Source organism: Micromonospora sp. L5, from assembly GCF_000177655.2.
GTDB lineage: Bacteria > Actinomycetota > Actinomycetes > Mycobacteriales > Micromonosporaceae > Micromonospora > Micromonospora aurantiaca.
Genome location: NC_014815.1, coordinates 2,437,898 through 2,551,768, shown reverse-complemented (window position 1 = coordinate 2,551,768; position 113,871 = coordinate 2,437,898). Strand labels below are relative to the sequence as shown.

At 73.6% G+C, this 113,871-nt stretch carries 109 protein-coding genes (2 of these 109 only partly in view); 30 read left to right on the top strand and 79 right to left on the bottom strand.

Annotated elements, in window-relative coordinates:
* The 13 genes from metK to pyrR all read right to left on the bottom strand — a co-directional run.
* Nucleotides 1–470, bottom strand: the 5' portion of a protein-coding gene (metK, locus tag ML5_RS12240; protein ID WP_030271053.1) for a methionine adenosyltransferase. 736 nt of this gene lie to the left of the window's left edge; only the first 470 of its 1,206 coding nucleotides appear in the window; its start codon is at nt 468–470; its stop codon lies beyond the left edge, outside the window.
* An 82-nt stretch (nt 471–552) separates the two neighbouring features.
* A complete protein-coding gene (coaBC, locus tag ML5_RS12235; protein ID WP_013285518.1) occupies nt 553–1,761 on the bottom strand; it encodes a bifunctional phosphopantothenoylcysteine decarboxylase/phosphopantothenate--cysteine ligase CoaBC in 1,209 nt (402 codons plus the stop codon).
* Between the two features lie 14 nt (nt 1,762–1,775).
* Nucleotides 1,776–2,042, bottom strand: coding sequence for a DNA-directed RNA polymerase subunit omega (gene rpoZ, locus ML5_RS12230; RefSeq protein ID WP_013285517.1), 267 nt, complete (start codon nt 2,040–2,042; stop codon nt 1,776–1,778).
* A 3-nt stretch (nt 2,043–2,045) separates the two neighbouring features.
* Nucleotides 2,046–2,597 (bottom strand): guanylate kinase, encoded by a 552-nt coding sequence (locus tag ML5_RS12225; protein ID WP_013474902.1) that lies wholly within the window; start codon nt 2,595–2,597, stop codon nt 2,046–2,048.
* A 25-nt stretch (nt 2,598–2,622) separates the two neighbouring features.
* On the bottom strand, nt 2,623–2,940 hold the full coding sequence (gene mihF / locus ML5_RS12220; RefSeq protein ID WP_013285515.1) for an integration host factor, actinobacterial type: 318 nt from the start codon (nt 2,938–2,940) through the stop codon (nt 2,623–2,625).
* 175 nt (nt 2,941–3,115) lie between these two features.
* Complete coding sequence (gene pyrF / locus ML5_RS12215; protein WP_013474901.1) at nt 3,116–3,955, bottom strand: orotidine-5'-phosphate decarboxylase; 840 nt, start codon at nt 3,953–3,955, stop codon at nt 3,116–3,118.
* Between the two features lie 85 nt (nt 3,956–4,040).
* Nucleotides 4,041–5,315 (bottom strand): adenosylmethionine--8-amino-7-oxononanoate transaminase, encoded by a 1,275-nt coding sequence (locus ML5_RS12210; RefSeq protein ID WP_013474900.1) that lies wholly within the window; start codon nt 5,313–5,315, stop codon nt 4,041–4,043.
* Between the two features lie 102 nt (nt 5,316–5,417).
* A complete protein-coding gene (locus tag ML5_RS12205) occupies nt 5,418–6,425 on the bottom strand; it encodes a quinone-dependent dihydroorotate dehydrogenase (protein WP_013285512.1) in 1,008 nt (335 codons plus the stop codon).
* 130 nt (nt 6,426–6,555) lie between these two features.
* A complete protein-coding gene (carB, locus tag ML5_RS12200) occupies nt 6,556–9,903 on the bottom strand; it encodes a carbamoyl-phosphate synthase large subunit (protein WP_013474898.1) in 3,348 nt (1,115 codons plus the stop codon).
* The gene (carA, locus tag ML5_RS12195; protein ID WP_201766738.1) at nt 9,896–11,068 is read right to left on the bottom strand and encodes a glutamine-hydrolyzing carbamoyl-phosphate synthase small subunit; all 1,173 of its coding nucleotides are present in this window, start codon (nt 11,066–11,068) and stop codon (nt 9,896–9,898) included. Before carA ends, carB begins: the two co-directional genes overlap by 8 nt.
* 61 nt (nt 11,069–11,129) lie before the next feature.
* Nucleotides 11,130–12,407 carry a dihydroorotase gene (locus tag ML5_RS12190; RefSeq protein WP_013474896.1) on the bottom strand — a complete coding sequence of 426 codons (1,278 nt, stop codon included), beginning with the start codon at nt 12,405–12,407 and terminating at the stop codon, nt 11,130–11,132.
* Complete coding sequence (locus tag ML5_RS12185; RefSeq protein WP_013285507.1) at nt 12,404–13,330, bottom strand: aspartate carbamoyltransferase catalytic subunit; 927 nt, start codon at nt 13,328–13,330, stop codon at nt 12,404–12,406. Before ML5_RS12185 ends, ML5_RS12190 begins: the two co-directional genes overlap by 4 nt.
* Before the next feature lie 58 nt (nt 13,331–13,388).
* A complete protein-coding gene (gene pyrR, locus ML5_RS12180; RefSeq protein ID WP_013285506.1) occupies nt 13,389–13,970 on the bottom strand; it encodes a bifunctional pyr operon transcriptional regulator/uracil phosphoribosyltransferase PyrR in 582 nt (193 codons plus the stop codon).
* A gap of 286 nt (nt 13,971–14,256) precedes the next feature.
* Here pyrR and ML5_RS12175 point away from each other — a divergent pair, with 286 nt between their 5' ends.
* Entirely contained in the window at nt 14,257–14,745 is a 489-nt protein-coding gene (locus ML5_RS12175) for a transcriptional regulator (RefSeq protein ID WP_013285505.1), read from the top strand.
* Between the two features lie 62 nt (nt 14,746–14,807).
* On the opposite strand, the gene nusB is transcribed toward ML5_RS12175, so the two are convergent.
* From nusB to aroB, 4 genes are all read right to left on the bottom strand, one after another.
* Nucleotides 14,808–15,218, bottom strand: a complete 411-nt coding sequence (nusB, locus tag ML5_RS12170) for a transcription antitermination factor NusB (RefSeq protein WP_174361785.1) — start codon at nt 15,216–15,218, stop codon at nt 14,808–14,810.
* 23 nt (nt 15,219–15,241) lie between these two features.
* Nucleotides 15,242–15,799 (bottom strand): elongation factor P, encoded by a 558-nt coding sequence (gene efp / locus ML5_RS12165; protein ID WP_013285503.1) that lies wholly within the window; start codon nt 15,797–15,799, stop codon nt 15,242–15,244.
* Between the two features lie 86 nt (nt 15,800–15,885).
* Nucleotides 15,886–16,326, bottom strand: coding sequence for a type II 3-dehydroquinate dehydratase (gene aroQ, locus ML5_RS12160; RefSeq protein WP_013285502.1), 441 nt, complete (start codon nt 16,324–16,326; stop codon nt 15,886–15,888).
* The gene (gene aroB / locus ML5_RS12155; RefSeq protein ID WP_013474895.1) at nt 16,323–17,399 is read right to left on the bottom strand and encodes a 3-dehydroquinate synthase; all 1,077 of its coding nucleotides are present in this window, start codon (nt 17,397–17,399) and stop codon (nt 16,323–16,325) included. Before aroB ends, aroQ begins: the two co-directional genes overlap by 4 nt.
* A gap of 92 nt (nt 17,400–17,491) precedes the next feature.
* Here aroB and ML5_RS12150 point away from each other — a divergent pair, with 92 nt between their 5' ends.
* Nucleotides 17,492–18,034: a DUF2243 domain-containing protein gene (locus ML5_RS12150; RefSeq protein ID WP_013474894.1), complete on the top strand. Its 543-nt coding sequence runs from the start codon at nt 17,492–17,494 to the stop codon at nt 18,032–18,034.
* Entirely contained in the window at nt 18,031–18,831 is an 801-nt protein-coding gene (locus ML5_RS12145; RefSeq protein ID WP_013474893.1) for a cytochrome c oxidase assembly protein, read from the top strand. The genes ML5_RS12150 and ML5_RS12145 overlap by 4 nt, the downstream gene beginning before the upstream one ends.
* A gap of 217 nt (nt 18,832–19,048) precedes the next feature.
* Here ML5_RS12145 and ML5_RS12140 read toward each other — a convergent pair whose 3' ends face one another.
* From ML5_RS12140 to ML5_RS12090, 11 genes are all read right to left on the bottom strand, one after another.
* A complete protein-coding gene (locus tag ML5_RS12140; protein ID WP_013474892.1) occupies nt 19,049–19,558 on the bottom strand; it encodes a shikimate kinase in 510 nt (169 codons plus the stop codon).
* Entirely contained in the window at nt 19,555–20,733 is a 1,179-nt protein-coding gene (aroC, locus tag ML5_RS12135; RefSeq protein ID WP_013285497.1) for a chorismate synthase, read from the bottom strand. Before aroC ends, ML5_RS12140 begins: the two co-directional genes overlap by 4 nt.
* A 158-nt stretch (nt 20,734–20,891) precedes the next feature.
* The gene (locus ML5_RS12130; protein WP_013474891.1) at nt 20,892–21,704 is read right to left on the bottom strand and encodes a shikimate dehydrogenase; all 813 of its coding nucleotides are present in this window, start codon (nt 21,702–21,704) and stop codon (nt 20,892–20,894) included.
* Nucleotides 21,704–22,903: an endolytic transglycosylase MltG gene (gene mltG / locus ML5_RS12125; RefSeq protein ID WP_013285495.1), complete on the bottom strand. Its 1,200-nt coding sequence runs from the start codon at nt 22,901–22,903 to the stop codon at nt 21,704–21,706. Before mltG ends, ML5_RS12130 begins: the two co-directional genes overlap by 1 nt.
* The gene (ruvX, locus tag ML5_RS12120; RefSeq protein ID WP_013474890.1) at nt 22,900–23,361 is read right to left on the bottom strand and encodes a Holliday junction resolvase RuvX; all 462 of its coding nucleotides are present in this window, start codon (nt 23,359–23,361) and stop codon (nt 22,900–22,902) included. The genes mltG and ruvX overlap by 4 nt, the downstream gene beginning before the upstream one ends.
* 127 nt (nt 23,362–23,488) lie before the next feature.
* The gene (alaS, locus tag ML5_RS12115; RefSeq protein WP_013474888.1) at nt 23,489–26,170 is read right to left on the bottom strand and encodes an alanine--tRNA ligase; all 2,682 of its coding nucleotides are present in this window, start codon (nt 26,168–26,170) and stop codon (nt 23,489–23,491) included.
* Complete coding sequence (locus ML5_RS12110) at nt 26,167–26,472, bottom strand: hypothetical protein (RefSeq protein WP_013285491.1); 306 nt, start codon at nt 26,470–26,472, stop codon at nt 26,167–26,169. Before ML5_RS12110 ends, alaS begins: the two co-directional genes overlap by 4 nt.
* A 32-nt stretch (nt 26,473–26,504) precedes the next feature.
* Nucleotides 26,505–26,966, bottom strand: coding sequence for a DUF948 domain-containing protein (locus ML5_RS12105; RefSeq protein ID WP_013285490.1), 462 nt, complete (start codon nt 26,964–26,966; stop codon nt 26,505–26,507).
* Nucleotides 26,967–27,112: 146 nt separating this feature from the next.
* Nucleotides 27,113–27,730 carry a hypothetical protein gene (locus tag ML5_RS33245; protein WP_013285489.1) on the bottom strand — a complete coding sequence of 206 codons (618 nt, stop codon included), beginning with the start codon at nt 27,728–27,730 and terminating at the stop codon, nt 27,113–27,115.
* 2,957 nt (nt 27,731–30,687) lie between these two features.
* Nucleotides 30,688–32,178, bottom strand: a complete 1,491-nt coding sequence (locus ML5_RS12095) for a replication-associated recombination protein A (RefSeq protein WP_013474885.1) — start codon at nt 32,176–32,178, stop codon at nt 30,688–30,690.
* A 74-nt stretch (nt 32,179–32,252) separates the two neighbouring features.
* A complete protein-coding gene (locus tag ML5_RS12090) occupies nt 32,253–32,465 on the bottom strand; it encodes a hypothetical protein (protein ID WP_013285485.1) in 213 nt (70 codons plus the stop codon).
* Nucleotides 32,466–32,597: 132 nt separating this feature from the next.
* On the opposite strand from ML5_RS12090, the gene ML5_RS12085 reads away from it, so the two are divergent.
* Nucleotides 32,598–33,338: a GNAT family N-acetyltransferase gene (locus tag ML5_RS12085; RefSeq protein ID WP_013474884.1), complete on the top strand. Its 741-nt coding sequence runs from the start codon at nt 32,598–32,600 to the stop codon at nt 33,336–33,338.
* A gap of 87 nt (nt 33,339–33,425) precedes the next feature.
* On the opposite strand, the gene ML5_RS12080 is transcribed toward ML5_RS12085, so the two are convergent.
* The 4 genes from ML5_RS12080 to aspS all read right to left on the bottom strand — a co-directional run bounded on the left by ML5_RS12080 (nt 33,426) and on the right by aspS (nt 38,136).
* On the bottom strand, nt 33,426–34,775 hold the full coding sequence (locus tag ML5_RS12080) for an MFS transporter (protein WP_013474883.1): 1,350 nt from the start codon (nt 34,773–34,775) through the stop codon (nt 33,426–33,428).
* The gene (locus tag ML5_RS12075) at nt 34,772–35,395 is read right to left on the bottom strand and encodes a helix-turn-helix transcriptional regulator (protein WP_013474882.1); all 624 of its coding nucleotides are present in this window, start codon (nt 35,393–35,395) and stop codon (nt 34,772–34,774) included. Before ML5_RS12075 ends, ML5_RS12080 begins: the two co-directional genes overlap by 4 nt.
* A gap of 61 nt (nt 35,396–35,456) precedes the next feature.
* On the bottom strand, nt 35,457–36,266 hold the full coding sequence (locus tag ML5_RS12070; RefSeq protein ID WP_013474881.1) for a sugar nucleotide-binding protein: 810 nt from the start codon (nt 36,264–36,266) through the stop codon (nt 35,457–35,459).
* A 64-nt stretch (nt 36,267–36,330) separates the two neighbouring features.
* Nucleotides 36,331–38,136, bottom strand: a complete 1,806-nt coding sequence (gene aspS / locus ML5_RS12065; protein WP_013474880.1) for an aspartate--tRNA ligase — start codon at nt 38,134–38,136, stop codon at nt 36,331–36,333.
* Nucleotides 38,137–38,287: 151 nt separating this feature from the next.
* On the opposite strand from aspS, the gene ML5_RS12060 reads away from it, so the two are divergent.
* Nucleotides 38,288–38,986, top strand: coding sequence for a DUF998 domain-containing protein (locus tag ML5_RS12060; protein ID WP_083816938.1), 699 nt, complete (start codon nt 38,288–38,290; stop codon nt 38,984–38,986).
* 59 nt (nt 38,987–39,045) lie between these two features.
* Here the strand turns inward: ML5_RS12060 and ML5_RS12055 are convergent, their stop codons facing one another.
* Nucleotides 39,046–40,095 carry a S1 family peptidase gene (locus tag ML5_RS12055; protein WP_013285478.1) on the bottom strand — a complete coding sequence of 350 codons (1,050 nt, stop codon included), beginning with the start codon at nt 40,093–40,095 and terminating at the stop codon, nt 39,046–39,048.
* Nucleotides 40,096–40,297: 202 nt separating this feature from the next.
* Nucleotides 40,298–40,774, bottom strand: coding sequence for a helix-turn-helix domain-containing protein (locus ML5_RS12050; protein ID WP_013285477.1), 477 nt, complete (start codon nt 40,772–40,774; stop codon nt 40,298–40,300).
* Between the two features lie 56 nt (nt 40,775–40,830).
* Between ML5_RS12050 and ML5_RS12045 the strand changes: the two genes are divergently transcribed.
* The gene (locus ML5_RS12045) at nt 40,831–41,331 is read left to right on the top strand and encodes a PaaI family thioesterase (RefSeq protein WP_013285476.1); all 501 of its coding nucleotides are present in this window, start codon (nt 40,831–40,833) and stop codon (nt 41,329–41,331) included.
* A gap of 113 nt (nt 41,332–41,444) precedes the next feature.
* Here the strand turns inward: ML5_RS12045 and ML5_RS12040 are convergent, their stop codons facing one another.
* Genes ML5_RS12040 through ML5_RS12030 form a run of 3 tightly spaced genes read right to left on the bottom strand, consistent with a single transcriptional unit; the run spans nt 41,445 to nt 44,552 of the window.
* Nucleotides 41,445–42,386 (bottom strand): acyl-ACP desaturase, encoded by a 942-nt coding sequence (locus ML5_RS12040; protein ID WP_013474878.1) that lies wholly within the window; start codon nt 42,384–42,386, stop codon nt 41,445–41,447.
* 51 nt (nt 42,387–42,437) lie between these two features.
* Nucleotides 42,438–43,778: a histidine--tRNA ligase gene (gene hisS / locus ML5_RS12035; protein ID WP_013474877.1), complete on the bottom strand. Its 1,341-nt coding sequence runs from the start codon at nt 43,776–43,778 to the stop codon at nt 42,438–42,440.
* Nucleotides 43,779–43,832: 54 nt separating this feature from the next.
* The gene (locus ML5_RS12030; protein ID WP_030271023.1) at nt 43,833–44,552 is read right to left on the bottom strand and encodes an MBL fold metallo-hydrolase; all 720 of its coding nucleotides are present in this window, start codon (nt 44,550–44,552) and stop codon (nt 43,833–43,835) included.
* 236 nt (nt 44,553–44,788) lie between these two features.
* Between ML5_RS12030 and ML5_RS12025 the strand changes: the two genes are divergently transcribed.
* Nucleotides 44,789–45,658 carry a peptidylprolyl isomerase gene (locus ML5_RS12025; protein WP_013474876.1) on the top strand — a complete coding sequence of 290 codons (870 nt, stop codon included), beginning with the start codon at nt 44,789–44,791 and terminating at the stop codon, nt 45,656–45,658.
* Between the two features lie 94 nt (nt 45,659–45,752).
* Nucleotides 45,753–46,595, top strand: coding sequence for a peptidylprolyl isomerase (locus ML5_RS12020; RefSeq protein ID WP_013474875.1), 843 nt, complete (start codon nt 45,753–45,755; stop codon nt 46,593–46,595).
* A 71-nt stretch (nt 46,596–46,666) separates the two neighbouring features.
* Here ML5_RS12020 and ML5_RS12015 read toward each other — a convergent pair whose 3' ends face one another.
* The 8 genes from ML5_RS12015 to ruvC all read right to left on the bottom strand — a co-directional run bounded on the left by ML5_RS12015 (nt 46,667) and on the right by ruvC (nt 56,016).
* Nucleotides 46,667–49,138, bottom strand: coding sequence for a bifunctional (p)ppGpp synthetase/guanosine-3',5'-bis(diphosphate) 3'-pyrophosphohydrolase (locus ML5_RS12015; RefSeq protein ID WP_013474874.1), 2,472 nt, complete (start codon nt 49,136–49,138; stop codon nt 46,667–46,669).
* 226 nt (nt 49,139–49,364) lie between these two features.
* Nucleotides 49,365–49,931 carry an adenine phosphoribosyltransferase gene (locus ML5_RS12010; protein ID WP_030271021.1) on the bottom strand — a complete coding sequence of 189 codons (567 nt, stop codon included), beginning with the start codon at nt 49,929–49,931 and terminating at the stop codon, nt 49,365–49,367.
* Between the two features lie 97 nt (nt 49,932–50,028).
* The gene (gene secF / locus ML5_RS12005) at nt 50,029–51,216 is read right to left on the bottom strand and encodes a protein translocase subunit SecF (RefSeq protein ID WP_013285468.1); all 1,188 of its coding nucleotides are present in this window, start codon (nt 51,214–51,216) and stop codon (nt 50,029–50,031) included.
* A 1-nt stretch (nt 51,217) separates the two neighbouring features.
* Nucleotides 51,218–53,119 (bottom strand): protein translocase subunit SecD, encoded by a 1,902-nt coding sequence (secD, locus tag ML5_RS12000; RefSeq protein ID WP_187690260.1) that lies wholly within the window; start codon nt 53,117–53,119, stop codon nt 51,218–51,220.
* Nucleotides 53,120–53,343: 224 nt separating this feature from the next.
* Nucleotides 53,344–53,688, bottom strand: coding sequence for a preprotein translocase subunit YajC (gene yajC, locus ML5_RS11995; protein ID WP_036345294.1), 345 nt, complete (start codon nt 53,686–53,688; stop codon nt 53,344–53,346).
* Between the two features lie 140 nt (nt 53,689–53,828).
* The gene (gene ruvB / locus ML5_RS11990) at nt 53,829–54,893 is read right to left on the bottom strand and encodes a Holliday junction branch migration DNA helicase RuvB (protein ID WP_013285465.1); all 1,065 of its coding nucleotides are present in this window, start codon (nt 54,891–54,893) and stop codon (nt 53,829–53,831) included.
* Nucleotides 54,890–55,492, bottom strand: coding sequence for a Holliday junction branch migration protein RuvA (ruvA, locus tag ML5_RS11985; protein ID WP_013285464.1), 603 nt, complete (start codon nt 55,490–55,492; stop codon nt 54,890–54,892). Before ruvA ends, ruvB begins: the two co-directional genes overlap by 4 nt.
* The gene (gene ruvC, locus ML5_RS11980) at nt 55,489–56,016 is read right to left on the bottom strand and encodes a crossover junction endodeoxyribonuclease RuvC (protein ID WP_013474872.1); all 528 of its coding nucleotides are present in this window, start codon (nt 56,014–56,016) and stop codon (nt 55,489–55,491) included. Before ruvC ends, ruvA begins: the two co-directional genes overlap by 4 nt.
* Nucleotides 56,017–56,200: 184 nt before the next feature.
* Here ruvC and ML5_RS11975 point away from each other — a divergent pair, with 184 nt between their 5' ends.
* Both ML5_RS11975 and ML5_RS11970 read left to right on the top strand, forming a co-directional pair.
* Nucleotides 56,201–56,983: a 3-hydroxybutyrate dehydrogenase gene (locus ML5_RS11975; RefSeq protein WP_013474871.1), complete on the top strand. Its 783-nt coding sequence runs from the start codon at nt 56,201–56,203 to the stop codon at nt 56,981–56,983.
* Between the two features lie 14 nt (nt 56,984–56,997).
* Nucleotides 56,998–58,917 carry a helix-turn-helix domain-containing protein gene (locus ML5_RS11970; RefSeq protein ID WP_013285461.1) on the top strand — a complete coding sequence of 640 codons (1,920 nt, stop codon included), beginning with the start codon at nt 56,998–57,000 and terminating at the stop codon, nt 58,915–58,917.
* A gap of 37 nt (nt 58,918–58,954) precedes the next feature.
* On the opposite strand, the gene ML5_RS11965 is transcribed toward ML5_RS11970, so the two are convergent.
* The 3 genes from ML5_RS11965 to ML5_RS11955 form a co-directional block, all read right to left on the bottom strand.
* Complete coding sequence (locus tag ML5_RS11965; RefSeq protein WP_013474870.1) at nt 58,955–59,563, bottom strand: TetR/AcrR family transcriptional regulator; 609 nt, start codon at nt 59,561–59,563, stop codon at nt 58,955–58,957.
* An 11-nt stretch (nt 59,564–59,574) separates the two neighbouring features.
* Nucleotides 59,575–61,140: an MFS transporter gene (locus ML5_RS11960; protein WP_013474869.1), complete on the bottom strand. Its 1,566-nt coding sequence runs from the start codon at nt 61,138–61,140 to the stop codon at nt 59,575–59,577.
* A gap of 119 nt (nt 61,141–61,259) precedes the next feature.
* Nucleotides 61,260–62,321 carry an FAD-dependent monooxygenase gene (locus tag ML5_RS11955; RefSeq protein WP_013474868.1) on the bottom strand — a complete coding sequence of 354 codons (1,062 nt, stop codon included), beginning with the start codon at nt 62,319–62,321 and terminating at the stop codon, nt 61,260–61,262.
* Between the two features lie 54 nt (nt 62,322–62,375).
* On the opposite strand from ML5_RS11955, the gene ML5_RS11950 reads away from it, so the two are divergent.
* Nucleotides 62,376–62,933: a TetR/AcrR family transcriptional regulator gene (locus tag ML5_RS11950; protein WP_013474867.1), complete on the top strand. Its 558-nt coding sequence runs from the start codon at nt 62,376–62,378 to the stop codon at nt 62,931–62,933.
* A 58-nt stretch (nt 62,934–62,991) separates the two neighbouring features.
* Here the strand turns inward: ML5_RS11950 and ML5_RS11945 are convergent, their stop codons facing one another.
* The 4 genes from ML5_RS11945 to ML5_RS11930 all read right to left on the bottom strand — a co-directional run bounded on the left by ML5_RS11945 (nt 62,992) and on the right by ML5_RS11930 (nt 66,938).
* Entirely contained in the window at nt 62,992–63,633 is a 642-nt protein-coding gene (locus tag ML5_RS11945; RefSeq protein WP_225319660.1) for a transcriptional regulator, read from the bottom strand.
* 90 nt (nt 63,634–63,723) lie between these two features.
* Nucleotides 63,724–64,800 (bottom strand): zinc-binding dehydrogenase, encoded by a 1,077-nt coding sequence (locus ML5_RS11940; RefSeq protein ID WP_225319659.1) that lies wholly within the window; start codon nt 64,798–64,800, stop codon nt 63,724–63,726.
* On the bottom strand, nt 64,797–66,239 hold the full coding sequence (locus ML5_RS11935; protein WP_013474866.1) for an aldehyde dehydrogenase family protein: 1,443 nt from the start codon (nt 66,237–66,239) through the stop codon (nt 64,797–64,799). The genes ML5_RS11940 and ML5_RS11935 overlap by 4 nt, the downstream gene beginning before the upstream one ends.
* A 45-nt stretch (nt 66,240–66,284) precedes the next feature.
* A complete protein-coding gene (locus tag ML5_RS11930) occupies nt 66,285–66,938 on the bottom strand; it encodes a TetR/AcrR family transcriptional regulator (protein ID WP_013285453.1) in 654 nt (217 codons plus the stop codon).
* An 87-nt stretch (nt 66,939–67,025) separates the two neighbouring features.
* On the opposite strand from ML5_RS11930, the gene ML5_RS11925 reads away from it, so the two are divergent.
* Complete coding sequence (locus tag ML5_RS11925; protein WP_013474865.1) at nt 67,026–68,198, top strand: acyl-CoA dehydrogenase family protein; 1,173 nt, start codon at nt 67,026–67,028, stop codon at nt 68,196–68,198.
* A 4-nt stretch (nt 68,199–68,202) separates the two neighbouring features.
* Here the strand turns inward: ML5_RS11925 and ML5_RS11920 are convergent, their stop codons facing one another.
* Both ML5_RS11920 and ML5_RS11915 read right to left on the bottom strand, forming a co-directional pair.
* A complete protein-coding gene (locus ML5_RS11920) occupies nt 68,203–69,240 on the bottom strand; it encodes an aminotransferase class V-fold PLP-dependent enzyme (RefSeq protein WP_041784502.1) in 1,038 nt (345 codons plus the stop codon).
* A 329-nt stretch (nt 69,241–69,569) separates the two neighbouring features.
* Nucleotides 69,570–70,454: a hypothetical protein gene (locus ML5_RS11915; RefSeq protein WP_013474863.1), complete on the bottom strand. Its 885-nt coding sequence runs from the start codon at nt 70,452–70,454 to the stop codon at nt 69,570–69,572.
* A gap of 913 nt (nt 70,455–71,367) precedes the next feature.
* On the opposite strand from ML5_RS11915, the gene ML5_RS33240 reads away from it, so the two are divergent.
* Complete coding sequence (locus tag ML5_RS33240) at nt 71,368–72,309, top strand: N-acetylmuramoyl-L-alanine amidase (RefSeq protein WP_369752250.1); 942 nt, start codon at nt 71,368–71,370, stop codon at nt 72,307–72,309.
* Between the two features lie 30 nt (nt 72,310–72,339).
* Here the strand turns inward: ML5_RS33240 and dnaE are convergent, their stop codons facing one another.
* On the bottom strand, nt 72,340–75,873 hold the full coding sequence (gene dnaE / locus ML5_RS11905; protein ID WP_013285448.1) for a DNA polymerase III subunit alpha: 3,534 nt from the start codon (nt 75,871–75,873) through the stop codon (nt 72,340–72,342).
* A 184-nt stretch (nt 75,874–76,057) separates the two neighbouring features.
* Here dnaE and ML5_RS11900 point away from each other — a divergent pair, with 184 nt between their 5' ends.
* The 4 genes from ML5_RS11900 to ML5_RS11885 all read left to right on the top strand — a co-directional run bounded on the left by ML5_RS11900 (nt 76,058) and on the right by ML5_RS11885 (nt 78,587).
* On the top strand, nt 76,058–76,399 hold the full coding sequence (locus ML5_RS11900) for a PadR family transcriptional regulator (protein ID WP_013474861.1): 342 nt from the start codon (nt 76,058–76,060) through the stop codon (nt 76,397–76,399).
* The gene (locus ML5_RS11895) at nt 76,396–77,340 is read left to right on the top strand and encodes a permease prefix domain 1-containing protein (protein WP_013474860.1); all 945 of its coding nucleotides are present in this window, start codon (nt 76,396–76,398) and stop codon (nt 77,338–77,340) included. Before ML5_RS11900 ends, ML5_RS11895 begins: the two co-directional genes overlap by 4 nt.
* A gap of 145 nt (nt 77,341–77,485) precedes the next feature.
* Nucleotides 77,486–78,025: an RNA polymerase sigma factor gene (locus tag ML5_RS11890; protein ID WP_013474859.1), complete on the top strand. Its 540-nt coding sequence runs from the start codon at nt 77,486–77,488 to the stop codon at nt 78,023–78,025.
* The gene (locus ML5_RS11885) at nt 78,018–78,587 is read left to right on the top strand and encodes a hypothetical protein (RefSeq protein WP_013285444.1); all 570 of its coding nucleotides are present in this window, start codon (nt 78,018–78,020) and stop codon (nt 78,585–78,587) included. Before ML5_RS11890 ends, ML5_RS11885 begins: the two co-directional genes overlap by 8 nt.
* Nucleotides 78,588–78,596: 9 nt before the next feature.
* Here ML5_RS11885 and ML5_RS11880 read toward each other — a convergent pair whose 3' ends face one another.
* Nucleotides 78,597–79,961, bottom strand: coding sequence for a serine/threonine-protein kinase (locus ML5_RS11880; RefSeq protein WP_013474858.1), 1,365 nt, complete (start codon nt 79,959–79,961; stop codon nt 78,597–78,599).
* 118 nt (nt 79,962–80,079) lie between these two features.
* On the opposite strand from ML5_RS11880, the gene ML5_RS11875 reads away from it, so the two are divergent.
* Nucleotides 80,080–80,679, top strand: a complete 600-nt coding sequence (locus ML5_RS11875) for a hypothetical protein (protein ID WP_013474857.1) — start codon at nt 80,080–80,082, stop codon at nt 80,677–80,679.
* Between the two features lie 52 nt (nt 80,680–80,731).
* Here ML5_RS11875 and ML5_RS11870 read toward each other — a convergent pair whose 3' ends face one another.
* Nucleotides 80,732–81,292: a GNAT family N-acetyltransferase gene (locus tag ML5_RS11870; protein ID WP_013474856.1), complete on the bottom strand. Its 561-nt coding sequence runs from the start codon at nt 81,290–81,292 to the stop codon at nt 80,732–80,734.
* Nucleotides 81,293–81,379: 87 nt separating this feature from the next.
* Between ML5_RS11870 and ML5_RS11865 the strand changes: the two genes are divergently transcribed.
* From ML5_RS11865 to ML5_RS11850, 4 genes are all read left to right on the top strand, one after another.
* Entirely contained in the window at nt 81,380–82,666 is a 1,287-nt protein-coding gene (locus ML5_RS11865; protein ID WP_013285440.1) for a sensor histidine kinase, read from the top strand.
* Nucleotides 82,663–83,340, top strand: coding sequence for a response regulator (locus ML5_RS11860; RefSeq protein WP_013474855.1), 678 nt, complete (start codon nt 82,663–82,665; stop codon nt 83,338–83,340). Before ML5_RS11865 ends, ML5_RS11860 begins: the two co-directional genes overlap by 4 nt.
* An 81-nt stretch (nt 83,341–83,421) precedes the next feature.
* On the top strand, nt 83,422–84,315 hold the full coding sequence (locus ML5_RS11855; protein WP_013474854.1) for an ABC transporter ATP-binding protein: 894 nt from the start codon (nt 83,422–83,424) through the stop codon (nt 84,313–84,315).
* A complete protein-coding gene (locus ML5_RS11850) occupies nt 84,312–85,373 on the top strand; it encodes an ABC transporter permease (protein WP_013285437.1) in 1,062 nt (353 codons plus the stop codon). Before ML5_RS11855 ends, ML5_RS11850 begins: the two co-directional genes overlap by 4 nt.
* A gap of 68 nt (nt 85,374–85,441) precedes the next feature.
* Here the strand turns inward: ML5_RS11850 and ML5_RS11845 are convergent, their stop codons facing one another.
* From ML5_RS11845 to pgsA, 7 genes are all read right to left on the bottom strand, one after another.
* Nucleotides 85,442–86,191, bottom strand: coding sequence for a YebC/PmpR family DNA-binding transcriptional regulator (locus ML5_RS11845; RefSeq protein WP_013285436.1), 750 nt, complete (start codon nt 86,189–86,191; stop codon nt 85,442–85,444).
* A 230-nt stretch (nt 86,192–86,421) separates the two neighbouring features.
* Nucleotides 86,422–87,027, bottom strand: coding sequence for a pyridoxal 5'-phosphate synthase glutaminase subunit PdxT (pdxT, locus tag ML5_RS11840; RefSeq protein ID WP_013285435.1), 606 nt, complete (start codon nt 87,025–87,027; stop codon nt 86,422–86,424).
* A gap of 73 nt (nt 87,028–87,100) precedes the next feature.
* The gene (pdxS, locus tag ML5_RS11835; protein ID WP_013285434.1) at nt 87,101–88,012 is read right to left on the bottom strand and encodes a pyridoxal 5'-phosphate synthase lyase subunit PdxS; all 912 of its coding nucleotides are present in this window, start codon (nt 88,010–88,012) and stop codon (nt 87,101–87,103) included.
* A gap of 126 nt (nt 88,013–88,138) precedes the next feature.
* Nucleotides 88,139–88,642 carry a hypothetical protein gene (locus tag ML5_RS11830; RefSeq protein ID WP_013285433.1) on the bottom strand — a complete coding sequence of 168 codons (504 nt, stop codon included), beginning with the start codon at nt 88,640–88,642 and terminating at the stop codon, nt 88,139–88,141.
* A gap of 83 nt (nt 88,643–88,725) precedes the next feature.
* The gene (locus ML5_RS11825; RefSeq protein ID WP_013285432.1) at nt 88,726–89,886 is read right to left on the bottom strand and encodes a glycosyltransferase family 4 protein; all 1,161 of its coding nucleotides are present in this window, start codon (nt 89,884–89,886) and stop codon (nt 88,726–88,728) included.
* Between the two features lie 9 nt (nt 89,887–89,895).
* The gene (locus ML5_RS11820) at nt 89,896–90,828 is read right to left on the bottom strand and encodes a phosphatidylinositol mannoside acyltransferase (protein WP_013474853.1); all 933 of its coding nucleotides are present in this window, start codon (nt 90,826–90,828) and stop codon (nt 89,896–89,898) included.
* Nucleotides 90,825–91,445 carry a phosphatidylinositol phosphate synthase gene (gene pgsA, locus ML5_RS11815; protein ID WP_013285430.1) on the bottom strand — a complete coding sequence of 207 codons (621 nt, stop codon included), beginning with the start codon at nt 91,443–91,445 and terminating at the stop codon, nt 90,825–90,827. Before pgsA ends, ML5_RS11820 begins: the two co-directional genes overlap by 4 nt.
* A 252-nt stretch (nt 91,446–91,697) precedes the next feature.
* Between pgsA and ML5_RS11810 the strand changes: the two genes are divergently transcribed.
* Entirely contained in the window at nt 91,698–93,854 is a 2,157-nt protein-coding gene (locus ML5_RS11810; RefSeq protein WP_013474852.1) for an elongation factor G-like protein EF-G2, read from the top strand.
* A gap of 161 nt (nt 93,855–94,015) precedes the next feature.
* Here ML5_RS11810 and ML5_RS11805 read toward each other — a convergent pair whose 3' ends face one another.
* The 4 genes from ML5_RS11805 to thrS all read right to left on the bottom strand — a co-directional run bounded on the left by ML5_RS11805 (nt 94,016) and on the right by thrS (nt 98,585).
* Entirely contained in the window at nt 94,016–95,017 is a 1,002-nt protein-coding gene (locus tag ML5_RS11805) for an aldo/keto reductase (RefSeq protein WP_049794875.1), read from the bottom strand.
* Between the two features lie 260 nt (nt 95,018–95,277).
* On the bottom strand, nt 95,278–95,901 hold the full coding sequence (locus ML5_RS11800; protein ID WP_013474851.1) for a hypothetical protein: 624 nt from the start codon (nt 95,899–95,901) through the stop codon (nt 95,278–95,280).
* A gap of 33 nt (nt 95,902–95,934) precedes the next feature.
* Nucleotides 95,935–96,495, bottom strand: coding sequence for an HIT domain-containing protein (locus tag ML5_RS11795; RefSeq protein WP_013285426.1), 561 nt, complete (start codon nt 96,493–96,495; stop codon nt 95,935–95,937).
* A 74-nt stretch (nt 96,496–96,569) separates the two neighbouring features.
* Nucleotides 96,570–98,585, bottom strand: coding sequence for a threonine--tRNA ligase (thrS, locus tag ML5_RS11790; protein ID WP_013474850.1), 2,016 nt, complete (start codon nt 98,583–98,585; stop codon nt 96,570–96,572).
* A gap of 203 nt (nt 98,586–98,788) precedes the next feature.
* Here thrS and ML5_RS33170 point away from each other — a divergent pair, with 203 nt between their 5' ends.
* Nucleotides 98,789–99,736, top strand: coding sequence for a DUF1775 domain-containing protein (locus tag ML5_RS33170; RefSeq protein WP_013474849.1), 948 nt, complete (start codon nt 98,789–98,791; stop codon nt 99,734–99,736).
* Nucleotides 99,737–99,846: 110 nt separating this feature from the next.
* Here the strand turns inward: ML5_RS33170 and ML5_RS11780 are convergent, their stop codons facing one another.
* Entirely contained in the window at nt 99,847–100,776 is a 930-nt protein-coding gene (locus tag ML5_RS11780) for an ADP-ribosylglycohydrolase family protein (RefSeq protein WP_013474848.1), read from the bottom strand.
* Nucleotides 100,777–100,849: 73 nt separating this feature from the next.
* Between ML5_RS11780 and ML5_RS11775 the strand changes: the two genes are divergently transcribed.
* A complete protein-coding gene (locus ML5_RS11775; protein ID WP_013285422.1) occupies nt 100,850–101,539 on the top strand; it encodes a response regulator transcription factor in 690 nt (229 codons plus the stop codon).
* 29 nt (nt 101,540–101,568) lie between these two features.
* Entirely contained in the window at nt 101,569–102,960 is a 1,392-nt protein-coding gene (locus tag ML5_RS11770; RefSeq protein WP_176739827.1) for a HAMP domain-containing sensor histidine kinase, read from the top strand.
* Nucleotides 102,961–103,420: 460 nt separating this feature from the next.
* Here ML5_RS11770 and ML5_RS11765 read toward each other — a convergent pair whose 3' ends face one another.
* On the bottom strand, nt 103,421–104,446 hold the full coding sequence (locus tag ML5_RS11765) for an adenosine deaminase (protein WP_013474847.1): 1,026 nt from the start codon (nt 104,444–104,446) through the stop codon (nt 103,421–103,423).
* Entirely contained in the window at nt 104,443–105,234 is a 792-nt protein-coding gene (locus tag ML5_RS11760; protein ID WP_013474846.1) for a trans-aconitate 2-methyltransferase, read from the bottom strand. Before ML5_RS11760 ends, ML5_RS11765 begins: the two co-directional genes overlap by 4 nt.
* Nucleotides 105,235–105,318: 84 nt before the next feature.
* Here ML5_RS11760 and ML5_RS11755 point away from each other — a divergent pair, with 84 nt between their 5' ends.
* On the top strand, nt 105,319–106,302 hold the full coding sequence (locus ML5_RS11755; protein WP_013474845.1) for an aldo/keto reductase: 984 nt from the start codon (nt 105,319–105,321) through the stop codon (nt 106,300–106,302).
* An 82-nt stretch (nt 106,303–106,384) separates the two neighbouring features.
* Nucleotides 106,385–106,576: a hypothetical protein gene (locus ML5_RS11750; protein WP_013474844.1), complete on the top strand. Its 192-nt coding sequence runs from the start codon at nt 106,385–106,387 to the stop codon at nt 106,574–106,576.
* A gap of 81 nt (nt 106,577–106,657) precedes the next feature.
* On the opposite strand, the gene ML5_RS11745 is transcribed toward ML5_RS11750, so the two are convergent.
* The 7 genes from ML5_RS11745 to ML5_RS11715 all read right to left on the bottom strand — a co-directional run bounded on the left by ML5_RS11745 (nt 106,658) and on the right by ML5_RS11715 (nt 110,950).
* Nucleotides 106,658–106,861: a cold-shock protein gene (locus tag ML5_RS11745; RefSeq protein WP_007075740.1), complete on the bottom strand. Its 204-nt coding sequence runs from the start codon at nt 106,859–106,861 to the stop codon at nt 106,658–106,660.
* 287 nt (nt 106,862–107,148) lie between these two features.
* The gene (locus ML5_RS11740) at nt 107,149–107,421 is read right to left on the bottom strand and encodes a DUF4235 domain-containing protein (RefSeq protein ID WP_013285416.1); all 273 of its coding nucleotides are present in this window, start codon (nt 107,419–107,421) and stop codon (nt 107,149–107,151) included.
* Nucleotides 107,418–107,759 (bottom strand): DUF3618 domain-containing protein, encoded by a 342-nt coding sequence (locus ML5_RS11735; protein ID WP_013285415.1) that lies wholly within the window; start codon nt 107,757–107,759, stop codon nt 107,418–107,420. The genes ML5_RS11740 and ML5_RS11735 overlap by 4 nt, the downstream gene beginning before the upstream one ends.
* The gene (locus ML5_RS11730) at nt 107,756–108,190 is read right to left on the bottom strand and encodes a phage holin family protein (RefSeq protein WP_013474843.1); all 435 of its coding nucleotides are present in this window, start codon (nt 108,188–108,190) and stop codon (nt 107,756–107,758) included. The genes ML5_RS11735 and ML5_RS11730 overlap by 4 nt, the downstream gene beginning before the upstream one ends.
* Before the next feature lie 241 nt (nt 108,191–108,431).
* A complete protein-coding gene (locus ML5_RS11725) occupies nt 108,432–109,628 on the bottom strand; it encodes a mechanosensitive ion channel family protein (RefSeq protein ID WP_013474842.1) in 1,197 nt (398 codons plus the stop codon).
* Between the two features lie 75 nt (nt 109,629–109,703).
* Nucleotides 109,704–110,525, bottom strand: a complete 822-nt coding sequence (locus ML5_RS11720; protein ID WP_013474841.1) for a DUF1206 domain-containing protein — start codon at nt 110,523–110,525, stop codon at nt 109,704–109,706.
* A 65-nt stretch (nt 110,526–110,590) separates the two neighbouring features.
* The gene (locus ML5_RS11715) at nt 110,591–110,950 is read right to left on the bottom strand and encodes a hypothetical protein (RefSeq protein ID WP_013474840.1); all 360 of its coding nucleotides are present in this window, start codon (nt 110,948–110,950) and stop codon (nt 110,591–110,593) included.
* A 99-nt stretch (nt 110,951–111,049) separates the two neighbouring features.
* Here ML5_RS11715 and ML5_RS11710 point away from each other — a divergent pair, with 99 nt between their 5' ends.
* Together ML5_RS11710 and ML5_RS11705 are read left to right on the top strand one after the other, a co-directional pair.
* Entirely contained in the window at nt 111,050–112,276 is a 1,227-nt protein-coding gene (locus ML5_RS11710; protein WP_013474839.1) for a cysteine desulfurase-like protein, read from the top strand.
* The gene (locus ML5_RS11705) at nt 112,273–112,560 is read left to right on the top strand and encodes a GNAT family N-acetyltransferase (protein ID WP_013285410.1); all 288 of its coding nucleotides are present in this window, start codon (nt 112,273–112,275) and stop codon (nt 112,558–112,560) included. Before ML5_RS11710 ends, ML5_RS11705 begins: the two co-directional genes overlap by 4 nt.
* A gap of 45 nt (nt 112,561–112,605) precedes the next feature.
* Here ML5_RS11705 and ML5_RS11700 read toward each other — a convergent pair whose 3' ends face one another.
* On the bottom strand, nt 112,606–113,871 hold the 3' portion of the coding sequence (locus ML5_RS11700) for a glycoside hydrolase family 3 protein (RefSeq protein WP_013474838.1). The gene runs 234 nt beyond the window's last position; the window shows 1,266 of its 1,500 coding nt (coding positions 235–1,500); its start codon lies off the right edge, out of view; the stop codon is at nt 112,606–112,608.

Here is a 113,871-nt window from a genome sequence, read left to right as displayed (position 1 = left end):
TGCGCCAGCGCGATCGGCAGCGGCATCAGCTCGGGCGTCTCGGAGCAGGCGAAGCCGAACATCATGCCCTGGTCGCCGGCGCCCTGCGCGTCCAGCGCGCTCTCCGACCCACCGGTACGCAGCTCGAAGGCGTTGTCGACGCCCTGGGCGATGTCCGGCGACTGGGCGCCGATGGACACGCTGACGCCGCAGGAAGCGCCGTCGAAGCCCTTCTTCGACGAGTCGTAGCCGATGCCGAGGATGGTCTCGCGGACGATGGTGGGGATGTCGGCGTACGCCTTGGTGGTCACCTCGCCGGCCACGTGCACCTGACCGGTGGTGATCAACGTCTCCACCGCGACCCGGCTGTGCGGGTCCTGGGCGAGCAGCGCGTCGAGAATGCCGTCACTGATCTGGTCGGCGATCTTGTCCGGGTGGCCCTCCGTGACCGATTCGGACGTGAAGAGACGTGTCACGGCACTCCTAAGCATGTGAAGACTTTTAAAGGTCGCTCGGCGGCAGTTTAGTCATCATCGTTCCGCCGCGACGCGATGAACGCGGGTCGACCAACCGTCAGGAACGCGACGGCAGCCGCGGACAGACGAGGTCCCAGACGGCGTCGGCCAGGGCCTCCTTGGGCTGCTCGGGCAGCCGGTGCACGGCGCCGTCGGCGCCGATCACGGTGGCCGCGTTGGTGTCGGCGCCGAAGACCTTGTCCACGCCGACCTCGTTGACCACGATCATGTCGGCCCCCTTGCGGGCCAGCTTGGCCCGGCCGTTGGCCTCCGCGTCGTCGGTCTCCGCGGCGAAGATCACCAGCACCTGCCCGGGCCGGCGACGCCGCCCCAGCTCGACGGCGATGTCCGGGTTGGTGACCAGCTCGATGGTCGGCGCGACACCGTCGTCGGACTTCTTGATCTTCCCGGTGGCGTAGCTGGCCGGCCGGAAGTCGGCGGGCGCGGCGGCCATCACCACGGCGTCCGCGTCGGCGGCCGCCGCCAGCGTGGCGTCGCGCAGCTCCTCGGTGGTGCCCACCCGGACCAGGTCCGCCCCGGCCGGGTCGGGCAGCGCCACGTTGGCCGCGACGAGCGTGACCCGGGCGCCCCGGGCCACGGCGGCGCGGGCGAACGCGTACCCCTGCTTGCCGGACGACCGGTTGCCCAGGAACCGGACCGGGTCCAGCGGCTCGCGGGTGCCCCCGGCGGTGACCACCACGTGCCGGCCGGCCAGATCGGCCTCGGCCTCGACGCCGCGGGCCAGGGCCCGGCGGGCCACCGCGAAGATCTCCGCCGGGTCGGGCAGGCGGCCCTTGCCGGTGTCCCGCCCGGTGAGCCGGCCCACGGCCGGTTCGATCACGCGGACGCCCCGCGAGCGCAGCGTGGCCACGTTCGCGACGGTCGCCGGGTGCTCCCACATCTCGGTGTGCATGGCCGGGGCCAGCAGCACCGGGCAGCGGGCGGTCAGCAGCGTGTTGGTGAGCAGGTCGTCGGCGAGGCCGTGGGCGGCCTTGGCGAGCAGGTCGGCGGTGGCCGGGGCGACCACGACCAGGTCGGCGTGCTGCCCGAGCCGCACGTGCGGCACCTCGTGCACGTCGGACCAGACGTCGTCGGCGACCGGCCGGCCGGACAGGGCCGCCCAGGTCGGCGCCCCGACGAAGCGGAGCGCCGAGGCGGTCGGCACCACCCGGACCCGGTGACCCGACTCGGTGAAGAGCCGGAGCAGCTCACACGCCTTGTAGGCGGCGATGCCGCCGCCGACCCCGAGGACGATCTCGGCGGGCATCGGCGCGGGCGGGGTTACGGCTGGTCGGTCGGCTCGGCGGTGAGCAGGCCCGCGTTGATCTCGCGCATGGCGATGGAGAGCGGCTTCTCCTGCGGGGTGGTCTCCACCAGCGGGCCGACGTACTCCAGGAGGCCCTCACCGAGCTGGCTGTAGTAGGCGTTGACCTGACGGGCGCGCTTGGCGGCGAAGATGACCAGCGCGTACTTCGAGGTGGTCTTCTCGAGCAGCTCGTCGATCGGCGGGTTGGTGATGCCCTCGGGGTTGGTGGCGATGGATCCCACGAATTAAACCTCTGCGTCTCGTGCGCCGCCCGCGGGCGGTCGGGCCGGAGCCAGGAAGGACGAACCGAGCAATCCTACCAGCTCCGCCGCGGCGCGCTCGGTGTGGTCGTGTGCCACGGCATGGGCGAAGATGGCCGCGACGTCCGGGTCGGCCCGGTACGCCGGGGGCGCGAGCAGCACCAGCCGGGCGCCGGGCGCCGCCACCCGTACCGCCAGCGCGCCGGCCAGGTCCAGCGGCAGCAGCACCGGCCGTCCCTCCGCGAGCCGCGCCCGCACCTCGGCCCGGGGCACCCCCCGGCGGTACGGCCCGATCCGGCACCACTCCAGCAGCTCCCCGGCGGCGATCAGCCGGTCGAAGCCGGGCGCGTCGAGGAAGACGCGGTCGACGCCGTCACGCTCGTCCGGACGGGGTGGGCGGGTGGTGGCGACCACCGGCACGCAGACAGACGCAAGGCGCGCCCGGACCGCCTCGACGACACTGCTCCGGCCGGCCCCGGAGGGACCGGACAGGACAGTGAGCCGAGCCGCCGAGCGCGCCTCGTCATCCGTGCTCACCGCTTGTTTCTACACGGCGGGCCGTTCAGTTGGCGGCGAACTCTCCGAGCAGAGCCTTGCGCTGCTGCTCGCCGAGGCCGCGCAGGCGACGGCTGTCCGCGATCTTGAGCTTCTCCATGATCTGGGTGGCCCGGATCTTGCCGATGCCCGGCATCGCCTGGAGCACGGCCGAAACCTTCAGCTTGCCCACGACGTCGTCGGACTCGGCCCGCTCGAGGACGGTGGCGAGGGTGGTCTTGCCCTGCTTGAGCTGCTCCTTCAGCTCAGCGCGGGCCTTGCGGATCTCCGCGGCCTTCTCCAGCGCGGCAGCGCGCTGCTCGGGGGTCAGTGACGGGAGCGGCACCAGTTCTCCTCAGGTCCCTAGTACGGCGGGCTGAGCGCCCCACCGCATCTGTGAAACGTGGTGTCGCTGGCAACCAAAGGGGTCCGTGGTTCCCAGCGCGGGGAAAACTAGCGGTCAACGGAGATTTCGGCAACGTGGACGCGCGATGATCAACCCAAAGTGACCGAGCCGTCAGTCAGTCCGCCGTGCCCAGGGCGGCACGGCAGTCGGCCAGCACCCGCTCGATGGCGGCCCGCAGGCCGGCCGGGTCGGGGCCCGCGCCGAGCACCTCCCGGGAGTACGACGGCAGCACCCACGGCAGCGCGGCGCCGAACACGGTACGCAACCCGGCGGGTGTTCCGCCCTGCGCGCCCAGCCCCGGCGCGAGCAGCGGACCGTTGACCGAGTCCAGATCGTGACCCGTCTCACCGACTGTCGCGCCGACCACCAGACCGAAGCTGCCGAGTGGCTCCGCACCGCGGTTGAGCTGGGAAATCTCGTCGATCACGGTCTGCGCGACGGTGCGCCCGTCGGCGCCCACGGCGCGCTGCACGGAGGCACCCTCCGGGTTGGAGGTGAGTGCCAGGACGAAGACCCCGCCACCGTGCTCGGCGGCGGTGGAGAACATCGGGGCGAGCGAACCTACTCCCAGGTAGGGGCTCGCGGTGACCGCGTCGACATACAGAGGGCTGGATGGATCGAGGTACGCCGAGGCGTACGCGGCGACGGTAGAGCCGATGTCACCTCGCTTGACGTCGAGCAGAGTGAGCGCTCCCAAATCTCGCAACTGTCGGATAGTTGACTCAAGCACGCCGACGCCCCGGGCGCCGAAGCGCTCGAAGAACGCCGACTGCGGCTTGACCACGGCGACCCGGTCACCGATCGCCTCCACCACGGTGGCGCAGAACCGCTCCAGGCCCGCCACGTCGTCGGACAGGCCCCACGCGGTCAGCAACCCGGGGTGCGGGTCGATCCCCACGCAGAGCGGCCCTCGTTCCGCCACGGCCCGGTGCAGACGGGCGCCGAACGTCTCCATGCGTCTCTCCCTCTCCCGGCGGCTCCGGGCCGCCTGGCGTGTCCGGCGACGGGCCTCCCGTCGCGCCCTGTCGAACCGGCCGGGCTCAGCCGGCCTTGACCGCCGCGGCCACTCCGGCCGCGATCCGCGCCACGTCCGCGGCGTCGCAGACGTACGGCGGCATCGTGTAGACGAGATCCCGGAACGGGCGCAGCCACACCCCCTCGGCCACCGCGGCGGCGGTCGCCCGGGGCAGGTCCACCTCGTGGTCGAGCTGCACCACCCCGATCGCGCCGAGCACGCGTACGTCGGCCACACCGGGCGCGTCCCGCAACGGCGCCAGGCCGGCCCGCAGGCCCTCGGCGATGCCCGTCACCCGTCCCGCCCAGTCCCCGGCCCGCAGGAGGTCCAGGGAGGCGTTGGCGACGGCGCAGGCGAGCGGGTTGCCCATGAACGTCGGCCCGTGCGCCAGCACCCCGTCGGCGGAGATGGCCCGCGCCACCTCGGGCGTGCACAGCGCCGCGGCGAGCGTCAGGTACCCGCCGGTGAGCGCCTTGCCGACGCAGAGCACGTCCGGGGTGACGCCGGCGTGCTCGGCGGCGAACATCCGGCCGGTCCGGCCGAAGCCGGTGGCGATCTCGTCGAACACCAGCAGGATGCCGTGCCGCCGGGTCACCTCGCGCAGCACGCGCAGATAGTGCGGGTGGTGGAACCGCATCCCCCCGGCGCCCTGGACGACCGGCTCGACGATCACCGCGGCCAGCTCGTCGGCGTGCCGCTCCACCGCCTCCACCAGCGCCGCCTCGTACGCCGGGTCCGGCGCCGCGTCGAAGCCGGGCGGCGGCACCGGCGCGAACACCTGCCGGGGCAGCACGTCGCCCCAGAGATGGTGCATGCCACCCTCCGGGTCGCAGACGCTCATCGGGTGGAACGTGTCGCCGTGGTAGCCGCCCCGCCAGGTGCCCAGCCGGCGTCGCTGCGGGCGTCCCAGCGCCCGCTGGTACTGCAGGCACATCTTCACCGCCACCTCGACGCTCACCGAGCCGGAGTCGGCCAGGAAGACGTGTTCCAGGCCGTCCGGGGTCAGCTCGACGAGCGTGCGCGCCAGCCGTACGGCGGGCTCGTGGGTGAGCCCGCCGAACATGACGTGGCTCATCCGCCCGAGCTGGTCGGTCACCGCGGCGTCGAGCACCGGGTGCCGGTAGCCGTGGATCGCCGCCCACCACGACGACATCCCGTCGACCAGCTCCCGCCCGTCCGCGAGCCGCAGCCGCACCCCCGCGGCGCTGTCGACCACGTAGGGCGCGCCGGCGCCGGGCATCGGGGCGTACGGGTGCCACACGTGCCGCCGGTCGGCTTCCAGGATCTCCTCGGGCGTCACGTCTCCTCCTTCGACCCTCTCCCCCGCGATCTTGCAGTTGCCGCCCCGGCAGCGCCCGGAATGGGGCGGTGCGCCGGGGCCGGAACTGCAAGATCGCGCGGGTCAGGTTCGGGTTGTGATGGCTCGGGTGAGGGCGGGGCCCCGGTAGATGAAGCCGGTGTAGAGCTGGAGCAGGGAGGCGCCGGCGTCGAACATGCGTGTGGCGTCGTCGGGGTGCAGGATGCCGCCCACGCCGATCACCGGCAGCCGGCCGCCGGTCTCCCGGTGCACGAAGGCGACCATCTCCCGGGCCCGGGCGGTCAGCGGCCGGCCGGACAGCCCGCCGGCCTCGGCGGCGCGCTCCCGGTCGGCCGGGGCGAGCCCGTCTCGGGCGAGTGTGGTGTTGGTGGCGATGACCCCGGCCGCGCCCCGGTCGAGGCACACCTCCAGCAGCTCGGCCACGGCCGGCTCGGTCAGGTCCGGGGCGATCTTCACCAGCACCGGCTTCTCCCCCACCAGCGCGGCGAGCAACGCGTCCAGATGGGACCGGTCCTGAAGCGACCGCAGCCCGGGGGTGTTCGGTGAGGACACGTTCACCGCGAAGTAGTCGCCGTGATCCTTGAGCGCCCGGTACGAGGCGAGGTAGTCCTCGACCGCCTCGTCCAGCGGGGTCACCTTGGACTTGCCGAGCGAGATGCCCAGCGGCACGCCGAGCGGGCGCGGCAACGCGGCCAGCCGGTCCGCCAGCGCCTCGGCACCGGCGTTGTTGAAGCCCATCCGGTTGATCACGGCTTCGCTGTCGCGCAGCCGGAACAGCCGGGGCCGGGGGTTGCCCGGCTGGGCGTGCGCGGTCACGGTGCCGACCTCGACGAAGCCGAAGCCCAGCGCCGGCCAGGCCGGCAGCGCGAGTCCGTTCTTGTCCATCCCGGCCGCCAGCCCGACCGGGTTGGGGAAGCGCACCCCGAACACGGTGCGCGGCGCCGACCGGAAGTACGCCGCCCGCAGCGCGGCGAGGACCGCCGGCTGCCGGGACACCGCGGCCAGCCGCGCCAGCGTCCACTCGTGCGCCCCCTCCGCGTCCCCGCCCGCGAGCGAGAACAGCCGGGGCCGCACCACCTTCTCGAAGATCACGCCCCGGCCCCCCGCCCGGCTCCCCCGGCCCGCCCGGCCCGCCCGGTTTCCCGGTCGATCATGAGGTTGACGGCGATGTGGATCTCCAAATCCGCCGCCAACCTCATGATCGGCGCGTCGAGGCGCGGGGTCACTCGCCCGCCCGGAGGGCGGCGTGGAGATCCTGCAGCGGGCGGACCTTCAGGTCGCCCCGGATGCGGGCCTCGATGCCCATGACGGCGGCTGCGGCGCCGGGAACGGTGGTGACGCACGGGATGTCCACGCTCACCGCCGCGCTGCGGATCTCGTACCCGTCGGAACGGGCGCTCGCCCCGGAACCCTGTGGCGTGTTCACCACCAGCGCCACGTCCCCGCCGAGGATCAGCGAGACCGCGTCCGCGCCCTCACCCGACTCGTAGTGCTTGCGGATCTGCTCGCAGGCGATGCCGTGCCGGCGCAGCACCTCGGCCGTGCCGGTGGTGGCCACGATCTCGAAGCCCAGGTCGGCCAGGCGCTTGATCGGGAAGATCATGCCGCGCTTGTCCCGGTTGGCGACCGAGACGAAGATCTTCCCGGCGGTCGGCAGCGACCCGTACGCGGCGGCCTGCGACTTGGCGAACGCCTGGCCGAAGCCGGTGTCGATGCCCATCACCTCGCCGGTGGACTTCATCTCCGGGCCGAGCAGCACGTCGATGCCCTTGCCGGACGGGGTGCGGAACCGCTTGAACGGCAGCACCGCCTCCTTGACCGCGATCGGCGCGTCGGCCGGCATGGTGCCGCCGTCGCCGGTGGGCGGCAGCATCCCCTCGGCGCGCAGCTGCGCGACGGTGGCGCCGAGCGCGATCCGGGCCGCCGCCTTCGCCAGCGGCACCGCCGTGGCCTTCGAGACGAACGGTACGGTCCGGGAGGCGCGCGGATTGGCCTCCAGCACGTAGAGCATGTCGCCCTGCAGCGCGTACTGGACGTTGAGCAGGCCGCGCACCCCGACGCCGCGGGCGATCTGCTCGGTGTAGTGCCGCACCTGGGCCAGGTGCGAGCCGGCCAGGGTGATCGGCGGCAGCGCGCAGGACGAGTCGCCGGAGTGGATGCCGGCCTCCTCGATGTGCTCCATCACGCCGCCCAGGTAGACGTCGCCGTCGGCGTCCACGAGCGCGTCCACGTCGATCTCGATGGCGTCGTCCAGGAACCGGTCCACCAGCACCGGCCGGTCCGGCGAGATGGCGGTGGCCCGGCCGATGTAGTCGCGCAGCGTGGCGTCGTCGTACACGATCTCCATGCCGCGCCCGCCGAGCACGTACGAGGGGCGGACCAGCACCGGGTACCCGATCTCGTCGGCGATCGCCTTCGCCTCGTCGTACGAGGTGGCCATGCCGTGCGCGGGCGCGCGCAGCCCGGCCCGGGCCAGCACCGCGCCGAACGCGCCGCGCTCCTCAGCCAGGTGGATCGACTCCGGGGAGGTGCCGACGATCGGCACGCCGGCGTTCTTGAGCCGCTGCGCCAGGCCCAGCGGGGTCTGCCCGCCGAGCTGCACGATCACCCCGATGACGCCGGGGCCGCCCGCCTCCTTGCCGGAGGAGTCCTCGGCGTGCCAGACCTCCAGCACGTCCTCGAACGTCAGCGGCTCGAAGTAGAGCCGGTCGGCGGTGTCGTAGTCGGTGGAGACGGTCTCCGGGTTGCAGTTGACCATGACGGTCTCGTAGTCCACGTCCCGCAACGCCTGGACCGCGTGCACGCACGAGTAGTCGAACTCGATGCCCTGCCCGATCCGGTTCGGCCCGGAGCCCAGGATGAGCACCTTCGGCCGCGCCGAGGGCGCCACCTCGGTCTCCGAGTCGTATGTCGAGTAGTGATACGGCGTGGTCGCCTCGAACTCGGCCGCGCAGGTGTCCACCGTCTTGTAGACCGGCCGGACGCCGAGCCGGTGCCGCAGCGTCCGGACGCCGTCCTCGGCGGCCAGCTCGGGACGCAGCGCGGCGAGCTGCCGGTCGGACAGGCCGGCCCGCTTGGCCCGGCGCAGCAGGGCGGCGTCGAGCACCGGCGCGTCCACGATCTCGGCGCGCAGCTCGACCAGCGAGGCGATCTGGTCCAGGAACCACGGGTCCATGCCGCCGGACGCCTCGGACACCTCGGCGATCGACGCGCCGAGACGCAGCGCCCGCTCGACCGTGTAGAGCCGGCCGTCGTGCGGCGTCCGCAGCGCCGCGAGGGTGTTCTCCCGGGTCGCGTCCTGAGGGTCGGGGACGGTCCAGAAACCGGATGATTTGGTCTCCATCGAGCGCATCGCCTTGTTCAGCGCCTCGGTGAAGTTGCGGCCCAGGCTCATCGCCTCGCCCACCGACTTCATCGTGGTGGTCAGCTCCGGGTCGGCGCCGGGGAACTTCTCGAACGCGAACCGGGGGATCTTCACCACCACGTAGTCGAGCGTCGGCTCGAACGCGGCGGGCGTCTTCAGCGTGATGTCGTTGGGGATCTCGTCGAGCGTGTAGCCGATGGCGAGCTTCGCGGCGATCTTCGCGATCGGGAAGCCGGTGGCCTTCGACGCCAGCGCCGAGGAACGCGACACCCGCGGGTTCATCTCGATCACGACGATCCGGCCGTCGGCCGGGTTCACCGCGAACTGGATGTTGCAGCCGCCGGTGTCCACACCGACCTCGCGCAGCACCGCGATGCCGAGGTCACGCAGCCGCTGGTACTCCCGGTCGGTGAGCGTCATCGACGGCGCGACGGTGACACTGTCGCCGGTGTGCACACCCATCGGGTCGACGTTCTCGATCGAGCAGACCACCACCACGTTGTCGTGGCGGTCGCGCATCAGTTCGAGCTCGTACTCCTTCCAGCCGAGCACGCTCTCCTCGATGAGCACCTCGTGCACCGGGCTGGCCGCCAGGCCGGAACCGGCGATGCGCTCCAGATCCTCGCCGGTGTGCGCCATGCCGGAACCGAGGCCGCCCATGGTGAACGACGGCCGGATGACCACCGGCAGGCCCAGGTCGGCGACCGTCTCGCGGACCTCGTCCATCGAGTGGCAGACCCGCGAGCGCGGCACCAGCGCGGACGGATCGTCCAGGCCCAGCCGTACGCCGGCCTTCGCGACGATCTCCTTGAACAGCTGCCGGTCCTCGCCCCGGTTGATCGCCTCGATGTTCGCGCCGATCAGCTCGACGCCGTACTTCTCCAGCACGCCCGCCTCGTGCAGCGCGACAGCGGTGTTCAGCGCGGTCTGCCCGCCGAGCGTCGGCAGCAGCGCGTCGGGGCGCTCCTTGGCGATGACCAGCTCGACGAACTCCGGGGTGATCGGCTCGACGTACGTGGCGTCGGCGAACTCCGGGTCCGTCATGATCGTCGCCGGGTTGGAGTTGACCAGGCTGACCCGGATCCCCTCGCTGCGCAGCACGCGGCAGGCCTGGGTGCCGGAGTAGTCGAACTCGCAGGCCTGTCCGATCACGATCGGCCCGGAGCCGATCACCAGGATGTGCTTGAGGTCGGTCCGCTTAGGCATTCTTTCCGCCTTCACTGTGGTTCCGGTCGAAGCCACGGCCTTCGATCAACTCGGCGAAACGGTCGAAGAGATAGTCCGCGTCGTGCGGGCCGGCCGCCGCCTCCGGGTGGTACTGGACGGTGAAGGCGGGCACGTCCACGGCCCGCAGCCCCTCGACCACGTTGTCATTGAGGCAGACGTGTGACACCTGGACACCGCCGAACTCGGTCTGGATCACCTGATCCGGCACCACGGCGCCGTCCTCGGCGCCCGGCACCTGCACCGCGAAGCCGTGGTTGTGGCTGGTCACCTCGACCTTGCCGGTGGCCCGGTCGAGCACCGGCTGGTTGATGCCGCGGTGGCCGTACCCCAGCTTGTAGGTGCCGAAGCCGAGCGCCCGGCCGAGGATCTGGCTGCCGAAGCAGATGCCGAACAGCGGGATCCGCCGGGTCAGCACCTCCCGGGCCAGCGCCACCGGGCCGTCGGCGGTCGCCGGGTCGCCCGGGCCGGGCGAGAAGAAGACCGCGTCCGCGCCGGTGGCGAGCAGGTCCTCGATAGTCGACCCGGCGGGCAGGACGTGGGTGGTGACGCCGCGGGCGGCGAGCCGGCGCGGCACGTTGCGCTTGATGCCCAGGTCCACAGCCGCCACCGTGAACCGGTGCTCGCCCTGCGCCTCGACGACGTACGGCTTGGCGGTGGTCACCTCGTCGGACAGGTTCGCGCCGACCATCTGCGGCGAGCGGCGGACCCGCTCCAGCAGGGCGGCCGGGTCGTCCTCGACGCTGGAGATGCCGACCCGCATCGCGCCGCGCTCGCGCAGGTGCCGGGTCAGCGCCCGGGTGTCCACGCCGCTGATGCCGACGACGCCCTCGGCGGCGAGCCGGTCCTCCAGGCCGCCGCCGGCCCGCCAGTTGGAGCTGATCCGGGCCGGGTCGCGCACCACGTACCCGGCCACCCAGATCCGGTCGGACTCGTCGTCCTCGCTGTTGACGCCGGTGTTGCCGATGTGCGGCGCGGTCTGCACCACCACCTGCCGGTGGTACGAGGGGTCGGTGAGCGTCTCCTGGTAGCCGGTCATGCCGGTGTTGAAGACAGCCTCGCCGAAGGTCTCCCCGACGCTGCCGTACGCCTCGCCGTGGAACGTGCGCCCGTCCTCCAGGACGAGGATCGCCGATCTACGCTTCACCATTACCGGGCCCGCCTTTCGTTCGCGACTGCGGGACTCCGCTCCGCTGCGTTCCTCGCGCTCACTTGACAGCCTTTCCGTCCAGGACCGTCGGCTCGCCGCGCAGGAAGGTCGCCACGATGCGACCCGGCAGCGTCATGCGGGCGTACGGGGTGTTGCGACTGCGACTGGCCAGCTCCGCCGGTTCGACGACGCGCCGGGCGGCCGGGTCGACCAGGGTCAGGTTGGCCGGTACGCCGGGCGCCGGGTCGAGGCCGTGCCCGGCCAGCCCGGCGATCCGGGCCGGCGTGCGGGACATCCGCTCGGCGATCAGGTCCCAGCGGGGGCCGAACACGTCGAGCGCGATTGACAGCGCCGTCTCCAGGCCGAGCATGCCCGGCCGGGCGTACGCCCACTCGCACTCCTTGTCCTCCACGGCGTGCGGCGCGTGGTCGGTGGCGATGATGTCGATCACGCCCTCAGCCAGCGCCTCCCGCAGCGCGGCGATATCGGTGGCGGTGCGCAGCGGCGGGTTGACCTTGAAGACCGGGTCGTAGCTCTCCGCTTTCTCGTCGGTCAGCAGCAGGTGATGCGGCGTCACCTCGGCGGTGACCCGTACCCCGCGCGCCTTGGCCTGACGCAGCACCTCGACGCTGCCGGCGGTGGAGACGTGGCAGACGTGCAGCCGGCTGCCGACGTGCTCGGCCAGCAGCACGTCCCGGGCGATGATCGCCTCCTCGGCGACGGCCGGCCAGCCGGTCAGGCCGAGGCGGGTGGACACCTCGCCCTCGTGCATCTGCGCGCCCTCGGTCAGCCGGGGCTCCTCGGCGTGCTGGGCGATCACGCCGTCGAACGCCTTGACGTACTCCAGCGCCCGGCGCATCAGCCTCGGGTCGGACACGCAGTGCCCGTCGTCGGAGAAGATCCGCACCCCGGCGGCCGAGTCGGCCATCGCGCCCAGCTCGGCCAGGCGCTCGCCGGCCAGCCCGACGGTGACCGCGCCGATCGGCTGCACGTCGACCAGGCCGGCCTCCCGGCCGAGCCGCCAGACCTGCTCCACCACGCCCGCGGTGTCGGCCACCGGGGAGGTGTTCGCCATCGCGCACACCGCCGTGTAGCCGCCGAGTGCCGCCGCCCGGGAACCGGACTCGACCGTCTCGGCGTCCTCCCGGCCGGGCTCGCGCAGGTGGGTGTGCAGGTCGACCAGGCCGGGCAGCGCGACCAGGCCGGTCGCGTCGATGACTGTGGCGTCGTCCGCGGCGAGCCCGCGGCCCGTCCCGGCCACCACGCCGTCGCGGATGAGCAGGTCGGTCGGCTCGCCGCCGACGATGCTGACGCCTGTGATGAGGTACGCGGTCACCGGTTGTTCCCTCCGAGCAGCAGGTAGAGCACGGCCATCCGCACGGAGACCCCGTTGGCGACCTGTTCGACGATGGTGGAGCGGGGCGAGTCGGCCACCTCGGGCGTGATCTCCATGCCCCGGTTCATCGGGCCGGGGTGCATGACGATCGCGTGCTCGGGCAGCCGGCGCATGCGCGGCCCGTCGAGCCCGTAGCGTCGGGCGTACTCGCGGGCCGACGGGAAGTAGGAGTCACCCATCCGCTCGCGCTGCACCCGCAGCATCATCACCACGTCCACATCTGGGAGAACGGCGTCGAGGTCGTAACAGACGTCGGTGCCGGTGGCCAGGGCGGCGGCGATGTCGACCGGGATGAGGGTGGGCGGGCCGACCAGTGTCACCTTCGCGCCGAGGGTGGACAGCAGCAGCACGTTGGAGCGGGCCACCCGGGAGTGCAGCACGTCGCCGACGATCGCCACGTGCAGGCCGTCGAGGCGGCCCAGCCGGGACCGCATCGTGTACGCGTCGAGCAGCGCCTGGGTGGGGTGCTCGTGGGTGCCGTCACCGGCGTTGACCACCGATCCGTCCACCCACTCGGCGAGCCGGTGCGGCGCGCCGGAGGCGGGGTGCCGGACGACGACCGCGTCCGCGCCCATCGCCTGGAGCGTGAGCGCGGTGTCCTTCAGGCTCTCCCCCTTGGCCACGCTGGAGCCCTTGGCGGAGAAGTTGATCACGTCGGCGCTGAGCCGCTTGGCGGCCGCCTCGAACGAGATCCGGGTGCGGGTGGAGTCCTCGTAGAAGAGGTTGACCACGGTGCGCCCGCGCAGCGCGGGCAGCTTCTTGACCTCGCGGCCGGCCACCGTCGCCATCTCCGCGGCGGTGTCCAGGACCAGGGTGGCGGTGCCGGCGTCCAGATCGGCGCCGGAGAGCAGGTGCCGGATCATGCGTGTCGCCGCCTTTCGTTCGCGACTGCGGGGCTCCGCTTCGCTGCGCTCCTCGCGCTCACAGTGAGCCTCCGTACAGCCGTACCTCGTCACTGCCGTCGGTCTCGGCGAGGGTGACCTTGACGTTCTCGGCCAGCGCGGTGGGGATGTTCTTGCCGACGTAGTCGGCGCGGATCGGCAGCTGGCGGTGGCCGCGGTCGACAAGGACCGCGAGCTGCACGGACGCCGGCCGGCCGACGTCGCTGAGCGCGTCCAGCGCGGCCCGCACGGTGCGGCCGGAGAACAGCACGTCGTCGACGAGGATCACCCGCTTGCCGTCGATCCCGCCGGGCGGCAGGTCGGTCGGGCCGACCGCGCGGGTGGCGTGCCGGCGCAGGTCGTCGCGGTAGAGCGTGATGTCGAGCACGCCGACCGGGACTGTGACGTCCTCGAAGGTGCTGATCCGGGCCGCGAGGCGGTGGGCGAGCGGCACGCCCCGGGTGGGGATGCCGAGCAGCACGGTGTCGGCGGCGCCCTGGGTCTTCTCCAGGATCTGGTGGGCGATGCGGTCGACCACCCGCGACACGTCCGCTGCGGCGAGGATCACCTTCACCGAGGGTTGTCGCGGCGGCGACGAGTGGGCAGCCGGTGGGTAGGCCACGGCGGACCTCCTTCCCCGCCTCACGGGACGGGTCGTTAAAGGACGTCTGGTCTGCTCCGGCAGGCCCGCGCGGGGCCCGGACCGGGGCTTCACGCCACGTTACCAGCGGTCACCGGGCTGCCCGCCGCCGGTCCTGACCTGCTGGTCAGCCCGGAGAAATGGGGACAAGCCACACGTGGGTGCCGGACCCGGTGGACGGCAACACTTGACCACATGTCGCAATCCCCGTACCGTCACGCTCCGTAGCGATAGCTCGGGGAACCCGAACAGCACTGGGAGTGTCCGAATGCCCTCTGAATACGCCAAGTCGCTGGGCGCCCGCCTGCGCTCCATCCGCCAGCAGCAGGGCCTGTCCCTGCAGGGGGTGGAGGAGAAGTCGAACGGGCGGTGGAAGGCCGTGGTGGTCGGCTCGTACGAGCGCGGCGACCGCGCCGTCACCGTGTCCCGCCTGGCGGAGCTGGCCGACTTCTACCGCGTTCCCGTCTCGGAGCTGCTGCCCGACGGCAGCGGGGTGCGTCACGAGCCCACCAGCAAGATCGTCCTGGACCTGGAGCGGCTCTACGACGAGGCCTCCGAGGACCTCGCGTACGTGGCCCGCTACGCGCGCGCCATCCAGCAGCAGCGCGGCGACTACAACGGCCGGGTGCTCTCGATCCGCGCCGACGACCTGCGCGCCCTCGCGATCGTCTACGACGCCTCGCCGTCGGGCCTGATCGAGCGGCTGACCGAGCACGGCGTGCTGGTCGCCGACCCGCGGGCGTTCTTCGCGTCCTGACATCCCCCGTACGACGAAAGGGCCCGTGCCGGTCGGCACGGGCCCTTCGTCGTTGCGGCGCGTCAGCGCGTGGCGTACTCGGCGATCCGGCCGAGGATGCCGTTGAGGAAGCGGGGCGAGTCGTCGGTCGACATCTGCCGGGCCAGCTCCACGGCCTCGCTGATCGCCACCGCGTCGTCGATCTCGTCGACGTAGAGCAGCTCGTACACGGCGATCCGGGCCAGGTTGCGGTCGACCACCGGCATGCGCTCCAGCGTCCACCCCTCGGCGTAGCTGGCGATCGTCTCGTCGATCCGGTCGAGGTGCGCCGCCACGCCCTCGACCAGCCCGACCGCGTAGCCGAGGTGGTCGGGGCGCGGCTGCTCGATCCGTTCCAGGTAACCGGCGAGCACCTCGACCGGCGGGCGGTCCCGCAGGTCGGCCTCGAAGAGCACGTCCAGCGCCCGCTTGCGCGCCTTGCGGCGCGCCGGCATCTGCTGCTTGGGGCCCTCGGCCATCAGGCTCGGCCGAGGTAACGGCCGTCGCGGGTGTCGACCTTGATCTTCTCACCGGTGGTGATGAACAGCGGCACCTGCACGGTCGCGCCGGTCTCGACGGTGGCCGGCTTGTTGCCGCCGGTCGAGCGGTCGCCCTGCAGGCCCGGCTCGGTGTAGGTGACCTCGAGCACGACCGAGGTCGGCAGCTCGATGTACAGCGGCACGCTCTCGTGGGTGGCGACGGTCGCCTCGGCCTCGGGGAGGAGGTAGTTGGCGGCCTCGCCGACGGTGCCGCCGGGGACGGTGATCTGGTCGAACGTCTCCAGATCCATGAAGACGTAGTCCTCGCCGTCGGCGTACAGGTACTGCATGGTGCGCTTGTCCACGGTCGCGGTCTCGACCTTGGTGCCCGCGTTGAAGGTCTTGTCGACCACCTTGCCGGACAGCACGTTCTTCAGCGTGGTGCGCACGAAGGCACCACCCTTACCGGGCTTGACGTGCTGGAACTCGACGACGGCCCACAGCTCGCCGTCCAGGTTGAGTACCAGGCCGTTCTTCAGGTCGTTGGTGGTGGCCATTTCCTGCCTTGATCATCAATTGGCGGACAGACCGGCCAAGTCTACTCGCTCTGTCGAATCGGACTCGCGCCACGGAACGGTCCGGCTCAGGCTCCTGCGGCGAGCCGGGCGGCCAGGTGGTGCAGCGCCAGCCGGTAGCCGTCCACGCCCAGGCCGCAGATCACGCCGGTGGCCACCGCGGAGACCACCGAGTGGTGCCGGAACTCCTCCCGGGCGTGGATGTTGGAGATGTGCACCTCGACCAGGGGGCCGCGCAGCATGGCGCAGGCGTCCCGGACCGCGATCGAGTAGTGCGACCAGGCCGCGGGGTTCAGCACCACCGCCGCCGCCTCGTCGGCCGCCTCGTGCAGCCAGGCGAGCATCTCGTGCTCGGCGTCGGTCTGCCGGACCACCACGTCCAGGCCCAGCTCCCGGCCGTGCCGTTCACAGTCGGCCACGAGCTGGGCGTAGCTGGTCACCCCGTACACGTCGACCTGGCGGGTGCCGAGCCGGCCCAGGTTCGGCCCGTTGAGCACGTACACCCTCACGAGCTGATCTCCGCGTACGCGGCGGCGAGCAGGTCGTCCGGCAGCGCCTCCATGATCGCCGGGCGGGCGAGCCCGTCGAGCACCACGAACCGCAGCCGGCTGCCCCGGGCCTTCTTGTCCACCCGCATCGCGGCGAGCAGCTCCGGCCAGGCGTCGGCCCGGTAGCCGGTGGGCAGGTCGAGCGCGGCCAGCACCCGGCGGTGCCGCTCGGCGTCGGCCGCGTCGAGCCGGCCGGCGAGCCGGGCCAGCGTGGCGGCGTACACCAGGCCGACCGCCACCGCGTGACCGTGCCGCCAGCGGTAGCCCTCAACCTTCTCGATCGCGTGCGCCAGCGTGTGCCCGTAGTTGAGCACCTCGCGTACCCCGGATTCGCGCAGGTCCCCGGCGACCACGCCGGCCTTCACGCGGACCGCGCGTTCGACCAGTTCCCGCAGCACCGGCCCGGCCGGGTCCAGCGCGGCGGCCGGGTCGTCCTCGACCAGGTCGAGGATGACCGGGTCGGCGATCAAACCGCACTTGACCACCTCGGCCATCCCGGCGGCCAGGTCGGCCGGGGGCAGGCTGTCCAGAGTCGCCAGGTCGGCCAGCACGCCGGCCGGCGGGTGGAACGCGCCGACCAGGTTCTTGCCGGCGGCGGTGTTGATGCCGGTCTTGCCGCCCACTGCGGCGTCGACCATGCCGAGCAGCGACGTGGCGACCGGCACCCAGCGCACGCCGCGCAGCCAGGTGGCAGCGACGAACCCGGCCAGGTCGGTGACCGCGCCGCCGCCCACCCCGACCACCGCGTCGGTACGGGTGAACCCGGCGTCGCCGAGCCGGTCCCAGCAGGCCGCCGCCACGTCGACGTGCTTGCCCGCCTCCGCGTCCGGCACCTCGATCAGCAGCGGCGTCACGCCGCCCTCGCGGACACCGTCGGCGAGCCTGTCGGCGAGTGCCTTGAGCGGCGGCGCGTGCAGGAAGGCCACCCGCTCGGCGCCCGGCAGCAGCCGGGGCGGCGGGTTCAGCAGGTCACGTCCCACGAGCACGTCGTACGGCCGCTCGCCGCCGACCGGGATCCGGGTCACCTCGTCCATCGCGGGCAGCCTAGTCCAGCGCGCCGCCCCCGCGCGGCGACTGTCCACTCCCTGGGTGTTTGCCCGGCCGCACCGCGGGTAGGGCGGCCGGAATGAGCGAGACGAGGGCACACGCGACCCGGCCGGAGTCCGCGACGAGCATCCGGCTGCCCGCCACGATCCTCGGCGTCGGGCTGGGCGGCTTCGTCGACGGCATCGTCCTGCACCAGGTCCTCCAGTGGCACCACATGCTCAGCAGCACCGGCAGCGACCGGATCGGCGTGCGTGAGTACCCGGTGGACACCGTGCCCGGGTTGCAGATGAACACGCTCTGGGACGGCCTGTTCCACGTGGTCACCTGGGTGGCGGTGCTGACCGGTCTGGCCCTCCTCTACTCCCGGGTCACCCACTCGCGGGGCCGGCTGTGGCGCTCGCCGATGCTGTGGGGCTGGGCGCTGATCGGCTGGGGCCTGTTCAACCTGGTCGAGGGCATCGTCGACCACCACCTGCTCGGCATCCACCACGTCCGCGGCGGGCCGAACCAGCTCTGGTGGGACCTCGGGTTCCTCGCCCTCGGCGTGGTGCTGATCGCTGTGGGCTGGGCGATCCAGCGCCGGGCCCGCGCGGTGGACCTCTGCCTGCCGGAGCGCCGGTGACAGTGGCCCACGCCGGGCACGTCGACGGTGGCTTCCCGGTGACCGCGCTGATCCCGGTGGCGCTGTTCTGGGCGTACCTGGCCGCCGCGCTGCGGCTGCGCGACCCGGGCCGGCCGGGCTGGCCGCACGCCCGCACCGCGAGCTTCGGTCTGGGCGCGCTGCTGCTGGTGACCGGGCTGCTGTGGCCGGCCGGCGACTTCGTCGGGCACATGTGGCAGCACCTGCTGATCGGCATGCTCGCGCCGCTGGCGCTGGTGCTCGGCGCACCGGTCACGCTGCTGCTGCGCACGCTGGACCGGCGTACCGGCCGGGCCCTGGTCCACCTGCTGCGGCATCCGGTCGCGCGGGTGCTCGGCCACCCGGTGACCGGCCTGCTGCTCACCGCGGGCGGGCTCTGGCTGCTCTACCTCACCCCGCTGTACCGGGCCACCCTGGACAGCCCGGCCCTGCACACGCTGGTGAACCTGCACTTCCTGCTGAGCGGCTGCCTGTTCGCCTGGTCGATCGCCGGGCCGGACCCGGGACCGCACCGCCCGCGCGTACCGGTGCGGCTGGTGGTGATCGGCGTCGGGGTGGCCGCGCACGCCACCATCGCCCAGTTGCTCTACGCCGGGCTGTTCGTGGACGTGCCGGCCACCGCCGCCGAGCTGCGGGCCGGGGCCACGCTCATGTACTACCTGGGCGACCTGGCCGAGATCGCGCTGGCGCTCGCGCTGCTCGCCACCTGGCGGCCCGAACCGGCCCGGCGCCGCCGCGCCGGACGCCGGACGGCCAGGGCCGCTGCGGCCAACGCCTGACCGGCGCGCCTTCTCACCCGCCCATGGCGTTCCACCCAGCGGCGTCCTCCACGCCGACTGGAACGCCGCGGGTGCCACAACGCTCGGGAGACACCCACGGCGTTCCACTCATCCGCGGCATCCCCGCCGACTGGAACGCCACGGGTGTCACAACGCCCGCGAGACACCCACGGCGTTCCACCGAGGGAGCCGGACACGGCGGGGGGGCGGGGCGTTGTCAGGGTTTGAGCAGGGCGGCGATCTCCTCGGCCAGCTCCTGCGGGGTACGGCCGTCGGTGACCACAGTCGCGGTCGCCACCTCGGCGTAGAGCGGGCGGCGCTGGTCCATCAGGTGCTTGAGCGTGGCGCGCGGGTTCAGCGCGAGCAGCGGCCGCCCGGCGCCCAGACCGACCCGCTTGACCGCGTCGGGCAGCTCCACCGACAGGTGCACCACCGTGTGGCCGATCAGCGCGGCCCGGTTCTCCTCGGCCAGGACCGCGCCGCCGCCGACCGCGAGCACGCCCGCGTGCGACGCGAGCGCCGCCGCCACGGCGGCCCGTTCGAGGGTACGGAAGTGCTCCTCGCCCTCGTCCACGAAGATCTCCGGGATGGGCTTGCCGGCGAGGTTCTCGATGTCGGCGTCGGTGTCCCGGAAGTCGACGCCGAGCGCCTCGGCGAGCGCCGTGCCGACAGTGGTCTTGCCGGAGCCGGGCGCCCCGACCAGCACGCAGACCGGCCGGGTGCTCATTTGATCACCAGGCTGTCGAGGTAACCGTTGAGGTTGCGGCGCATCTCGGCAATCGAGTCGCCGCCGAACTTCTCCACCGCCGCCTCGGCCAGGACCAGCGCGACCATCGCCTCGGCCACCACCGCAGCGGCCGGGACCGCGCACACGTCGGAACGCTGGTTGATCGCGGTGGCCGGCTCACCCGTGGTCACGTCGATGGTGGCGAGCGCCCGGTTCAGCGACGAGATCGGCTTCATCGCCGCCTTCACCCGCAGCGGCTCACCCGTGGTGATGCCGCCCTCCAGGCCACCGGCCCGGTCGGTGATCCGCCGCACCCCGGTGGCGGTGGGCACGATCTCGTCGTGCGCCTCCGAACCGCGCGAGCGGGCCTGCTGCCAGCCGTCGCCGATTTCCACGCCCTTGATCGCCTGGATCGACATGAGCGCGGTCGCGAGGCGCGCGTCGAGCTTGCGGTCCCACTGCACGTGGCTGCCCAGGCCCGGCGGCACCCCGTACGCGAGCACCTCGACGACGCCGCCGAGCGTGTCGGCGGCCTTCTTCGCGGCGTCGACCTCGGCGACCATCCGGGCGCTTGCCTCGGCGTCGAGGCAGCGCAGCGGGTCGGCGTCGATGCGCGCGGCGTCCTCCGGCGTGGGGCGCAGCCCCGGCTTGACCGCCACCGGGCCCAGCTCGACCACGTGGGAGACGATCTCGACGCCGAGCGCCTGGCGTACGAGCGCCTTGGCGACGGTGCCCACCGCGACCCGGGCGGCGGTCTCCCGGGCGCTGGCGCGCTCCAAGATCGGCCGGGCGTCGGTGTGCCCGTACTTCTGCATGCCGGCCAGGTCGGCGTGACCCGGGCGGGGACGGGTCAGCGGCGCGTTGCGGGCCTGGCTCGCCAGTTCCTCCGGGTCGACCGGGTCGGCGGCCATCACTGTGCGCCACTTGGGCCACTCGGAGTTGCCGACCCGGATCGCCACCGGGCTGCCGAGCGTCACCCCGTGCCGGAGCCCGCCGATGATCTCGACCTCGTCCTGCTCGAACGACATCCGGGCACCCCGGCCGTAGCCGAGCCGGCGCCGGGCCAGCTCGCCGGAGATCTCCCCGGTGGTCACCTCGATGCCGGCGGGTACGCCCTCCAGCATCGCGACGAGGGCGGGTCCATGCGATTCACCTGCAGTCAGCCAGCGCAACACGACGGTCAGTCTGTCACGCCCGGTGGTCACCGGCGTACGCCGCCCGCCGCGTCCCGCCAACCGGACAGGCCACCTCCGTACGCTGGTCCGCCGCCCGACGGGTGAGGTGTTAACAGGGGACCCTTCCTCTACCGGAGGCGTTAAGAAGGGGCCCTTCCTTACACCGGCAGCGCGGCGCGCATCGCGGCGCGTGGGGCGGTGACGCCGGTGAAGTGCTCGAACTGGCCGAACGCCTGGGCCAGCAGCAGGTCCAGCCCGGAGACCACCCGGCACCCGGCGGCGAGCGCCGCCGCCGCGAGCGGCGTGGGCCACGGGTCGTAGACCACGTCGAAGAAGACCGACTCCGGCCGCCAGTCGAAGTTGTCAGCCAGGGGGTCGGCGACGCCCTTGGGCACTGTGGAGATCACCAGGTCGGCGCGGGCGTGGGAGGGTGCGCCGTCCCACTCGGCGCCAGCGAGCGGCACCCCGGCCGCCGCCGCGACCGGGCGCAGCTCGTCGACCGCCTCGGGCCGGCGTGCCACCACTGTCACCTCGGCCGCCCCGATCCGGGCCGCCGCCGCGATCGCGGCCCGGGCGGTGCCACCCGCGCCGAGCACGGTGACGACCGCCCCGGCCACGCAGCCGGCGCCGGTGAGCACCTCGACCATGCCGGTGACGTCGGTGTTGTCCGCGTACCAGGTGCCGTCTTGTCGGCGTACCAGCGTGTTGGCGGCGCCGACCGCGGCGGCGACCGGCGAGACCTCGTCGGCCAGGGCGAGTGCCGCTTCCTTGCCCGGCATGGTCACGGACAGGCCGGCCCACTCCGGGCCGAGGCCCGCGACCAGGCCGGGCAGCTCGTCGGCGCCGGCTTCGATCCGGGTGTACGACCAGCCGGTCAGTCCGGCCGCCGCGTACCCGGCGGCGTGGATCACCGGGGAGATCGAGTGGGCGATCGGCTTGCCGACCACCGCGGCGCGGCGAGGATCGGCCATCAGATGATCCCGGCCTCCCTGGCCTTCTGCTCGTTACGCTTCTGCTCGGCGTAGGTCTCGGCGAACGCGGACCGGCCGTCCCTGCTGATCGCCACGAAGTAGAGCCACTTGCCGTCCGGCGGGCTCAGCGCGCCTTCCAGCGCCTCCTTGCCGGGGTTGTTGATCGGCGAGGGGACCAGCCCGCGCAGCTTGCGGTTGTACGGGTTCTTCGGGTTGTCCAGCTCGGCGGCGGTCATGTCCTTGGACGCCTTGGTCTTCTGCCCGGTCAGCTCCAGGTAGTAGTTGACCGTGACGTCCATCTCCAGGCAGTTGCAGGGGAACTCGCCGTAGACCCGGTTGTAGGCCACCCGGGCGACCTTGCCCAGGTCGGCCTTGTTGCCGGCCTCGGCCTGCGCGAGCGAGGCGACGATCAGCGCCTCGTACGGGGTGATGCCGCCGCGATCTTTCTGCACCTTCTCCGCGTACTGCATGCCGGAGGTGACGGTGAGGAAGTTGTCCACCATCAGCTTGAGCACCGTCTCGGCGGTGGCCTTCGGTGGGATCTCGTAGGTGTCCGGGAACAGGAAGCCCTCGATCGACGGGTTGACCTTCTTGCCGTCGGAACGCTTGAACCACCAGTCCGGTACGCCGAGCGCCTCCGGATCCTTCGCCGCGGCCTCGAAGTCCTTGACCGGGATGTCGGTCTTCTCGGACAGCCGCTTGTAGACCGTCTTGGCGGTGAGGCCCTCGGGAATGGTGATCCCGTTGACGATCTTGTTCTTGAGGTCCAGCAGGGCCACGACCGCCGCGTCACCGCTCATCTGCTTGCGCATCTTGTACGTGCCGGGCTGGATGTTCTTGCTGCGCGAGTTCTCCTCGGCGGCCTCGATGAACGCCTTGGTGCTCTTCACCACGTCGGCCGCGACGAGCGCGTCGGCCATGTCGGCGATCAGCGCGCCCTGCTTGATCTCGACGGTCACCTCGCCGGTGCCGGAGCCGTCGTAGTCGGGTGTGACGAAGTAGTTCTGGACCCGGTCGAAGCCGTAGAACGCGCCGCCGCCGATGCCGCCCAGCAGGACCAGCGCGAGAGCGAGTGCGAGAAGGGTCTTGCCCCGGCCGCCGCCGGACTTGCCCTGGCGACGGCGCACCGCGCCGCGCCGGTGCCGGCCCTTCTCCCCCCTGTCCGGCTCGTCGAACCCCAGATCAAGATCGTCGATCATTGCGTCCGCCTCCGCTGTGCGTCCAGCCAGCTCTGCAGAATCTCCACCGCGGCGGCCTGGTCGACCACCGCTCGTTGGCGCTTTCCCCGGACGCCCCGTTCGGCCAGCCTACGACTCGCGACGACGGTAGACATCCTCTCGTCCGTCAGCGTCACCGGAATCGGCCTCATTACATCAGCCAATCGGCTGGCATATGCTGATACGTTCAGCGCCGCGGGGCCGTGCTTCCCGGCGAGATTGACCGGCAGCCCGACCACGATCCCCACCGCCTCGTGCTCAGCGGCGAGCCGGACCAGCTCGGCCATGTCGGCGGGCACCGCGTCCGGTTCCGCGGTCAGATCACGGGCCAGCGTCACCAGGGGCGTGGCGAGGATGCCGTGCGGATCACAGCGCGCCACCCCCACCCGGACCTGGCCGACGTCGACACCCAGCCGGACGCCACGGGACAGCTCACTCACGGGCGGACACCTCCCCGCCGGTACGGGCCAGGGCGGACCGGGTGGTCCGCCCTGGCGTACATCCGTGCACTCATGCCGTGCCGGCCGGGCATGCCCTCACGGCCCTCGCTCCGCTCGGTGCGTTCGCTCATGCCGTGCCGGCGACCGCCCGCTCGACGGTGACCAGCAGGTTCGGCGCCTCCGTCGCGGGCAGGCCGCCGCCCTGGGCCAGGTCGTCGCTACCGCCGCCCCGGCCGGAGAACGCCGCCTTGACCAGGTCCTTCGCGCTCAGGTTCCGCCCCCGGGCGGCCTGGTTGACGGCCACCACGAGCGACGCCTTGCCGTTGGCCCGGGCGGCCACCGCGACCACAGCCGGGCGGGCCGCGTCGATCCGGCCCCGGATCTCCTGGGCGAGGGTCCGCACGTCGTTCGCCGCCGCGCCCTCCGGCGCCTCGGTGCCGACGTACGCGACGCCGCGCACGTCCTTCGCCTGCGCCGCCAGGGCGCCGGCCCCGCCGAGCACGAGCTGGGCGCGCAGCTTCTCCAGCTCCTTCTCCGCGTCGCGCAGCTGGGTGACCGTCTGCTCCACCCGGTCGGCGACCTGCTCCCCCGGCACCCGGAACAGCTCGGCCAGCCGGGACACCAGCAGGTGCTCACGGGCCAGGAAGCCGAACGCGTCCATGCCGACGAGCGCCTCGATCCGGCGTACCCCGGAACCCACCGACGCCTCGGAGAGGATCTTCACCAGGCCGAGCTGGGCGGAGCGGGCCACGTGCGTGCCGCCGCACAGCTCGCGGGCGTAGTCACCGACCTCGACGACCCGGACCCGCTCGCCGTACTTCTCGCCGAACAGGGCCATCGCCCCGATCCGCCGGGCCTCCTCCTGGCTGGTGACGAACGCGTGCACCTCCAGGTCGGCCAGCAGCACCTCGTTGACCTGCTGCTCGACGTCGTGCAGCACGCTCGGCGCCACACCCGTCGGGGTGTTGAAGTCGAACCGCAGCCGGCCCGGCGCGTTCAGCGAACCCGCCTGGGTCGCCGACTCACCGAGGAAGTTGCGCATCGTCTGGTGCACCAGGTGCGTGGCGGTGTGCGAGCGGGAGATCGCCCGGCGGCGGGACACGTCGATCTCGGCGTACCCGGTCTCCCCGGAACGCACCTCGCCGCGCACCACCTTGGCCCGGTGCACGATCAGGCCGGGCACCGGCTGCTGCACGTCGAAGACCTCGACCTGGCCGCCGCCCACAGTGATGAGCCCCTGGTCGGGCTGCTGGCCACCACCCTCGGCGTAGAACGGGGTGGTGTCGAGCACCAGCTCGATCGTGTCACCCTCGACCGCCGCCGAGACCGCGGCGCCGCCGGACAGCAGCGCGCGTACCCGGGACTCCCGGCTCAGCTCGGTGTAGCCGGTGAACTCCACCGGACCGCCGCCGTCGAGCACCGACCGGTACGCCGACACGTCGGTGTGCCCGGTCTTGCGCGCCTGCGCGTCGGCCTTGGCCCGGCTGCGCTGGTCGGCCATCAGCCGGCGGAAGCCCTCCGCGTCGACCTGCAACCCCTGCTCGGCGGCGATCTCCAGGGTCAGGTCGATCGGGAAGCCGTACGTGTCGTGCAGCTGGAACGCCTTGTCACCGGAGAGCGCCGCCTTGCCGGCCGACTTGGTCTCGGCGATGGCGGTGTCCAGGATCGTGGTGCCGGCGCGCAGCGTGGCCAGGAACGCGTCCTCCTCGGCGTACGCGTACTGGGAGATCCGGCCGAAGTCCTCGGCCAGCTCCGGGTACGACGGCGCCATGCAGTCGCGGGCCACCGGCAGCAGCTCCGGCAGCGCCCGGTCCTGGTAGCCCAGCAGCCGCACCGCCCGGATCGCCCGGCGCATGATCCGCCGCAGCACGTAGCCCCGGCCCTCGTTCGACGGGGTCACCCCGTCGCCGATGAGCATCAGCGAGGTACGCACGTGGTCGGCGATCACCCGCAGCCGTACGTCGTCCGGGTGCGACTCGTTGGCCGCGTGACCGGAGTGCACGCCGTAGCGCTTGCCGGTCAGCTCGGCGGCCCTGTCGAGGATCGGCTTGACCTCGTCGATCTCGTAGAGGTTGTCCACGCCCTGCAGCAGCGAGGCCATCCGCTCCAGGCCCATGCCGGTGTCGATGTTCTTCGCCGGCAGGTCACCGAGGATCGGGAAGTCCTCCTTGCCGACGCCCGGACCGCGCTCGAACTGCATGAAGACGAGGTTCCAGAACTCCAGGTAGCGGTCCTCGTCGACCTCCGGGCCGCCCTCGCGGCCGTAGGCCGGGCCGCGGTCGTAGTACAGCTCGGAGCACGGGCCGCACGGGCCGGGGATGCCCATCGACCAGAAGTTGTCGGCCTTGCCGCGGCGCACGATCCGCTCGGCCGGCACGCCGGTGGCCCGCCAGATGTCGTACGCCTCGTCGTCGTCCAGGTAGACAGTGGCCCAGATCCGCTCCGGGTCCAGCCCGAAGCCGCCCGCCTCGACCGGCTTCGTGGCCAGGTCCCAGGCGAGCGGGATCGCCCCGGACTTGAAGTAGTCACCGAAGGAGAAGTTGCCGTTCATCTGGAAGAACGTGCCGTGCCGGCTGGTCTTGCCGACCTCGTCGATGTCCGGCGTCCGGATGCACTTCTGCACGCTCGTCGCCCGCGCGTACGGCGGGGTCTGCTGGCCCAGGAAGTAGGGCACGAACTGCACCATGCCCGCGTTGATGAACAGCAGGTTCGGGTCGCTGATGGCGGGCAGCGGAGCGGACGGAACCACGGTGTGCCCGTTCGCCTCGAAGTGGGCGAGGAACCGCCGCTTGATCTCCGCCGTCTTCATCGCTGGTGGTCCTCCGGGAAAATCTCTCGGTCACCGATACGCGGGTCCTCCCGCAGCTCGGCGAACTGGTCGTCGTACACCTCGCCGCGGGCGAAGGCCTCGTGGATCTCCTGCTCACGCTCGGCCATGCCGACCCGGACGTCGTCCACGAACGCCCGGAGCGACTCGACCAGACCACCGGCGGACTCGGACAGCCCGCTGGCGATGCCGGCCGGGGTGTACGCCTGCGCCGTCCGGGTGGCCTTGCGCACCACCAGGACGCCCACGGCCAGCCCGATGCCCAGCCAGAACAACCGCCTCATGTTCTCATCCTTCCCGCGTACGCCGGCCGGGGTCAGCGGTTGCCGCGCTTGGCGGCGCGACGCTGCTGCTTGATCGTGTCGCGCACCTCGCGCTCGGTCTCGGCGTGCCGGCGGGCGGAGGCGGCCCGGCGCACGCCGTACCCGAACGCGGCCACCTTGACCAGCGGGTTCGCGGCGGCGGCGGAGACCACGGTGGCCAGGTTCGCCACGTTCGCGGTGACGTTCTGCGCGTGGCTGGTCATGGTGTCCACCTTGGCGAGCTGGAGGTTCACCCCGTCCAGCGAGGTCTGCACCTGCTCCAGCGCCACGTTGACGTTCTTCACAGTGGTGTTCACGTCGCCCAGCAGCGGCGCGGTGCGCTCGTTCACGTCGGTGATCATGCGGGTCGTCGCGTCCACGGTGTGCCGCAGCCGCAGGATCGGCACCGCGAGCACGAGCACCAGCATCAGGAACGCGCCGGCCGCGATCAGCGCAGCGATCTCTCCACCACTCACGCGAAAGTCCTCCTCAAGCAGTGTCCCGGAACCCGACGCCCCGGAACGCGCGACCGTACCTACCCACTTCGCGCCACGCCGACCCGGTCACCGGGCACGGACGGGCGTGCCAGCCCCAGACCCTACCGTCCGTGATGAAAGTCGGCTCACGACGGTGAGGGGGTCGCCTCGCCCAGCGGGTCGTCGGTCAGGGTCGGGTACGGATCCTCACCGGTGAGTGACGGATCGGTGGTCGGCGTCGGTCCGGTGCGCTCGTCGTCGATCGCGTTGCGCACCTTCACCGACACCAACGAGCCGGTGCACTCCGCCGCTGCGGGCGCGGGCGGCGCGGTCGGCGCGGGCGCCCCGTCCACCGGCGGGGGCGTGCAGGTGCGGTCGCGCACCCACAGGTCGAGCGTGAGTTCGTCCCGGCGCCAGCAGGTGTAGCTGCCAGGGACCTTCTCGTCCGGGCAACGGTCGACCTTCCAGCGCCGCCACCCGTCCCCGGCCAGCGCCTCCTCGTAGACCGCGACGGTCTCCTTCCACCCCTGCTCCGACTCGACGGAGCGTTCACGCAGGCGGCAGTCCTGGAGGCACCAGCGGCTGCCGCTGACGTTGTCGACCGTGTTGCTCTGTGCCCAGGCGGGCACGGCGAGCGCGTCGAGGGTGTCGAAGACCGGGTCGCGGCTGAGCGTACGCATCCCGAAGTAGAGCGGCACCGCACCGAGCAGCACGAGGCTGACCAGGGCGAGGATGCCCAGCCGCAGCCGGCTGCGTTCGCGCATCTGCCGGCGCAGCTCCGACCGGGCGCCGCGCAGACCACCGGCCTCCGCGCCGCTGTCGTCCGGTCCGGGACCGCCGGGCCGCGGCGCGCCGCCCGCAGCGGGCCGTGGTCCCGCGGGCTCCCCCGGGGGTACGACCACAGCCGCCCGGGCCGCCGCCGGTGTCGCCGCGTTGCCCGGTCCGGTCCGGTCCGGCTCCGCTCCGGGTGGCGTCGCCCGTCCGGTGGTCCGCTCGTCCGGCGCGACCGGGCGGGCCACGCCGGCTGCCGCGCGGGCGGTCACCGGGGCACCGGGCGGCACCGGGCCGTCGCCTGCCGGCCCTCTGGCACCGGGGGCCACCGGCGGACGAGGCCCGGCACCGGGCCGGGTGTCGTCGGGGCGCGCCACCCCACGTCCGTCGCCACCGGGTCCAGCCGGACCGGCTCCGGGGCGGCCGGCACCGGCCGGAATCCCCCCCGTGCGATCGACGTCACCACGCGGACCGGGACCGGCCGGACCCGCGGGGGCACCACCGGGACGGCCACCGCCCGCCGGGATCCCACCCGTGCGCTCGACGTCGCCGCGCGGGCCGGGAGTGGGCGCGACACCGGGGCGGGCCGCGCCGCGGGCCGGGCCGGGCCTACCGGGCGACGGGTCGGACGGCTGAGGCCGGGCCGGGGGCACGACCGGGCCGGGCTGGTCGGGGCGGATCGCCGGTTCGGCGCGCGCCGGCACATCGGGGCCGGGCGGTCCGGGCCGCCGGGACGGCGTACCCGGCTCGGGACGCACCGGCGGGACGGCGACGCCGGCCCGGCCGGCGGGCGCTTCGGAACGGCCGGACGGCTGGTCGGCCGGAGGGCCGGCCGGGCGGCGGGTGACCGGCATGGCGGGGTCGGTGTGTGGCGTGCGACCCGCCTGCCGCAGCCAGTCGGCGGGCCGGTCGGGCCGTTGCGGCCGCGGCTCACCGGCGTCGTCACGGGCGGCCCGGCGACCGGGTGTCTCGGCGCCGACGCCGGTACCGCCCGGCTCGTCGGGCGCGGTCCGGCGGCCGTCGGGCGCGGCACCGCGGCCGGCGGGCGCGCCGCGGCGGCCGGCGGGCGGGGTCGGGCCGGTCGCCGGGCTGCCGGAGACGGGCGCGCCCGGCAGGTCCGGCGCGTTTCCGCTGCGCGGTACGACCGGGGAGCGGTCCGGGGCGGCCCGCCGGCCGGTGCCCGGAGCGGGCACGGCTGCGGATCCGCCGCCAGGGGCGGGCACGTGGTGGCCGCCGGTGGGCTCGTCGTGCCGGGCGCGTCGCCCGCCACCGGAGACCGGGGCGGCGTCCGGAACGGCTCGTCCGGCCGGCCCGCCGGGTACGACGCCTTCCGGCGCGGCGCGACGGCCTGCACCGGAGACCGGCCGGGTACCGGGCGGAACGTCGTCGGCACGGGCCCGGCGGCCTGCACCGGAGACCGGCCGGGTACCGGGCGGAACGTCGTCGGTACGGGCCCGGCGGCCCGCCCCCGAGACCGGCTGGGTGCCGGGTGCCACGTCATCGGGGCGCGCTCGGCGTCCCCCCGGAACGGGCTGGACGGCGTCGGCGTCCTCGGCGCGCGCCCGGCGGGCACCACCGGAGACCGGCTGGATGCCGGCGGTGTCGTCCGGCCGGGCCCGGCGGCCGCCGGACGGCGGCGGGATCGTCGGATCGGCCTGGTGCGGGGCCTCGGGCCCGGCTCCGTGCCGGCCGCGGGGCGTCGGCGGTACGCGGCTGTCGCCGTCGGCGGGCGGGCGGCCCGGGGCGGCGGGTGCCCGGCCGGGCGGCGGCGCAGCGGGCGGGACGCGGGTGCCGGCGACGGGCGGCTGCTGGCCGGTGGGTCCGTCCACGCGGCGGCGGTACGGCGCGTCGGCCGGACGGGGCGCCTCGGGCACGCCGGGCCACGGACCGTCGACGGGGCGGCGCGGGGCACCGGCTTCGCGGCCGCCCGGCCAGGGGCCGTCACCGGGCCGGCGCGGGGCACCGGTCTCGGGACCGCCGGGGCGCACCGGCGGCGCGGCCGGACCGGGCGTGTCGGGGCGGCGCATGACCGGCGGACGCGGACCGGGCCGGCCACCACCGGGCGGCGTCTCCGGGCCGGGACGGCCACCGCCGGAGGGCGCGTCCACGACCGGCGGGCGGACCCCCGGCGGCGTGTCGGCGGGCGGGCGCCCGGGGGCCGGGGGCATGTCCACGCCGGGCCGGCCGGACGGCGGGGCGGTGTCCACGCCGGGCCGGCCGGACGGCGGGGCGGTGTCCACGCCGGACCGTCCCGGCGGCGGAGGCGTGTCCATGCCCGGTCGACCGGGGGCCGGGGGCAGGTCGGTACCGGGTCGTCCGGTGACCGGTCCCCCGGGACGGCCGGCGGCCGGGGGCGCAGCCGGGCCCGGACGGCCGGTCACGGGCGGCAGCGTCGGGTCGGTTCGGCCGACCGGAGCGGGCCCGCCCGGATGGGGCCGGCCGGGCGTGTGCGGCGCGGCGGGCGGCGGCGGAACGGCCCGGCCGGGAGTCTGCGGTGCGGCAGCCGGGGGCGGAACGGCCCGGCCGGGAGTCTGGGGCGCGCCGGCCGGCGGAGTACCGGGCCGGCCGGCGGGCGAGGGTGGCGGAACCGGCTGACCGGTCGAGGGCGGCGGGGAGCCCGGTGCCGGGGGCCGCGGAGCCTGTCGGCCGCCGGGTGGCATGCCGGGGCCCGGCCCCGGTGCGGCGGCCGGGCGGGGTGGCCGGGGCGGCTCGCCGTCCGGCCAGGACGGATCGGCGTCGGGCCGCGGCGCGGGCACGCCCCCGTCCGGTCCGAGTTCGCCGCCCTGCTGCTTGGCGGTGCGCAGGTCGTCGATCCAGCCGAGTTCCTCGCCGACGACAGTCGGGTCCAGCTCGGGCTCGGCCCGGCCGCGTCCCCACCGGCGGCCCTTGCCGCGCGGGTCGCGCCGCTCGTCGGGGCCGTCCGCCGGCCGCTCCGGACCACGCGCCATCACTACTGACCCCCCTCGGCGGCGTCGCTGCCGCCCTCACTCGCCCCGCTGGACTGCTCGCCGCCCCCCACCCGGGCCCCGTTCGCGGCGGCCGGGGCGCCGGCCTCCGCCCGGGTCGCCGGAGCCGGCAGCCCGCGCACGATCCGGCGCAGCAGCGGCAGCCGGGTGGCCACCGCCCGCTCCGCGCCGTGCCCGCTGGGCTGGTAGTAGTCGGTTCCGACGAGGTCGTCCGGAGCGTACTGCTGGGTGACCACCCCCCGGTGGTCGTCGTGCGGGTAGCGGTAGCCGGCGCCGTGGCCGAGGCCCCGCGCGCCGGAGTAGTGGGCGTCGCGCAGCCCGCGCGGCACCGCGCCGCCACGACCCGCGCGTACGTCGGCGACGGCGGCGCCGATCGCTGTCGTGGCCGAGTTCGACTTCGGCGCGGTGGCCAGGTGGATGACCGCCTGGGCCAGGTTGAGCTGTGCCTCCGGCAGGCCCACGTACTCGACCGCGTGGGCGGCGGCGGTGGCAATGGTCAGCGCGGTGGGATCGGCCATGCCGACGTCCTCACTCGCGAAGATCACCAGCCGGCGGGCGATGAACCGGGCGTCCTCCCCGGCCACCACCATCCGGGCCAGCCAGTGCAGTGCCGCGTCCACGTCCGAGCCGCGCATGCTCTTGATGAACGCGCTCGTCACGTCGTAGTGGGCGTCGCCGTCGCGGTCGTATCGCACCGCCGCCACGTCGACCGCCTGTTCGGCCACTGCGAGGTCGATCCGGCCGGTGCCGAGCGCGGTCGCGGTGGCAGCCGCCGCCTCCAGCGCGGTGAGCGCCTTGCGCACGTCGCCCCCGGCGAGCCGGACCAGGTGGTCCTCCGCCTCCTCGGCCAGGACCAGCGAGCCGCCGAGCCCGCGTTCGTCGGCCACCGCGCGGCGCAGCAGGCCGCGTACGTCGTCGTCGTCGAGGGCCTGGAGGGTGAGCAGCACGCAGCGCGACAGCAGGGGCGAGATGACCGAGAAGTACGGGTTCTCGGTGGTCGCCGCGAGCAGCGTGACAGTGCGGTCCTCGACCGCGGCGAGAAGCGAATCCTGCTGGGTCTTGCTGAACCGGTGCACCTCGTCGATGAACAGCACCGTCGGCGGGCCGCCGGACCGGCGCTGCCGGCGGGCGGTCTCGATCACGGCGCGGACGTCCTTGACGCCCGCGGTGAGCGCGGACATCGCCACGAACCGCCGGTCGGTGGCCCGGGCCACGAGGTGCGCGATGGTGGTCTTGCCGCTGCCCGGCGGCCCCCAGAGGATCACCGACATCGGCGCCGCGCCCTCGACCAGCTGGCGCAGCGGCGCCCCCGGCGCGAGCAGGTGCTCCTGCCCGACCAGCTCGTCGATGCCGGCCGGCCGCATCCGCACCGGCAGGGGCGAGTCCGCCCGGGTGTCGGTGAAGCCGTCGGCGCCGCCCGCGCCCGCGGGTGCGCCGGCCGGCTCGCCGAGGGTGAAGAGGGCGTCCGATTCCATCACGAAGACAGTACCGGGCCGGGCCGACGACGCCGGAATCGCGCCGCCGCCCCGACCCGGGTGGTCTTTTCCGGTCAGCCGCGACCGGGCCGCCGGCCCCGGTACCACCGGCCGCCACCGCCGCCGCGCGGGCCGGAGCCGACCCCGGCCAGGTAGAGCGAGAGCAGCAGGAAGCCGATGAGCATGAGCGTCGTGGTGCTGAACAGATCGGGCGCGCCGAGGTCGGTGTTCATGAAGTCGAGCAGCAGCGCGAAGCCGAACACGATGGCCGCGAGAATGGCGAGCATGTCGTTCCTCCGGTGGGGGTTCCCAGCAGGTCGGCGACGGATGTACCCAATCGGTCTGTTCGTCAATCTCCACCGTGGAACAGGCGGTGCCTCGGCCTTCGGTACCAGCGGGGATGCTCGTACGCTGGCGGAATGATCACGGTCGACGAGTCGCTGACCGAACGGGAGGGGCTGCTCGCCGCGGCCGGCCACCACCCGTACGCCCGGCACGCGCTCCGGCGCGGCGTGGCCGTACGGGGATGGCGGCACGACGGCGCGGTCGGATGGCTGCTGCCACCGGGTGGCTGGTCGGCCGGCGGGGCGGTCGGCGCCCCCGGCCCGGCGCTCGACGTGTTCGCCGCCCAGCGGGCGGACGGGACGCTGCGGGCCGGCCAGTCGGTCAACCTGTCCCACGCCGATCCGGACGAGGTGGCCGCGCGGCTGCCGGTGGCCCGGCTGACCGAGTGGGACCTCCTCTGGGCCACCGGCCCGCCGCCGCACCAGCCGGAGCAGGAGCGGGTGGTACGCCTCACCGAGGCCGACCACCCCGCCCTGGCCGCGCTGATCGAGGAGGCGTTCCCGGCCACCACGTCGCGGCCGGGCGAGCCGGGCATCGTCGACTGGTACGGCATCCGCGACGGTGACCGCCTGCTCGCCTGCGGCGCCGATCGCAGCCGCGGCGACATCGGCTTCCTGGCCGGGCTGACTGTCGCACCGGGGCATCGCGGCCGAGGGCTGGGTGCGGCGCTGACCGCCGGGATGACGTGCGCCCTGTTCGGCAGGTACGACGCCGTGGCGCTGGGCGTCTACCCGGACAACGTGGGCGCGATCCGGCTGTACCGCCGGCTCGGCTTCACCGCCGCCGAACGCCGCACCTCCGTCGAGCTCGCCTGACGCGCGACGCCCCGACCGCGTGGGTGGAACGCCATGGGTGTCGAACGACGTCCGAGACACCCATGACGTTCCACCCGGCCGGTCGGCTCAGTCGCGGCCGGAGGGAGCGGTCGCGGCCACCGCGGGGGCCGCGTCGAGGGGCGGGCCGGCGTGGCCGGGGCCGCCTACCGTCGACTCCGGTTCGACGGTGACGTCCTGCGGGGTACGGCGGGCGGCCCGCCAGGCCGGCAGGTAGAGCGGCGCGGCCACGGCGAGCATCACCGCGCCGACGACCATGGCGATACTGACGCTCGTGGCGTCGGCCAGCGCGGTCAGCGTCACCGCGCCGAGCGCGCCGGCCGGCTGGGCGGCCATCGAGTTCAGCGAGAGCACGCTGGTCCGGTACGGGCCGTCGACCTGCCGGTGCAGCAGTCCCATGTGCAGCGGGTTCGACGCGCCGTGCACGGCGTAGCAGGCCAGGTACGCGATGAGCACACCGACCGGGCCGGCCAGCAGGCCCATGCCGACCACCGTCACGCCCTGCAGGATGCGCATCAGCGCGGCGGCCGGGGCCGCGCCGAGGCGGCGCAGCAGGAACGGGGTGAGCGCGGCACCGGCGGCGTTCGCGAGCCAGGCCGCCGTGCCGGCGGGGCCGAGCAGCGCCGCCGCGCGGTCCGGGTCACCGAGCACGTCGGCGAGGCGTACCGGGAGCAGCGACTCGAAGGTGACCATGCCGAAGCCCCAGAACAGCTCGACGGCGACCAGGGCCGCCAGCACCCGGTTGCGGCGCAGCAGCCCGACGGCCTGCCCGACCATCCGGGGCGCGTCGACCACCGAGGCGCGCAGCGCGGCCGGGCCGGACGCGGGCCGCCGCTCCGCCATCAGCGCCAGCAGCGCCACGATGGAGACGGCCTGGAGCACGGCGGCGACGATCACCGGCAGGGCCAGCGCGCTGACCGGGCCGACCGGGCCGAGCGCGACCAGGCCGCCGCTGAGCAGCGCGCCCGCGCCGATCGCGACACCGATCACGGTGCCGGCCCAGCCGAGGCCGCGCTCGTATTCGGCCTTCGGGTCGACGGCGAGCGTGGCGTCGACGTACCAGGATTCCATCGGGCCGCTGTCGAGCGCCCGGTAGACGCCCTGCAACGCCCAGACCAGGAAGAACATCCAGAACGAGTCGGCGACCGCCATCAGCGCCAGCGAGCCCAGGCCGAGCACCCAGGCGACGACCAGCACCGGCTTGCGGCCGAGCGCGTCGGCGAAGCCGCCGGTGGGCAGCTCCAGCGCCAGCACGACGAGGCCCTGCGCGGTGGCGACCAGGCCGATCTGCGACAGCGTGAGCCCGCGTTCCTGCATCAGCAGGATCATCACCGGCATGAGCAGGCCGCTGGGCAGCCAGCGCAGGCCGTACAGCGTGAGGTAGCGGAACCGGATCTGGCGTACGGACAGCGCGGTCACGGCTTCTCCTCGGTGGACGGCGGGGCGGGCCGCGGGAACGCCGCGTCCATCGGGAGGGCGGCGAGGTAGAGCTGGACCGTCTCGGCGTCGGGATCGTCGGGGTCGGTCTCGTCGCGGTGCCGCTCGAAGAGCGCGAAGACCTCCTCCTTGATCGCTTCGAGCCGGGAGACCGGGATCCGCATGAAGAAGTCGCCCATGCCGAACGCGTCGCGCCAGGCCGGTCCCCACTGGTGCCGCTGGGCGAACCACCGTTCGGCGTGCCCGGCGAAGAAGCGGACGTAGTCGGCCTCCAGCCACTCGATCGCGGCCCGCGAGTCGGGGTCGTCGTCGAAGTCGCTCGACTCCCAGTTGGTGACGTCGTGCGCGGCCCGCCAGTAGCGCTGCCGGCCGGTGCCGAGGTTGGGGTCCTCGACCACGAGACCGACCTCGGCGAGCTGGCGCAGGTGGTAGCTGGTCGCGCCGCTGTTGGTGCCGAGCATCTCGGCCAGGGCGGTGGCGGTGGACGGGCCTGCCACGCGCAGCGCCCCGATCAGCCGCATGCGCAGCGGCTGGGCCAGCGCGCGGACCTGGCGGTGGTCGATGCGTACGGCGCGTTCCTCGGGCCGCTTCTTCTCCTCCATGAGATGCACAATATCTGTGCACACTTTCCATGCACAAGGTGCTTGCAAAGAATCTGTGCAACTAGCCGTACAGCTCGGTGATCCCGCGCAGCCGGGTCCGCAGCAGCCCCGCGGCACGGGTGGAGTCCAGCACCACCTCGCCCGGACGGTGCAGTCCGGCGGCGGCGATGGTGGTCGTCCGCAGCCCGCCCGCGTCCACCCCGTCGTGCCGGGCCACCAGCAGCCCCATCTCGGCGCGGCTCACCGCGTCCGGCCCGGCCACGTTCAGCAGCCCGGCGTAGTCGCCCGGCACCAGTTCCAGCACCGCGGCGGCGAGGTCGGCGACGTGCACCGGGCAGCGCAGCTCGTCGGTGAACAGCGTGGCCCGGCCGGCCAGCGCGTCCCGGCAGAGCTGGATCTGCTTGCTGCCCTCCCCCACGATCAGCGACGTCCGCACCAGCACCGCGCCCGGATCCACCGCCCGCACCGCCGTCTCCGCCGCCGCCTTCGCCGCCCCGTACGGGTGCAGCGGCGTGGGCACGTCCTCGTCCATGTACGGCTTCGGGCGCCCGGCGTGCAGCGCGTCGCTGGACAGGTGCACCAGCCGGGCGCCCACCTCGGCGGCGGCGACCGCGATGTGGGCCGCCCCGTCCGCCGTGACCGCCCAGTCGTCGTACCGGTAGGGGGTGGCGACGACGGCGTCGGGGCGTACCCGGGTCAGCAGCTCGCGCACGGCGGCGCGGTCGGTCACATCGAGCCGGTGCGGCGCGACGCCGGGCACCGCCACGGTGGCGGAGTGGTACGTGCCGGCCACCCGGTGCCCGGCGGCGACCGCCTGCCGGCACACCTCGGCGCCGAGGAACCCGCTGGCTCCCACCACGAGCAGACGCATCAGTCCCCCTGAAGATCGAAAAGGCCCGCGTCATCATGACGCGGGCCCTTCGACGAGGCGAGGATCAGGTGGGGTCGGCCACCGGCGCGGCCGGGCCGGCGGTGCCGGCGTGCGGGCCGGCCGGCGCCTTCGGCTTGGCGTCGATGCCGGCCTCGGCGCGCTGCTGCCCGGTGATCGGAGTGGGCGCGCCGGTCAGCGGGTCGAAGCCGCCCCGGGTCTTCGGGAACGCGATGACCTCGCGGATCGAGTCCGCGCCGGCCAGCAGCATGCAGACCCGGTCCCAGCCGAACGCGATGCCGCCGTGCGGCGGGGCGCCGTACTTGAACGCCTCCAGCAGGAAGCCGAACTTGTCCTGCGCCTCGTCGGCGGTGATGCCGAGCAGGTCGAACACCCGCTGCTGCACGTCGCCGCGGTGGATACGGATCGAGCCGCCGCCGATCTCGTTGCCGTTGCAGACGATGTCGTACGCGTATGCCAGCGCCCGGTCCGGTGCCTCCTCGAACCGGTCCACCCACTCGGCGTTCGGCGAGGTGAACGGGTGGTGCACGGCGGTCCAGCCGCCCTCGTCGGTGCGTTCGAACATCGGCGCGTCGACGACCCAGCAGAACGCCCAGGCGCTCTCGTCGATCAGGTTCGCCCGCTTGGCGATCTCGATCCGGGCCGCACCGAGCAGCTCCTGCGCCTCGCGGGTGTTCGTGCTCGCGGCGAAGAAGACCGCGTCGCCGGGCTTCGCGCCGACCGCGTCGGCCAGGCCGGACAGGTGCGCCTCGGACAGGTTCTTCGCCACCGGGCCGCGCGCCTCGCCGGTCTCGGCGTCCAGCACCACGTACGCCAGGCCGCGCGCGCCGCGCGCCTTGGCCCAGTCCTGCCAGCCGTCCAGTTCCTTGCGGGTCTGCGAGGCGCCGCCGGGCATGACCACCGCGCCGACGTAGCCGCCCGCGTCGATCGCGCCGGCGAACACCCGGAACTCGGTGCCGCGCAGGTAGTCGGTCAGCTCGGTCAGCTCCACGCCGTAGCGCAGGTCCGGCTTGTCCGAGCCGTAGCGGGACATGGCGTCGTGCCAGGTGATGCGCGGGATCGGCCGGGCGATCTCGTAGCCGGCGAGGTCCTTCCACAGCGCCGAGACGATCGCCTCGCCGAGGTCGATCACGTCGTCCTCGGTGACGAACGACATCTCGATGTCGAGCTGGGTGAACTCCGGCTGCCGGTCGGCGCGGAAGTCCTCGTCGCGGTAGCAGCGGGCGATCTGGTAGTACCGCTCCATGCCGCCGACCATCAGCAGCTGCTTGAACAGCTGCGGCGACTGCGGCAGCGCGTACCAGCTGCCCGGCTGCAGCCGCACCGGCACCAGGAAGTCGCGGGCGCCCTCCGGGGTGGAGCGGGTCAGCGTCGGCGTCTCGATCTCCAGGAAGTCCCGCTCGTGCAGCACGCCGCGGGCGATCTGGTTGGCCCGCGAGCGCAGCCGCATGGCCTTGGCCGGGCCGCCCCGGCGCAGGTCCAGGTAGCGGTACTTGAGCCGGATGTCGTCGCCGGCCTCGATCTGGTCGTCCACCGGCAGCGGCAGCGGCGCGGCCTCGGAGAGCACCTCCAGCTCGGACGCGGTCACCTCGACCTCGCCGGTGGGCAGGTCCGGGTTCTCGTTGCCCTCCGGGCGGCGGGTCACCTCGCCGGTGACCTTGACGCAGAACTCGTTGCGCAGCGCGTGCGCGTCCTCCTCGCGGAACACCACCTGCACGACGCCGGAGGCGTCGCGCAGGTCGACGAAGATGACACCGCCGTGGTCGCGCCGGCGGGCCACCCACCCGGCGAGCGTCACCGTCGAGCCGGCGTCCGCGGCGCGCAGGCTTCCGGCATTGTGGGTACGGATCACGGCTGGCGTCTCCTCAATCTGGTCCACTCACTGCTCCCCCGCATTCTGTCAGGACGGGCGGGCCCGCTCCCCGGCACCCGTCGAGCCGGGCCGCCCCGGGTGCTTGGCCAAAGCGCCGTGCGGGCCGGGTCCGGCGGTCTACCGTGGCCGGGTGCGTGCCGTACCGACCTGGGCCGTGGCCACCGCGGCCGCCGCGCCCGCGCTGCTGGTGGCGGGCTGGACGGTGGCGGGCGCCCGCCAGGGGCCGGGGTACGACCCGGTGCGGGACACGATCAGCGAACTGGCCGGCGAGGGCGCGACCGATCCGTGGCTGATGGGCGGCGCGCTCGTGCTGCTCGGCTGCTGCTACTGCGCCACCGCCGCCGCGCTGCACGCCGCCGGGCTGCCCAGCCGCTTCCTGCTCGCGGTCGGCGGGGTGGCCACCGTCGCGCTCATCGCGTTCCCCCGGCCGCAGGTGGGCGGCTCCCCGGCGCACGGGGTGGTGGCCACCGTGGCGGTGCTCGCGCTGGCGCTGTGGCCGGCCGGCACGGCGCTGCGCCTGCCCCGCAGGGTGCCGCGTGCGGTGGCCGCCTCCCCGGCGGGCCGGCCGCCGTGGGCGTTCCGCCGGCCGGTGGCGCTGGCCGTCACGGCGGTGCTGCTAGCGTTGTTCGGCTGGTCGGTGGCCGAGGTGACGGGCGGCTCCCGGACCGGGCTGGCCGAGCGGGTGGCCGCGCTCGCGGTGACGCTCTGGCCGCTGGCCGCGGTGCTGTCCGCCCGGCGGGCCCACCGGCACTGGACGGCCCGGCCGTCGGAGCCGCCCCGGCCGGACGGCCCGCCGGTCGGTCCGGGCCGCCTCGGGGCGGGCGCCTGAGACGGGTACGCGGAACGGGCCGCCGGTCACCCGGCGGCCCGTTCGTGGGAGTGCGTGGATCAGAAGACGCTCACGCCGTAGCGGCTGAGGGCCTCGGTGACCGGCTGGAAGTAGGTGGTGCCACCGGTGCGGCAGTTGCCGCTACCACCGGAGGTGAGACCGAGCGCGACGGTGCCGGCGAACAGCGAGCCGCCGCTGTCGCCCGGCTCGGCGCAGACGTTGGTGCGGATGAGGCCGGAGACGCTGCCCTCGGCGTAGTTCACGGTCGCGTTGAGGGCGGTGACGCTACCGCTGCGCAGGCCGGTGGTGCTGCCGGAACGGCGGACGGACTGGCCGACGTACGCGTTGCCGGCCGAGGTGATGTCCTGGAAGCTGCCGTTGTAGAGCGACACGTTGCCGGCCGCGTTGGCCGAGTTGTTGTGCCGGACGATGCCGTAGTCGTTGCCCGGGAAGCTGGTGCCGGTCCGGGTGCCGAGCAGGCTGGTCTGCGCGGAGTTGCTGTACCAGCTCGACGAGATGTTGGTGCAGTGACCCGCGGTGAGGAAGTAGTAGGTCGAGCCGCTGCGGACGTTGAACCCGAGCGAGCAACGGCCCCCGCCGCCGGCGTAGATGGCCTGGCCGCCGGAGATCCGGGTGCTGAGCGTGCCGGCCTCGGCCTCGATGCGGATCGCGCCGTTGTGACGGGCGGCGGCGGCCTTGACCCGCTCCAGCTTGGCGCCGGTGACGGTGCTGTCGACGGAGACGACGACCTGGTTCGTGGCCGGGTCGGTCCACCAGGCGGTGCCGGGGATCTTGGCGGAGCGCTCCAGCTCGCTGGTGGCGGCGTTGAGCTTGTCCGCGCCGCGCGCCACGATCTTCGGGATGGCACCGGCGGCGCGCACCTGGCGGGCGGTCGCGGTGTCGGTCACCGTGACGACCATCTTGCCGCTGGCGTCGGCGTACGTGCCGGCCGCGCGGGCACCGAGCTTCTCGACGAGGGTGGCGGCGGCGTCCGGCGAGAGGGCCGTGGGGGCGGCCTGCGCGGGTGCGCCGAGCAGCGAGCCGGTGACCAGGGTGCCGGCGACGGCGACTGCGGCGGCGCGGCGGAGCGTGGACCTCGTGGGTCGCATGTAACAACCTCCGAATGGGGGTGAACGGGCGCTGTCATGGGGGCGCGCCCGAGGACAACCCGGGCGACCTGGGGAAACCGCCCGGGTGCCCAAAGTATTCACATATTTAAGATCGTAAGCAAGACATGACTTTGCCCGGATTCGCACCCGCGCCCGATGTAACGCCGGAGCAACAACATCGACATCATCTGTCAGAGCCGGTTCAGGGCGTACGGCGACGGGCGCCCGGACCCGGGCGGGGCAGCACGTCCCGCGCCCCGGTGATCTCGTGCCCCTCGCCGCAGCGCAAGGCGACCCGGACCTCGGCGCCGCAGTCACGGTGCGCCACGCTCAGCGGCGAGCCCTCCGGGTCGGCCAGGTAGCGGTCACCCCATCCGAGCACCGCGACGAGCACGGGCCACAGGTCCAGGCCCATCTCGGTGAGCCGGTACTCGTGGCGCGGCCGGCTGCCCGGCTCGCGGTACGGCTCCCGGCGCAGCACACCGCGCTCGACGAGCATGGCGAGCCGGTTCGTCAGCACCTGGCGCGGAATGCCGGTCCGCACCCGCATGTCGTCGAACCGGCGTACGCCGTTGAAGACCTCGCGGAGCACGACGAGGGTCCACCGCTCGCCGAGGATCTCCATGGCGCGCGCGATGGTGCAGTTCTCCACCGACCAGTCCAGTGCCGCGGGTCTCATGCCGACCAGGCTAGGTCTGATTGACAGACTCAGCAACGCTCTGCGAGGCTGAGTCCATGACGCAGACGCAGGAGCGCACCCGCACGTTCACCTGGTCCGACCCGGCGGCCGGCGCCGCGCACCTGGGCCGGCGCAGCGGCCTGGAGCTGATGCAGGCGATGATCGCCGGCGAGCTGGACGCGCCGCCGATCATGCACCTCGTCGACATGTCCCGGATGGAGGCCGAGGAGGGGCGCGTCGCGGTCGAGCTGCTGCCGCAGGAGTTCCACTACAACCCGCTCGGCACCGTGCACGGCGGCGTCATCTCCACGCTGCTGGACACCGCCGCGGCGTGCGCCGTGCACACCACGCTGCCGGCCGGCGTCGGCTACACGTCGCTGGACCTCAACGTGAAGTTCCTGCGCCCGGTCACCGTCGACACCGGCACACTGCGGTGTGAGGGCACGGTGCTCCAGCGAGGCCGCCGTACCGCCCTGGCCGAGGCCCGCCTGACGGACCCGGCCGGCCGCCTGGTAGCCCACGCCACCTCGACCTGCCTCATCTTCCCCCTCCCCTGACCGCCCCGCTCGTTCTCGGCGATCTTGCAGTTGCGGCCCCCGCTGCGCCGGTTTCGCGGCAAATGCGGGGGCCGTAAGTGCAAGATCGCGCGGGAGAGGAGGGAGAGGAGGGGTCAGGCCTGGGTCGTCGCGGATACGCGGGCGGCTCGGGCGGCTCGGCGGTCCTCGAAGCGGGACGCCTGGGTCTCCAGGGTCTCCAGGTGGGCGGCGATCTGGTCACGGGCGGCCTCGCCGTCGGCGTTCAGGCCGGTCACGTCGAACAGGTTCCACTGGCGCAGCACCGGCATCACCACCTCGTCGCGGTGCTGGCGCAGGTCGTAGATCCCGGCCAGCGCGATCGCCACCGACTTGCGGGCGAAGCCGTCGATGCCGACACCCGGCATCTGGAAGTTGGCGAGCACGTCGGCGACGGCGCGCATCGCCTGCGACGGCGCCAGCTCGAACGCCGCGCCGAGCAGGTTGCGGTAGAAGACCATGTGCAGGTTCTCGTCCGCGGCCACCCGGGCCAGCAGCGCCTCGCACATCGGGTCGCCGGTGGCCCGGCCGGTGTTGCGGTGCGAGATGCGGGTCGCCAGCTCCTGGAACGACACGTACGCCAGCGAGTGCAGCATCTCCTGGTCGTGGACGTTCTGGTAGCCCGCCGACATGTGCACCATGCGGGCCCGCTCCAGCGCCACCGGGTCCACCGCCCGGGTCACCGTGAGGTAGTCGCGGATCGCCGTGCCGTGCCGCCCCTCCTCGGCGGTCCACCGGTGCACCCAGGTGCCCCACGCGCCGTCGCGCCCGAACAGGGTGGCGATCTCGTGGTGGTACGACGGCAGGTTGTCCTCGGTGAGCAGGTTGACGATCAGCGCGGTACGCGCCACCTCGGGCAGCGTCGAGTCCTCCGGCGACCAGGCCTCGCCGCCCAGCGGACCGTCGAAGGTGCGGCCCTCGCTCCACGGCACGTACTCGTGCGGGAACCACTCCTTGGCCAGCGACAGGTGGCGGTCGAGGTTCTTCTCGACCACCGGCTCGAGTTCGGTGAGCAGAGCGGTCTGGCTGAGCACGGTCACGACGTTCTCCCTACGGTGGCGTAACTTACGCCACCGTAGGTCGAAACGTCGTCAGGCGCCAGTGCCGGCCGGGCCGACCAGCGGTTTCAAGTCCGCCCGGGGCGGCGTCCACTCCCCCGCCGCGGCCGGCACCTGCTCGCCGGAACGAATGTCCTTGACCTCGTCGCCCTCCGCGCCGGGGAACCAGACGTACGGGATGCCACGCCGCTCGGCGTACCGGATCTGCTTGCCGAACTTGGCCGCCGACGGGGACACCTCGGTGGGCACACCGCGCGACCGCAGCGCCGCCGCGACCGCGTCGCTGGCCGCCCGGTCCTCCTCGGCGGTGACCGCCACCAGCACGCAGGTCGGCACCGAGCGGGACACCGACAGCGCCTCGGCGCCGAACAGCAGACCGAGCAGCCGGGTCACCCCGATCGAGATGCCCACCCCCGGGAACCGGACGTTGCCCGAGCTGGCCAGGTTGTCGTACCGGCCGCCGGAGCAGATCGAGCCGAACCGCTCGTAGCCGATCATCTGCGTCTCGTAGACCGTACCCGTGTAGTAGTCCAGGCCCCGCGCGATGCGCAGGTCGGCCACGCAGAGGCCGGGCGCGTGCGCAGCGGCGGTCTCCACCACGGCCGTCAGCTCCGCGACGCCCTCGTCCAGCAGCGGGTCGCTCACCCCGAGGCCGCGCACCGCGTCGGCGAAGGAGGCGTCCGGCGCAGAGATCTCGGCCAGCGACAGCACGGCCTTGGCCTGCGCCTCACTCGCCCCGGCAGTGCTCGCCAGCAGCTCCGTCACCCCGGCCGGGCCGATCTTGTCGAGCTTGTCGACGGCGCGCAGCGCCGCCTCCGCGTCGGTCAGCCCGATGCCCCGGTAGAACCCCTCGCAGATCTTGCGGTTGTTGACCTGGATGCGCACCGGCGGGATCGGCAGCGACCGCAGCGCGTCGCCGATGACCAGCGGCATCTCCGCCTCGTAGTGGGCCGGCAGGGTGTCCCGGTCGACGATGTCGATGTCGGCCTGGAGGAACTCCCGGTACCGGCCCTCCTGCGGACGCTCACCGCGCCACACCTTCTGGATCTGGTAGCGGCGGAACGGGAACTGCAGCTTGCCGGCGTTCTCCAGCACGTAGCGGGCGAACGGCACGGTCAGGTCGAAGTGCAGGCCGAGCGCGTCGTCACCGGCCGGGCCGTCGGCGTCGGCCTGCAACCGGCGCAGCAGGTAGACCTCCTTTGCGGTATCCCCCTTCCGCAGTAACTGATCCAGCGGCTCCACCGAGCGGGTCTCCAGCGGCGCGAAGCCGTACAGCTCGAACGTGGCGCGGATCCGGTCGAGCACGAACTGCTCGATCATCCGCTGAGCCGGCGTCCACTCGGGGAAGCCGGAGATGGGCGTGGGCTTGCTCATGGCGTACTCCTCGATCCCGCGCCGGGCGCGGGCGAACGTCGTGGGTCGCGGCGGTCAGAGGCCGCGGGTGGGCGCGGCCGGGCGCGCGCCGCCGGTGCCCGCCACCTCGACGAGGTACGGGTTGGTCGCGCGCTCGCGGCCGATCGTGGTCGCGGGGCCGTGGCCGGGCAGGACGACTGTGTCGTCGGCCAGCGGGAGCACCTTGTCCCGCAGGCTGGACAGCATCCGGGGCATGCTGCCGCCCGGCAGGTCGGTGCGGCCGATCGAGCCGGCGAACAGCACGTCACCGGAGAGGCAGATCTGCTCCGCCTCCCAGCGCGAGCCGGCGCCGGGCAACCGGAACAGCACCGACCCGCCGGTATGGCCGGGGGCGTGGTCGACGGTGATCTCCAACCCGGCCAGCGACAGCGTCGCGCCGTCGGTCAGCTCGGCCACGTCGTCCGGCTCGGCGTACGGCAGCCGGCCGCCGAACAGCTGGGTCAGGTCCATCGACAGCGCCTTGCTCGGGTCGGCCAGCAGCTCCCGGTCGTCCGGGTGGACGTAGGCGGGGATGCCCCGCGCGCCGCAGACCGGGGCGACGGAGAACGTGTGGTCGAGATGGCCGTGGGTGAGCAGCACGGCGGCCGGGTGCAGGCGGTGCTCGGCGAGCACGGCGTCGAGCCGGTCGAGCACCCCGATGCCGGGATCGACCACCACGCACTGCTCCCCCGGCCCGGTCGCCACCACGTAGCAGTTGGTGCCGAAGGCGTCCGCGGGAAAGCCGGCCACGAGCACGTCGCTCCCCTTTCCGTCCGGTCGTCGTCTGCCTGCAGCCTAGTCGTAGCGGCCGGCGAGTTCCGTCCGCCACCGGCCCGGTCCGCCCCGGCCGGGCTGAGACGGCGGGACCTCGTACACCACATTCACAGTCGCTACCCGTACACTCTGGCGGGCGTGTGGCGTGGCGCACCCCGATCGGAACGGCGGACGGCGCCCGGCGCCGGCGGCGATCAGGCAGAGGAAGGGGAGCGCGCGTGGCTTCCAGCAGGGACCGGCAGCGCAAACTGGCGCGCGCCAAGCTCGACCGGCAACTCGCCCGGCGGGCGGCGGTCGCGAAGCGCCGCCGGCAGATCCGGGCCGGCGTGGGCGCCGCGGTGGTGCTCGTGCTGATCGTGGCCGGCTCTGCCTGGGCGCTCGGCGCGTTCGACTCCGAGCCGGAGAAGAAGGCCGCCGAGGACGTCTGCCTCTGGAGCGCGGAGGACGGCGCCGTCAACACCAACCTCAAGGACGTCGGCCAGCCGCCCACCACGGGCCTGCCCACCTCCGGCACCCGCCCGATGACGATCACCACCAACCAGGGTGGGCCGATCACCGTCGAGCTGGACCAGACCGACGCGCCGTGCGGCGCGGCGAGCCTGAGCTACCTGGCCGGCCGGTCGTTCTTCGACAACACCACCTGCCACGAGATCACCGCCGAGGGCGCGCTGCGCTGCGGTGACCCGACCGGCACCGGGCTCGGCGGCCCGACCTACTCGTTCTACGACGAGAACGTCCCGGCCGCGCCTGAGCCGAGCCCGTCGGCCTCGCCGGCGCCCGGGCAGCCGGCGACGTACCCGAAGGGCACTGTCGCCATGATCGGCAACCCGCCCGGCAGCAACGGCAGCCAGTTCCTGATCTTCTTCAAGGACGCCAGCCCGGCCAAGCCGGCCTACTCGGTGGTCGGCAAGGTCACCGGTGGGCTCGACGTGGTGGAGAAGATCGGCGCCATGCCGACGGTGGACAATGGCAACGGCGCCAAGGTCAAGCCGAAGACGCAGGTGCTGGTCCAGAGCGTCACAGTCGGCGAGCCCGGCGCGGCGCCGGCCGGCAGTCCCGCGCCGTCGCCCAGCGCCAGCGCGGGCTGACCCGACAACCCGATCCGGCGGCCCCGCCGCCGGTGACCCACACGTGACCGGCGGCGCGCGCGCCGACCCCATACGCAGCAGGTGAGGAGTGACCGTGACGTCCACCAGAGACCGCCAGCGCGCGGCGGCGCGGGCCAAGCTCGAGCGGGAGATGGCGGAACGGGCCGGCCGGGCCCGCAAGCGCCGGCAGACCCAGGCGATCGTCGGGGCCGCAGCGGTGCTGGTGCTCGTCGTGGCCGGCACGGTCTGGCTCGTCGCCGCGCTCGGCGACGACGACGACAAGCAGGGCGGCACGACCGCTGCCGCCGGGGCCGTCCAGTGCGCGTACACGGAGGTGCCCAAGGAGGGCCGTCCGCCGCAGATCAAGGACGTCGGCCTCCCGCCGACCCAGCAGTCCGGCAAGGGCACCCAGACGATGACCATCGACACCAACCTGGGCCCGATCACCGCCAAGATCGACCGTGCCGCCGTGCCCTGCACCGCCGGTAGCTTCACGCACCTGGCGGAGAAGGGCTTCTTCGACAACACCAAGTGCCACCGGCTGGTCACCGAGGGCATCAAGGTGCTCCAGTGCGGCGACCCGAGCGCCACCGGCAAGGGCTGGCGGGACACCGACGGCACCGGCGGCCCGTCCTACAACCTGGCCGAGGAGAACCTGCCGACCAACAAGCGCCCGCCGTACCCGGAGGGTGTCATCGCGATGGCCAACTCCGGCCAGCCGGGCAGCACGGGCAGCCAGTTCTTCATCGTGTACGGCGACTCGCCGCTCGACCCGAACTACACGGTGCTGGGCACCATCACCGGCGGCATGGACGTGGTGAAGCAGGTCGCCGCGGCCGGTGACGACGGCGCGTTCGCCAAGCAGGCCGGCGGTGGTCACCCGAAGAAGGAGATCACCATGACCAAGGTGACGATGAGCCCGGTCCAGGGCGGCTGACCGCACCCGTACGACGACGAAGCGCCCGCCGGCTGATCGCAGCCGGCGGGCGCTTTCGCGTGCGTGGTGGCTCAGGCCCCCGATGTGACCCGGTACGCGTCGAACACGCCGTCGACCTTGCGGACGGCGGCCAGCAGGTGCCCGAGGTGCTTCGGGTCGGCCATCTCGAAGCTGAACCGGCTGACCGCCACCCGGTCGCGGGTGGTGGTGACGGTCGCGGAGAGGATGTTCACCCGCTCCTCGGACAGCACCCTCGTCACGTCGGCGAGCAGCTTGTGCCGGTCCAGCGCCTCGACCTGGATGGCGACCAGGAACGTGGAGGCGGAGGTGAGCTTCCAGCTCACCTCGACCACCCGCTCGGGCTGAGCGCGCAGGTCCTCGGCGTTGGCGCAGTCGTCCCGGTGCACGCTGACCCCGCCGGAGCGGGTGACGAACCCGAACACCGAGTCCGGCGGCACCGGCGTGCAGCAGCGGGCCAGCTTGATCCAGACGTCGCTGACACCGCGGACCACCACACCCGGATCGGCGCTGCTCTGCCGGCTGCGCGGCGGCCGGGTGGCGACGGCGGTCTCGGCGATGTCCTCCGCCGCGCCCTCCTCGCCACCGTAGGAGGCCATCAGCTTCTGCACGACCGACTGCGCGGAGACCTGGCTGTCGCCGACCGCCGCGTACAGCGAGGCCACGTCGGCCAGATGCAGGTCCCGGGCGATCGCCATCAGCGCGTCCGAGGTGAGCATCCGCTGCAACGGCATGCCCTGCTTGCGCATCGCCTTGACGATCGCGTCCTTGCCGGCCTCGATCGCCTCCTCGCGCCGCTCCTTGTTGAAGTACTGGCGGATCTTGGTACGCGCCCGCGGGCTCTTGACGAAGCCCAGCCAGTCCTGCGTCGGCCCGGCCGTGTCGGACTTCGACGTGAAGATCTCGATCACGTCGCCGTTGGACAGCGTCGACTCCAGCGGCACCAGCTTGCCGTTGACCCGCGCGCCGATGCACTTGTGCCCGACCTCGGTGTGCACCGCGTACGCGAAGTCCACAGGCGTCGACCCGGTCGGCAGCGGGATGACGTCACCCTTCGGGGTGAAGACGTACACCTCCTGGCTGGACAGGTCGAACCGCAGCGCGTCCAGGAACTCGCTCGGGTCCGCCGCCTCACGCTGCCAGTCCAGCAGCTGCCGCAGCCACGTCATCTCGTCGATGTGCGCCGGCGGGCCCACCACCGGGGTGCCCTTGTGCTCCTTGTACTTCCAGTGCGCGGCGATGCCGAACTCGGCGGTGCGGTGCATCGCGTACGTGCGGATCTGCATCTCCACCGGCTTGCCGGTGGGCCCGATGACAGTCGTGTGCAACGACTGGTACATGTTGAACTTGGGCATGGCGATGTAGTCCTTGAACCGGCCCGGCACCGGCTGCCAGTTGGCGTGGATGACACCAAGCGCCGCGTAGCAGTCCCGCACCGTGTCGACCAGGATCCGCACACCGACCAGGTCGTAGATGTCGTTGAAGTCGCGCCCCCGCACGATCATCTTCTGGTAGATCGAGTAGAGGTGCTTCGGCCGGCCGGTGGTCTCCGCCTTGATCTTGGCAGCCTTCAGGTCGGTGGACACCTTCTGCGTCACCTGACGCAGCAGCGCCTCGCGCTGCGGCTGGTGCTCCCCGATCAGCCGGTTGATCTCCTCGAACCGCTTCGGGAACAGCGTGCCGAAGGCCAGATCCTCCAGCTCCCACTTGATCGTGTTCATACCGAGGCGGTGCGCCAGCGGAGCCAGGATCTCCAGCGTCTCCTTGGCCTTCTGTTCCTGCTTGGGGCGGGGCAGGAAGGTGAGCGTCCGCATGTTGTGCAGCCGGTCGGCCAGCTTGATCACCAGGACCCGCGGGTCCTTCGCCATCGCGACGACCATCTTGCGGATGGTCTCCGCCTTGGCCGCGTCGCCGAGCTTGACCTTGTCGAGCTTGGTGACGCCGTCGACGAGCAGCGCGACCTCACCGCCGAAGTCGGCGCGCATCTGGTCGAGCGTGTACTCGGTGTCCTCGATGGTGTCGTGCAGCAGCGCCGCGACCAGCGTGGTGGTGTCCATGCCCAGGTTCGCCAGGATGGTCGCCACGGCGAGCGGGTGCGTGATGTAGGGGTCGCCGGACTTGCGGTACTGACCCGAGTGCCACCGCGCGGCCGTGTCGAAGGCGCGCTGGAGCAGCCGCGCGTCGGCCTTGGGGTGGTTCTCCCGGTGCGTCGCGATCAGCGGCTCCAGCACCTCGCTGACCTGCGAGGTCTGCCAGGGCGCGTTGAACCGGGCCAGCCGGGCGCGTACCCGCCGGCCGGTGGGCGCGTTGGAGAGGGCGAAACCGCTGCCGGGCGTGGACTCGGTGGAACCCTCGGTCGGGAACGGCACCACGACCGCCCCGCCGTCGGCCGTCGCGTCGGACGGGCCGCCGGTGGCGCCGGTCGCCCGGGCCGGCGGGTTGCCGCTGCGCTCGGTCACCGAGCCGTCCGCGTCGCCTGTCGGGTGCACCGTGCCCTCCACCGGAGGGACGACATCGTGGGACACCGGCCTCCTCACCGCTCGCCGGGATGCGCCGGCCGTCCGGCCGACGTCTGGTTCAACCGGCCCGGAGGCCGGTCTTGTTCCACGCGGTCGCCGGGGCCGGGCCCCGGCGCCTTCGCCGCCCCGGACAGCTCGGCCGGGTCGGGCAAAGGGCAATGCTACCCGTACGCAGGGTACGCCACCGCTCCCCCGGACGGTCGGCGCCGACCGGCCCGACGGGCCGGCCTGGTCAAACGGTCAACAGGGCATGGACCGGGCGCTGCGCCAGCCGCTTACGGCCCTCGAGGAAGCCCAGCTCCAGCAGCACGGTGAACCCGGCCACCGTGCCGCCGGCGCGTTCCACCAGGTCGAGCGTCGCCTCGGCGGTCCCGCCGGTGGCGAGCACGTCGTCGAGCACCAGCACCCGGTGGCCCGCGGTGAAGGCGTCCTGGTGCACCTCCAGCGTCGCCTCGCCGTACTCCAACGCGTAGGAGGCGGAGTGCGTGGCCCGGGGCAGCTTGCCGGCCTTGCGCACCGGCACCACGCCGACGCCGGTGGCGTACGCGACCGCCGCCGCCAGCACGAACCCGCGTGCCTCGATGCCGGCGACGGTGTCGAACGACTCCGGCCCGTGGTACGCGATGATGCCGTCGATCACCGCCCGGAACGCCTCACCGTCGGCGAACAGCGGCATCAGGTCCTTGAACACGACACCCGGCTTGGGGAAGTCCGGCACGTCCAGCAACCGGCTGGCGACGAGCTGGGCGACCTCCGGGCCGCTGTCTCCCCGTACCCCTGTGGTGTGGGTCTCCGTCACTGTGCGTCCCATGTCCTCTCGAAACGACGACGGCGTCCGTCATGCCGTGACATCAGCATGACGGACGCCGTCGGACCGATTCCGTCCGGCCCTGCGGTCAGCGGCGCTTGCCGCCGGGCCGGTTGCCGCCGCCCCCGGCGGGACGGCCGCCGCGGGCACCGCTGGGACGCTTGCCGGCCGGCCGGGCGCCCACCTTGGGGGCGGCACCGGCCAGCGCCGCCGCCTCCGGGTCGATCGGCGCGTCGGCGGCCGGCGTGGTGGCACGCGGGCCCTTCGGTGTGATCTCGCCCCGGGCGAGCGCGGCCCGGCGGGACAGCACCCGCTTGTTGTGGGCGCTGATCCGCGGGTCCATGTTCTTCAGCAGCACCAGCAGCGGCGTGGCGAGCAGGATCGAGGTCAGGAACGCCACCGCCATACCGACGAACAGCACCAGGCCGAGGTCCTTCAGCGTGCCCGCGCCGAGCAGGCCGGCGCCGATGAACAGCAGACCGCCGACCGGCAGCAGCGCCACGACCGAGGTGTTCAGCGACCGCATGAGGCTCTGGTTGAGCGCCAGGTTGGACGCCTCGCCGTAGGTGACGTTGTTGTTCGCGGTGATGCCGCGTGTGTTCTCCTGCACCTTGTCGAAGACCACCACCACGTCGTAGAGCGCGAAGCCCAGGATCGTGAGGAAGCCGATGATCGTCGACGGGGTGACCTCGAAGCCGACCAGCGAGTAGATGCCGGCGGTCAGGGCCAGGTTGGTCAGCAGCGAGACGATGGCGGCGGCCGCCATCCGCCACTCGAAGCGCAGCACCAGGTAGATCGACACCACCGCGATGAAGATCACCAGACCGAGGAAGGCGCGCGAGGTGACCTGGCTGCCCCAGGCCTCGGAGACCTGGCTGCCGCTGATCTGGTCGGCCGGGATGCCGAACTCCTGCGCCATCGCGGTCTTGGCCGCGTTGGCCTGCTCGGCGGAGAGCTGGCCGGTGCGCATCTCGTAGAACTCGCCGCTGGTGCCGCCGACCTTCTGCGCGCTGACCACCTCGACGCCCGGCGCCTCGTCGGCCAGCACGTCGTCGACGGTCCGCTCGGCCTGGTCCAGAGTGCCGACGCTGGCCGGCACCTGGAACGAGTTGCCGCCTGCGAACTCGATGCCCAGCTTGAAGCCGCTGATCGCGAAGCTCAGCACGGCGATCAGCACGAGCACGCCGGCCACGCCGAACCACAGCTTGCGCCGCCCGACGATGTTGAGATCCGCCTCGCCCCGGTAGAGCCGGGCGGCCAGACCGCTCTTAGCCATCTCAGGCCTCCTTCACACGCGGGTTGCGGGCGGTGCCCGGCTCGGCCGACCGGGCCGGCAGCGCCCGGCCCAGACCGCTGACCCGCGGCGACAGGAACGCCCGGGTCCGGGCGAACATCGTCATGATCGGGTGGCGGAAGAGGAACACGACGACCAGGTCGAGCACGGTCGCCAGGCCGAGCGCGAAGGCGAAGCCCTTCACCGCGCCGACGGACACGATGTAGAGCACCACTGCCGACATCAGCGTGATGGCGTTGGCCGAGATGATCGTCCGGCGGGCCCGGATCCAGGCGCGCGGCACCGCGCTGCGTGGACTGCGGCCCTCCCGGATCTCGTCCTTCAATCGTTCGAAGTAGATGACGAACGAGTCCGCCGCGACGCCCAGCGAGACGATCATGCCGGCGATGCCGGCGAGCGTGAGCGTGAAGCCGATCGACCGGCCGAGCACCACGAGCGCGCCGAACACCAGCAACGCGGAGAGCACCAGGCTCAGGAAGATGACCGAGCCGAGCAGCCGGTAGTAGAAGAACGAGTAGATGATGACCAGCAGCATGCCGATGCCCGCGGCCAGCAGACCCGCCTTGAGGTGGCTGTCGCCGAGCGTCGCGGTGACGTTCTGCTGCTCCTGCGGCTCGAACGTCACCGGCAGCGCGCCGTAGCGCAGCTGGCTGGCGAGCGCGTTCGCGGCCTTGTTGTCGAAGCTGCCGGTGATCTGCGAGTCGCCGGTCAGCACGCCCTGGATCTCCGGGGACGAGACGATCTCGTTGTCCAGCACCACGGCGACCCGGCACTTGCCGTCCTGGCCGAGCGCGGTCTGGTCGCAGGCCTGGCCCTCGTTGGTGAACGCCTCGCGGGTCAGCGCGGTCCACTTCTCCTGGCCGCTGCCGGTGAAGTTGAGGCTGACCACCCAGGAGCTGGTCTGGTCGAGCTGGGCGGAGGCGTTCTTGACGTCGGTGCCCAGCACCTTCGCGACGTCCAGCAGGTACTTCGCGCCGGACTCGCAGGCGACCGCCTTCTGCTTCTCGTCCTTGATCGAGGCGGCGGGCCGCTTGTCGAGCTGGGCGCAGGTGATGGTCGGGACGTTGAACTGCATCTCCACCGGCAGGACGGCGATCTCCTGCGGGGTGAGCGTGCCGAACGGCTTGAGCTTGTCGGCCAGCGACGGGTCGGTGGTCAGGTCCGCCGGGGCCTGCAGGCCCGAGGCGGCGGCCCAGGCGGCCGCGCCGACCTTCTGCTCGACGGCCTTGCGCTGCTGCTCGATGCTCTGCGGCACCGGCTCGGCGCTGGCGCTCGGGCTCGGCGCGGCGGCGCTCGGCGAGGCCGACGGCGTGGCCGAGGCGCTGGCGCTCGGCGTCGGGGCCATACCGCCCTGCCCGCCGGCGCTCGGCGACCCGCTCACCTTGGGGCTCGTGCTCGCCTTCGGCGACGCGCTGCCCGACGGGGTGGCGGCTCCGGACGGGGTGGCGCTGGGCGTCGGCGCGGGCGCGAGCGCGGCGCCGCTGCCGTCGGTGGCCTTGAGCACCTTGCGGAAGCGCAGCTCGGCGGCCTCACCGACGTCGGTCAGGTCGCGGTTCTGGCCGGGCAGGGAGATGACGATGTTGCGGTTGCCCTCGGTGACCACCTCGGCCTCGGCCACGCCGTAGGCGTTGACCCGGCTCTCGATGATCTGGCGGGCCTCCTCGAGGTTGTCGGCGGTCGGGGGCTTGCCGTCCACCGTGTTGGTGGCCTCGAGCGTCAGCCGGGTGCCGCCGACGAGGTCCAGGCCGAGCCGGGGCTCCAGCCGGTCCTTCCAGCCACCGCTGGCGCCGCCCGAGAAGAACACCAATAGATAGAGGACGACGAAGATGAACCCGAGCACGGCGAGCTGCCGTCCGGGCCGCATCTGTCCCTGAGGTGGTGCCACGGCTGTCCTGTCTCCCTGTACGGTCGCGCCGCTTCCACGGCGGCGACAACTGTCGGGCCGGGGGTGTCCGCCCGACTGCTCCGGCGGGTCGGCACCGGAGGACGGCACGCCGGCTGGTGCGCGGCGCGGGGGCGCCGCACGGCCCGGCCGGATGCCGGCGCCGCGCGCCGACCCCAACTATCCACTTGTACGGATGAATCCGCTGCCCCGTCCGGGACGGGTGGTCACTCCTTGACCGGCTCGGCTTCCTCGGTGATCGTCTCGGCCGCCGGCGCCTCGGCGCGCTTGATCACCCGCGCGACGGCGGGGCGGGCGTACCGGGTCTGCACGCCCGGAGCGACCTCGAGCAGGACCGTCTCGTCCTCGACCGCGGTGACCGTGCCGTGCAGGCCGCCGATGGTGACCACCTCGTCGCCCGGGGCGAGGGCGGACTGCATCTGCTCTGCCTCGCGGCGGCGCTTCTGCTGCGGACGGATCATCATGAAGTACATGACGACGAAAAGCAGAGCGATCATGAGGATCGGCGTCAGACTGCCGGCTCCCCCGCCACTCGCTGCTGCGTAAAGCACGGTGTAGACCTTCCGGTTGGCCTCCACCCCGGCGCCGGAGGGCGCCGCAGCGGAAGCGGATTCTCACGTCCTGTACAAACCGCGGCGAAGTCTAGTCCCTGCTCCTGAGAAGACCGAATGCGGCACAGATCACGAACGGATCACGGCTGGTCGGTCTGCACCGAGAACAGATCGGGCCCCGGAGGGGCATCCGCACCAAATGTACCATTCGGGGGCGTACGGCCCAGATGGCGCCAGGCAGCCTCGGTCGCCACCCGCCCGCGCGGGGTCCGGGCCAGCAGCCCGGCCCGCACCAGGAACGGCTCGCAGACCTCCTCGACCGTGTCCGGCTGCTCGCCCACCGCCACGGCGAGCGTGGACAGGCCCACCGGGCCGCCCCGGAACGAGTCGACGAGCGCGGTCAGCACCGCCCGGTCGAGCCGGTCCAGGCCGAGCGCGTCCACGTCGTAGACGGTCAGCGCGGCCCGTGCGGTCTCCAGCGTGACCACGCCGTCGGCGCGGACCTCGGCGTAGTCGCGGACCCGGCGCAGGAGCCGGTTGGCGATACGCGGGGTGCCCCGGGACCGGCCCGCGACCTCCGCCGCGCCGTCGGCGGTGATCGGCACGCCGAGGATCCGGGCCGACCGGTGCAGCAGCGTCTCCAGGTCGGCCGGCGCGTAGAAGTCGAGGTGCGCGACGAAGCCGAACCGGTCGCGCATCGGGCCGGTCAGCAGGCCGGAGCGGGTGGTGGCGCCGACGAGCGTGAACGGCTCCACGTCGAGCGGGATGGCGGTGGCACCCGGGCCCTTGCCGACCACCACGTCGACGCGGAAGTCCTCCATGGCGCTGTAGAGCAGTTCCTCGGCCGGCTTGGCGATCCGGTGGATCTCGTCGATGAACAGCACGTCGCCCTCGGCGAGGCCGGTCAGGATCGCGGCCAGGTCGCCGGAGCGCTCGATGGCCGGGCCGCTGGTCACCCGGATCCCGGTGCCCAGCTCGGCGGCGACGATGTTGGCCAGGGTCGTCTTACCGAGGCCAGGCGGCCCCGAGAGGAGGATGTGGTCGGGCGGGGAGCCTCGCCGCATCGCTCCCTGCAACAGCAGGTCGAGCTGGTCGCGGACCCGGTGCTGGGCGATGAACTCGTCCAGCCGCTTCGGGCGGACGCTGGCCTCCGCGTCCAGCTCGGCGTCGTTCACGTACGCCGAGACCAGGTTCTCCCCGCTCATCGGTTCCGGCCCAGGAGGCGGATCGCCTGCTTGAGCAGCACCGGCACCGGCGGGGTCTCGCCGTCGACGGTCTCCGCCACCGCGGCCACCGCCTGCTCCGCCTGCCCGGCCGTCCAGCCGAGCCCGACGAGGGCCTGGCGGACCTGCTCCGGCCAGGCGCCCGCGGTCACCCCGGCCGCGCCGTCGGCGCCCACCGGCACCGGGCCGACCCGGTCGCGCAGCTCCAGCACCAGCCGCTCGGCACCCTTCTTGCCGATGCCCGGCACCCGGGTCAGCGCGGCGGTGTCGGCGTTGGCGATGGCCTTGCGGACCGCGTCGGGCGTGTGCACGGCGAGCACCGCCTGGGCCAGCCGGGGACCGACCCCGCTGGCGGTCTGGAGCAGCTCGAACAGCTGCTTGGCGTCGTCGTCGGCGAAGCCGTAGAGGGTGAGCGAGTCCTCCCGGACCACAAGGCTGGTGGCGAGCCGGGCGGGCTGGCCCACGCGCAGGTCGGCGAGCGTGCCGGGAGCGCACTGCACGGCCAGGCCGATGCCGCCCACCTCCACCACCGCGTGATCCGGGCCGGTGGCGGTCACCGTGCCGCGTACGCTCGCGATCATCGCGTCCCTCCTCGTCGGGCCCGTTGCGCGGCCGCGGCCAGCTTGGACCGGGTGCCACCGCGCCACACGTGACAGATGGCCAGCGCCAGCGCGTCGGCGGCGTCGGCCGGTTTCGGCGGCTCGGGCAGCCGCAGCAGCCGGGTGACCATGGTGGTCATCTGCTTCTTGTCCGCCTGCCCCGAGCCGGTCACCGCGGCCTTGACCTCGCTCGGCGTGTACGTCGTCACGGGCAGCCCGGCCCGGGCCCCGGCGAGCACCGCGACGCCGCTGGCCTGCGCGGTGCCCATCACGGTGCGGACGTTGTGCTGGCTGAACACGCGCTCCACCGCGACCGCGTCCGGCCGGTGCTCGGCGACCAGGTCGGTGAGCGAGCGGTCCAGGTGCAGCAGGCGCAGCGCCAGGTCGTCCTCCGGGTCGGTGTAGACCACGTAGTAGGCCACGAGCGTGCAGGGACGGCCCGGCACGCCCTCGACAACGCCGACCCCGCACCGGGTCAGCCCCGGGTCGACGCCCAGCACGCGCACGCCGCCTCCTCCCCGAGCCGCCAGCAGTACGTGTGTTCGACACACCCTACTGGTGCCCGCCGAGACCGGGACGGCCGGACACGCCGGGCACGGGCGGTGACGCGGCGCACCACACACGCAGACGGTGGAGTATGTGTCGCCGCCCCATGTGCCAGGGGGCACCCGGCTCGTACGTTCATGCGCCATGACGGCAGAACCCGTGGCGGGCCCCCACGTCGTACACGTCGACCTGACCGGTCGCACCGCGCTGGTCACAGGTGGTGGCGGCGGCATCGGACGGGCCTGTGCCCTGCGCCTGGCGGCGGCCGGCGCGACGGTCGTGGTGCTGGACCGCGACGTGGCGGCGGCCGAGGCGGTGGCCGCCGAGGCCGGCGGCCGGGCGGTGGGGATCGACCTGGCCGACCCGGCGGCTGTGGACCGGCTCGACGTCGACGCCGACATCGTGGTCAACAACGCCGGGCTGCAGCACGTCGCGCCGGTGCAGGACTTCCCGGTCGAGCGCTTCGAGTACATCCAGCGGGTGATGGTGGAGGCGCCGTTCCTGCTGATCCGCCACGCGCTGCCCCGGATGTACGCGAACGGCTGGGGCCGGGTCGTGAACATCTCCTCGGTGCACGGGCTGCGCGCCTCGCCGTTCAAGGCCGCGTACGTCTCGGCCAAGCACGCGCTGGAGGGCCTGTCCAAGGTGGTGGCGCTGGAGGGCGCTGCACACGGCGTCACGGCCAACTGCATCAACCCGGCGTACGTGCGCACCGCGCTGGTGGAGAGCCAGATCGCCGACCAGGCGGCCACCCACGGCATCGGCGAGGACGAGGTGGTCGAGAAGATCATGCTGGCCCGGGCGGCGATCAAGCGGCTGATCGAGCCGGCGGAGGTGGCCGAACTGGTGGCGTACCTGTGCTCCCCGCCGGCCGCGTTCCTCACCGGCACCTCGATCGCCCTCGACGGGGGCTGGACGGCGAACTAGTGGGCCCGCGCACAATGTCGGTCATGTCGTCGCCGGTGGAGTTCCTGGAGCTGCTGGCGCGCGAGGCCGCCGCGGTCGAGTTCGAGGGCCCGCTGGTGGCCGCGCGCGCCGCCGGCCTGCCCGCCGAACGGCTGGCCGAGCTGGAGCAGGCGAAGGTGGTGGCGCTGCGGGTACGGGCCCTGCTGGCCCGCAGGCGCCGCCGGGAGACCGAGCTGTCCGGCCTGTACGACACCGCGAGCGACCTGGCCGGACTGCGCGACCTCGACGACGTGCTGCGCGCGATCGTGCACCGGGCGCGGATCCTGCTCGGCACCGACGTGGCGTACATGACGCTCAACGACGACGAGCGCGGCGACACGTACATGCGGGTCACCGACGGCTCGATCTCGGCCCGGTTCCAGCGGCTGCGGCTGGAGCTGGGCGACGGGCTCGGCGGGCTGGTCGCGCAGACCGGCACCCCGTACGTCACCTCGAACTACCAGGAGGACGAGCGGTTCCGGCACACCGGGGAGATCGACGGCGGCGTGGGCGAGGAGGGCCTGGTGGCCATCCTCGGCGTGCCGCTGCGGCTCGGGTCCAGCGTGATCGGCGTGCTGTACGCGGCGAACCGCTCGGCCCGCCCGTTCGCCCGCGAGGAGGTGTCGCTGCTGGTGTCGCTCGCGGCGCACGCGGCGGTGGCGATCGACACCGCGCGGCTGCTCGCCGAGACCCGGGCGGCGCTGGCGGAGCTGTCCGCGGCGAACAGCACCATCCGGGCGCACAGCAGCTCGGTGGAGCGCGCCGCCGCTGCGCACGACCGGATGACCGCGCTCGTGGTGCGCGGCGGCGGCATGGAGGACGTGGCGGCGGCGGTCACCGAGGTGCTCGGTGGCGCGCTGCTGGCGCTGGACGCCGAGGGCCGGCGGCTGGCCCGGGTCGGTGAGATCGAGGAGCCGGACCGGGCGGACATCGTGGAGGCGGTCGCCGCGTCCCGTACCGAGGGGCGCAGCGTGCGCCGGGGCCCGCTCTGGTACGCCGCGGTGGTGGCCGGCGCGGAGAACCTGGGCGCGCTGGTGCTGCGACCGGACGACGAGCTGGTCGACGCCGACCAGCGCATCCTGGAGCGGGCCGCGCTGGTGACCGCGTTGCTGTTGCTGTTCCGCCGGACCGTGGCCGAGGCGGAGGGGCGGGTACGCGGTGAGCTGCTGGACGACCTGATCGCCCGGCCGCTGCGCGACGCCGACGCGCTGCGCGCGCGGGCCCGCCGGATCGGGGTGGACCTGGACGCCCCGCACGTGCTGGTGGCGGTCGGTGACGACGCGTTCGCCGAGACCGGCTCGGCCCGGCAGCGGGTGCTGTCCTGGGCCACCACGTACGCCTCGACCCGGGGTGGCCTTGCCGCGGCGCGTGCCGGACGCGTGGTGCTGATGCTGCCCGGCCACGACGCCGGCGGTGCGGCCCGCGCGGTGGCCCGGGACCTGTCCCGGGTGACCGGCCGCCCGGTGACCGCCGGGGCGAGCGGGCCGTCGACCGGTCCGGCGTCGCTGGCCGTCACGTTCGCCGAGGCGGAGCGCTGCCTGTCCGCGCTCGGTGCGCTGGGCCGGGCCGGGCAGGGGGCGAGCACCACCGAGCTGGGTTTCGTCGGACTGCTGCTGGGCGCGGTCGGTGACGCCGGGGACCGGGACGTGGCCCGGTTCCTCGCCACGACTGTGGGGCCGGTGCTGGACTACGACGCCCGGCGGGGCACGGCACTGGTGAAGACGCTGGAGGCGTACTTCGGGGTGGGCGGCAGCCTGGCTCGCGCCGCCGAGCAGCTGCACGTGCACGTGAACACGGTCACCCAGCGGCTGGAGCGGGTCGGGCACCTGCTCGGCGCGGACTGGCAGCGGCCGGAGCGGGCGCTGGAGGTGCAGCTCGCGCTGCGCCTGCACCGGCTGCGCACGCCCGCCCGCTGAGCGGCCGGACCGCGCCGGGCGGACCGGCCGGCCCGGGTCAGCGGACGCGCAGGCCGTCCAGGACCGTGTCCACGATCCGCTCGGGAAGCATCCGCTCGTCGCGCTCGGGGTGCCAGCGCAGCATCCGCTGGGTGAGCATCGGCGCGGTGAGCAGCGACATGGTCACCTCGATGTCGAGGTCGGCGCGCAGTTCGCCCCGGTCGATCGCGCGGCGCAGCACCTCGCGCATCGCCGCGCGCCGGGGCTCGACGATCGCCTCGTACGCCTGCCGGTGGGCCGAGCTGCGGTTCACCTCGGGCACCAGGCAGGGCATGATCTTGCGGACCCGGGGGTCGGCGTGCTGGCCGACGGCGCCGACGAGCAGCACCAGGTCGTCGCGGACGGAGCGCCCGGCGGTGCGGGGCGCGGGCCCCTTGAGCGTGCGCAACGCGTCCAGCAGCAACGCGTCCTTGCCCGGCCAGCGGCGGTAGATGGTGGCCTTGCCGACTCCGGCGCGGGCCGCGATCGCCTCGATGGACAGCGACTCTATGGTGCTGCCCTCGGCCAGCAGGTCGAGGGTGGCGTCGACGATCGCCTCGTCCGCACGGGTGCTCCGCGGTCGCCCGGGCGACCGCGGAGCATCCGCCGTGGAAGTCATGTCAGACATTGTCCACGAACCTACGCGGTACCGGCCAACTCCCTGTCGGTGACCGGCGCCGCGTCGGGGGCGACGACCGGCCGGCCCGGCATCCAGCGCAGCACGATCACGATGCCGAGCGCGGCCACCACCGCGGAGGCGCCCGCCGCCCAGTGCATGGCCGAGACGAACGAGTCGTTGGCCGCGTCGATCAGTCGCGGCGCGTCGGGGCCGAGCCGGCCGGCGACCGCGTACGCCCCGGACACCGACTCGCGGGCCGCGTCGCGTACCGGGGCGGGCAGGGCGGCCACCGCCGGGCCGACCTGGTCGCGGTAGACGGCGGAGAGCACCGAGCCGAGCACCGCCACGCCGAGCGCGCCGGCCACCTGGCGCACGGTGTTGCTGACCGCGGAACCGACACCGGCCTTCTCCCGGGGCAGCGAGGACATGATCGACTCGGTGGCCGGCGGCATGATGTTCGCCATCCCGGCGCCCTGGAGGAAGCCCAGCGCCGAGAAGATCCAGATCGGGGTGTCCGCGTCGATGAAGACGAACGCGGCGAGCGCCACAGTGGTGAGCAGCAGCCCGACGGCCGCGACCGCCCGGCCGCCGTAGCGGCGGACCATCGCCGCGCTGCGCGGCGCGAAGATGAGCTGGGCCGCGGCGAACGGCAGGAACAGCAGGCCGCTCTCCAGCGGGCTGTAGCCGCGCACGAGCTGGAGGTAGAACGCGCCGAAGAACATCACGCCCATGGCGGCGAAGAAGACCAGCCCGACCAGGGCCACCGGCGCGGCGAAGCGGGGCACCCGGAACAGCCGTACGTCCAGCGACGGGTGGTCGCTGCGCAGTTCGTGGGCGACGAACCAGCCGAGCACCGCGAGGCCGCCGAGCACCGCGACCCACACCTGCGGGCGGCCGAAGCCGTGCTCGCCGCCGTCGATGATGCCGTAGGTGAGGGCGACCAGGCCGACCACCGAGAGCAGCACGCCGAGCAGGTCGACCCGGCCGGGCTTGGGATCGCGGGACTCGGGGACCAGGGCCGCGACGAGCACCACACCGAGCGCCACCACCGGCACGTTGATCAGGAAGACCGAGCCCCACCAGAAGTGCTCCAGCAGCGCGCCGCCGAGCACCGGGCCGATCGCCACCGCGAGGCCGACCGCGCCGGCCCAGACGCCGATCGCCTTGGCGCGCTCGCGCGGGTCGAAGACGTTGGAGATGATCGAGAGCGTCACCGGCATGATGGCCGCGCCGCCGACGCCCATCAGCGCACGGGCCGCGATGAGCTGGGCCGGGTCCTGCGCGTACGCGGACAGCAGCGAGGACAGGCCGAAGAGCGCCAGCCCGAGGATCAGGAAGCGGCGGCGGCCGAGCCGGTCACCGAGCACGCCGAAGGTGAACAGCAGCCCGGCGAAGACGAGCGTGTAGGAGTTGATCGCCCACTCCAGCTCGCCCTGGGTGGCGCCGAGGCCGTGCACCGGGTCGGCCAGCGTGCGCAGCGCGACGTTGAGGATGGTGTTGTCGAGGACGACCACGAGGAGGCTGATCACCAGCACCCCGAGGATCGCCCACCTCCTCGGGTGTCCGGTGTTCTCGTGTGGTTCCACGTCCGTGCTCCCCCCGGTTTCCCCGCGTCGGAATACGATACGGGTCAGACTCGTAACGGAGCCGAGCGTAGGTGAGCGGGTTTCGATACGGAACGGGTTCGTATCGAATGTGTCTCAGGTCACGCGGGCGGTCCGGCCGCCAGCGCCAGTCGCAGCAGCGCGTCCCGCACCGGCAGCAGCCGCCGCACGCCGGACAGCCGCCCCGCCCACCGCGCCCCGGCCGCGATCCGCTGCGTCGGACGCCGGCGCCTCCTGTCGTACGCGCGCAGCGCGGCCGGCACGTCGCCGGCGTCGCGCAGGCAGTCGGCGAGCGCCACCGCGTCGATCAGCGCCTGACAGGCGCCCTGCCCGAGGTCCGGGGTCATCGCGTGCGCGGCGTCGCCGAGCAGTGCCGTCCGGCCGGCCACGTACGACGGCAGCGGCGTGAGGTCGCGGATCTCGTGCCGCAGGATCCCGTCCGGCGTGAGCGCGTCGAGCACCCGCGGCACCGGAGGGTGCCAGTCACCGAAGAGGCGGCGCAGCTCGGCGCGGTCGTCGGGCGGTGCCGGGTGCCCCTCGGGCAGGCGCACCGCGGCGTACCAGTTGGTGCGGCCCGGCCCGGCCGGGGTCAGCCCGAACTTGCGCCCCCGCCCCCAGGTCTCGCCGCCCTCGGCCAGATCCAGGTCGACCACGCCGCGCCAGGCCACCGCGCCCGCGTACCGCAGCGGATACCGCTGCCCGTACATCTGCGCGCGCACCACGCTGTTGATCCCGTCCGCGCCCACCACCAGGTCGTACGCGTCGCGCAGTGACCCCGGGCCGGTCACCGGGGCGCCGAGGCGCAGCGCCGGTCCGGGCAGCGCGCCGGCCAGGACGGCGAGCAGCACCGGCCGGGCGACCAGGTGCACCGGCTCGCCGTGCCGGCGTTCCAGCCGCTCGACGTCGACGGTGGCGATCCGGCTGCCGTCCGGGCGCCGGATCGACCCGCCGGCCTGACGGCTGCCCCGGCGGCGCACCTCGTCGCCGACGCCGAGGGCATCCAGGGCGCGCATCGCGCCGGGCCAGATGCCCAGCCCGGTGCCGGTGTGCGGCAACGCGGCCGACCGCTCCCGGACCGTCACCTCCCAGCCCGCCGCCCGCAGGCCGATGCCCGCCGCGAGCCCGCCGATCCCGCCCCCGACCACGACCGCGCGTCCGCCCATGCCGTCACCGTACTACAGATGTAGTCGACTGCACTACGCCTGTAGTCTGTCCGGGTGACCGATCGCCGGCAGCTCCTGCTCGACGCCGCCATCCGGGTGCTCGGCACCGGCGGGCCGCGCCAGCTCACCCACCGGGCCGTGGACGCGGAGGCGGGCCTGCCCGAAGGCTCGGCGTCCAACCGGTTCCGCACCCGGGAGGCGCTGGTCACCGGCGTCTTCGACCGGCTGGTCGAGGTGGAGACGGCGGCCTGGCAACGGCTCGCCACGGACCTGACGCCGGGCGACGTCACCGCGTTCGCCGCAGTGGTCGGCCGGCTGATCCGGGAGTTCACCGACCGGCAGCGGGTGGTCACGCTCGCCCGGTACGCGCTGTTCGTCGAGGCGGCGGTGCGGCCCGATCTGCGCCCGGCCATCGAGGCCGCCCGGGCACGGCTGGCCGGCTGGGGGGAGCCGCTGCTCGCCACGCTCGGCTCGGCCGATCCGCCGGCTCACTTCCGGATGCTGCTGGCACTCGTCGACGGGCTGCTGAGCAACCAGCTCGCCTCCCCCGATGACGGCTTCGACCCGGAGTCGGCCGTCGCCACGCTGGTGCGCGGATTCCGCACCGGCTGATCCTGGTCGCGCCGGTCTGCTCGCGCCTGGCGTCAGTCCGCCGTGTCAGGAGCCGGTGTCAGGTGGCGCCTCCGGCGGCCAGGCAGGCCAGCGTCGCCTCGCCGAGCGTGGTGAGGCGCTGCGGGACGGCCGAGGAGGGCGGGAACGGCTCGATCCACCCCGGACCGGCAGCGAGCACGCGTACCCCGGGCAGGTCCCGCCGCAGACGGACCAGGCGGTACGCGCGGCCGGTCAGCGGCGTCTGCGACCAGACCACCACCACCCGCGGACGGACCCGGACCACGGCACTGGTCAGCGCGGACCACGGCAGCGCCGGGCCGAGGTGCAGCGCGCCCCGGCCGCGTTCGCGCAGCGCCGCGGCGAGCGCGTGCAGCCCGAGGCAGTGCGTCTCGTGCTCGGCGCCTGCGAGCAGCACGCCCTGGGCGGGAAGCGGCCGGGACGGCTCACGGCCGAACACGTCCAGGCCGACGCGTACCCCCTCGGAGAGGGCGTGCTCGACGGCGATCTCGGCGGCGCTGTCGCCGCGCAGCGTGCCGAGCAGCGGCAGGCAGACCTGTTCCCAGGCGGGCACCACCCCGGCCTCGGCGGCCAGGTCGAGCACCAGCCCGGCGACCCGGTTGTCGTCCAGGTCCTCGGCGGCGGCGGTCAGCCGTTTGCGGGCCGTCTCGACGGCCCCGGCCGGCATGTTCTCGGTCAGCAACGGACGTACCCCCGGGTAGCTCTCCTACCCTGGGGTTCGTCCGCACGGCCCGATCCGGATGCGCCGGCGGCGAATCCGGCCGGAGCCCGGTCAGTCCGGGAACGTGACGACCCAGCGGGCGCCCTCGCCGCGGGCCAGCCGCTCCAGCGCCGCGGGCGCCTCGGTCAGCGGCACCGTGCCGCTCACCAGCGGCCCCAGGTCCAGGTCACCGGCGGCGAGCGCGGCAGCCAGCTCCGGGACCTCCCGGTCCGGGTCGGTCGAGCCGTACACCGAGGAGCGCAGCGTGCGCGCGGAGTGGAAGATGTCCAGCGCGGAGAGGCTGAGCATGTCGTCCTTGCCGCCCATGCCGACCACAGTGACCGCTCCCCCGCGCCGCGTCGCCCGCCAGGCGGCGCGGATGGTGACGGACCGGCCGACGCACTCGAACGCGTGGTCCACGCCGCGCCCGTCGGTGCGGGCTCGGATCTCCTTGCCCAGCCGGTCGTCGGAGCGCAGGAAGTCGGTGGCCCCGGCGGCGAGCGCGAGGTCCCGCTTGGCCTCCACCACGTCCACGGCGAGGATCGGCGCCGCGCCGGCCCGCCGCGCGGCGGTCAGCACGGCCAGGCCCACTCCGCCGAGCCCGATCACCGCCACCGACTCGCCGGGGGCGACCCGTGCGGTGTTGCGGACCGCGCCGACGCCGGTGAGCACCGCGCAGCCGAGCACCGCGGCCTGCTCCGGCGGCAGTCCGGCAGGCACCGGTACGGCGGCGTGCTGCGGCACCACCACCTCCTCGGCGAGCGCGCCGAGCCCGAGCGTGACCTGAAGGGGCTCACCGGCGGCCGTCTCGCCGCGAGGTGTCGACGGGTTGGGGTTGGCGGCGCAGAGCCACGGTTCGCCGTGCCGGCAGTGCCAGCAGTCGCGGCAGGCCGGCGCCCAGTTGAGCACCACGGGCGTGCCGGCCGCGAGCGTCGTACCGGGTCCGGCCTCGGCCACCACACCCGTCGCCTCGTGCCCCAGCACCAGCGGGTACGCGGGCGCCAGCGTGCCGTCCACCATGGCCAGATCGGAGTGGCAGATGCCGGCGGCGCGGATGCGTACCCGCAGCTCGCCCGGGCCGGGCGCGGGCAGGCGTACCTCCTCGACCGCCGGTGTGGCGCCCCGGCCGCGTACCACGAGCGCCCTCACCGCTGGATCGCCTTCAGCTCGGTGAACTCCTCCACGCCGTACGCGCCCAGCTCACGGCCGAGGCCGGACTGCTTGTAGCCGCCGAACGGGGCGAGCGGGTTGAACGCGCCGCCGTTGACGTCGACCTGGCCGGTACGCATCCGCCGGGCCACTGCCAGCGCCGCGTCGGAGTCGGCGGACCAGACCGCGCCCGCCAGCCCGTACCGGGAGTTGTTGGCGACGGCGACCGCCTCGTCGGTGTCGGCGAACGGGATCACCGCGAGCACCGGCCCGAACACCTCCTCCTGGGCGAGCGCGCTGTCCGGGTGCACGTCGGCGAAGACGGTGGGCGCGACGAAGTGACCCTGCGGCGGCAGTGGCGCGTCCGGGCCACCGGCGACGAGCCGGGCGCCGTCGGCGAGCGCCCGGTCGACGTGGTCGCGTACCCGCCGGGCCTGCGCGGCGGAGGCGAGCGGGCCGAGCCGGGTGGCCGGGTCGAACGGGTCGCCGAGCCGGTAGCCGGCAACCGCCGCCGCGACCAGGTCCAGCGCCTCGGCGTAGCGGTCGCGGTGTACGAGCATCCGGGTCCAGGCGGTGCAGGTCTGCCCGGAGTTGAGCAGCGCGTTGCCGACGCCGACCTTGACCGCGGTGGGCAGGTCGGCGTCGGCCAGGATGACGTTCGCCGACTTGCCGCCGAGTTCCAGCGACACCCGGGCGATCCGCTCGGCGGCCAGGTGGGCGATGCGCCGGCCGGTGGCGGTGGAGCCGGTGAACGAGACCAGGTCGACGTCGGGGTGCGCGGCGAGCGCCTCGCCGACCACCGGGCCGGTGCCGGGCACCAGGTTCACCACGCCGGGCGGCAGCCCGGCGTCGGTGATCGCGTCGAACAGCAGGTACGCGGTCAGCGGCGTCAGCTCGCTGGGCTTGAGCACCACTGTGCAGCCGGCGGCGAGCGCGGGCGCGACCTTGGCGACCACCTGGTGCAGCGGGTAGTTCCACGGGGTGATCGCGCCGACCACGCCGACCGGCTCCCGGACGACGAGCGAGTTGCCGACCGTGTGCTCGGCCGCCGGGCGGGCTGCCAGGTCGACGATGCTCCGCAGCACCGTCAGCGGCAGGCCGGCCTGGACCCGGGTGGCGAGCTTGAGCGGGGTGCCCAGCTCGGTCGCCACGGTGCGGGCGATCTCGTCGGCGCGGGCGGCGAGCGCGCTGTGCAGCCGGTCCAGGTGCGCGGCCCGCTGCTCGGGGGCGGTGGCGGCCCAGCCGGGGAACGCGGCACGGGCGGCGGCGACCGCGCGGTCCACGTCGGCCGGTGTGCCGGCGGGCACCTCGCCGACGATGCTCCCGGTGGCCGGGTTCTCCACCGGGATGGTGTCGCCCGACGACGGGTCGACCCAGTCACCGGCGACGTGCAGGTGGCGGCGCGTCAGCAGGGCGGGAGGGGCGGCGGCGAGATCCATGGCGTCCTTCGGGGGCGGCGGAAACTAGCGGTGGGAGTTTCGACGCTACTCCGGACCGCCGACCCGTTCCAGCGGGGCGACGGTGGCGGCGTACTCGGCGGCGAGCCCGTGCAGCAGCGCGTCCAGGCCGAGCGTGAACGCGCCCTCGTCCACGCTGCGCTGGTGGCCGGCGAGCCGGTGCGCCTGGTTGAGGTGCGGGTGCGCGGCGTAGAGCGAGGGGTCCTCGACGAAGCCGCGGGCGAACGAGCCGAGCGCGGACCCGGCCACGAAGTAGCGCATCGCGGCGCCGATGTGGGTGGCCCGCGCGGGCGGCCAGCCGGCCCGGACCAGCGCGCCGTAGACCGCGTCGGCCATGGCGAGCGCGGCCGGACGGCGGCCCGGCCCCTGCGCCAGGTACGGCACGATGTTCGGGTGCGCCGCCAGCGCGGCCCGGTACGAGCGCGCCCAACGGCGAAGCGCGTCGAGCCACTCGCACTCGTCGAAGACGCCGATGTCGACTGTCGCCGCGACGCCGTCGGCCACCGCGTCGAGGATCTCCTCCTTGGTGGCGAAGTGGTTGTAGAGCGAGGGGCCGCGGACACCGAGCGCGGCGGCGAGCCGCCGGGTCGAGAGCGCGTCCAGCCCGTCGGCGTCGATCAGCGCCAGCGCGGTCTCGACGATCCGGTCGCGGGTGAGCAGGGCCTGTCGGGGTCGGGGCACCTGGTCATCATCCTCCCTTCGACATCGGGTCTGGACGCGGGAAAACTTCCAGCGCTAGTTTAGAGCCAGTCGACCTGAGGGGGCACCGTGGACTTCGCACTGTCCGACGAGGAACGCGCGATCCGGGACACCGTTCGCACGTTCGTCACCCGCGAGGTGATGCCGCTGGAGGCGGAGGTGCTGCGCCGCGAGCGCGCCCACCAGCCCGGCCTGGACCGCTCCGAGCTGCGCGAACTCCAGCTCAAGGCGAAGAAGTTCGGCTTCTGGGGGCTGGCCACGCCGGAGGAGTACGGCGGGATGGACCTGCCGGCGGTCATGCAGTCGCTGATCTGGACCGAACTGGGCCGCAGCTTCGTGCCGTTCCGCTTCGGCGGCGAGGCCGACAACATCCTGTTCCACGCCACCGAGGAGCAGAAACGCGAGTTCCTGATCCCCACCATCGAGGGCGAACGGATCTCCTGCTTCGCCATCACCGAGCCCGGCGCGGGCTCCGACGCGGCGAACATCAAGCTGCGCGCCCGCCGCGACGGCGACGACTGGGTCCTCGACGGCGAGAAGACGTTCATCACCAACGGCAACGACGCCGACTTCGCCATCGTGGTCGCGGTGACCGACCCGGAGAAGGGCGCCCGCCGCGGCGGCGCCACCGCGTTCCTGGTGGACCGCACGATGGGCTGGCGCTCCGAGTTCATCCAGACCATGGGCGAGGGCGGCCCCGCCTCACTGATCTTCGACGGCGTACGGGTGCCGCACCGCAACATCCTCGGCGAGATCGGGCAGGGCTTCACGCTCGGCATGGAGTGGATCGGCAAGGGCCGCTACACCATCCCGTCGCACGCCATCGGCATCGCCGAACGCGCCCTCCAGATGGCCATCGACCACGCCAACACGCGGGAGACGTTCGGCGCGCCGATCGCCACCAACCAGGCCATCCAGTGGATGATCGCCGACTCGGAGACCGAGCTGGAGGCGGCCCGCTGGCTGATCCTGCGCTCGGCCTGGACCGTCGACCAGGGCCTCGACCCGCGGCACGCCTCCTCCATGGGCAAGCTCTACGGCGCCGGCATGGTCAACCGGGTGGTGGACCGGGTTCTGCAGATCCACGGCGGCATGGGCTACACCCGTGAGCTGCCGATCGAACGCTGGTACCGGCAGGTCCGGCTGTACCGGATCTTCGAGGGCACAGACGAGATGCAGCGGCTGATCATCTCCCGCGACCTGCTGCGCGGCTACACGAAGATCGGCGGCCACCTGGCCTGAGCAGTCAGCCGGTCAGCGCCTCGACCGCCCGGTCCACGTCCGCCTCGGTCGTGTAGAGGTGGAACGAGGCGCGCACCCGGCCCGCCCGTACCGCCGCGCGCACCCCGGCGCGGGCCAGCCGCTCCTGCGCGTCCGGCACGTCCACGCTGACGATCGCGCTGTCGCCCGGCGGCCGGCCCAGCCCGGCCAGGAACCGGTTGGCCAGCCCCACGTCGTACGCGCGCACCGCCTCCGGGTCGAGGTCGGCGAGCAGTTCCAGCGCCGGGGCGGTGCCCGCGTAGCTGAGCCACGGCGGCGCGATGTCGAACCGGCGCGCATCGTCGGCCAGGCGCAGCGGCAGCCCGTAGTAGGAGGCGTGCGGCTCGCGGCCCGCGTACCACCCGGCCGCGTCCGGGCGCATCCGCTCGCGCAGCGCCGGGGCCAGGTAGGCGAAGGCCGATCCACGCGGCGACATCAACCACTTGTACGCCCCGACCACCACCGCGTCCGCCCGGTCCGCCGCGAACGGCAGCCACCCGCACGCCTGCGTCGCGTCGGCCACCACGAACGCGCCGTGCGCCCGGGCCGCCGCGACGATCTCGTCGTACGGGAGCACTGTGCCGTCGGCGGACTGCACCACGCTGAACGCCACCAGATCGGTGTCGGCGTCGATCGCGTCGACCAGGCCGGCCAGCGGCACGGTGCGTACCCGCACGCCGCGGTCCTGCTGCACCAGCCACGGGAACAGGATCGAGGTGAACTCGGTCTCGGGGACCACCACCGTCGCGCCCGCCGGCAGCCCGGCCGCGATCGGCGCGACGAGTTGTGACGCGCTGGCGCCGATGCTCACGTCGGCGACGTCCACACCGGTCAGCCGGGCGAACGCGGCCCGGGACCGGTCCACCGACTCCTCCCACACCTCGAACGACACCCGCCCGGTCCGCCAGTCGGCGAGCACCCGCTGCACGGCGTCCCACACCGGCTCCGGCGGCAGTCCGTAGGTGGCCGTGTTCAACCAGCCCGGCTCCGGCTGCCACAACTTCTGCGCCTGCTCCAGCTCCATGCCACCGACGCTAACCACCCCCGCCCCCACCCCGGCACCGCCAATCCCACCCCCGTGGCCCCACCCCGCCCGAGCCCGCCCGAGCCCGCCCCACCCCGCCCGAGCCCGCCCGCGATCTTGCACTTTCGGCCCCGGCAAATCGGGGCAAACCAGCGATCCGCAGGGCCGAAACCGCAAGATCGCGCGGCAGAAGCAGGGGCGCGAGGGCGGGCGGGGACACGACGCACCAGCACACCCGCCCGGACGATCATGAAGTTGGCGGTGCCGGCTGTCCGAATTGTCGCCGCCAACCTCATGATCGTCGCGGTGGGAGGGGCAGTGGGAGGGGGTCAGGTCGGTGGAGGGAGGTCGGGCAGTGCGGCGGCCATCTCTGCGCGGACGCGGGGCAGCGGCCACCCGGCCAGGTCCCGCAGGGAGTGGTGGCGGCGCAGGTGTCGTACCGCGGTCAGGCCGACCAGGTAGCCGCAACGCTTCGGCAGGCCGCCGGCCAGCGGCGAGTCCCGCATCAGGAAGTACGGGGCGTGGTGGTCGGCGTCGGTGGCGTCGAGGTCGGCGCGTACCCGGCGCAGGATCTCCGGCCACCGGCGGCGGCACTCGACGAGCCACCGCCGGTGACCGGGGCGGCCGAACCAGAGGTACTCCTCGTCCGGCCGGCCGGCGTCCAGTTCCGCCGTGACCTGCGTGGCGAGCCCTTCGGTGAACAACGCGTTCGCCACCCCGCACTCGGGCCAGTCGCGGATCGCGGCGCCGCGGTCGTGCACCACGTGCGCGGCCTCGTGCCGCACCAGCAGGTCGAGATCCTCCGGCGGCCCGAGCTGTTCCACGGCGAGGAAGAGCGCGTACCTGCCGTTCAGCTCTCCGGCCCAGCCGTTGGCCTGGTTCAGCCCGACCAGCACCACGCACTCGACCGGCCCGCCGTCGCCGGACCAGCCCAGCGCACCGGCCACCGCCGTGACGCCGTCGGGCAGCAGCGCGCGTACCCTCTCGGCTCGTGCCGCCAGGTCGGCGGCGCGGCCGCGGAGCCCGTCCAGGACGGATGCCACGCCGGCGGCGTCGGACCAGTCGCCGTCGCGGCGCAGCACCCGGACCACGTCCGGATGCGCGGCCAGGTAGTGCGCGCTCCACGGCTCCGGCGACGCGGACCGGCGCCCCTCGGCGCAGGCGAGGAAGTCGGGCACCAGGTCGCGGACGCGCAGCAGGTCGGCAGGCGGCATCCGCCCGATGCTGCCCGGCCGTGGCCCGCCGGGCAACACCGCGACGGTACGGGGGCAGCTCACGCCCACCGGGCCGAGGAGTGATCGCCGAGCGCGGTGGACACCGCCTCCGGAACGGGCCGGGGCGCGGCGGCGGGCGGCCCGCGGCGGGCGGCGCGACTGCCGGAGATGCCGCACGCCTGAAGGAAGTCTTCAGCAAAGGGTCCGTTGATGCAAGGTATCGACATAGACGAACGTCACGCTATAGGGTGCGGCGAACCGGCGACGTGAGCCAGTCGCCCCCTGTAGTGGACGAGGAGTGCCTGTGACGATTCGGAGACCCTCGCGTCGGGTGAGCCACCTGCTCGGCGGCGCCATGATCCTCATGATCGGCCTGACCGGCCAGCCGGCCCAGGCCGCGCCACAGCACGGCGCGCAGCCGCTCGCCGCCGCCTTCGACCGGGCCGCCACCGCCTCCGACGTGCCGCGCGACCTGCTCGCCGCGCTCGGGTACGCCGAGACCCGCCTGGACGGCCACGGCGGCGAGCCCAGCGTCTCCGGCGGATACGGCGTGATGCACCTGACCAGCAACCCGAAGGTGCGGACCCTCGACGAGGCCGCGCGCCGGACCCGGCTGGACCGCGCCGAACTGCGTACCCGGGACGCGGCGAACGTGGCCGGCGCGGCGGCGGTGCTGCGCTCCTACGCCGACGAGGCCGGGCTCACCGCGGCGCAGCGCGACGACGTCAACCAGTGGTACGGCCCGATCGCCCGCTACGGCGGCTCGACGGACGCGGCCACCGCCCGGCTGTACGCGGACTCCGTGTACGACCTGCTCGCCAGGGGCTTCATCGCGACCACGGCCGGCGGCGAGGTCAGCGTGGACGGCCGTCCGGTCGCACCCCAGCGGGGCCGGTACGCCGACGTCGCGCCGCTGGGCACCGGCGACTTCGGCACCCTGAGCACCGACTACGGCCCGGCGGCCTGGGTGCCGGCCAACTCGTCGAACTACACGGTCTCCAGCCGCGAGTCGGCGTACCCGATCAACTACATCGTCATCCACACCATGCAGGGCAGCTACGCCGGCTCGATCAGCTGGTTCCAGAACGCCGCCGCCGGCACCAGCGCGCACTACCTGCTCCGCTCCTCCGACGGCGCGGTGACCCAGATGGTGCGGGACAAGGACATCGCCTGGCACGCCGGCAACTGGACCTACAACACCCAGTCGATCGGCATCGAGCACGAGGGGTACGTCGACAACGCCTCCTGGTACACCGACGCGATGTACCGGTCGTCGGCGGCGCTGACCCGGTTCCTGTGCGACAAGTACGGCATCCCGAAGACCCGCAACAACATCATCGGGCACAACCAGGTGCCGGGCGCCACGCACACCGACCCCGGTCCGAACTGGAACTGGACCTACTACATGCAGCTCGTCACCGGCGGCACCACGCCCCCGCCGACCACTTGGTCGACGGTCGTGGACAACACCACCGCCGGCCGGTTCACCGCGAGCGCCAACTGGAGCACCTCGACGTACTCGGCGCAGCGCTACGGCGCCGACTACCGGTACGCCAACCCCGTCGCGGCCAGCGACGCCGCCTGGTACAAGGTGAACATCCCGGCGACCGCCACCTACCGGGTGGAGGTCTGGTATCCGGCCGTCGCCGGCTACAACACCAGCACGCCGTACATCGTCGCGACCACCAGCGGCAACCAGACGGTCTCGGTGAACCAGACAGCCAACGGCGGTACGTGGCGCTCGCTGGGCACGTTCACCCTGGCCGCCGGGGACGCCAACAAGGTGGGTGTCAGCCGATGGTCCGGCAGCACCGGGTACGTGATCGCCGACGCCGTTCGCATCACCCGCGTCTAGCCCGGTACGTCCCGCAGGCGCTCGGCCCGGTCAGCTCACGTTGGCCGGGCCGAGCACGCTCTTCAGGTCACCCATCAGCGCTGTGGTCGGCGCGACCCGGAACGGGCCGAGGCGCAGCGTGGTGACCTTGCCGCCGTTGAGCAGCTTGACGTGCACCTCGGTGTCGCCGGGGTGCAGCACCAGCGTCTCCTTGAGCCGTTCCACGAGCGGCGGCGTGCAGCGGTGCACAGGGATGGTGAGCGTGATCGGCTTGCTCCCCGGGGTGCTGCTGACGTCCGGCATGGACATGTCCATCGCCATGATGCGCGGGGTGTCGTCGCGCCGGTCCACCCGGCCCTTCACCACCACGATCGCGTCCTCGGCGATGTACTGCCCGATCACCTCGTACGTGTTCGGGAAGAACAGCGTCTCCACGCCGCCGGCGAGGTCTTCGAGAGTGGCCGAGGCCCAGGCCCGGCCCTGCTTGGTGACCCGGCGCTGCACGCCGGAGAGGATGCCGGCCAGCGTGACCACCGCGCCGTCGGGCACAGTGCCCTCCTCGGACAGCGCGGCGATCGTGGTGTCCGCCGCAGCGCCGAGCACGTGCTCCAGACCGAAGAGCGGGTGGTCGGAGACGTACAGGCCGAGCATCTCGCGCTCGAACGCGAGCTTGTCGCGCTTGTCCCACTCCCCCTCGCCGATGACCGGCATGACAGTGGTGCTGCCACCGGTGTCCGCCTCGCCGAATCCGGCGCCGAACAGGTCGTACTGGCCGACCGCCTCCTTGCGCTTGACGTCGGCGTACGCGTCGATGGCGTCGGCGTGCACCGCCAGCAGGCCCTTGCGCGGATGCTGGAGCGAGTCGAACGCCCCGGCCTTGATCAGCGATTCGATGGTCTTCTTGTTGCAGACGACGGCGTCGACCTTGGACAGGAAGTCGTAGAAGTCGGTGTAGTCGCCCTTCTCCTCGCGGCACCGCATGATCGAGGCGACCACGTTCGCACCGACGTTGCGTACCGCGCCGAGACCGAAGCGGATCTCCTTGCCGACCGGGGTGAACGGCCCGGCCGAGGTGTTCACGTCCGGCGGGAGCACCTGGATGCGCATCCGGCGGCACTCGGACAGGTACAGGGCCATCTTGTCCTTGTCGTCACCGACGGAGGTGAGCAGCGCGGCCATGTACTCGGCCGGGTAGTGCGCCTTGAGGTACGCGGTCCAGTAGGAGACCAGGCCGTACGCGGCGGAGTGGGCCTTGTTGAACGCGTAACCGGCGAACGGGACCAGCACGTCCCACACGGCCTGGATGGCCTCGTCGGAGTAGCCGCGCTCGCGGCAGCCGTCCCGGAACGGGATGAACTCCTTGTCGAGGATCTCCTTCTTCTTCTTGCCCATCGCCCGGCGCAGCAGGTCGGCCTGGCCGAGCGTGTAGCCGGCGAGGATCTGCGCGGCGCGCTGCACCTGCTCCTGGTAGACGATCAGGCCGTACGTGGGTGCGAGGATCTCGCGCAGCGGCTCCTCCAGCTCCGGGTGGATCGGGGTGATCTCCTGGAGCCCGTTCTTGCGCAGCGCGTAGTTGGTGTGCGAGTCAACGCCCATCGGGCCGGGCCGGTAGAGCGCCAGGACGGCGGAGATGTCCTCGAAGTTGTCCGGCTTCATCAGCCGCAGCAGCGAGCGCATCGGCCCGCCGTCGAGCTGGAACACGCCGAGCGTGTCACCGCGGGCCAGCAGCTCGTACGCCTGCCTGTCGTCAAGCGGCAGGCCGAGCAGGTCCAGCTCCCGGCCGTGGTTGAGCTGGATGTTCTTCACCGCGTCGTCGATGATCGTCAGATTCCGCAGGCCGAGGAAGTCCATCTTCAGCAGCCCGAGCGACTCGCAGGTCGGGTAGTCGAACTGCGTGATGATGACGCCGTCGGAGTCGCGCCGCATCAGCGGGATGTGCTCGATGATCGGTTCGGCGGACATGATGACGCCGGCGGCGTGCACACCGGTCTGCCGGATCAAGCCCTCGATGCCCTTGGCGGTCTCGATGACCTTCTTGACGTCCGGGTCGGACTCGTAGAGGCCCCGGATCTCGCCCGCCTCGGCGTAGCGCGGGTGCTTCGGGTCGAAGATGCCGGACAGCGGGATGTCCTTGCCCATCACCGCCGGGGGCATGGCCTTGGTGATCCGGTCGCCGACCGCGTACGGGAAGCCGAGCACGCGGGCCGAGTCCTTGATCGCGGCCTTCGCCTTGATCGTGCCGAACGTGGCGATCTGCGCGACCTTGTCCTCGCCCCACTTGTCGGTCACGTATTTGATGACCTCACCGCGCCGGCGCTCGTCGAAGTCGATGTCGACATCGGGCATGGAGACGCGTTCGGGGTTGAGGAACCGCTCGAAGATCAGGCCGTGCGGGATCGGGTCGAGGTCGGTGATGCCCAGCGCGTACGCCACGAGCGAGCCGGCCGCCGAGCCGCGCCCCGGGCCGACCGCGATGCCCTGGCTCTTGGCCCACTGGATGAAGTCGGCGACCACGAGGAAGTACGACGGGAAGCCCATCTGGATGATGACGCCCAGCTCGTACTCGGCCTGGACGACGTGGCCCTCGGGGATGCCGCCGGGGAAGCGGCGCGCCAGGCCGGCGAAGGTCTCCTTGCGGAACCAGGATTCCTCGGTCTCGCCCTCGGGGATCGGGAACCGCGGCATCAGGTTGTGGAACGTGAACATGCCGGCCGGGTCGACCTTCTCGGCGACCAGCAGCGTGTTGCGGCAGCCCTGCTGCCACAGCTCGGAGGAGTCGACGGCGCGCATCTGGTCGGCGGACTTGACGAAGTAGCCGCCGCCCTCGAACCGGAACCGGTTGGGGTCGGCCACGTTGCTGCCGGTCTGGACGCAGAGCAGCACGTCGTGCGCCTCGGCCTGCGCCTCGTGTGTGTAGTGCGAGTCGTTGGTGACCACCGGCGGGATGTCGAGCTTGCGGGCGATCTCGGTGAGCCCGTCGCGGACCCGGCGCTCGATGTCGAGGCCGTGGTCCATGATCTCCAGGAAGTAGTTGTCCTTGCCGAAGATGTCCTGGTATGCGGCCGCGACCTTGAGCGCCTCGTCGAACTGGCCCAGCCGCAGCCGGGTCTGCACCGCGCCGGACGGGCAGCCGGTGGTGGCCATGATGCCCTCGGCGTGCTCGGCGATCAGCTCCATGTCCATCCGGGGCCACTTCACGTAGTGGCCCTCCATGGAGGCGCGGGAGTTGAGCTTGAACAGGTTGTGCAGGCCGTCGCGGTTGGCCGCCCACATGGTCATGTGGGTGATCGCGCCGTTACCGGAGACGTCGTCGCTCTTCTGCTCGGGGCGCCCCCACTTGACCCGGGCCTTGTGGAAGCGCGACTCCGGCGCGACGTACGCCTCGACGCCGAGGATGGGCTTGACCCCGGCGTCCATGGCCTGCTTGTAGAAGTCGTTCGCGCCGTGCATGTTGCCGTGGTCGGTGATCGCCACCGCCGGCATGCCGAGCCGCGCCGCCTCGGCGAAGAGGTCCTTGAGCCGGGCCGCCCCGTCGAGCATCGAGTACTCGGTGTGTACGTGCAGATGCGCGAACGAATCGCCCATGCGTGGCGCCCCCCGGGTTGTGGATCAAGCTGCGTCGGAGTCGACCGACCCACCCTACCGAGGTGATCGTGCGGGCTCCACCGTCCGCGCCGAGGGTGGCCCGGGTCTCTCCGACCGGCCGGTGTGCGGCACGCGATGTTGCCCTCTATTGCAATGGTGTGTGGCACACAGTATCGTGTTGCACATGGTCAGCGACGAGGTCCTCCGGACCCACCTCCAGGAGCTACGGCGCGGCACGGTCGTGGTGGCCAGCCTGGTCGCCCTGCGCCGCCCCGACTACGGATACGCCCTGCTGCAACGGCTGGCCGCGCACGGCTTCGCGGTCGACGCCAACACGCTCTACCCGCTGCTGCGCCGGCTCGAGGACCAGGGCCTGCTGACCAGCGAGTGGAACACCGAGGAGAGCCGGCCGCGCAAGTTCTACCGGACCAGCGACGACGGCGAGGCCGTCCTGAACCGCCTGCTCGACGACATGACCGCGGTGCGGACGTCCGTCACCGACCTGATCGAAGGAGCGGAACGATGAGTTCCCTGACCGACCGTTACGTCGCCGCCACCATGCGGACCGTGCCCGCGCAGCGCCGCCTGGAACTGGCCGAGGAACTGCGCGGCTCCATCGCCGACATGATCGACGACCGGACCTCGGGCGGGCAGGACCACGCCTCCGCCGAGCGCGAGGTGCTCACCGAGCTGGGCCACCCGGAGAAGCTCGCGGCCCGCTACAGCGACCGCACCCTGCAACTGATCGGCCCGCGGTACTACCTGACCTGGTGGCGGCTGCTGCGGCTGCTGCTCACGTACATCCCGGCGATCGTGGGCGTGCTCGCCGGCCTCGCCAAGGCGCTCATCGACGGCGAGCCGGGCGCGGCGATCGGCGCGGCGATCGTGGCCGCGATGCAGACCGCGGTCCAGATCGCGTTCTGGGTCACGCTGGTGTTCGCCGTGCTGGAGCGCACCCGCACGCCGCTCGGCCTGCCCGAGTGGACCGTCGACCAGCTCCCCGAGGAGAGCCGGGAACGGCAGATCAGCCACTCCGACAGCATCGCCTCGGTGGTGTTTCTGCTCGTCACCGTCGGCTTCCTGATCGGTCAGCACTTCCAGCGCTGGACCACCGACGACGGTTCCCGGATGGCGGTGCTCGACCCGGCGCTCTGGGGCTTCTGGCTGCCGGCCCTGATCGTGGTGCTGCTGGCCACCGTCGGCCTGGAGATCGCCAAGTACCGGGCCGGGCGGTGGACCTGGCCGCTGGTCGTGGTCAACGCGGTGCTCAACGCGGCCTTCGCCGCCCCGGTGCTCTGGCTGCTCGCCACCGACCGGCTGCTCAACCCGGAACTGGTCGAACGGTTCGCCTGGCTGCGCGACGGCGGGACCGTCGAGTTCGCCCGGGTGGCGGGCGCGGTGGTCGTGCTCGTCGCGATCTGGGACGTGATCGACAGCGCGGTCAAGGCCGCCCGCGCCGCGCGCTGACGCCCGGCGCCGCGCTCCCCGTCCCGCCCCGGTGCCGTCGGCGCCGGGGCGGGACGCCGTCGGCTGCCCGACTCAGCCGGGGCGGCACGGCCTCCCGGGGCATAGCCTGGGGTCCGGACCACCGGCGAGCACTGGGACGCCCCTGATGCCCCTCCCCGACGGCACGGACGAGCTGGCCCGGTCGGCGGCACGCGGCGACCGCGAGGCCCTCGACGCCCTGCTGGCCACCGTACGGCCGGAGGTGCTGCGGCAGTGCGCCCGGCTGCTGCCCCACCGGCAGGACGCCGAGGAGGCCTGCCAGGACGCTCTGCTCGCGCTCGCCCACGGGATCACCGGGCTCGAGGGCCGCTCGTCGTTCGACACCTGGCTGTACCGGATCACCGCCAACCGGGCCCGCTTCACCTACCGGACGTTGCGGCGACGGTGGCAGCGGGAGGCCGGCGGCGTCCCGCTGCCGGACCGGCCCGACCCGCGCCGGACCAGCGTGGTCGCCGGCACCCGGCTCGACCTGCTCGACGCCCTCGACGCGGTCCCGCCGGACCTCGCCGAGGCGGTGACCCTGCGCGATGTGCTTGGACTGAGCTACCGGGAGATCGCCGGCCTGCTCGACGTGCCGGAGGGGACCGTGAAGTCCCGCATCCACGAGGCCCGCCGGCAGCTCCGGGCGCGGCTGTCCGATGCGTGACCCGGCCCGCCGTCGGCGCGGCGTCGCGGTCGTCGCACTCGTCGCCCTCGCCGGGACGCCCGCCTGCGCCGACCGCCCGGTCTCGCCGCTGCCGGTACAGCCGGCGGTGACCAGCGCCGTCGCCGCCGCGCCGCCCACCGCCGCGACCTCACCCGGCCCCACCCCGGCACCGCTGGGCACGGGCACGCCGGTCCCGGAGCCGTCGGGGGCCACGCCGACGAGCACGCGTACGCGGTCACGGCCGCCGGTCACGCCCCGGACCACCCGGCCCACCCCGTCGGTACGCACCACGGCGCCGGCCGCGTGCTTCGGGCCGGTCCGCTACGACCTGGTGCTCGCCGAGACCGAGCTGGCGCTGCTGAAGTCCCTCTGCTTCGCCGCCGGCGGGATCCTGCGCATCCGGGGGATCGGGCCGGGTGAGGTCACCGTGGACCGGGAGGACCTGGTCTCGCGCAGCTACGAGGCCGGTGTGGTGGACATCCGGTTCGTGCGCACCGGCACGGTGGTGGTCACCATCCCGCAGGACGGCCGCACGTACCCGATCACGGTGGTGGTGGTCTGAGCCCGTCACCTACCCGGTCCGAACTCCGGCGAGCACGCGGTCGGCGAAGTCCGCGCCCGCGTCCGGCGGCGGCACGAGCTGGACGTAGAGCAGACCGGCGCGGCCGGTGGCCGGCCCGGCCGCCTCGACGATCATCGGGCGGCCGGTGGGGCAGGTGTACGTGACCACAGTCCACTCGACGCCACCCTGCCGGCTGCGGCGCGGCGGGGCCGCGGCACAGTCCGCGTGGGCCCGTCCGGCGAGGAAGGCCGCCGGGCCGGCACGACGCGCCTCGCCGGTGGCGAGGCCGACGAAGGCGCCGGGCAGCGTGGGGTCGGCCGCCCAGTTCCCGGGGTCCGGGGAGATCACCAGCGCCGGTTCGAGGTCACCGTCGTCGCCGTACCGTCCCGCCCAGCCGGTCCCCTCGGCCCGCCAGCCGGCCGGCAGAACCACTGTCAGCGGCCCGCTGCGGCCCACCGCACCCGCCGGGGCGGGGTGGACCGCGTCCGCCGCGCACGTGCCGGCGACGGCGAGCGCCACCGCGACCCCGGCGACGAGCCGGCCCGGGTGCGGTGCCCACCCCGCCCGCACGGCAGCGGGCCCACCCGTCACCGCGCGCCGCAGCGCCTGCCGGAACGCGTCCGCGTCCGGGTAGCGGTCGGCCGGGCGCACGGCGGTCGCGGTGCGCAGCACCGTGTCCACGGCGGCGGGCACCCCGGCCCGCAGCCGCGAGCCGGCCGCCCGGCCGTCGGCCGCACCGCCCGGTGGCCGATCCCGGCCGAGCAGCCGCAGTCCGAGGCGGCCCAGCCCGAACACGTCGGCGCGGGTGTCGACCACGGCGAGTGGATCGTCCTGCTCCGGCGCCATGTAGCCGGGCGTGCCGGCCCGGGCGGTCAGCCCGGAGGCGGAGGCGAGCGCCTTGGCCAGCCCGAGATCGGCGATCAGCACCCGGTCGCCGCCGGGCGCCGAGTGGAACAGGACGTTGCTCGGCGTCAGGTCACGGTGCACCACCCGGTGCCGGTGCAGCACCGCAACGCCGGCCGCGATCTCGTCGAGGACCGTCAGGGCCCGCCCCACCGGCAGCGGGCCGCGGGCCAGGCGGTCCCGCAGGCTGCCGCCGTCCGCCCAGGCCAGCACGGCGTACGGGCGGCCGTCGGGCAACTCCCCCACGGCGTGCACCCGGACCAGGCGGTGGTGGTCCAGCTTCCGCAGCAACCGCGCCTCGTCGAGGAACCGTTCCCGCACCCGCAGGTCGTGGCTCCAGTTCTCGGCCAGAACCTTGACCGCCACCCGGTCCGCGAGCGCCGGGTCGTACGCGAGCCAGACCGTGGCGAAGGACCCCGTCCCGAGCAGACGCTCCACCCGATACGCCCCGATCCGCGCCGGCGTGATCATCGCACCACCTCCGGGACCGCCACCCGGACCATCACGTCGACGGTAGACGATGGACCGAACCGAACCGGTCCGGGCGGAGACCAACAGGACAGGAGAACCCGATCGAAGGAGATCCGCCATGAACCGTCTCCCGTCCACCATCCTCGCCGGCTTGCTGGCGCTGACCGGGATCGCGCCGGTCGCCGTCGGCGCACCGGCCGCCTCTGCCGCTCCCGCGCACTCGGCGACCGCCGCCCGCGGCGACGGCACGCCGGCCCGCGTCCGGCCGACCGTCGCGGAGAACGAGGTGCTCAGCGTCCGTGGCGCCGGCCCGTACCGCATCGGAGCCCGGCTGGACCGGCTCGTCGCGGCCGGACTGATCGACTGGACGGCGCCCGGCTGCCCCGGAGTGGTGCACGCCGGTGCCACCGGCTCCTGGGCCGGGGCGATCCTGCTGGCCTTCCGGGACGGCCGGCTCGTGTCAGTGGGCACGGCCACCACCCCGCCGCGCTCCCCGGCCGGCGGGTCGGTCGGGATGTCCTTCGCCGAGTTGGAGCGCATCTACGGACCGCGCGGCGGCATGATCCGCAACGACGCGGGTGACGCCGAGGCGTACCTGGTCCGGTTCGGGTCGCGGGTCGAGCTGTTCAGCGACCACCCGATCCGGCCCGGTGCCGGCTTCTACGAGGCCGGTGTGGCGTCGTACGTCGAGCAGTCGTTCCGGCAGGGCTGCTGCTGAGCGACGCCGGGGCCCGCCGGACGCGGGCCCGGCCGTCGCGCCGGGCCCGCGCTCAGTCCGCCGCCCGCCACTGGCGGGCCAGCAGCGCGTAGACCACCTCGTCGGTCCACTCCCCCTTGACGAACTCGTTCTCCCGCAGGTGCGCCTCCCGGCGCATGCCCAGCCGCTCCAGCACCCGGGCCGAGGCGGTGTTGCGGGCGTCCAGCCGGCCCACGATCCGATGCAGCCCCAGCCCGTCGAAGCCGATCCGCAGCAGCTCCCGGGCCGCCTCGGTGGTGTACCCCCGGCCGGTGTGCGCGGGGTGCGCCACGTACCCGATCTCGCCCTGCCGGTGCTCCCCGCTGGTCCAGCTCAGCAGCACGTCGCCGAGGAACTCGCCGGTGTCCGCCAGCGTCACCGCCAGGTTGAGCACGTCGCCGGGGGCGCGCAGCGCGGTCCGCCGGACCAGCCGGTCGATCGCGGCCCGGGCGGCGGCGTCGTCGTACGGCTGGTGGTAGAGGTAGCGGGTCACCTCCGGGCGGCCCCGGTAGTCCCGGACCACGGCGAGGTCGTCGGTGGTGAAGGCGCGCAGCAGCAGGCGCTCGGTGCGTATCGGCAGATCGGGCACGAACACCCCGGCAGGCTACGTCGCGGCTGTCGTCCGGCCCACCCGATTACGCCCCGGGCACCGTACCGGGCGCGGCGGTGGCATGGTCGTACGGTGAGCACCGCACCCACCACCGCCTGGCGCCGGCCGGCTCCCACGGCCCCGCAGTTGCGCGCCGACCTCTGGGTCGGACTCGCGGTCACCGTGCTGGCCCTGTTCGAGCTGACCCTGGCGCGCAGCACCGGGGCCTTCCTGCTCGGCCCGCCGCCGAGCCTCGCCGAGCAGGTCTGGTGGACCGTGGCGGTGACCGCCCCGCTGGCCGTACGGCGGCGGTGGCCCGCCGCCGTCGCGGTGGTCGTCTCGATCGCGTTCATCGCCGGGCAGGCGCGGGCGGTCCCGCTCGCCCAGCTCCCGTCGGGCGCGCTGTTCGCGGCCCTCTTCACGCTCGGCGCGTGGGGTGCCGACCGGCGGCTGGCCGGGCGGCTGCGGGCCGGCGTCATCGTGGCGATGTTCGGCTGGCTCGCGCTGTCCCTCGCGCTGCGGGCCGACCAGATCTCGGCGGCCTCCTTCGCCGACGCCGCCGGTCCGGTGCCGCCGGTGCTCGCCGCCGTGGTGAACGGCGTCTTCTACAACGTGCTGTTCTTCGGGTTCGCCTACTACTCCGGGCAGACCGCCTGGGTGGCCGCGCGTCGCCGGCACGAACTGCGGGAGCAGGCCGAGCAACTGCGCCGCTCACAGGTCGAGGCGCGCGAGCGCGCGGTGATGGGCGAGCGGGTCCGCATCGCCCGCGAGCTGCACGACGTGGTCGCCCACCACGTTTCGGTGATGGGCGTGCAGGCCGCCGCGTGCCGGCGCGTGTTCGACCGTGACCGCGACAAGGCGCGGACCGCCCTGGCCGCGATCGAGGAGACGGCCCGCACCTCGGTCGACGAGCTGCGCCGGATGCTCGGCGTGCTGCGCGACCCGGACGCCGCGGCCGGCGCGACCACGCCGGAGGACACCGCCGGCATCGACCAGGTCGCCGCGCTCGTCGACCGGGCCCGGGACACCGGGCTGCGGGCCGAACTCGGTGTGTACGGGGAACCGGCGCCGCTGCCCCGCTCGGTGTCGCAGGCGGCGTACCGGATCGTGCAGGAGGCGGTGACGAACGTGGTCAAGCACGCTCACGCCACCACGCTGGACGTGCGCATCCGCTATCTGGCGAGGGAACTGGAGATCGACGTGAGCGACGACGGACACGGGGGCGTACCCGAGGCCGGGGCCGGGCTGGGCCTGATCGGCATGCGGGAGCGGGTCGCCGCGCACGGCGGTGAGGTGGAGGCCGGGCCGCGTCCCGGCGGCGGGTTCCGGGTCCGGGCCCGCATGCCGCTGCCGGTCGAGGCCGCCGGGCGGGCGGCGTGAGCGCCCCGGTGCGGGTGCTGCTCGTCGACGACCAGCACCTGGTCCGGACCGGATTCCGGGTGATCCTGGAGGTCGAGGACGACATCGAGGTGGTCGGCGAGGCCGCCGACGGGCAGCGCGCCGTGTCGATGGCGACCGCGCTTCGGCCGGACGTGGTGCTGATGGATGTGGAGATGCCGGTGCTCGACGGGCTGGAGGCCACCCGCCGGATCACCGCCGACGCGACGCCGGGCGGGCCGGCGGTGCTCATCCTCACCACGTTCGACAGGGACGACTACCTCTTCGCCGCGTTGCGCGCCGGGGCGAGCGGTTTCCTGCTCAAGAACGGCACCCCGGAGGACCTGATCGACGCGGTCCGGGTGGTGGCGCGCGGCGAGGGACTGATCGCATCGGCGCTCACCCGGCGGGTGATCTCCACCTTCGCCCGGCCCGGGGCGGCGCCGCCGGACCCCCGGCACGACGCGGCCACCGCGGACCTGACCCCGCGCGAGCGGGAGGTGCTGGAACTGGTGGCGCGCGGGGCCAGCAACGCCGAGATCGCGGACGTGCTGCACGTCGGCGAGGCGACTGTGAAGACCCACGTCAGCCGCGTCCTGGCCAAACTCGGGCTGCGCGACCGGGTGCAGGCGGTGGTGTTCGCGTACGAGCACGGGGTGGTGCGGCCCGGCGGGTGACGCCCGTCCGCCGCGCGACGGACCCCGTGATCGCCCCGTGGTGGGACGACGGGAGCGGGGGCCGGCCGTAGCGTCGGGATCATGACAAGCGTGCTCCGCCTCGACGGCGTCGACCGCAGCTTCGGCGGCCGTCAGGTGCTCAAGGACGTCTCCTTCGACGTGACCGCAGGGCGCATGACCGGATTCGTCGGCGGCAACGGCGCCGGCAAGACCACCACCATGCGGATCATCCTCGGCGTGCTCGCCCCGGACGCCGGGCAGGTGACGTGGCGGGGGCGGCCGCTCGCGCGCGAGGCCCGGGCCCGGTTCGGCTACATGCCGGAGGAACGCGGCCTCTACCCGAAGATGACCCCCCGCGAGCAGGTGGTTCACCTCGGCCGCCTGTACGGGCTGGACGCCGCCGGGGCGCGCCGGCGTACCGACGCGCTGCTGGAGCGGGTCGGTCTCGGCGAGCGGGCCGACGACCTGCTGGAGACGCTGTCGCTGGGTAACCAGCAGCGGGCGCAGATCGCCGCCGCGCTGGTGCACGACCCGGAGGTGCTGATCCTGGACGAGCCGTTCTCCGGGCTCGACCCGCTCGCCGTCGACATGGTGGTGGCGGTGCTGCGGGAACGCGCCGCCGCCGGAGCGCCGGTGCTGTTCTCCAGCCACCAGCTCGACGTGGTGGAACGGCTCTGCGACGACCTGGTGCTCATCGCGGGCGGGACGATCCGGGCCGCCGGCGCCCGCGAGGAGTTGCGCGCCGCGTACACGCTGCCCCGGTTCTCGCTCGTGGTGGACGGCGACGCCGGCTGGCTGCGCGACCAGCCCGGCGTGCGACTGGTCGACCTCGACGGCGCCCGCGCCGTGTTCGAGGTGGACCCGCCCGCCGACGACCAGGCGGTGCTGCGCGCGGCCCTGGCCCGCGGCCCGGTGCGCGCGTTCGGCCCGGTCACCCCGTCCCTCGCCGAGATCTTCCGAGAGGTCAACCAGTGAACACGTTCCAGGCCACCCGGCTGGTCGCGGCCCGCGAGATCAAGGTCAAGGTCCGCGACAAGACGTTCCTCTACAGCACGCTGATCTTCCTGCTGCTCGCCGTCGTCGCCACAGTGGTGCCGGCGATGATGAGCAGCGGTCCGTCCACTGTGGCGGTGACCGCCGCCGGTGCCGAACCGCTGCGCGCGGCGGGGCTGGACGTCCTCGTGGTCGCCGACGACGGCGCCGCCGAGCAGGCGGTACGCGACGGCGACGCGGACGCCGCGGTGGTGGCCGGTCCGCTCGTGGTCGCCGACGAGCGGGCCCCGGACGACGTGGTCTCCGCGCTCAGCGCGGCCCCGCAGGTGAAGCTGCTGGACCCGGACGCGGTGGATCCGCTCGTCGCGTACCTGGTGCCGTTCGCCTTCGCGTTCGTCTTCTTCTTCATGTCCCAGACGTTCGGGTTGCAGATCGCGCAGAGCGTCACCGAGGAGAAGCAGACCCGGATCGTGGAGATCCTGGTGGCCGCCGTGCCGGCCCGGGCGCTGCTGGCCGGCAAGATCCTCGCCGCGGGCGCGCTGGCGCTGGGACAGATCACCCTGATCGCGGCAGTCGCGCTGATCGGCATGCGCCTGACCGACGGCGGCGACCTGCTGGGCCTGATCGCGCCCGCGATCGGCTGGTTCGTGCCGTTCTTCCTGTGCGGCTTCCTGCTGCTCGCGGCGATGTGGGCGGCCGCCGGTGCGCTGGTGAACCGGCAGGAGGACATCGCCGGGGCGTCCACGCCGGTGCAGCTCGCGGTGATGGCGCCGTTCTTCGCGGTGATCTTCCTGAACGACAACGCCGCCGCGATGCGGATCCTGTCGTACCTGCCGATCTCCTCGCCGACCGCGATGCCGGTACGGCTGTTCACCGGCGACGCGGCGCCGTGGGAGCCGATCGTGTCGCTGGCGCTGCTGCTGCTCGCGGCCGCCGGGTTCCTGCTCGCCGGGGCGCGGATCTACGAGGGTTCGCTGCTGCGCACCAACGGGCGGACCTCGGTGCGGGCGGCGTGGCGGCAGCGCGAACCGATCGGCTGACCGTCCGAGACGCCGAGCGCCGGCCACCCCGTGATCCGGGGGGCCGGCGCTCGGCACGTCGGGCGGGATCAGCCGACGGCGGCCATGACCTCGTCGGAGACGTCGAAGTTGGCGTAGACGTTCTGCACGTCGTCGCAGTCCTCCAGCACGTCGATCAGCTTGAAGATCTTGCGCGCGCCCTCCTCGTCCAGCGGCACGTTCACGCTGGGGATGAGGGAGGACTCGGCCGACTCGTACTCGATGCCGGCGTCCTGCAGCGCGGTGCGGACCGCGACCAGGTCACCCGGCTCGGAGACCACCTCGTACGCCTCGCCGAGGTCGTTGACCTCCTCCGCGCCCGCGTCGAGCACGGCCATCATCACGTCGTCCTCGCTGGTGCCGGCCTTGGGGACGATCACCACGCCCTTGCGGGAGAACATGTACGACACCGAGCCGGCGTCGGCCAGCGAGCCGCCGTTGCGGGTAAGGGCGGTGCGCACCTCGGTCGCGGCGCGGTTGCGGTTGTCGGTGAGGCACTCGATCAGCATCGCCACGCCGTTCGGCCCATAGCCCTCGTACATGATCGTCTGCCAGTCGGCGCCGCCGGCCTCCAGGCCGGAGCCGCGCTTGACCGCGCGATCGATGTTGTCGTTCGGGACCGAGTTCTTCTTCGCCTTCTGGATGGCGTCGTAGAGAGTCGGGTTGCCGGCCGGGTCACCACCGCCGGTACGGGCCGCCACCTCGACGTTCTTGATCAGCTTGGCGAACATCTTGCCGCGCTTGGCGTCGATGACCGCCTTCTTGTGCTTGGTCGTCGCCCACTTTGAGTGGCCGGACATCTGTTACCTCCGTTGCTACCCGCCGTCTGCATCGACCGCACCGCACACGCCCCGCTCCCCCGCCGGCGCACGTCGAGGTGCCGTGATCTTCGCTGGGAGCCGCGGCGGGCTGATGGCCCTGCCGAATCTCGGCAATCCTACCGGCGAGGGCCGGGTGACTGTCACGCGCCGCACGGCACCGGCCCGCCCGAGGCCGCCCGAACCGGCACAACCAGGGACGGACCGGATGCTCAGGAGGCGGCCCGGACGAGTTCCACGAAGGACCGGTGCAGGCGCAGGTCGCCGGTCAGCTCGGGGTGGAACGACGTGGCCAGCAGGTTGCCCTGCCGTACCGCGACGATCCGGCCCGCCGCCGGCCCCTCGGTCACCCGGCCGAGCACCTCGACGTCCGGGCCGACGCGCTCCACCCAGGGCGCCCTGATGAACACCGCGTGGAACGGCCCGCCGTCGACGCCGGTGAGCGCCACCGGCGCCTCGAACGAGTCGACCTGGCGGCCGAACGCGTTGCGCCGCACCGTCATGTCGACGCCGGCGAATCCGCGCTGGTCGGGGCGGCCGTCCAGCACCTCCGCCGCCAGCATGATCATGCCGGCGCAGGAGCCGTAGACCGGCATGCCGGCGGCGATCCGCTTGTCGATCGGCTCGCGCATCTCGAAGATGTCCACCAGCTTGCTGATCGTGGTCGACTCGCCGCCGGGCACCACCAGGCCGTCGACCGCGTCCAGCTCGCCCGGCCGCCGCACCGGCCGGGCGTCCGCGCCCACCCCGGCCAGCGCGGCGACGTGCTCGCGTACGTCGCCCTGAAGCGCGAGCACGCCGATCACGGGTACGGCCACGATGCTCCCTCCGGGGTGTTAAAAGGGGGCCCCGCCTCTACCGCAGGCGTTAACAGGGGGCCCTTCCTTGCACTCACCAGCCGCGCTCGGCCAGGCGGTGCGGCTGGGGGATCTCGTCGACGTTGATGCCGACCATCGCCTCGCCCAGCCCCCGGGAGACCTTCGCGAGCACGTCCGGGTCGTCGTGGAACGTGGTCGCCTTGACGATCGCGGCGGCCCGCTGAGCCGGGTTGCCGGACTTGAAGATGCCCGAGCCGACGAAGACGCCCTCGGCGCCGAGCTGCATCATCATGGCCGCGTCCGCAGGGGTCGCGATGCCGCCGGCGGTGAACAGCACGACCGGCAGCTTGCCCTGCTCGGCGACCTCCTTGACCAGCTCGTACGGGGCCTGGAGCTCCTTGGCCGCGACGTACAGCTCGTCGGAGGGCAGCGACTGGAGCCGGCGGATCTCCTGCCGGATCTTGCGCATGTGGGTGGTGGCGTTGGAGACGTCACCGGTGCCCGCCTCGCCCTTCGAGCGGATCATCGCGGCGCCCTCGGTGATCCGGCGCAGCGCTTCGCCCAGGTTCGTCGCACCGCACACGAACGGGACGGTGAACGCCCACTTGTCGATGTGGTTGGCGTAGTCGGCCGGGGTCAGCACCTCGGACTCGTCGACGTAGTCGACGCCGAGGGCCTGGAGGACCTGCGCCTCGACGAAGTGGCCGATGCGGGCCTTGGCCATCACCGGGATCGAGACGGCCTGGATGATGCCGTCGATCATGTCCGGGTCGCTCATCCGGGACACGCCGCCCTGCGCGCGGATGTCGGCCGGCACGCGTTCCAGGGCCATCACGGCGACCGCGCCGGCGTCCTCGGCGATCTTCGCCTGCTCGGGGGTGACCACATCCATGATCACACCGCCCTTGAGCATCTCGGCCATGCCGCGCTTGACGCGGGCGGTGCCGACGGCGGTGGCGGTGGTCGGGGCTGCGGATTCAGACACGGGACATCGCTCCTCGGCGTGCTCGGGAGGTGACTGCGCAGGAATGCTACGACCGGCACGGCGCCGATCCGAGCGCCAATCGAACCCCCGGTGGCCTGCCGTGTGGCCCCCGTCACGGCCGGTGCGTCAGCCGGTGGTCACATCCGCGTGCGAGGCCAGCGTGGGGTCGTCGATGTCGAAGTAGCGCGGCCACTCCCGCCCGCGTCCCATCCGGAACAGCCGCACCACCGGACGCCCCCGCGCCGAGCGGGCGTCCCGGACCAGGTCGGTGTGCACCTGCCGGGCCAGCCCCAGCCGCCTGCTGGCCGCGATCACCGCCGCGCAGGCCGGGTCGTCCGGGTCCAGCCGCACCGCGCGCAACTGCCGGGTCAGGTCGTTCTCGGCCGCCTCGCGCTCCTCCGGGGCGGCGTCCAGCGCGATCCGGGCGGCGGCGTACAGCTCCACGCCGTACCGCTGCTCGGCCAGGACCGCGGCGGCGGCCGCGCGGCGCAGCAGGTGCGCGTCCAGCGCGCGGGCCGCCGAGTCCGCGCGGACCTGGAGCCGCTGCACCCGGCCGGAGGTCCAGATCAGGTACGCCGAGAGCAGCCCGAGCACCGCGACCGCGCCCACCACCCACCACATGCCCGGCATCGTAGTGCTGCTCCTCATCCCGGCCGGCCGGCGCGGTGCACCGGTCGACGCGCTCGTCACAGCGGCCGCAGCGGCCACAGCGGTCAGCCCAGACCCGCCCACTCCTGGTCCATGACCCGGCCGTCGGTGGCCTCGATCGCGGCTGCGTATACCTCCAGAACGCGGCGGGCAACCACGGGCCAGTCGAAATTCGCCACCACCTGGTCGCCGCAGGCGGTCAGCCCGGCCCGGCGGCCGTCGTCGTCGAGCAGCTCGGACAGCGCGGCGCCCAGCGCGGCCGCGTCGCCGGTCGGGAACAGCCGGCCGGCCCGCCCGCCGTCGAGCACCCGGCGGAACGCGTCCAGGTCGCTGGCGACCACCGTGGTGCCGGCGGCGAGCGCCTCGGTGAGGATCATCCCGAAGGACTCCCCTCCGGTGTTCGGTGCGACGTAGAGGTGCACGCTGCGCAGCATGCGTGCCTTGTCCGCCTCGGAGACCAGGCCGAGGAACGTGACCCGGTCGCGCAGCCCGGCCGGGAACCGCCCGTACAGCTCGTCGGCGTCACCCGGGCCGGCGACCAGCAGGCGCAGGCCGGGGCGGTGCGGAGCCAGCGCGACGAACGCGTCCCGCAGGATCGGGAAGCCCTTGCGCGGCTCGGTGAAGCGGCCCAGGAACCCCAGCGTGCCGCCGGTGCCCGGGGCACACTCCCCCGGCCAGCCCGGCAGCGGCGGCACCCCGGCGAACTTCGCCACCGCCACCCCGTTGGGGATCTCCACCGCGCCGCCGTCCATGTGCTCGACCTGCACCTTGCGGGCCAGCGCACTGACCGCGATCCGGGCGGTGATCCGCTCCAGCACGATCTGGAGCACGCCCTGCGCGGCCGACATCACCCGGGAGCGGGTCATCGCGGTGTGGAAGGTGGCCACCACCGGGCCGCGGGCGCAGAGCACCGCCAGCATCGACAGGCTCGGCGTGAGCGGCTCGTGCACGTGCAGCACGTCGAACTCGCCACGGGTGATCCAGCGGCGCACCCGGGCGGTGGAGACCGGGCCGAACGCGATCCGGGCCACCGACCCGTTGTACGGCAGCGGCACTGCCCGGCCGGCCGACACCACGTACGGCGGCAGCGCCGAATCCTCGTCGGCGGGCGCCAGGACGCTCACCTCATGACCGAGCCCGAGCAGCGCCTCGGCCAGGTCCATGACGTGGTTCTGCACGCCGCCCGGCACGTCGAACGAGTACGGGCACACGATGCCGATACGCACTGCGCCCCCCTAGACCGTCCCGGTGGTGGCCGGTGGCTGCGCCGACGTGGGCGTACCGTCCCGGCCCTGGTCCAGCCACATCCGCTGCAACATGTGCCAGTCTTGCGGATGCCGGGCGATGCCCGCCGCCAGACCGTCGGCAATCCGCTGCGTCACCGTGCGGACCCGCTCGTCGAGCGGCGCGCTGTCCGGGTCGGGCAGCGGCAGCGGGCCCTCGATCGAGGCGCACGCCGCGTCCGGTTCGTACCACATCGAGGCCACGTAGAGCGGGGCGCCGGTGCGGATGGCCAGCAGCGCCGGCCCGGCCGGCATCCGGGTCCGGCCGCCGAAGAAGTCGACCTCCACGCCCCGGGCGGACAGGTCCCGGTCGGCGAGCAGGGGCACCACGTAGCCGGCGCGCAGGCGGTCCACCAGCACGTCGAACGCGGGACGCGGGCCGCCGTGGTTGGGCAGGATCTCCATTCCCAGCCCTTCCCGGAACCCGACGAACCGCTCGTAGACGCCGTCCGGAAGCCGCTCGGCCACCGTGGTCATCGGCCAGCCGGTGGCAGCCACCCAGGCGCCCGCGGCATCCCAGTTGCCGGCGTGCGGCAGCGCCACCACGGCGCCCCGCCCGGCGGCCACGTCGGCGGCGAGCAGTTCCTGCCCGTCGAGGCGGAACCCGGCGAGGATCTCGGTGCGGCTCAGGCCGGGCAGCCGGAACGCCTCCATCCAGTACCGGGCGTACGAGCGCAGCCCGGCACGCACCAGCACGTCCAGCTCCGCGTCGGGCATCTCCGGTCCGACCACCCGGCGCAGGTTGGCGCGCAGTCGACGCGTACCCCCGCCGTCCTTGCGGTGGGCGCGGTCGGCGCCCATCCGGAAGGCCGCCGCCGCGACGGGCCGGGGCAGCGCCCGGACCAGGCGCCAGCCCGCGACGAAGCCCGCCTCGGTGAGGTTCACTCGGCGCCGACCCGCTGGGCCTGGCGGTACACGTGGGCCATCCGCTGGCCCACCGTGAAGATCGAGACGGCGGCGAGCAGCCAGAGCGCGATCTCCAGCGCCGGACGGACCCCGACGCCGGTGAGCAGGCCGCCGACGCCGACGATGAGCAGCCGCTCGGTGCGCTCGGCGATGCCCACGTTGCAGGTCATCCCGAGGCCCTCGGCGCGGGCCTTGACGTAGGAGACCAGACCGCCCGCGGCCAGGCAGATCAGCGCCGCCGCCACGCCCGAGTAGTCGTGCTCGGTGGCCAGCCAGTACGCGACCGCGCCGAACACCGCGCTGTCGGCGACCCGGTCCATGCTCGAGTCGAGGAACGCCCCGAACCGGGTGGACCCGCCGCTCATCCGCGCCATCGTGCCGTCCAGCAGATCGGTGAGGGCGAAGACCGTGACGATCAGCGCGCCGGCGACCAGATGGCCGCGCGCGCCGAAGCCGAGCGCGCCCACGAGCACGCCGACGGTGCCGGTCACGGTGACCGCATTGGGGGACACGCCCGCACGCAGCAGCGCGCGGGCGACCGGCTCCACGACGCGGGTCATGCCCGCGCGGGCCGTCACTTGGAAGATCTTCGCCATGGCGGTCCCACGATAACGGCCCGCAACCGCCAGGGACACAGCCGGGCGTACGACCCGCCCGGCGGCCCTTGTGCGGGCACCCCTGCGGGTGTGAGATCGAGCCAGGAGGTGAGCCAGTTCACCGGATCACCGGTCCGCGTTCCCGTCCAGCAGGAGATCACCGGAAGATATCGCCGCGGCGCCCGTCCCGGGTCCGCTCCCCCGTCGCCCGCGGCGGTCGCCACCACCACCGGTTGAGGGAGGTGCGCCGCGATGGCGCAGAAGAACGAGAAGGGTGTCACCGGCGGCGCGCCGGTGGTGACCGAGCCCGGCAGGGTTCGCAACGTGGTGCTCGTCGGGCACTCCGGTGCCGGCAAGACGACGCTCGTCGAGGCGCTGCTGGCCGCCAGTGGCACGATCGGCCGGGCCGGCGCCGTCACCGAGGGCACCACCGTCTGCGACCACGACCCCGCCGCCGTACGCCAGCAGCGTTCGGTGAGCCTGGCGTGCGCCCCGCTGGTGCACCGCGACGTCAAGGTCAACCTGCTGGACACCCCGGGATACGGCGACTTCGTCGGCGAGCTGCGCGCCGGGCTGCGCGCCGCCGACGCGGCCCTGTTCGTGGTCTCCGCCGTCGACGGCATGGACGCCGCCACCGCCGCCCTCTGGGAGGAGTGCGCCGCCGTCGACATGCCCCGGGCGGTGGCCGTCTCCCGGCTGGACCACCCGCGCGCCGACTTCGACGAGGCCGTGGCGCTGTGCCAGCGGGTCTTCGGCGACAACGTGCTGCCGCTCTACCTGCCCATGCTCGGCGACGACGGCGAGTCGGTGGCCGGGCTGATGGGGCTGATCACCCGCCGGGTGTTCGACTACTCCGGCGGGCTGCCCGCGGCGGTACGCGAGCCGGACCCGCAGCACCTGCCGGCCATCCAGGAGTCCCGCGACGAGCTGATCGAGGGGATCATCGCGGAGAGCGAGGACGAGACCCTGATGGACCGCTACCTCGGCGGTGAGGAGATCGACCCCGAGGTGCTGATCACCGACCTGGAGACGGCTGTCGCCCGCGGCCACTTCTACCCGGTGGTGCCGGTCTGCGCGGAGACCGGCGTCGGCCTGGACGCGCTGCTCGACGGCCTGGTCGCGGCGTTCCCGTCGCCGCTGGAGCACGACCTGCCCGCCGTCACCGGCGTGGACGGCTCGCCCCGCCCGCCGCTGACCTGCGACCCGGACGGCCCGCTCGTCGCCGAGGTGGTCAAGACGACTGTCGACCGGCACGTCGGACGGGTCTCGCTGGTGCGCGTCTTCTCCGGCACGCTCCGCCCCGACCAGGTGATCCACGTGTCGGGCCACGGCATGGCCGAGCGCGGCCACCCGGACCACGACGCCGACGAGCGGGTCGGCCACGTCTACAGCCCGCTGGGTGCGACGCTGCGCGAGGTGCCCGCCTGCGTCGCCGGTGATCTGTGCGCGATCACCAAGTCGGGCAGCGCGGAGACCGGCGACACCATCTCGGCCAAGGACGACCCGCTGCTGATCGCGCCCTGGGAGATGCCGGAGCCGCTGCTGCCGGTGGCGATCGTGGCGCGCAGCCGGGCCGACGAGGACGCGCTGGCCCGCAACCTGTCCCGGCTGGTAGCCGGCGACCCGACGCTACGGCTCGAACGCAACCCGGAGACCCACCAGCTTGTGCTCTGGTGCATGGGCGAGGCGCACGCCGACGTGGTGCTCGACCGGCTGCGCGGCGGCGGCGTCGAGCTGGACACCGAACCGGTCCGGGTGCCGCTGCGCGAGACGTTCACCGCCGCCGCGCGCGGGCACGGCCGGCACGTCAAGCAGTCCGGCGGCCACGGCCAGTACGCGGTCTGCGACATCGAGGTGGAGCCGCTGCCCCGGGGCTCAGGCTTCGAGTTCGTCGACCGGGTGGTCGGCGGCGCGGTCCCGCACAACTACATCCCCTCGGTGGAGAAGGGGGTACGGGCGCAGATGGAACGCGGCCTCATCGCCGGCTACCCGGTGGTGGACCTGCGGGTGACGCTGGTCGACGGCAAGGCGCACAGCGTCGACTCCTCCGACGCGGCGTTCCAGACCGCGGGCGCGCTGGCGCTGCGCGACGCCGCCGAGAAGGGCCAGCCGGCGCTGCTGGAGCCGGTCGACGAGATCACCGTACGGGTGCCCGACTCGTCGGTCGGCGCGGTGATGGGCGACCTGTCCGGGCGGCGTGGCCGGGTGCTCGGCACCGAGCCGGACCCGGATGCCGAGGGCCGCACGCTCGTCCGCGCCGAGGTGCCCGCGACCGAACTGCTGCGGTACGCGGTCGAGCTGCGCTCGATGACGGCCGGCACCGGCACGTTCCGCCGCGAGTTCGCCCGCCACGACCCCATGCCCGCCCACCTCGCCGACCAGGCCCGCAAGGAGTCCACCACCCGCTGACCCCGCCCGCGCCCGCCCTCCCTCGCCCGCCCCCGCCCTCCCTCGCGATCTTGCACTTGCGGCCCCCGCAAAGGGGGCATTCCCGACAACATGCGGGCCGCAACTGCAAGATCGCCGCCGACGAGGGCGGGGTGGCGGAGCGGGTGGCGCGGGAGGCTTGGTCAGGGGCGGACGGCGGGGACCGGGGGCATCGGCCAGTGGGGGCGGTCGGCGTCCCGGAGCGCGGCCGAGCGTACCGCCGCCAGTTGCCGCTCCACCTCGGCGAAGTGGTCCGGGGCGAGCGGGCCCCGGGCCAGCGCGGCCGCGTTCTCCTCGACCTGTGCGACGGTACGGGCACCGGGGATCGGCACGGCCCGGTCGCTGCGCGCCCAGATCCACCCGATCGCCCCCTGGGCCAGGGTGCGTCCGTCGGCGGTCAGCGCATCGCGCACGGCGGCGACCCGGCGCAGCCACTCCGGGGCGGGCCGGCCGCTGCGGAACCACTCCAGCCAGGTCGGCCCGAGTCCGCGTACGTCGTCGCGAGGCAGCGTGGACTCCGGCGTGTACTTGCCGGTGAGCAGACCCATCCCGAGCGGCCCCCGGGCGAGGCCGGCGAGGTCGTGCTTGTCGCAGACGTCGAGCATGGCCGGGGCGTCCCGCAGCACCGACAGCGCGTGCTGCACGGCGGCGGCGCCGCGGGCGACCTGCGCGAAGGCGGCGGCCCGGTCGGCCCGGTCGGTGCTCCACCCGTACGCCCGGATCAGGCCGGCGTCGACCAGGTCGTCGAGCGTGCCGATGAGCGCCTCGGCCCGGGGCAGCGGCAGGTCGCCCAGGTGCAGTTGGTAGAGGTCGATGCGGTCGGTGCCCAGCCGGCGCAGCGAGCCGGTGACCGCCCGGCGCAGGTAGTGCGGCGAGGCGTTCTCGCCGGTGGCCTGCCGGGTCCGCTCGTCGAACGTGTAACCGAACTTCGTGGCGATCACCGCCTCGTCACGCCGGCCGGCGAGCGCCCGGCCGAGCACCCGCTCGCCGTGCCCGGCGCCGTACGTGTCGGCGGTGTCGAACAGGGTGACGCCGAGGTCGAGCGCGCGGCGGACGGCGCGTACCGACTCGTCGTCGTCGACCCGGCCCCAGCCCAGCGGCCGGGCACCCTCGGCCCACGGGCCGCCGATCGCCCAGCACCCCATGCCGAGGGCGCTCACCTCGATGCCGCTGCGCCCCAACTGTCGCGTGTCGACTGCCACCGCCGCATCCTGTCACCTTCCCGGCGTACACGGGCCGATTCCTGACCCCTGAGCAAGGTCGCGGTCACGCCGCGTGACGCCCGGCGGTGGACGGTCGTGGTGAACGCGATATGCCTCAGAGTCATGAATATGCCTCTGCGGCATATCGGTCCGCTGTCGTCCCTTCGATCCGGCTCCGATGAGGACCGCCGCCCGGCGAGCCGTCAGCGCGCGTAGGCCAGCAGTACCGGCTCGTCCTGACCCGGCCAGGCGCCGGCGAGGCCGCCCGCCTCCGGCACGTCGGCCGGTACGGGCCGCCGGACCACCGCCAGCTCGACGTCCCCCACCCGGACCACCGTCACGCCACCGTCACCCGGACCAGCCGAAACCGGACCCGTCGGCACCGGACGGCCGGTACGGCTGCCGGTCAGCGTCATGCTCACCGGGCGCACCTCGCGCTTCCCGTCGACCTCGAAGTACTCCTCGGCCTGACCGGCGTCGGCGAGCACGGCGGCGGCCAGCAGCGGCGCGTACACCGGGTCGCCGCAGGCGTCGTACGCCCAGCGGCGGCCGAGCACCGAGTGCTCGATGACGCCCACCAGGTGCCCGTCCGCCCCGGCCAGCGGCGCGCCCCGGTAGGTCAGCGGCACCTGGAGCACCGGGCCGTCACCGGCGCGCACGAGCAGCGTCTCGATACCGACCTCGCCGGCCGGGTCGTCGAACCGGTACGCCGCGACGCGGGTGACCGGCGCGCCGGCCTCGCCGGCGAACCACTGCCGGCCGGGCAGCCAGCCGGCGAGCAGCTCCAGTTTCGAGGGGCGCAGTTCCGCGCGGTGCAGGAGAGCCATGCGCTAGATCGTACTGTCGGGGCGGGCCCCCGGTCAGGCCGCCGCCCACGCCTTGGCGAGCAGCTCCCGGGTGTCGGCGAGCAGTTGCGGCAGCACCTTCGTCCGGCCGATCACCGGCATGAAGTTGGCGTCGCCGCCCCAGCGCGGCACCACGTGCTGGTGCAGGTGCGCGGCGATGCCCGCGCCCGCCACGCCACCCTGGTTCATGCCCAGGTTGAAGCCGTGCGCGCTGGAGACGTGCCGGACCACCCGCATGGCGGCCTTGGTGAACGCGGCCAGCTCGACCGTCTCCGGCTCGTCCAGCTCGGTGTAGTCGGCCACGTGCCGGTAGGGGCAGACCAGCAGGTGCCCCGGGTTGTACGGGTAGAGGTTGAGCACAGCGAAGACGTGCTCGCCCCGGGCGACCACCAGGCTCTCCTCGGCCGGCAGGCCGGGCGCGAGGCAGAACGGGCAGCCGGCCGGCTTCTCGTAGCCGCCCTCGGGACGGTCCTCGCCGGAGATGTAGGTCATCCGGTGCGGCGTCCAGAGCCGGTCCAGCCCGTCCGCCAGACCGTCGTCGCCGCCGTACCCGGTGTGCCGCTCCGCCCCTGTCACACAGGCGATCCTACGATCCGGGCCGGGCCGCCGCCGAACCGCGCCGCCGCCCGGCGGCGCGGTCGCCGGAGCGTCTACTCGGCGGTGGCGGTGGGACCGGCGTTGGTGCGCGACTCCACCACCTCGCGGACGTGCGCCACCGCCTCGTCGACCGGTACGCCGTTGCGCTGCGAGCCGTCCCGGTAGCGGAACGAGACGGTGCCGGCGGCCACGTCGTCGTCACCGGCGATCACCATGAACGGGATCTTCTGCTGCTGCGCGTTGCGGATCTTCTTCTGCATCCGGTCGTCGCCCAGGTCGACCTCGGCCCGGACGCCGTGCCGGCGCAGCGTCGCGGCGAAGTCGACCAGGTAGTCGCCGTGCTCGTCGCGGATCGGGATGCCGACCACCTGCACCGGCGCCAGCCAGGCCGGGAACGCGCCCGCGTAGTGCTCGGTGAGCACGCCGATGAACCGCTCGATCGACCCGAACTTGGCGCAGTGGATCATCACCGGCTGCTGCCGGGTGCCGTCGGCGGCCTGGTATTCCAGCCCGAAGCCCTTGGGCTGGTTGAAGTCGTACTGGATGGTCGACATCTGCCAGGTCCGGCCGATCGCGTCCTTGGCCTGCACGGAGATCTTCGGGCCGTAGAACGCCGCGCCGCCCGGGTCCGGCACCAGTTCCAGGCCGGTCTCCAGCGCGCACTGCTCCAGTACGGCGGTCGCGGTCGCCCAGTCCTCGTCGGAGCCGACGAACTTGTCCGGCTTCGACTCGTCGCGGGTCGACAGCTCCAGGTAGAAGTCGTCGATGCCGAAGTCGCGCAGCAGGCTGAGCACGAAGCCGAGCAGGTGCTTGATCTCGGACGGCGCCTGCTCGCGGGTGCAGTAGGAGTGTGAGTCGTCCTGGGTGAAGCCGCGTACCCGGGTCAGGCCGTGGATCACGCCCGACTTCTCGTACCGGTAGACCGTCCCGAACTCGAACAGGCGGATCGGCAGTTGCCGGTAGGACCGCCCGCGCGACCGGTAGATCAGGTTGTGCATCGGGCAGTTCATGGCCTTGAGGTAGTAGTCGCTGCCCTCCATCTCCATGGGCGGGAACATCGTGTCCTTGTAGTAGGGCAGGTGTCCCGAGGTGTGGAAGAGACCTTCCTTGGAGATGTGCGGCGTGCCGACGTAGTCGAAGCCCTCCTCGACGTGCCGCGCCCGGACGTAGTCCTCCATCACCCGCTTGAGCACGCCGCCCTTGGGGTGGAAGACCGGCAGGCCGGACCCGATCTCGTCGGGGAAGCTGAACAGGTCGAGGTCCGCGCCGAGCTTGCGGTGGTCGCGGCGGGCGGCCTCCTCCAGAAGCTTCAGGTACGCCTTGAGCTCGTCCCGGGTCGGCCACGCGGTGCCGTACACGCGCTGGAGCTGCGGGTTCTTCTCCGACCCGCGCCAGTACGCGGCGGCCGAGCGCATCAGCTTGAACGCGCCGATCAGCCGGGTGTTGGGCAGGTGCGGGCCCCGGCACAGGTCCGACCAGCAGACCTTGTCCTCGTTCGCGGCGAGGTTGTCGTAGATGGTCAGCTCGCCGCCGCCCACCTCCATCACCTCGGAGGAGTCCAGCCCCTCCCCCTTGACCTCGATCAGCTCCAGCTTGTACGGCTCGGCGGCCAGCTCGGACCGCGCCTCGTCCAGGTCGGCGAACCGGCGGCGGCGGAACCGCTGGCCGGACTTGACGATCTCCTGCATGCGCTTCTCGAGCTTGGTCAGGTCGTCCGGCTGGAACGGCTTGTCGACGCCGAAGTCGTAGTAGAAGCCGTTCTCGATCGGCGGGCCGATGCCGAGCTTCGCGTCCGGGAAGACGTCCTGCACGGCCTGGGCCAGCACGTGGGCGGTGGAGTGGCGCAGCACGTTCAGCCCGTCCGGGCTGTCCAGCGTGACCGGCTCGACCGCGACGTCCTCGGCCGGGCGCCAGTCCAGGTCACGCAGCTGGCCCTGCGGATCGCGGACCACCACGATCGCCTTCGGCCCGCTCATCGGCAGGCCGGCCGCGGCCACCGCGTCGGCCGCCGTGGTCCCGGCGGCGACGACGACGGGGTCGGCCACGACGGGGGTACGGGGTGCGGACACGGTGACTCCTGTCGTCGACGGTACTGGTGGGCCGGTGACCGGCCCCTGCGATGCTATCGGTCGCCCGGACCCGGACCGCCGCCGACGCCGGTGCCCGTCCTCGGCGAGTTCCGTGCCGTGTTGAACCTTTTCGCCCCGCCGCCCGAACTACCAGGTGGGGCCGGAGCCGGAGCCGACCCCAGCCGAGAAGGATGGGGACGACCATGAGGATGATCCGTCAGGGCCGGTGGGCGGCTGCGCTGCTGGCGGCCGTACTCGCCGGGACGGTGGGCTGGCCGGGCGCGGCGAACGCGGCCGGGGTGACCGTCACGACCTCGCCCGCCCAGGTACGCCAGGGCGACGCGATCGAACTGTCGGTGCTGGTCCCGGCGGACAAGCCCGGCACCCGGACCACCCGGATCGAGCTGACCATGCCCGCGGACGCCCCGATCGGCGAGGTGTACCCGCTGTCGGTGCCGGACTGGGCGCCGACCATCACGACCCGCACGCTCGACCAGCCCGTCCCCGGCATGCACGCGGCCGAACTGAACCAGGTGACCCACTCGGTAAACTGGCTGCGGATGCCCGGCACCGGCACCGGGGCGGCCCGGCTGCCGCTGGGCATGGGACCGATGCCCGCCACCGACCGGCTCACGTTCACCGTGACGCAGACGTACGACGACGGCACTGTGGTCCGGTGGGCGGACCCGGCGGGTGGCGCGCACCCCGCGCCGACGCTCGACCTGCTGCCGCCGCTGCCGGGCACCGTGACGCACGACGGCGGCGCCGGTACGAACGGCGGCGCGCACGGCGGTCACGGCGCCGCGGGCGCCCCCGGCGATGCCGGTGGGGCGCAGGGCGGCGCACCGGGCGGCACGGCACCGGCGGCCGGTGCGGCGGACGACGGGCCGAGCGCGGACCTGCTGCTCGGCGGCGGCCTGCTCGCCGGGCTGGCCGGTGGCGCGGCGATCGGCTGGCTGCTCAGCCGCCGCCGGCGCGACACCATGACCCTCCCGCCCGACGACAGCCCTTCCCCCGACGAGCCCGCCGCCACCGGACGCCCGGACACGGACCCCCGCTCCGGCTCCCCCGAGCCGGCCCCCGCCCCCGCCGCCGACGTCCCCGCGACCGTCGAGCCCGTCCCCGCTGGTGGTGCGCGCCGGAACGCATGATCGACTCCACCTCGCCGAGGTGGCTGCATCCCTCCGCCGCCGACCCCGCCACTTCCCCGAACCGGCGCGCGCACCCACGACCACCACGGCCGGCGAGGGAGGGCGGGCGGTCAGGCGGGAGTGGGGAGCCAGGTGGGGAGCGGCTCGCGGGCGGTCAGCCAGCCCTCCGGCACGCCGCCCGGCGCGCCCACCCCGGTGTACGCGGCAACGATCCCGCCCACGATCGCGGCTGTGGTGTCCACGTCGCCGCCCGCCTCGACGCAGGCGCGGATCGCGGCGGGGTAGTCGTGCAGCAGCGTGGCGGCGACCCACAGCGTGAACGGCACGGTGTCCTGCGCGGTGACCCGGGAGCCGTTGCCGAGCGCGTCGGCCGCCTCGGCGGCGGAGTGACCGAGCAGCGCGGCGGCCCGGCGTACGCCCCGGTGCACCTCACCGGCCGGGTCGAGCGCCCCGGCGACGGCGGTGAGCAGCCGGGCCGGGTCGGGGCGGCCGCCGTCGAGGCGGGCGCGGGCGGCGAGCGAGGCGGCGACCGCGACCGCCACCGCACCGGCGACGCCCTCCGGGTGGGCGTGTGTCACCTCGGCGGAGGCGCGGGCCTGCTCGGCGGCGCGGCGGGTGGAATCGGCGTGCCAGGCGCCGAGCGGCGCGACACGCATGGCGGCGCCGTTGCCGCAGGAGCCCTGCCCGTCGAACGCGGACGCGGCGGCCACCGGCCAGGGCGTGCCGGTGCGGATCAGCCGCAGCACCGTCACCGCGCCCGGCCCGTACCCCCGGTACGGCTCGCAGCGCTGCGCGAACGCCAGCGCCAGCCGGTCCCGGTCGATGCGGCCGTCGGCGGCCAGCTCGGCCACCACCGAACACGCCATCTCGGTGTCGTCGGTCCACTCCCACGGCGGCGCGGGCAGCCGCCCGGCGGCGAGGTCGTCCGGGTGCCGGCCGGGGACGAAGAACTGGGAGCCGAGGGCGTCGCCCACCGACAGGCCGGCCAGCGCGTCGCGGGCGAGCGTGAGGCGGGTGTCGGGGAAGAGCGTGAACGTCATCGCCGTCCCAGCTTGCCCGGTTGGCCGGACCGCCGCAACGCGACCGGCTTGCCACGCCGAGTACGGTGCTGACGTGGCAACCGTCCTGCTGGTCGAAGACGACCACGTCGTGCGCGGCGCCATGCTGCGGTCGCTGACCGACCGGGGGCACGCGGTGCACGCCGTCGGCACCGCGCTGGACGCACTGCGCCGGGTCGCCGCGGAGACGCCGGACCTGGTGGTGCTCGACCTCGGCCTGCCCGACCTGGACGGCTCGGACGCGCTGCGCATGCTGCGCGGCATCACCGATGTGCCGATCATCATCGCCACCGCCCGCGACGACGAGCAGTCGGTGGTACGGCTCCTGCGCGCCGGGGCGGACGACTACATGGTCAAGCCGTTCACCGGGGCGCACCTGGACGCCCGGATCACCACTGTGCTGCGGCGGGCCGGCCGGGCCAGCCGTACCGTCGCGCCGGCCGTGCACACGGTCGGCGGCCTGCGGGTGGACGTGGGCGAGCGCAGCGCGGTGCTGGACGGGGAGGCGCTGGCCCTGACCCGCAAGGAATTCGACCTGCTGGCGTATCTCGCCGCGCGTCCCGGCCGGGTAGTGTCCCGGCGGGAACTCTTGGAGGAGGTATGGCGGCAGCCATCGGTCGGCGAGGACCAGACCATCGACGTTCACCTGTACTGGCTCCGCCGCAAAATGGGCGAGTCCGCGGCGAAGCCGCGCTACCTGCGCACCGTGCGGGGGGTCGGCTTCCGGCTGGTGGCGCCGGACTGAGGTTCAGCCTCGCCGGGCTCACCGCGGGGCTGTGCGGCCTGATCGCGCTCGCCTTCCTCGTCCCGCTCGGGTTCACCCTCGCCGACCGCACCCGCGAGGCGGAGCTGGCCGACGCCGCCCGCCGGGCCGCGCTGGTGACCGGCGCGCTGGCGGTCAGCACGGACACCGCGACGATCGAACGGGCGGTGGCCGCCGCGGCCGGCGACGATCCGGCCATGCGGCCGGTCGTGCACGGCATCGGCGCTGACGAGTCGGCCGGCCGCGCGAACCCGCAGGTGCTCGCCGACGCCGCCGCGCAGCGGCGGTCGGTGGTGACCGAGGTGGACGGCGGGGTGCTGCGGCTGGACCCGGTGGTGCTGGGTGACCGGGTCGCCGTGGTGGAGGTCTTCGTCCCCGACGAGGTGCTCGACTCCGGCGGCGGCGGGCGGTGGCTGCTGCTGCTCGCGATCGGCCTGGCGCTGGTCGGCGCGGCGGTCGCCGTGGTCGACCGGGTGGCGGCCCGGGCCGTGGACGCCACCGGCGACCTGGTCAAGGCGGCGCTCGCGGTGGGTGACGGCGAGCTGGGGGTACGGGTCGAGCCGACCGGCCCGCGTGAGCTGGCCGAGGCCGGGCACGCGTTCAACCGGATGACGGAACGACTGGTGGCGCTGCGCGCCGACGAGCACGAACTGGTCGCCGACCTGTCGCACCGGCTGCGTACGCCGCTGACCGCGCTGCGGCTGGACGCCGAGGCGCTGGAGTCCGACGACACGAGCATCGGCACGTTCAGCGAGGCGGAGCTGGACCGGCGGCGCGGCATCCGGCGTATCCGGCAGGCGATCGTCACGCTGGAGGGCGAGGTCGACCAGCTCATCAAGACGACCCGCAAGGCGGTCGCCCAGGAGTCGGCGCCGGCGTCGTGCGACGTGAGCGAGGTGGTCCGGGACCGGATGGTCTTCTGGTCGGCGCTGGCGGGTGACCAGAACCGGCCGCACCGGGTGGTCGGTGCGCAGTTGCGGATCCCGGCGCCGGTGCCCCGCGCCGAGCTGGCCGCCGCGCTGGACGCGGTGATCGGCAACGTGTTCCGGTACACGCCGCAGGGCACCGCGTTCGAGGTGGCGGTGAGCCGCCGGGACGGCTGGGTGGCGATCCGCATCGACGACGCCGGGGCGGGCATCGCCGACCCGGACCGGGCGTTGCGCCGGGGCGAGAGCGACAAGGGCTCCACCGGGCTCGGGCTGGACATCGCCAAGCGGGTCGCGTTGCAGGCGAACGGTTCGGTGAGCATCGACCGGGCCCGGCTCGGCGGGGCGAGTGTGGTGATGCTGCTGGCCGACCCGGACGCGGCGCCCCGGCCGGTGAACCGGTTCGGGCTGGTCGGGCGGATGGCCCGGGAGGCACGCGAGCCGCGTCCCGGGCGGCGCTGGCCGCGCCCGCGCTGACCACTGACTGTGTACGGGCGCAAGTTCTCCTTAAAGGTGGTTTAACGACGGCCGGAAAACCGGCGTGAACTGCCAGGATCGCTGACAGAACCCATCAGTTCCGTCGGCCGGGACGCCCCGTAAGACCTTCCGGCCGACGGATCATGCGCGCGGCGGGAGTCCGGTCCCCCCACACCTCGCTCCCGTCGCGCGCGCTCTCCCGTCGATCCCGGGCGCGAGGTGACCGTCATGCCACCGGCCGTCAGTCGTCTGCTCCGCTGGGCCGCCGTCATCGGCCTGGGCATCGCACTCACGCTCGCGGTCTGGCAGGACCCGGTGCTCGCGCACGGTCCCGTCCGGCCCGTACCCGTCGCTCCCGGTCCCACTGCCGCGCTCGCCGCGCTGGCGCTGTCCGGGCTGATGCTGACCGCGCGGCGCCGGCCGCCTCGGGGATCGCGACGACCGGCACCGGTACGGCCGCTCAGCGTGCCGCGCTCGCCAGGTACGCGTCGATCTCGGCGGTGATCCGGGCCTGCTCGGCCGGCGCCAGGAACGCCGCGGCCACCGCCTCGCGGGCCAGCGCGGCCACCCCGTCCGGGCCGAGCCGCAGCAGCCGGGCGGCCACTGCGTACTCGTCGTTGAGCGTGGTGCCGAACATCGGCGGGTCGTCGGAGTTGATGCTGACCGGCACGCCGGCCTCGACCAGCAGCGGCAGCGGGTGCGCGTCCAGGCTGGGCACGGCGCGGGTGCGCACGTTGGACGTCGGCGAGATCTCCAGCGGGATCCGCCGCTCGGCGAGGTGGGTCAGCAGCGCCGGGTCCTGCGCGGCGGAGATGCCGTGGCCGATCCGCTCGGCGCCCAGTTCGCGCAGCGCGTCCCAGATCGTCTCCGGGCCGGTGGTCTCGCCGGCGTGCGGCACCGAACGCAGCCCGGCCGCCCGCGCCTGGTCGAACCACGGCTTGAACTGCGGCCGGGGCACCCCGATCTCGGGGCCGCCGAGGCCGAAGCTGATCAGCCCGTCCGGTCGTTCGTCGAGTGCGATCCGCAGCGTCTGCTCGGCGGCGGGCAGGCCGGCCTCGCCGGGGATGTCGAAGCACCAGCGCAGCGCGATGCCGAAGTCGGCCTCGGCGCGCTTGCGGGCGTCCTCGATCGCCTCGCAGAACGCCGGCGCCGGGATGCCGCGGTTGACGTGCGAGTACGGCGTGACGGTCAGCTCGGCGTAGCGGACCTGCTGGCGGGCCAGTTCTCGGGCGACCTCGTGGGTGAGCAGCCAGACGTCGTCGGCGTCGCGGATCAGGTCCACGACGCTGAGGTAGACCTCGATGAAGTGGGCGAAGTCGCGGAACGCGAAGTAGTCGGCGAGCGCCTCCGGGTCGGCCGGGACCGGGCTGCGCCCCTCGTGCCGGGCGGCCAGCTCGGCGACGATCCGGGGCGAGGCCGAGCCGACGTGGTGCACGTGCAGCTCCACCTTTGGCAGTCCGGCGATGAAGGTGGGCAGGTCGGTCACGAGTTCTCCTCTGCGCGGGCGCCGGTGCGGGCCACCATGAAGATCCGGCGGAACGGGAAGTACACCTGACCCTGCCGCACCGGGTACGCCTGCGCGAGCCGTACCCCCAGCTCGGCGCGGAAGGCGGCCCAGCCGGCGGCGTCCAGCGCGGCGCGGACCGGGCGCAGCGCGGTGCCCTCCATCCAGGCCAGCACCGGGTGGTCGGCGCCGGTGGCGGGCAGCAGATGCACGTACGTAGTCTCCCAGGCGTCGACCGCGCAGCCCGCGCCGGTCAGCAGCGTGGCGTAGCCGACCGGCTCGTCGACGGGGGCCTCGCGCAGCTTCCCGGCGAGCGCGTCGCGCCACCGGTCCTGCGCGGCGACGGAGCGCAGCAGCCGGTGCGACGGCGCGTCGAAGTTGCCGGGCACCTGGAACGCCATCCAGGCGCCGGCCGGCAGCGCGCCCGCCCAGCGGCGGAGCAGGTCGCGGTGTTCCGGCACCCACTGGAGCACGGCGTTGCCGACCAGCACGTCCACGTCGGGCTCCGGCCGCCAGTCGCGGACGTCGGCGACGGCGTACCTGACTGGTCCGCCCTCGGCGGTCGCGCGCTCGATCATCTCCGGGGAGGAGTCCAGGCCGGTGACCCGGCTGCCGGGCCAGCGGGCGGCGAGCGTGGCGGTGAGGGTGCCGGGGCCGCAGCCGAGGTCGACCACGGCGCGCGGGTGCTCGGCGCCGACGCGGGCCAGCAGGTCGTGGAACGGCCGGGAGCGCTCGTCGCCGTAGCGCAGGTAGGTGCGCGGATCCCACATGACAGCCTCCAAACCGTACGTACGTCTTGTTAGACCGTACGGCCCGGCGCGCGCCACGGCAAGCCGCTCACTAGGCTCGACCGGGTGGAACAGCGCAGCTTCGACCGGCTCGGCCGGCACGTCGGCATCATCGGACTCGGCGCGTGGCAGCTCGGCGCGGACTGGGGCGAGGTCAGCGAGGACGCGGCGCTCGCCGTACTGGCCGCCGCCGTCGACGCGGGCGTCACCTTCCTGGACACCGCCGACGTGTACGGCGACGGCCGCAGCGAGGCCCTGATCGGCCGGTTCCTGCGCTCCCGCCCCGGACACGGGCTCACCGTGGCCACCAAGATGGGCCGCCGGGTCGAGCAGACCCCGGAGGCGTACACCCTCGACAACTTCCGGGCCTGGACCGACAGGTCCCGGGCCAACCTCGGCGTCGACACGCTCGACCTGGTGCAGCTGCACTGCCCGCCCACCGCCGTCTTCGCCGACGACCGGGTCTTCGACGCGCTCGACACACTCGTCGCCGAGGGACGCGTGGCCGGGTACGGCGTCAGCGTGGAGACCTGCGACCAGGCGCTCACCGCCATCGCCCGGCCCGGTGTGGCGAGCGTGCAGATCATCCTCAACGCGGTCCGGCACAAGCCGCTGGAGCGGGTGCTGCCCGCCGCCGCTGCCGCCGGGGTCGGGATCATCGCCCGGGTGCCGCTGGCGAGCGGCCTGCTCTCCGGCCGGTACGACGAGAACACCACGTTCCCGGCGAACGACCACCGCACGTTCAACCGGCACGGCGAGTCGTTCGACGTGGGCGAGACGTTCTCCGGCGTGGACTACGACAGCGGCCTGGCGGCGGTACGCCGGCTCGCGCCGCTGGTCGGCGACGACCGCACGATGGCGCAGTTCGCGCTGCGGTGGGTTCTCGACCAGCCCGGCGTGACTGTGGTGATCCCCGGCGCCCGCTCCCCCGAGCAGGCGCGGCGCAACGCCGAGGCGGCCGGGCAGCCGGCACTGACCGAGGTGGAGCTGGCCGCGGTGCGGGCCACCTACGACGAGCTGATCCGCCCGCAGGTGCACGACCGGTGGTGAGCCGGCCGTCCGGCGCGGCGCCGCCGGGCACCCGCGGCGGCGGGCATGCTGGAGCGGGACTGTCGTCGTCGGAGGGGGAACGATGAGGGGTTGGTTCCGGCTCACCCTGGGGCTGCTCGCCGTGGTGCTCGGTGCGCTGTGGACGGTGCTGGGCCTCGGGTACGTCGAGGGCAGCATCATGAGCGACCAGCGGATCTGGGCGCTGGCCGGCCCGGTGCTGGTCCTGTTCGGACTGGCCGGGCTCTGGTGGGGCATGCGGGCGCGACGCCGCTGAGGCACCGGGTAAGGCGAAGCCCCGCCTCCCGTGCGGGATGCGGGGCTTCCGGCACCGGCCGGCGCGGCCGGTGCGGTCAGCTCAGATGGGGCGGACCTGCTCGGCCTGCGGACCCTTCTGACCCTGGGCGATCTCGAACTCCACCCGCTGGTTCTCCTCCAGCGTGCGGTAGCCGCTGGTCTGGATGGCCGAGAAGTGGACGAACACGTCAGCACCCCCGCCGTCGACGGTGATGAAGCCGAAGCCCTTGTCAGCGTTGAACCACTTCACGGTTCCCTGCGCCATGTGTATCTCCTTCTAAAACTGGCGGCCGAGCACGCCGTGCGGCCGATTGGCCGTTTTCGAGCAGCGGCGCCTGAGGCGGCCCCCAATGCAGGAGACTTCTCTCAACCCACGCGTCTCTCAACAGCGTGAGACAGCAAACCACGTACGCAAAAACTTCGCACAGCCTAGCGGACGAAATTCTCCGACATGTGACCTGAAGGTCGTGCGGACGGCGCTGCGCGGCCCGCCGGAGCCATGCGAAAGGCCCCTTTCCCGCGCGCGGTAAAGGGGCCTTTCCGGCCTTTTCGTCAGTCCGGCCAGCGACCGGTCAGACGGCGTACGCCCACCGCCCCGCCCCTGTCGACGGCGGCCCGCACCACCGAGAAGATGGCCCCCTGCAGGGCCGCGGCGGCCAGCACCTCGCCCCAGCGGCGGTCCTCGTCGGTGGCGCTCGGCGCCTCGCCGTCGCCCGCCGTCACCTTCCAGACCTGACGGAAGATCGCCCCGGCGACGGCACCGGCGGCCAGGCCGAGCAGCACCCCCACCGGCTTGTACGCCGCCTTGCCGACCCTGCCACTCACCTGCGCCTCCCTCGGACGATCACCAGCACCACCGCGGTCACCAGCGCGCCGGCCGCGATGGCCGCCCACGGCAACGGGTTGCGCCCGACCGCCTCACCCTTCTCGTACGCCTGCGCCCGGACCAGCCGGGCCCGCTCCGCCGCCCGCCCGCGCACCCGGGCCGCGGTCAGCGACGCCTGCTCCCGCATCCGCGCCTTCGCCGCCTCGGCGGAGTGCCGCACCAGCGCCTTCGGATCGGCCCTGGCCGCGAGCAGCTCCATCGTCTCACCGAGCTCCACCCGGGTCCGGCGGATCTCCTCCCGGAGCGCCGCCACGTCCCCGGTCCCGTTACCGGTCATGCCCGCCTCCCGTCCTTCACCGCGGCGGTGACCGTGTCGACGTCCGCCCGAACGCTGCGGACCGCCGCCTCAGGCACCGGCGGGACGGCACGGCTGACCTGCTTCTTGCCCACCAGCGCCAGGATCCCGGCGAGCAGGAACAGCGCCACCGCCACGATCAGGGCGGCCAGCCACGCCGGCATGACAAGCGCCAGCAGCAGGATCACGGTGGCGACCAGGGCGCCGGCGCCGTAGAGCGCCATCACCCCGCCGCCGCCGAACAGACCGATCCCGATCCCGGCGTGCTTGCCCTTCTGGGTCAGCTCCGCACGGGCCAGGGCCAGCTCGTCCCGCACCAGGCGGGTGACCTGCTCGGTGGCGCGCTGTACCAGTTCGGCGGTGGACGGCTCGCTCCCGGTCCGCGACGTGCTGCGACTCGCGACGTCAGCCATGCTGTCCTCCTTTCGTCATCACCGCGCTGTATGCCCGGAGTCGCCGCCCGTCAATCCTGCGCGGAGCAGCCGGTCCGCCCGGCCGCGCGCCGCCGGAACCCGGTGCCGGGCACCGGATCCGGGGCGTGCGCACCACGTCCCCCGCAACGGCCCGGCCAAACCCGCCCGGCCGGAAAGCCGCTCGTACGCGCCGAACCCCCGGCGCCGTGGGCGGCCGGGGGCTCCGATCGGGGGTACGGGGTCAGCGACGCGCCTCGGCGTGCTCCTCCCGGCCCACGAACACCTCGCTGCGGGCCTCGCCGTCGTCGCTGCCGCCGAAGACACGCGCGTCGTCGGGCGCCTCGGTGCCGGTCGGGCGGCGTACCGGGCGGCGCGGCTGCACCGCCTGCCAGGGCAGCGGGCCGGTGGCCTCGCCGACCTCGGCGCGCAGCCGGGGCAGGGCGGTCGGGCGCTGGTCGCGTACCCAGGTCACCAGGTGCTCGCGGACCAGGCACCGCAGGTCCCACAGGCTGCCCGCGTCGGCGGCGCTGACCAGCGCGCGGACCTTGACCATGCCGCCGGTCGCGTCGGTCACCTGGAGCACGCAGACCCGGCCGTCCCACAGCTCCGTGCCCTCGCACAGGCGGCGCAACTCCTCCCGCATCGCCTGCACCGGAATCGACCAGTCCAGCTCGAACTCGGCGGTGCCGAGCACCGCCGCCTCGGTCCGGGTCCAGTTCTGGAACGGCCGGCTGGTGAAGTACGAGGTGGGCAGGATCAGCCGGCGGTCGTCCCAGATCTGCACCACCACGTAGCTGAGCGTCAGCTCCTCGATCCGGCCCCACTCCCCCTCGACCACCACCACGTCGTCCAGGCGTACCGCGTCGCTGAACGCGAGTTGGAGACCGGCGAAGACATTGGCGAGCAGGCTCTGTGCGGCCAGCGCGGCGACCGCGGCGATCACACCGGCGGAGGTCAGCACACCGGCGCCGACCCCGCGTACGGCCGGGAACGTCATCAGCATCACGCCGACCGTGAGGATCACGATCACCGCGATGGTGAGCCGGCGCAGCAGCACCACCTGCGTGCGCACGCGGCGGGCGTGCCTGTTGTTCGGCACGTCGACCCGGAACCGGGCCAGCGCGGTGTCCTCCGCCACCACCAGCAGCGAGGCCACCAGCCATGCGGTGGCGGCGATCGTCGCGAGCACCAGCGTGTGCAGGACGAACTGCCGCCACGGGCTGCCGACCGCGTACGCGGTGGTGAACCGGACCGCGAACTGCACCGCCGCCACGGTGAGGGCGAGCTGGAACGCGCGGTGCGCGTGCTCGGTCAGCTCGGTCATCAGCAGCGAGCGGCGGCCGAGGCGGCGGATGACGCGGTGCACCACCTGGGCCAGCACCAACGCGATCGCCGCCGCGGCGAGCGCGGCGGCGACTGTCACGACGTAACTCTGCACGAACTCTCTCCCTCCGACCGGGCGGGAATCGGGCAAAGGCCCAATGGTGCCCGGCGGCCCGGGTATCGACCAGGATCAAACCTTGCGGTACCGGGACTGGAAGAAGCAGTAGACACCGAACGCGGCGATGCCGAGCGCCATGAGCGCCAGCAGCCACGGCCCGTACGACTGGTCGCGCAGCGTCCGCAGCGCGGCGTCGAGGCCACGCGCCTTCTCCGGGTCGTAGTTCACAGCGGCGACCACGATCAGCAGGCCGGCGATGGCGAACACGGCGCCCCGGGAGGCGTACCCGGCCATGCCGAGCCGACGGGTGAGCTGGCGGGTCTTCGGGCTCATCTCGCCGGTCTTGAGGTTGCGCTCGAACTTCTTCTTCAGGCCGTAGACGACCATGCCGATGCCGAGCGCGGCGAGCGCGAGCCCGGCCAGGCCGACCAGCCACCGGCCGCCGTCGGAGGCCATCAGCTTCTCGGAGAGCTGCTGCTGCTGGTCGGAGGCGTTGGAGCTGGCGTCCTGGAAGACCTTGATCGCGGTCCAGCCCAGCCAGACGAACACGACGACCCGGACCACCGAGGCGATCCGTTCGAACAGTCGTTCCTTGCCCGTCCTGGACACGTGGCCGGAGATCGCCTCGAAGGCCTGCCAGATCGCCATGGCGAACAGGCCGACCGCCATCGCGATCAGGAGGAACTTCCCGAGCGGCTGTTCACCGAGAGTGCGCAGCGCGCCGTTCTGGTTTCCCTCCTCGCCCGAGTTCCCGAAGGCGATCTGCAGCGCCAGCCAGGCGAGGAGCAGGTGCACGATTCCGTATCCGATGAAGCCGGCACGGGTCAACAGTTCGAGCCACCAGCTGTTTCGAGCCTGGGCGGCGGTGGCTCCGGCGTTCCGGGTGAGAGACATGAGCCCTCAATCTCCCGGCGGGCGATTTTCCAAACGTCGCCGCCCGCCGGGACGGCCGAAACGGATCAGGCGCTGAGGTCGCCGGCGACCCGCACCACCACCTGCTGATCGTTGACGCTGTCCAGGCTGACCTGGAAGCCGGCGACCTCGGTGGCCTGCTGGCCCACTGTGAGCGAGAGCTGTTCCCCGGCGACCTCGACCGTGACCTGGTCGCCTTCGGCGCCGATCAGCTTCGCCTCGACGCCGAGGATCCGGGCGCTGGCCTCCACGCCGCGGTCGAAGGTGATCGTGCAGGCGTCCAGACCGCAGTCGGTCTCGGCGCCTTCGGAGCTGCATCCGGCGAGCAGTGCGGCGCCGAGGGCGAGACCGGCGAGCAGACCGGCGGCGCGACGGGCGGGGGCGGAGGTGGCGCGTCGGATCGTCACCCGTCCAAGGATAGGCGGCGAACGCCACAGCGGCCTCGCGGGCGAGCGCGGGACGGCCACGCCGGGCAGGGCGTCCGGGGTGCGCGCTAGGGTGCCGGAATGGCTTTCGACGTCGCCCGGGTCCGGGCCGCCTACCCTGCCCTGGGCGAGGGATTCGTCCACTTCGACGGTGCCGGGGGCACCCAGACCGCAGCCGCCGTCGTCGAGGCGGTGGCCGGGGCGATGCGCGCCGCGACGGGCAACCGCAGCACCGCCTTCTTGCCCGGCCGCCGGGCGCTGGATCTGGTCGCCGGGGCGCGAGCCGCGGTCGCCGACCTGCTCGGCGCGCAGCCGTCGGGCGTGGTGCTCGGGCCGAGCGCGACAGCGCTGACGTACACGCTGGCCCGGACGCTCGGCGCCGGCTGGCGTCCGGGCGACGAGGTGGTCGTCTCCCGGCTGGACCACGACGCGAACGTCCGCCCGTGGGTGCAGGCCGCGCAGTCGTCCGGCGCCACGGTGCGCTGGGCCGAGTTCGACCCGGCGACCGGTGAGCTGCCCGCCGGTCAGTACGCCGACCTGGTCACCGAGCGCACCCGGCTGGTCGCGGTGACCGCCGGCAGCAACGCGATCGGCACCGTGCCGGACGTGGCGGCGATCGCCAAGACCGCGCACGCCGCCGGCGCGCTGGTGTGCGTGGACGGCGTGCACTCGGTGCCGCACGGCCCGACCGACCTGGCCTCGCTCGGCGCGGACTTCCTGGTGACCAGCGCCTACAAGTGGTCCGGGCCGCACCTGGCGGCGATGGTCGCCGACCCGGCGCGCTGGGAGGCGCTGCGCCCGGCGAAGCTCGTGCCCTCCGCCGACGCGGTGCCGGACCGGTTCGAGTACGGCACGCCGAGCTTCCCGCTGCTGGCCGGGGTGACGGCCGCGGTGGACCACCTGGCCGGCCTGGACCCGGAGGCGACCGGCGACCGGCGGGAGCGGGTACGCGCCGGTCTGGCAGCCGCGCAGGCGCACGAGGAGGCGGTCTTCGACCGGCTGCTCGCCGGGCTGGCCGACCGCCCGTTCGTGACCGTGTACGGCGCACCGGCGCGGCGCTGCCCGACCGTGTCGTTCCGGGTGGCCGGCCTGGCCCCGGCGCAGACGGCGGCGGCGCTGGGCGAGGCGGGCCTGTGCCTGTCGCACGGCGACTACTACGCCTACGAGTACTTCGAGGGCATGGGCCTGCGGGGCAGCGGCGGGGCCGTGCGGGCCAGCGTCTACCACTACAACACCGCCGACGAGGTGGACCGGCTGCTGGCCGAACTGGACCGGCTGGCCGGGCCCGAGGGGAGAATGATCCGGTGAGCTTTCTGGTCGAGGAGAACACCGCCAAGCGCCGCTTCGAGATCCTGGTGGACGACGCGCTGGCCGGGTTCACCGCGTACACGCTCCGGGGCGAGACGCTCGTGTTCACGCACACCGAGGTCGACGACCAGTTCCAGGGTCAGGGCGTCGGGGCCGCGCTGGTCCGGGGCGCTCTGGACCAGGTCCGCGCCCGGGGCGGCCGGATCGTGCCGCAGTGCCCGTTCGTGGCCTCGTTCATCGAGCGCCACCCGGAGTACGCCGACCTGGTGGCAGACAAGCCGTGAGGCCCGGTCCGGCCGGGGGACCTCCCCACCCGGCCGGACCGGGAGTCAGCGCGCCCCGGTCAGCACCTCGGCGGCGGCCCGTGCCGCCGCGGCGGTGGCGCCGTGGGTGGCCAGGTGCACCGCGCCGGTGACCAGCTCGGGCACGCCCAGCTCGACCACCACCGCGTCCGGGCGGGCGGTGAGCGCGCGGCGTACCGCGTCCCGCATCCAGTCGTGCCGGTGCAGGTCGCGCACCACGAGCACCAGCGGCCGGCCGGCGGGCGTCGCGCCCGGGTCGGCCGGTACGGCGTCGGCGGCGTAGCGGGCGGTGGTGGTGCCGGGCGCCAGGTGGGCCAGCGGTGCGGCGATGCCCCACGGCGTCTCCTCGCCGATGGCGATGTTGCGCGGGGGCGCGAACTCCACGACGTGGGCCGGACCGGTCAGCGGCAGCAGCCCGGCGTCGCCGGTGACCCGGACCGCGCGGCGGGCGGCGGCGAGCCCGATCGGTGAGCCGTCGGCGGGCGGCGTGCCGGCGGCCCGGCGGGCGCGGGCGGCGACGCTCCACGCGGCGAGCTGACCGACGCGCTTGGCCGCCTCGGCGAGCCGCTCCTCGGGCAGCTCCCCGCTGATCACCGCCGCGACGATCGCGTCGCGCAGCTCGCGGGCGTCGGCCTCGGTGGCCCGTTCCCCGCCGACGCAGATCGCGTCCGCGCCGGCCACGAGCGCGCGCACGGCGGCGCCGGTGAAGCCGTACCGGTCGGCCACCGCGCGCATCTCCACCGCGTCGGTGACCACCACGCCGCCGAAGCCCATCTCCTCGCGCAGCAGGCCGCCGAGCACGCGCGGGCTGAGCGTGGCGGGCAGCTCCGGGTCCAGCGCCGGCACCAGCAGGTGACCGGTCATCACCGCCTGCACCCCGGCGGCCACGGCGGCGCGGAACGGGGCCAGCTCGACCGCGTCGAGACGGGCCAGGTCGCCGCCGATGCGGGGCAGGTCGTGGTGCGAGTCGACACGGGTGTCGCCGTGCCCGGGGAAGTGCTTGGCGCAGGCGGCGACGCCGCCGGCCTGGAGGCCGCGTACCCAGGCGGCGGTGTGCCGGGCGACCAGGTCCGGGTCGGCGCCGAAGGAGCGCACCCCGATGACCGGGTTGGCCGGGTTGGAGTTGACGTCGGCGTCCGGGGCGTAGTCCAGCGTGACGCCGACGGCCGCGAGTTCGGCGCCCAGGTCGCGGGCGACCTCCTCGGTCAGCGCCGGGTCGTCGACAGCGCCGAGCGCGTAGTTGCCGGGACGGGAGCTGCCCCGGGCGGACTCGATCCGGGTGACGTCGCCGGC

Excerpts from the sequence above, each read along its gene's own strand:
- coaBC (WP_013285518.1), bottom strand. The coding sequence starts at position 1,761 with ATGCCCGCCGAGATCGTCCTCGGGGTCGGCGGCGGCATCGCCGCCTAC.
- pyrF (WP_013474901.1), bottom strand. The coding sequence starts at position 3,955 with ATGGAGACGTTCGGCGCCCGTCTGCACCGGGCCGTGGCGGAACGAGGG.
- carB (WP_013474898.1), bottom strand. The coding sequence starts at position 9,903 with ATGCCTAAGCGGACCGACCTCAAGCACATCCTGGTGATCGGCTCCGGG.
- ML5_RS12185 (WP_013285507.1), bottom strand. The coding sequence starts at position 13,330 with ATGATCCGGCACCTGCTCTCCGGCGCCGATCTGGACGCCGGCACCGCC.
- ML5_RS12175 (WP_013285505.1), top strand. The coding sequence starts at position 14,257 with ATGCCCTCTGAATACGCCAAGTCGCTGGGCGCCCGCCTGCGCTCCATC.
- nusB (WP_174361785.1), bottom strand. The coding sequence starts at position 15,218 with ATGCCGGCGCGCCGCAAGGCGCGCAAGCGGGCGCTGGACGTGCTCTTC.
- efp (WP_013285503.1), bottom strand. The coding sequence starts at position 15,799 with ATGGCCACCACCAACGACCTGAAGAACGGCCTGGTACTCAACCTGGAC.
- aroB (WP_013474895.1), bottom strand. The coding sequence starts at position 17,399 with ATGGACGAGGTGACCCGGATCCCGGTCGGCGGCGAGCGGCCGTACGAC.
- ML5_RS12150 (WP_013474894.1), top strand. The coding sequence starts at position 17,492 with ATGAGCGAGACGAGGGCACACGCGACCCGGCCGGAGTCCGCGACGAGC.
- ML5_RS12140 (WP_013474892.1), bottom strand. The coding sequence starts at position 19,558 with ATGAGCACCCGGCCGGTCTGCGTGCTGGTCGGGGCGCCCGGCTCCGGC.
- ML5_RS12130 (WP_013474891.1), bottom strand. The coding sequence starts at position 21,704 with ATGGCCGATCCTCGCCGCGCCGCGGTGGTCGGCAAGCCGATCGCCCAC.
- mltG (WP_013285495.1), bottom strand. The coding sequence starts at position 22,903 with ATGATCGACGATCTTGATCTGGGGTTCGACGAGCCGGACAGGGGGGAG.
- alaS (WP_013474888.1), bottom strand. The coding sequence starts at position 26,170 with ATGAAGACGGCGGAGATCAAGCGGCGGTTCCTCGCCCACTTCGAGGCG.
- ML5_RS12110 (WP_013285491.1), bottom strand. The coding sequence starts at position 26,472 with ATGAGGCGGTTGTTCTGGCTGGGCATCGGGCTGGCCGTGGGCGTCCTG.
- ML5_RS33245 (WP_013285489.1), bottom strand. The coding sequence starts at position 27,730 with ATGCGCGAACGCAGCCGGCTGCGGCTGGGCATCCTCGCCCTGGTCAGC.
- ML5_RS12095 (WP_013474885.1), bottom strand. The coding sequence starts at position 32,178 with ATGGAATCGGACGCCCTCTTCACCCTCGGCGAGCCGGCCGGCGCACCC.
- ML5_RS12090 (WP_013285485.1), bottom strand. The coding sequence starts at position 32,465 with ATGCTCGCCATTCTCGCGGCCATCGTGTTCGGCTTCGCGCTGCTGCTC.
- ML5_RS12085 (WP_013474884.1), top strand. The coding sequence starts at position 32,598 with ATGATCACGGTCGACGAGTCGCTGACCGAACGGGAGGGGCTGCTCGCC.
- ML5_RS12075 (WP_013474882.1), bottom strand. The coding sequence starts at position 35,395 with ATGGAGGAGAAGAAGCGGCCCGAGGAACGCGCCGTACGCATCGACCAC.
- ML5_RS12070 (WP_013474881.1), bottom strand. The coding sequence starts at position 36,266 with ATGCGTCTGCTCGTGGTGGGAGCCAGCGGGTTCCTCGGCGCCGAGGTG.
- ML5_RS12055 (WP_013285478.1), bottom strand. The coding sequence starts at position 40,095 with ATGCGACCCACGAGGTCCACGCTCCGCCGCGCCGCCGCAGTCGCCGTC.
- ML5_RS12050 (WP_013285477.1), bottom strand. The coding sequence starts at position 40,774 with ATGAGACCCGCGGCACTGGACTGGTCGGTGGAGAACTGCACCATCGCG.
- ML5_RS12045 (WP_013285476.1), top strand. The coding sequence starts at position 40,831 with ATGACGCAGACGCAGGAGCGCACCCGCACGTTCACCTGGTCCGACCCG.
- hisS (WP_013474877.1), bottom strand. The coding sequence starts at position 43,778 with ATGAGCAAGCCCACGCCCATCTCCGGCTTCCCCGAGTGGACGCCGGCT.
- secF (WP_013285468.1), bottom strand. The coding sequence starts at position 51,216 with ATGGCTAAGAGCGGTCTGGCCGCCCGGCTCTACCGGGGCGAGGCGGAT.
- ruvB (WP_013285465.1), bottom strand. The coding sequence starts at position 54,893 with ATGAGCGGGGAGAACCTGGTCTCGGCGTACGTGAACGACGCCGAGCTG.
- ruvA (WP_013285464.1), bottom strand. The coding sequence starts at position 55,492 with ATGATCGCGAGCGTACGCGGCACGGTGACCGCCACCGGCCCGGATCAC.
- ML5_RS11975 (WP_013474871.1), top strand. The coding sequence starts at position 56,201 with ATGACGGCAGAACCCGTGGCGGGCCCCCACGTCGTACACGTCGACCTG.
- ML5_RS11970 (WP_013285461.1), top strand. The coding sequence starts at position 56,998 with ATGTCGGTCATGTCGTCGCCGGTGGAGTTCCTGGAGCTGCTGGCGCGC.
- ML5_RS11965 (WP_013474870.1), bottom strand. The coding sequence starts at position 59,563 with ATGTCTGACATGACTTCCACGGCGGATGCTCCGCGGTCGCCCGGGCGA.
- ML5_RS11955 (WP_013474868.1), bottom strand. The coding sequence starts at position 62,321 with ATGGGCGGACGCGCGGTCGTGGTCGGGGGCGGGATCGGCGGGCTCGCG.
- ML5_RS11935 (WP_013474866.1), bottom strand. The coding sequence starts at position 66,239 with ATGGATCTCGCCGCCGCCCCTCCCGCCCTGCTGACGCGCCGCCACCTG.
- ML5_RS11920 (WP_041784502.1), bottom strand. The coding sequence starts at position 69,240 with ATGGAGCTGGAGCAGGCGCAGAAGTTGTGGCAGCCGGAGCCGGGCTGG.
- ML5_RS11915 (WP_013474863.1), bottom strand. The coding sequence starts at position 70,454 with ATGCCGCCTGCCGACCTGCTGCGCGTCCGCGACCTGGTGCCCGACTTC.
- dnaE (WP_013285448.1), bottom strand. The coding sequence starts at position 75,873 with ATGGGCGATTCGTTCGCGCATCTGCACGTACACACCGAGTACTCGATG.
- ML5_RS11900 (WP_013474861.1), top strand. The coding sequence starts at position 76,058 with ATGGTCAGCGACGAGGTCCTCCGGACCCACCTCCAGGAGCTACGGCGC.
- ML5_RS11895 (WP_013474860.1), top strand. The coding sequence starts at position 76,396 with ATGAGTTCCCTGACCGACCGTTACGTCGCCGCCACCATGCGGACCGTG.
- ML5_RS11890 (WP_013474859.1), top strand. The coding sequence starts at position 77,486 with ATGCCCCTCCCCGACGGCACGGACGAGCTGGCCCGGTCGGCGGCACGC.
- ML5_RS11885 (WP_013285444.1), top strand. The coding sequence starts at position 78,018 with ATGCGTGACCCGGCCCGCCGTCGGCGCGGCGTCGCGGTCGTCGCACTC.
- ML5_RS11880 (WP_013474858.1), bottom strand. The coding sequence starts at position 79,961 with ATGATCACGCCGGCGCGGATCGGGGCGTATCGGGTGGAGCGTCTGCTC.
- ML5_RS11875 (WP_013474857.1), top strand. The coding sequence starts at position 80,080 with ATGAACCGTCTCCCGTCCACCATCCTCGCCGGCTTGCTGGCGCTGACC.
- ML5_RS11855 (WP_013474854.1), top strand. The coding sequence starts at position 83,422 with ATGACAAGCGTGCTCCGCCTCGACGGCGTCGACCGCAGCTTCGGCGGC.
- ML5_RS11845 (WP_013285436.1), bottom strand. The coding sequence starts at position 86,191 with ATGTCCGGCCACTCAAAGTGGGCGACGACCAAGCACAAGAAGGCGGTC.
- ML5_RS11830 (WP_013285433.1), bottom strand. The coding sequence starts at position 88,642 with ATGCCGGGCATGTGGTGGGTGGTGGGCGCGGTCGCGGTGCTCGGGCTG.
- pgsA (WP_013285430.1), bottom strand. The coding sequence starts at position 91,445 with ATGGCGAAGATCTTCCAAGTGACGGCCCGCGCGGGCATGACCCGCGTC.
- ML5_RS11810 (WP_013474852.1), top strand. The coding sequence starts at position 91,698 with ATGGCGCAGAAGAACGAGAAGGGTGTCACCGGCGGCGCGCCGGTGGTG.
- ML5_RS11805 (WP_049794875.1), bottom strand. The coding sequence starts at position 95,017 with ATGGGGTGCTGGGCGATCGGCGGCCCGTGGGCCGAGGGTGCCCGGCCG.
- ML5_RS11800 (WP_013474851.1), bottom strand. The coding sequence starts at position 95,901 with ATGGCTCTCCTGCACCGCGCGGAACTGCGCCCCTCGAAACTGGAGCTG.
- ML5_RS33170 (WP_013474849.1), top strand. The coding sequence starts at position 98,789 with ATGAGGATGATCCGTCAGGGCCGGTGGGCGGCTGCGCTGCTGGCGGCC.
- ML5_RS11780 (WP_013474848.1), bottom strand. The coding sequence starts at position 100,776 with ATGACGTTCACGCTCTTCCCCGACACCCGCCTCACGCTCGCCCGCGAC.
- ML5_RS11760 (WP_013474846.1), bottom strand. The coding sequence starts at position 105,234 with ATGTGGGATCCGCGCACCTACCTGCGCTACGGCGACGAGCGCTCCCGG.
- ML5_RS11750 (WP_013474844.1), top strand. The coding sequence starts at position 106,385 with ATGAGGGGTTGGTTCCGGCTCACCCTGGGGCTGCTCGCCGTGGTGCTC.
- ML5_RS11745 (WP_007075740.1), bottom strand. The coding sequence starts at position 106,861 with ATGGCGCAGGGAACCGTGAAGTGGTTCAACGCTGACAAGGGCTTCGGC.
- ML5_RS11735 (WP_013285415.1), bottom strand. The coding sequence starts at position 107,759 with ATGACCGGTAACGGGACCGGGGACGTGGCGGCGCTCCGGGAGGAGATC.
- ML5_RS11730 (WP_013474843.1), bottom strand. The coding sequence starts at position 108,190 with ATGGCTGACGTCGCGAGTCGCAGCACGTCGCGGACCGGGAGCGAGCCG.
- ML5_RS11720 (WP_013474841.1), bottom strand. The coding sequence starts at position 110,525 with ATGTCTCTCACCCGGAACGCCGGAGCCACCGCCGCCCAGGCTCGAAAC.
- ML5_RS11710 (WP_013474839.1), top strand. The coding sequence starts at position 111,050 with ATGGCTTTCGACGTCGCCCGGGTCCGGGCCGCCTACCCTGCCCTGGGC.